The organism is Francisella sp. Scap27 (genome assembly GCF_013394105.1).
Lineage (GTDB): Bacteria > Pseudomonadota > Gammaproteobacteria > Francisellales > Francisellaceae > Francisella > Francisella adeliensis.
The window spans coordinates 1,038,084-1,153,426 of the sequence record NZ_CP041326.1; the positions used below are offsets into that span (position 1 = coordinate 1,038,084).

Consider the following 115,343-nt stretch of genomic DNA (forward strand, 5'->3'; position numbering starts at 1 on the left):
AATGATGCCGCCGGCTTATTTGTATTATTATCTCTAGATGGTTGTTGAGCATTTTTTTCAATACCAAAACCTTTTTTCATAGCTACTTTTTCAATACCAGTAACAACAACTGTAACTTTCATAGTGTCAGACATATCCATATCAATCACAGTACCGGCAATAACAATAGCATCATCAGAAATAAATGATCTAATAACTTCACCAACCTCTTCAAATTCACCAATAGTCATGTCCATACCAGCTGTAATATTCACTATTACGCCTTTAGCACCATCTAAATTAATATCTTCAAGTAATGGACTTGATATAGCAGCTTCTGCGGCTTCACGAGCTCTGTTTTCACCAGCAGCTTCGCCCATACCCATCATAGCAAGACCCATATCAGTCATTACAGCTCTAACATCAGCGAAATCGACGTTAATAAGACCAGGCTTAGTTATAAGCTCAGAAACACCTTTTACAGCATTACCTAATACATCATTTGTAGCATTAAATGCATCTAAAAGAGATGCTCCTTTGCCAAGCACGCTTAATAATTTTTCATTAGGAACCGTGATTATAGAATCAACAAACTGTGTAAGTTCATCTACACCATACTCAGCAGCTTTCATTCTTCTTGGACCTTCAAAAGGGAATGGCTTAGTGACTACAGCAACTGTCAGTATACCCATCTCTTTTGCAACTTCAGCAACAACTGGAGCACCACCTGTACCTGTACCACCACCCATACCAGCAGTAATAAATACCATATCGGCACCTTCTAAAAGTTGCTCAATCTTAGCTCTATCTTCTGTAGCAGCTCTTTTACCAATTTCAGGGTTTGCTCCAGCACCAAGACCTTTTGTAAGGTTAGTACCAATTTGCAAAACATTTTGAACCTTTGATTTAGATAACGCTTGGCCATCCGTATTTAATGCAAAAAACTCAACATCAGTGACTTCTTCACACATGTGTTGAACAGCATTACCGCCACCGCCACCTACACCAATAACTTTAATCACGGCACTTGATACCATAGAGTCATTAAAATCAAACATACTTTTACTCCTTTGTTTTTAACCTTTTTAATTATAAACTTTTAAAAATTATTAGAGAACCAACCCTTCACAGAAGAAACAACTTTTTTCTTCTTAGGTTTACCCAATTCAGCAACATCTTCTTCTACTTTTTCTATCGCTTTCTCACTATCATCATGCTCAACAGCATATTTCAATAATCCAACAACAGTTGAATAGGCAGGGTTGTGAACAACCTCACTTGCGCCAGAAACCTCTATAGGCCCGCCAACTCTAACAGGAAGTTTGAACATATCTTCTGCAAGCCTAGGAACTCCCTTCATCTTAGCTCCACCACCTGTAAAAACTATTCCTGAAGACATAATTTCTAACAAACCATTTCTGTTTAACTCAGAATACAAAGATTCAAACATCTCTTCAATTCTAGCTTCTATAACAAGCGATAAATCCTGTAAAGAAATTCTTTTTTTAGCATTTCCCAAAGAATTTGGTATATCAATTTTTTCATCAGGATTTTTTAAGTATTTACTTGCAGCATAACCATACTGTAACTTTAAACTTTCAGCCGCCTCAATAGGAAGTCTAAATACCTTAGATATATCTGAAGAAATATCACTACCACCTATTGCTAAAGTAGATGTAAAACAGATACCGCCTTCTATAAACACCGAAAAACTAGTTGTATCTGCGCCCATATTAACTAAACAAACACCCATCTCACGCTCGTTTTCTGTAAGTGTAGCTGAGCTTGATGCTAACTGTTCAACAACTGTGTTACTAATTTTGTAACCACAACTTGACACACACTTTCTTACATTCTGCAACAACCTTGAGGAAGCTACAACAATATGTACATTTGACTCAAGCCTTACAGCAAACATCCCGATGGGTTCCGTAACACCTGTTTGCCCGTCTACAACATAATCTCTTTGTAATACATGTAAGGTTTCTGTATCTGCTGACATTGGCACAGCCTTTGCCGTTTTTATTGCCATAGCAAGGTCATCAATAGTAACCTCACTATTTTCAACAGCTGCTAACCCGTATGAATTAAAACTAGAAATAGTTGGTCCACCAACTCCTAATGTAATTTCTTTTATTTCGACTCCAGCTATATTTTTTGCTTCATCTAAAGCTGCATTTAAAGTTTCAATGGCCATTTCAAGATTAATTATAGAACCCTTTCTAATGCCTTTCGAACGCTTTTGACTAACGCCTAAAATCTTAATCCCATCTCCCTCAGCAACTTGACCAATTGCTACTGTGACTTTATGTGATCCAAGATCTACTGCACAAAAATTATTACTTGCTAAACCCATTTATTATCAACCTTTAAAATTTATAAGAAATATTTATAAATTATACTTACCTTTAGAGTACATTATATGCTTTCTAGCATAGAAAACCAATAAAATAAATATATTTTTCGTTTATCCTAGTAGAAGGTTTGATTAGTTTTATAAGACTATAGATTTTACAACCCTCCTTAGAAAAACTATAGTTTACATTTCCATATTACTTTCTATCAATCAAAAGTCTATCACTTTCCTCATAAGCTCTATTAGCAAAGTCTCCCATCCACTCTTTTACAGTGTTAAAATTTTTAATGAAATCACCTTTATCTTGTTGCTGAACCTTTTTAGCACTAGAGCTTACAACTTCCGCGAACTCACCTATAGTTTGCTCACGTTTTTTATCAGACATTATTATATCTGCATATAATCCAGGGCCTTGACTAAATAGTCTACCAATAATATTTAGCTCCATCTTATAAACTGGACTAGCAAGTTTTAACATCTGTTGAATGTTAATGTTTTTTTGTTTTAAAAAAAGCCCCATACAATACACACTAAAATGTTCAACACCTTGTATAAAGGTCATAGCCTCATCGTGATCTTCTGCCTTCATATTTTCAATTTCAAACCCAATTTTAGCTAAATCATTTATGAAGTGTTGATACCTACCTTTACTCCGCCCATCACAAACCACTATTACTTGGTTATCTGGATTAGAAATAGTTGGTCCAAATATAGGGTGAAGACCAACCACAGGTCCACTATAGTTTTTAAGCATTGATTGAAGAGGCTCTGCTTTAATACTTGTATAGTCTGCTAGAATTGTATTCGGCGAAAGAAATGGTACTACTTTTTTTATAATTTCATTTGTTAGAAATATAGGAACTGAAAGTAAGACAATATCTTGATTAGCAAGTTTGTCTCGAGGGTTTCCCCAGTCACTTTCATCAAATATAGTCAATTCATATTCAGGCAAATACTTTGAAAATATAGTTTGTGTCATTTGACCCATTTCACCACTACCACCAACTATACAAATCTTTTTCTTCATTATCACACCTTAAAACTAAAAGTTACTGGCCCATCATTGACTAAAGAAACTTTCATATCTGCTCCAAATATACCAGCTTGAACTTTTGAATACTTACTTTCAAACAACCTTTTAAATTCAATAAATTTAACCTCAGCAATATCTGGGCTACACCCACTACTAAAGCTTGGGCGATTACCTTTTTTTGTATCTGCCGCTAATGTAAATTGTGGTACGATAATAATCTCACCCTGAATATCTTGCAATGATAAATTCATTCTACCGCTATCATCTTCAAATATACGATATTTAATAAGTTTATCGACCATTTTTTCAAAGTTTATTTCACCATCATCTTTTTCAACACATATTAGTGCCAAAATTCCCTGACGAATATCTGCAACTTTATTATTGTCTATAGATACACTTGCAGACTCAACCCTTTGAATAATACTCAACATAGTTTTAACACCAATTACAACAAACATTATTAACTGAAGTCACACCGTAACTTCAATTATTAAAAGATAAAAGTATCGTAACAGAATCAAAAACTATGTCTAGTCGATTAGAAGTTTTTTAAAAAAATGAAAGTTTATATAAGAACGTTACTTAAATAACAAATTAATCATTATCTGCATAAATTTTAGCCTGAGCAGCAGAAAGCCTGGCAACTGGCACTCTAAACGGAGAACAAGATACATAATCTAAACCTAAGTCATGACAGAATGCTACTGAGTAAGGTTCACCACCATGCTCACCACAAATACCCATCTTAGCAGTTGGGTTTACTGCTTTTACACTTTCTTTAGCTATTTCCATTAGCTTACCAACACCCTTAGGATCTAGTCTTGCAAATGGGTCAAAACTCAGAATACCTTTTTCAAGATAGTCTTTAATAAATTTATTTGCGTCATCTCGACTAAAGCCAAAAGTCATCTGAGTAAGATCATTTGTACCAAATGAGAAGAACTCACACCCAGCCTCTGCTAGCATACCTGCACCTATTGCACCCCTTGGCGTTTCAAGCATCACACCAACTTTATATTCAAGGCTTACTTTTTCGCGCTTGATAATCATTTCTGCAGTTTCTCGGATAATTCCACCTAACAACTTAAATTCGCCAAGAGTACTAACCAAAGGTATCATTAACTCAGGAATCACTTTAACACCCATACGTTGAGATGAAATAGCAGCATAAATTATTGCCTTTGTTTGCATTTCGATTATCTCAGGATAAGTAACAGCAAGTCTACAGCCACGATGACCCATCATAGGGTTTGATTCACTTAAAGATTCTATACGATTCTCAAGCTCGCTATAACTGATCTTAAACTCTCTCGCTAATGCTTCTATCTCATCAGCTTCGCGTGGTAGAAATTCATGTAAAGGTGGATCAATAAATCTAATAGTAACAGCTAAACCATCCATAGCCTCAAAGAGCTCTTCAAAATCTTGCTGTTGTACTGGCAAAAGTTTGTCTAATGCTTTTTGTCTTTCAGCTTGGTCTTTAGCTAATATCATCTGTCTTACATAAGAAATTCTATCTTCTTCAAAGAACATATGCTCAGTTCGACAAAGACCTATTCCTTCTGCTCCAAATTGACGAGCAATTTGAGCATCATGGAAAGTATCAGCATTACATCTTACACGAAGTTTTCTCACACTATCAACAAATTCCATAAACTCTGCAAAGTCTTCTGTAACTTCAGGGTCTACAGTTTTGATGATACCACGATAAACATCTCCTTTTGTACCATCTAAAGAAAGATAATCTCCTTCGCTAAATACTTGACCTCGCTCAAAAGTGATAGTCTTCTTCTCTTCATTAATTCTTGCTGTTTCTAAGCCTGACACACAACATTTACCCATACCACGAGCTACAACTGCAGCATGAGAAGTCATCCCACCTCGAAGAGTTAAAATACCATTACAAGCATTCATCCCAGCGATATCTTCTGGCGATGTTTCGATTCTTACTAGTATTGTTTTTTCTTCTCCACGCTCTTTTGCAGCAAGCAGAGATTCAACATCAAAATAAATCCTACCACTAGCAGCACCAGGAGAAGCACCAAGAGCTGTTCCAAGAGGTCTTTTTGAAGCTAATGCTTTTTCATCAAATTTAGGATGAAGTAGTTGCTCAAGAAGTTGAGGTTCAACCATCATTACAGCTTCTTCATCAGTTATAAGCTTTTCCTTAACCATATCTACAGCTATCTTAATAGCTGCTTTTGCTGTTCTTTTACCATTACGAGTTTGTAACATGAAAAGCTTACCATCTTCGATAGTAAACTCCATATCTTGCATATTTTTATATACTTTCTCAAGATTATTCGCAATTTTAACAAAATCTGAAAAAACCTCTGGCATAGCATCTTTTAAACTAGAGATTGGTTGTGGAGTTCTAGTACCAGCGACTACATCCTCACCTTGAGCATTTATAAGGTATTCACCAAAAAGTTTGTTTTCACCTGTAGAAGGATTACGCGTAAATGCCACACCTGTACCAGAATTATTTCCTGAGTTACCATAAACCATTTCCTGAACATTTACAGCCGTACCCCAGTTATTTGAGATATTATTGATCTCTCTATAAATTATGGCTCTATCAGCATTCCAAGACCTAAATACTGCTTCTACAGCCTCTAACAACTGTTCAATAGGGTCTACAGGAAATTCTTTACCCACTAAATTCTTATAAATATTTTTATATTCTGCGACTATATCTCTATAGTCTTGTGCACTTAAATCACAATCATTTTGAACTTTTCTTTGAGCTTTTTTTTCATCAAGAATTTTATCAAATGGTTTTTTCTCACAGTCCTTAACAACATCAGCGAACATCATAATAAATCTTCTATAACTATCATAAACAAACTGAGGGTTATTTGTCTTATCAACCATTGATTTAGCAACATTATCATTTAAACCAAGGTTTAGTACTGTGTCCATCATACCAGGCATAGAAACTCTAGCCCCAGATCGCACAGATACTAATAATGGATTTTTACCACTACCAAATGTTTTGCCTGTCTTTTGCTCTAGCGCTGAAACATGATCAAATATTTGCTTTCTAACATCTTTACCTAATTTTTGACGATCATCATAGTATTTCAAGCAAGCTTCTGTAGTTACTGTAAAACCATCTGGTACAGGTAGTCCACTATTTAGCATCTCACTAAGATTAGCTCCTTTACCACCTAACAAATCACGCATAGACTTATTGCCTTCACTAAAGGCATAGACAAACTTTGACATAAAAACTCCTCTCAAGTTTTTTATTTTAAATTCAGTTGATTACGATACACTCTCGAGCGCACCTGATTTTGATAGTAACATATTTTTAGAGAGGAAATAAATATTTTTTATATTTTTATTAACCTTTTGCACTACAGCTAGAACAGCCAGTAAGATTAGCAACAAAATTTATTTTTGTAGATAAATATTTCATTATAAAAACAATACCTAGCATATAAGCCATAGCAAAAGCTATGGTTACAATAGCTGTAACAGGGTTAGTAAATATATTCGCTAACTGATACGCTATCACAGCACATACATAAGCTATGGAAACACTCCAAAGTACGGATAATATTGCCCAGCCACGCGTTGACTCCCTAACCATTGCACCAACTACAGATATACATGGAATATAAAGCAGTACAAAAAGCAAATATGCAAAGGCAGCAGACACAGAACCAAATTTAGTTACCATATTACCCATGGCACCTTTATCCATACTAGCATCAGCTTCACTAGCTTTTACAGGGTTTAAAAGAACAGCAACATCTATTCCTTTAACATTATCAATCGTAGTATCCCAGGCTTCTTTCACACTATTTATCAAACTAAAACTTGTAGGTATACCATCACTATCATCTTGCGTATAAATAGTATTAAGTGTTCCAACGACAACCTCTTTAGCTAAGGTCCCGGTTATAAGACCTACCGTCGCAGGCCAGTTATCATTGTTAATACCCATAGGATTCAAAACAGGAGTAATAGTCTTACCTGCATACTCTAAAGCGGTAGTTTTATTACCGACAGTTATACTATTTAAACTACCTACAATTATAGCTACTGGTACAATCACCTTTCCTGCGCGGATTAAGAATGATTTAAGCCTATTCCAGCTATATATCATTACTGTTTTAAATGAAGGCATATGATAGTTTGGAATATCTAATATGAATGGGGCCGTATCGCCTTTTAAAAAAGTAAACTTAATAACATAACCTGTAACTATAGCACCTACTATTCCAGCCAGATAAAGCAAAAATATTACAGTCGCACCATTCTGTGGAAAGAATGCACTAGCAAATACAGAAAATATAGCGAGCCTAGCCCCGCAAGACATAAACGGTGACATCATTAGTGTCATCAATCTATCTTTACGAGTCTCTAAAGTTCTAGCAGCCATTATAGATGCAACATTACACCCAAAACCCACAATAAGAGGTACGAAAGCTTTTCCTGAAAGTCCGATTGATTGCATAAATCTATCCATTACAAAAGCAGCTCGAGACATATATCCCGAATCTTCAAGAACTGATAGAAATATAAATAAGAAGCCTATCTGTGGGATAAATGCCAAAACAGTATTTAAACCGGTACCTAAACCATTTGCTAAAATTCCAGACACCTCTACGGGTAGTCCAGCCATGTTAGCATAGTAAGCAAGACCATCTACAAATATTGCGTGAGATAAATCATCAAACAAAGGCTGTACCGCCCCACCGAGAGTAATCGAAAATAAAAACATCAAATACATGATAAATAAGAATATTGGTACACCTAAATACTTATTCATACATATAGCATCCAATATTTCAGTAAAATTAAATTTAGATACTTTTTTATACTCAACTACTTCATTTAAAATATCTTTTACTGCTTTATGGCGAACCTTACCAACATCAGTAACTGATAATTCTTGTGATAAAGACTCAAGCCTATCAAATTCTTCTTTTGATATTTCTCTTGATAATTGAACTTTATGATTATCACTAAACTCCATTGCTAACCAAAGGCTTCCTAAATCACGGCCTCTGAAACCTGAAATTAGTTTCTGAATATCAAAAACCTGCTCGGGATAATACTTAGCTAAATCAAATAACGATTCTTGTTGAGGCTCTGCTAGTAGAGTTTTTAACTCTTTTATACCAACACCCTTTGATCCGATAACAGGTAAAACTTTACAACCAAGCATTTTTTCAAGCTTATCATAATGAATAATTGCACCCTTTTTATTTGCAACATCAATCATATTCACTACTAGAATAACCGGTAGTCCTAGCTCAATTAACTGCATTGTAAGGTATAAACTTCTATTTAAGTTTGAAGCATCAAGTACATTTATAATTGCATTAGGTTTATCGTTGATTATGTATGAATACGCTATTTGCTCATCTATAGAGCTTTCATCAGATACAGCTAATGAATAAATTCCTGGAATATCAACTATTTCAACTTTCTGCTTGTTAGATTCAAAAAAACCAACTTTTTTATCTACAGTTACACCTGACCAATTGCCTACTTTTTGGTTTAAACCAGTAAGTGCATTAAAAATTGTCGTTTTCCCACAATTAGGGTTACCAACTAGAGCATATTTCATAAGTTACTCTCGTATATGTTTTTTGGAAATGATTTTGATTATCATCATTATATCAGAACTATACTAAATTGGTATAGGTACATTGTATTTTTAAAGTGCTTTGGAGCATCATATACTCCCTTATATACTAAAAATCTTTTCCTTATAAAACTTCAACTCTCCAATCGACTCACGAATATCATCTAAAGCTTTATGAGTATTTTGTTTATGATAATTTTCTTTACCACCCCAATAGTCATTGAGTAGCTTGATACTAGTTACATCAAGCACTCTATAATGGCAGTAATCATCAATTTTTGGCATATATTTACTTAAAAATCTTCTATCTTGCCAAATAGAATTACCACACAGTGGCGATGTTTGATAAGGGACATATTTTCTAATAAAAGAAATTATTTCTTGTTCTGCTTGCTCCACGGTAAAACTACTTTCTTTAACTCTTTGTGTAAGACCTGTTTGAGCATGAGTCGTAGTACACCATTCATCCATACCACCCATAATTTCATCAGACTGATGTATAGCTATCGGTTCTGCTTCAGCAATCACATTTAATTTCTTATCTGTAATAATAGCTGCTATTTCAATAATTTTACATTTTTCAACATCAAGCCCTGTCATTTCAAGGTCAAGCCAAACTAGGTTATCTTCAGATTGCATATTAACCCTTAACTCTTGAAGCATACGTAGAATTACGAGTATCTACTTTTATTATTTCACCGATCTGAATAAATAACGGGACTCTTACAACAGCACCTGTAGATAAGGTAGCAGGCTTACCACCTGTACCAGCAGTATCACCTTTTAAACCTGGATCTGTCTCTACAATCTCAAGGTTAACAAAATTTGGAGCTGTCACCGAAATAGGTAAACTATTAAAAAGAGTTATCTCATACTCGTCTTGGTCTTTAAGCCACTTCTTAGTATCACCTAAAGCTTCTTCAGAAACCATGTACTGCTCAAAAGTCTCTGGGTGCATAAATACATGGCTATCTCCATCAAAATACGAATAAGTAGCAGAAAGCTCTTCCACATCAGCAGCTTCAACAGACTCACCTGACTTAAATGTCTTCTCAACAACCCTTCCATTTATCAAGTTTTTAATCTTAACACGGTTAAATGCTTGACCTTTGCCTGGTTTTACAAACTCATTTTCAACAATAACACAAGGGTTACCATCAATAAGTACTTTTAAACCACCTTTAAATTCATTTGTACTATAATTAGCCATATTATTAGATTCCTTTTAAATAATAAATTACTTCCAGCACTCTGCCGGCGTTTTATTTGTCACAGCACCATTAACTTCTAACTCTATATTGGTACAAGGAGTATCGCTTGTTTGAGAGCCTATTGCTGTTGCTGTAATGGTATACTCAACATCTGGGCATGAAGGATCACCCCCACCACAATAAGCAAGTGTATAAAATCCATTTTGAGTTGTAGCACTTCTCCAGAAACTAGTTATATCACTGCCTGATGGAAACTCTCCATTACGAATCTCAAAACTATCTGCTGCATTAGCTGCTGATAATAGCTCAGCTTGTGCTTCACTACGATGGCTTTTTAAAGTGTAGTTATTATACATAGGTATGCCGACACTAGCTAAAATCGCAATAATAGCTATAACAACCATAAGTTCAACTAATGAAAAACCTTTCTTATTTTGCATATATAACCTTTTTAGTAAATTTGTGGCTCACCATTTGGTCTAGTCCTAAAACGACGATGTTGCCATAAATACTGCTCTGGATATTTTCTCACTGCTGATTCTAAAAAATCATTTGTAATTTTAGCATCATGATAAGCATCCCCAGTAAATTCTAAAGGCTCACCAAAAACTATCTTATATTTCTTCAAGCATTTTTCACGCACATAATAAACAGGCAAAACTGAGGCTTTAGTTTTTTCTGCTAGCCATGGGGTAACTGTTAAAGTTGAGCACATTTCCCCAAAAAATGGAGCAAAAACAGAGTTTTCATAGCCAGAGCTTTCAAGTCCAAAATCCTGATCTGGAGCGTACCACATCGAATAACCTTTTTTAAGGCTTTTTATTACAGATATGAAGTTTTTGCTATCCAGACATTTGTATAGATTTTTTTCACGATATTTTTTTATTAGCTCTTCTATCAATTCATTACTATTTTTCTGATACATAACTGTAAAGGGGGGAAACTCTTCTCCAATGTACCTACCGATAATTTCAATACAATGAAAATGAAAACCTAAGGCAATAAAATTTGTTTCAGGGTTATCATGGTATTTTTTAAAAAGCTCTAAAGAACCCTCTTCCCACTCAAAATCTATTTTTTTAAATCTCTTTCTAGTCATAAACCACGCAGCTGTAGTTTCAAGACCAGACAAAACCATAGAGCGATAACTTTTACTTACAAGAAGATCGATTTCACCATCAGATTTTTCAGGGTACGCTATCTTAAGGTTCTCTTTAGCTATATTATTTCGACTGCGTAAAAAAGGCTTAATAATAAAACCCAAGGTCAAAACGATACCTTTTTGGAAAAAAATAGGGAGTTTTGAGCCAAAGTACATAATACCAATGACCAACCATACACCCCAAGTTTTAGGTTTAAATAAATAGTTAGTCATTTAAATCGCTATCAACTTCCTTCTAAAAACAATTTCTACTATATTCTAACATAACCAAACCTCATCATATACCCTAAAAAACAAATATAGTGAATATTAATTTTCAACTTTAAATGTTGTACCACAATAAGGACATGTATTTATTTTTTTATCTTTTAAATCTATAAATACTCTTGGGTGTAGGTTCCAATTTTCGTGAAACTTTGTTGGACAAGAAACTCTTTCATTTGGCTTAACACGGATGATTTTTTGCTCTTTTTTCATATGCTTAAGATTTTGCTACAATAAGATAATAGAGAATTTTATCATAAAAAAGGATATAAATTAATAATACAAAAAACATTACAAATAACATATACTTAGTGCGTCATAGAATTAAATAAAGGTGATTTGACATATGAAAAGGCTATATAACGCAAATATGTCATCAAGAATCTCGCGTACAAAGTGGGATATATTGGCATTATCAGTAATACTTCTTATACTCTGTTTATTTGTATGGTCGACATCTGGTTTAGGTGGTGCTGTTGATTATACAAACCAAGTGAGTGTTCAAAAACATTCAGCAATTGCTTTAGATATATGGCTCCTGCCATATTACACTGCAGAAACAACGATACGAATGTTTATAGGCTTAGGGTTTTCTTTACTAATAACTTTTATATTTGGTGCATTAGCAGCTAAAAGCAAACGAGCTGAGAACATAATTATCCCAGCCGTAGATATTTTACAATCCATTCCAATTTTAGGCTTTTTTGCCATTACAATTACAGGATTTTTAGTACTGTTTCCAACTTCATTATGGGGAGCTCAATCTGCCGTTATCTTTGGAATTATTACAGCACAAGTTTGGAATATGATCTTAAGTTTTTATCAGTCCCTTAAAACAGTACCTAAAGAACTTCGCGAAGCTGCTGATATGTATCAGCTTTCTGCATGGCAAAGGTTTTGGAAATTAGAAGTACCTTTTTCAATGCCAGGCTTAGTTTGGAATACAATGATGTCGATGTCAGCTTGTTGGTTCATGGTAGTTGCATCAGAAACTATAGTTGTAAACTTCAGTGCATCACAATCTATACCTATCAATCTACCAGGTATTGGTTCATTTATAGATGCAGCTAATAACGCTCGTGATTTTGGTGCCGTTGGAGCTGCAATCATAATGATGCTTGTGACCATTGTACTATACGACCAACTCTTATTTAGACCACTAGTTGCATGGTCTGAAAAATTCACTCTTGGAGAAAACCAATCTGAAGTTTATACTGAATCTTGGTTTCTAAAAGTTTTACAAAAATCAGTTGCTGTTAAATTTTTCACAACAGTTTTTTCTAAAACCACAAGTAATATCGTTAATCTTAAACTTCTAAAAAAAGATTTAACTAAGGCTTTCAATCAAAAAAAGCACCATAAAGCTGAAAAAAAAGAAACTATCTTAAACCAAATACTATGGTACACAATAACAAGCCTTGTGTTATTTGCACTATGTTATTTTGCATATCAAACAGTTTTTGGTGGTAACAGTAGTATTGGTATCACTCAAACAATCCAAGTTTTTGGCTACGGCTTATGTACTGGATTACGTGTAGTAGTCCTAATAGTTATAACTTCTATAATCTGGGTTCCAATTGGTGTTTGGATTGGCATGCGCCCTAAAATTGCTCAAAAAGTACAACCTTATGCTCAGATGGCTGCAGCTTTCCCAGTCAATGTTTTATACGGGGTATTTGGTACTTTAGTAATTACCTTTGACCTCAACTTTAATATATGGTGTATTGTACTAATGGCGTTGGGCACGCAATGGTATATATTGTTTAATGTAATTGCTGGCGCTTCAGCAATTCCAGATGAACTAAAACTTGCTGCGAGTAATATGCAGCTAAGAGGCTTTACAAAATGGAAAAAATTCTTATTCCCTGCAGTAATGCCATACTATGTAACGGGTGCTATTACTGCTGCAGGCGGTGCCTGGAATGCTAGTATAGTTTGCGAATACATTAATTGGGGTAAAAACTCTATAATTCAAGCATCTGGATTAGGTGCATACATAACAGATAACACTAATATTCAAGGAGACCATACTGCAAACATCTTACTTGGCGTTATCGTTATGTGCATTTTAGTGGTTGCTTCAAATAAACTTTTTTGGCGTCGACTATATAACTATGCTGAAAACCGCTTCAGTATGAATATGTAAGCATAGGAGAATTTAAAAAATGGACAATAAAATATTTACTGTAGAAAAAGTTAGCAAAAGTTTTTCAATAAAGGGTGATCAACCATTAAAAGTTTTAGACAATATTGACTTTACTCTTCATGAGGGTGAAATTGTTGCACTACTTGGCAAATCAGGATCAGGAAAATCAACACTGTTACGAATAATTGCAGGCCTTATGAACCCTACAACAGGTGAAGTACTATATCGAGGTAAAAAGGTATCAGCACCAGTTCCTGATATCTCAATGGTCTTTCAAAGTTTTGCATTAATGCCATGGCTAACTGTTATGCAAAATGTTGAATTAGGGCTTGAAGCAAGAAATATAAATGTAACAGAGCGCCGTGAACGAGCATTAAAAGCAATTGATATGGTTGGTCTTGATGGTTTTGAAAATGCTTATCCTAAAGAACTTTCTGGTGGCATGAAACAAAGAGTTGGTTTTGCTAGAGCTTTAGTTTTAGAGCCAGATGTTCTATTAATGGATGAGCCATTTTCAGCCCTAGATATTCTAACTGCTGAAAACTTACGCGAAGACTTACTTGAGCTTTGGGAAAATAACGATGCAATGAAAGGCATACTTTATGTAACTCACAGCATTGAAGAAGCTGTTTTAACCGCTGATAGAATTATCATTTTTGGAAGCAATCCTGGATTTATTCGTGGCGAGCTAAAAATAGACATTCCTCATCCCAGAACATCTCAGGACCCTATAGTTGCTGATTTAGTTGATGAAGTTTATCGTATGATGACAACAGCTCAAACAAAAGAGCTCACAGAAAGAATGAATAAAAAATCAGCAATGACAATTGGCTACCGTCTTCCAGATGTTGATATTTCTGAAATGAATGGTCTACTAGATGAGATGTCTGACATCAAAGATGTTGATGCTATTGACTTGCCTCAACTTGCTGATGAACTACATCTAAATATTGACCATTTATTCCCAATCATTGAGATACTATCTGTCCTTCGTTTTGCTGATGTTTCTGATGGTGACATCAAAATGACTGCTATGGGTCGTAAGTTTATTGATTCGAATATTGATGATCGAAAATTTATTTTTGGTAGACTATTTTTAAAATACATTCCTCTAGCAAGTCATGTTGTTAAAGTACTTAATGAAAGAGCATCTCATGAAGCTCCAAAAGCAAGATTCTTAGCGGAGTTGGATGATTATTTTTCATCCGATGAGGCAGAAAGAATATTTGATACTTTTGTTGATTGGGCAAGATATGCTGAGCTCATCTATTTTGATGCAAACACGGGCATGATATCCTTAGACGATAATGCTGCCGAATACATTAGCAAAATGTAGATAAAACTAACTAAGCGAACAACTATCTAATTTTAACAATCCTTATCATTTTTTTGATATTGTAATAATAGACTCGCTTATGCTAGTATTAGCAAGTTATTTTCTACTCGCAGCTTGTGTGTATAATGCATTAAATCAATTAGTTAAAGTTTATATTTATAGGGTTTGGTTCTAAAAAATGAGATTGGTAAAAGTATTTTCTCTGATATTTATTTTATTGATTACGGAAATATCTATTGCTGATACCAAAGGAACAAATGATAAAACTGATGCGTCAAACTCACAACTCACAGCTGCTGACACTCAAAAAATTAGAGATTTATTAAAACAAGTAAATGAACTAAAAGAAGAAGTAAATAAAGAGACCAACACCAAAAATAAGTCAAAAAATAATCAGCAATTTGCGACCTATAGCAGTCAAGTAGGCAATCTTATCCCTACCGACAAAAACTATCTTGACTTAGAAACTAATCAAATTCGTAGTGCCACTTATCAAGATATTGCCTCAAACATAACAGAAAATAGCGGTATTGAAGGTAGTATTAATAACAATAAGAATGCTCTAAGTGCAAATGGTGGTCCAGGTATTGATGTTAATGGTACTGCAGCAATTACAACCAAAGGTGAAGTTACATATTTGGGTTCTTATTCAGGTAATAATACAATTCCAATAGGAATGATCTCAAGTAACTTATTTGCATCTACTCTACTTGGACAACGTGAAAGATTTGATGATTACACTATCTTCTTTGGTGGTTATATAGAAGCTGATGCTCAAACTTGGTTTGGATCAGAAATAAGCCGAGCTAATGGTATGTCTAATTTTCCATCGAATGGACAAAATATTTATCTAACAAATTCAAAGTTATATTTTCTGTCAAACCTAGGGCACTATGTAACTGCTCAATTTGACTTTGATACTGACGAAACTGGATCATTTGGGCTAGGTAATGCTTTTGTAATGTTTGGTAACCTTGATACCTCTCCATTTTTTGTGACTGCTGGTCGTAGTAAGCTTTCCGTAGGTGTTTATGGTGGTGGTGGTCCATGGACTAGTGGTATTATTGATGAGTTTTTATCTCCAGATAAAGTCTCAAATATTTCTTTAAATTATAAAGATGAAACATTTAACGCAAATATTGCAGTATTTGGGTCAGATGATAAGCGAGCAAATTTCTCGACTGCTCTTTTTTACGCAGATACTTTCTCAGAAAACTTATCAGGAGGTTTTAATATAGGCTATGTTTATAATATTGCAGGAGCTGGCAATGGCGGAATCCAAAACTTCTTACAGAATATTGATCGTGAAAACGATAATGTAGGTGTTTTAAACTTCGATGGAAACATATCTTATGCCATGTTAGGAGGAATATGGCAGCTTCAAGGAGGTTGGTCAGCAACAACTCATAAAGAAGATTTTAATGGTGATGGTAATAATGTAAACACCGGAGCTTGGTATACAGGTATTGCCTATGCTCTAAACCTTGGCGGTAGAAACACAAACTTTAATATCACTTATGGTGAGTCATATAATGCAGCCCAGGTTCCTATGCCACTATCTAATGCTTCTCCTACATTTGGACAAACAATTTCAGGGATTAAAAAACAATTTATTGCTTCAGCTCAAAGAGCTTATTTTGATGATAATGTTTTATTTGGTCCGGAATACTCATACCAAAGACTCTACAATGACGAGCATATGAATACCTTAACTCTAGATTTATCTGTTTATATTTAATTATTTTTGAAAACCCACTCCATGCAATGCTAATGGCATCTGTATTGGCAAATATGCTTTATAAGCTATTTCTAGACTCTTAGCATCTAAGTAAACAATAAAACTCAACTTTTTATCAATATCTATAATATTCACAAAAACTAAACCATCATCTTCAGTAGTGGCAGTTGGATTAGCAATAAAAATAGGTTCAGAAACAAAATTCTCTCCAAACTTTTGCTCAATAACTTTTTTAGATTCAACATCAACTTTAATAATGCTATTGTAAAGCATGGAATCATTTTTATTAGAAAGGTAAACATACCGGTACTCTTTACCACTAAAGCTTTCATTTATTCTAGGAAATTCTACATTTTTGTTAATTAAAACATCTCTAGTTAGTGTATACCCCTCAAGATCTATAGTAATTCTTGAGATTTGTGTTGATAACAAACAATCTTCATTTCTAATATTGTCAAAATAAAGCTTTTGATAAGGTGCAACATCACAATTAGTATACTCAACAAAATCAAGATGTATTTTATTATTCTTTTCAAAAGCATTGATACTATGTAAATATAAAAAACTTGGTGACTCAATGATATTTACTTTTAAAGTATTTCTATTAAGAACTAAGATTTCACAGTCTGCTTCCTTATCTAATTTTATTACTTCTGAAATAGGTTTTGTTAAAAAATCCATCGGCTTAGCTCTTAACGGACCAAAAGGGATAATTAGATAGTTAGTTGTTAAAAATAAACTATGGTTATATATAAACTCAGCGTTAGAGAATGAATATAGCTCCTCCCTTCTATCACTTCCTTCAGAAGTTTTATAAATAGTATATTTACACTCTTTTGAAATATTTACTACAAAATTAAACTGCTCTCCGGTCTTTGGATCAACTTGTGGGTGAGCACAAGAAAACTGTCCTTTCAAATCGTCATTAAAAACAAATTCACCCACAGTATCTAAACTAGTGCGATCAAACTCAATCATACTAGTTACTTCAGTTGTTGCCAAAAGTTTATTCTTTATAGATAAAATATTAACATTACAACTAGGCTTCTCAACTTTTACCCCAATTATTGATTTAATCATAGAAGATAATCTACTTAGTTTTGACGATACTCTTGTACCAAATTCATCATGAGACATTTTGCCTCGTAATGATGATTTATATTGCTCTGATCTTAAAAATTTATTAGTAAAATAAATGTCTGAGCCAATTTTATCAAAGCCATACAGCATAGCTAAACCATCAAACCAGTGATTAAGATTTATATTACCATATTCAAATTTAGCAGGACCTACTCTAACAACTTGTGAATTAAACCACTTTGGCAAATTTGATATTTCTGGTTTTAATTTATGACTTGAGAATTCTTTTTCAACACTCTTAAATGCTTCTATAAGTTTAGACATAAGTAAAATCTCCTAAAAAACCTTTATCTATCTAGCATTATAGCTATAGATACATAGATTACCAACAAGGACTCAGTCTAGCATTATTAGATATTTATTTTTTTAACATAACCCCCTTGTTAAAATTTGCATAGACTTGTCAATTTTTCGATATTTTAGATTTTTATATATGGTGTTAATCTTAGCCCTGTTAAAAAAACAAGAAACAAATAATCTGAAAAAGGATCTAATCATGAACTACAAAAAAACTTTAATTACTGGAATTATGCTTACTAGTATTAGTATGGGTATTAGTGCCGATAAAGGTCAATGGAAAGTAGATGGCTCATATAGCCAAGGTGATGTCGTAACTAATCATGGTGATAAATTTAAATGTCTTGTTGCTGGATGGTGCTCTGGTGGCAATACTGCTTATGAGCCAGGTGTAGCTGCAAATGAATGGGCTTGGACTACTGCGTGGGAAAAAGTTGGTGATGGTCCTACACCTACTCCAACTGATCACAAAATCACCTCTTCAGTATCTATAACTGGTGATGACTTGCCTACAGGTGCTACTATAGAGCTTGTAGATCCTAGCGGTAACGCACATAAAATAGTAAATGGTAAAGTAAATTTAGAGTATGCTGATGGCGGTACGACTTACTCAATTAAAGTAAACGGCGCTGAAGGAAGTGTATCTCCAAATACTGTTACTATTGATGAAAACAGCTCAAATATCTCTTTAGAATACTCTCAAGGAGCAAAACCTGGGCCTACTCCTGAACCAGGGAAGTGTGATGCTATTCCTGACAATGTTTCTGAGTGGACAGCAGATAAGTCTTCTGGGTATGTTAATGGTGATTTTGTAAAATACAATGATCAAATCTGGGAAAACCAAAAGTGGTGGACTTCTGACACCCCTGGCACAAGTGATTTCTGGACTTTATGTGGTGAACAAAGTACTGCTAGTGCAAATGTTACAGTATCTGGCTTACCAACTGATGTTGACTCATTCCCAATCACTATAGATGGTAAAGAATACTCTGTTAACCCAAATTCACCAGAAGCTATTCCTCTTTCAGTGGGTTCTCATGAAGTTAAAGTCGCAAGTATTGCTAGTAAAGATGGTCAAAGCCAATATATCGCTAGTAAGATAACTCCAAACCCTATTGAAGTTACTGAGGAAACTAAAGATGTTCAGCTAAATATTTCTTTCACTAAAGAAGAAATTCCTGCTACAACTATAAATCTTGATTTGAAAGTCCCTGCAGATGCAAAGCCTAGAACTCAACTTTATATAACTATTAGAAACGATAACGGCTTTGAAGATACTCAAGCCGTTAAGGAAGGATCTAATGCTATTACTGTCCCTTCTGTTGGAGAATATACCTTACTAGCTGACGGGTATGAAGTTAATAATATAAAATATTCTGCAAACCCTATTACTGTCAAAGATGGTAAAGCTAGCACATCTACTATGACATATAAACAAAATGACTTAGTTTTTGCTGGATATATGCCTGTAAGCTGGGGTTCAGTAAACCCAACTATATCTCAAGTAGCAGATCAAGGCTATAATGTTGCAATAGCTGCATTTATTAAGATAGATAGCGGACCAGTTCAATTTACAGACGATCATTTCTTAGCTTACGGTGGTTGGAACACTCCTGCTAGTGACCCAAGCATTATTGAAGATATCAAAAGTGATGTTGCTGTTGCTAAAGCTAAAAACAACTTAAAATATGCTATAGCTTCTGTAGGTGGTGAAAACAATACATTTAACCCAGGTACTAATGCAGACTATGATGCTCTTGCTGATAAAACTATAGAATTTCTAAAAACTTATGGTTTTGATGGTATTGACTTCGATTTAGAGCAAGTTCCTCAAGGTGTTAACGAAGACTCAATAGCTACATTTATAGAAAAACTTAGAGATAGAATGCCGAATATCATAATTACAGCGGCACCTCAAGTCAACAATGTAAACGGTAATCTTGAATATGTAAATACAGGCACACAACAAGTTTATAACAAAGCTTTAGCTGCTGGTATGTTTGACTACATGTTTGTCCAAGAATACAACACAGGCGGTAACTTCGTAGACAAAGAAGGAAATATGTGTGCAGCAGGTTCAGAAGGCTGTTATGATGAAACTGGCGCTGGTTTTATAGAAAACAGCTTCTACTCTTTGAAGAAGATAACTCCAGCAAATACTATGATTGTAGCAGGTCAACCAGCTACAGCAGCAGCTGCTGGTGCAGCAACAATATTCCATGGAGCTGATGAGGCACAACCATACAAAGCAATGTGTGAAAGTTATAAAACACTAGATGGTCAAGCTCAATACGGCGGTGCAATGACTTGGGATATTACAAATGATGCTAGCAATAACTATGAATTTGCTGGTATGATTTCAAAAGTATTTAATGGTGAGCCTTGCTAAAAAGCATCTCAAAGGATTCAAAAAGTACTTTCTTTAATTTCTATCGTTTTCTCATATAAAATCTTACAAAACAAAAGACTATCTAATTTACTCAATCTAAGTTAAAACTGTTTTACATTCATCCAGTTTGACAAAGATTTTATGTTAGCCTAAACTAACTATACGATGTTTTTCCTTCTTCTTTATGAAATTTTTTCAATTAAAACTATCTCTTTTTTTAAATTTTTTTGTCTGTGCTATTTTATTAAATAGTGTTGGGATTGTGATATTTCAATCAGTGAAACACTATGGTGTAACTGAGGTTGACGCTAGTATTTTAGAAGCTTGTAAAGACCTTACTATTGCAGCAACCTCATTTGCAATATGTTCATTTATTCCTAGAATTGGTTATAAAAAAGCTATGCTTATTGGATTAGCTATTATAATACTTGGCTGTATTTTAATGCCTATACTCAATACTTTCATTGCTGCTAAACTATTGTTTGTAATGATTGGGGTTGCATTTGCTCTTATAAAAGTCTCTGTATATTCAACTGTTGGTATCATTACAAATAACTCCCAAGAACATGCTAGTCTAGTCAGTTTTTTAGAGGGTAGCTTTCAGATGGGTGTTGTGCTTAGCTTTTTGTTTTTTAGTGCCTTTATATATCTAGGTAACTGGCTAAATACTTACTGGATAATAGCAACCTTAGCTAGCATTGCTTTTTTACTATTACTTTTTACCAAACTTGATGAATCCTCTGTAAAAAAAGATAAAACTCAAAGTGCAATATCAGACACAATTACGATGCTAAAGCTTATTAGACTTCCAGTGGTATTATTGTTTATAGTTAGTGCTTTTTTCTATGTTTTTATAGAACAAGGCGTACAATCATGGCTACCAACCTTTAATAACTATATTTTACATCTTTCAGAAACAACTAGTGTGATGATGGCGAGCTTATTTGCATTAAGTATTGCTGCTGGAAGAATGTTTTTTGGTATTCAAATGAAAAAAACAAGCTGGAAAAAAGTTTTGCTTATAGGACTTGTTAGCTGTGCTACCCTGATAGTTTGCTCACTTGAACTTTCTAAACTTGTACCAACAAATACTCAAGATTCATCAATAGGGATATTTATCGCCTTACTATTTCCTCTTGTTGGTTTTTTTATGGGCCCAATATATCCAACGCTATGCTCAAGCATCTTAAGTAGCCAACCTACAAATATGCAAAGTGCTATGGCTGGATTAATTATAATTTCTTCAGCACTAGGCGGAACAATTGGCTCAAGAATCGTTAGTCAAATATTTGCTCATTTTGGTGGGATAACTGCTTTTTACTGTATCTTAATACCGATTGCTTTACTGGTATTATTAATACCACCTTATGCTAAATTACGAGGAAAAGACTAATATATGAAAATTAAAAATAATCTAATTCAACTATCTGGTGAGTTATTTGAAGCTGTTCAACTTGAACCTTGTTTTAATGACTCAAAATATTTTGTGGATATGACACCAAAAAAAAATCCTCAAGAAATTTTAGAGAACTATGAAAAGCTAAAGGGAAATAATAATTTCAATTTAAAAGCCTTCATCGAAGAAAACTTCTATCCTCCTGTAGCAGAAAAAACATTTAACCAAAATGAAAAACTGTCTTTAGAAGACTATATAAAACAGATGTGGAGCTTTTTATCTCTGTCTTCTGACAAAGATGATGAGCTTAGCTCTCTTATTCCATTGCCAAAACCGTATATAATACCCGGGGGTAGGTTTAGAGAGGTTTATTATTGGGATTGCTACTTTACATGTGAAGGTTTAAGGGTCGATGGGCAAATAAAACTTATTGAAAATATTGCTGATAACTTTGCATTTTTAATAAATAAAATTGGTTTTATTCCAAATGCTAATAGAAAGTATTATCTAACTCGCTCACAGCCTCCTCTTTTCTATCTAATAGTCGAAATACTCTATAAAGAGCTAGGAATATTAGCAATCTCAAAGTACTTAGAGCCATTAGAAAAAGAGTATAATTTCTGGATGAATACAAAAAGAAATATTGATGGACTAAATAGGTACTGGGATGAACTTGATACTCCTAGGCCAGAATCTTTTCGAGAAGATATTGAACATGCTCAAACTATTGCTAACAAGCAAGACTTTTACCGAAACATTCGAGCAGCTTGTGAATCAGGTTGGGATTTTAGTAGCAGATGGTTTACTGATACTGACAATTTTAATACGATTCAAACAACCGATATACTGCCAATTGATTTAAACTGTTACTTATATGGCTTAGAAAACTCTCTTAGCACTTGGTTTAAAGAAATATCTAATAACTCAAAAGCTGATAAATATTCCAAATTAGCCCTATTGCGTAAAGAAATAATTCAAACAAAATTTTGGAATCAAGAAAAAAACTTCTTTTATGATGTAAATAAAAAAACTAGTGCTCAAACAAATATTATCAGTTTAGCTGGTGTGACACCATTATTTCTAAACATTGCAACAGCTGAGCAAGCTAAAGGTGTGGCTCAAATAATAGAAAGAGATTTTTTAACTGAACACGGTTTAATAACTACTCTTAACAAAACATCTCAGCAATGGGACTCTCCAAATGGTTGGGCTCCGCTACAATGGCAAACAATCATCGGTCTTCAAAATTATGGCTACAATGAATTAGCTAAAAAAATTGCCTCTTACTTTGTAGAAACTGTCAATAAAAAATATTGTGAAACAGGTAAAATTCGCGAAAAATATGATGTTTGCAATTTAGAAGTTAAAGCTTCTGGAGGCGAATATATTGTCCAAGATGGCTTTGGATGGACTAATGGTGTTGTTAGTGCTCTTATCAATATGCTAAGATAGTAGTAGAATCTTATTAAACTTCTTATACAAAGATGCTAAAAGCTCTAAAATACGCATATTATGGGTTATTTTCAATTATATGTTTGCTGATTAACTCAGCAATAGTATTTCTACCAGTCATATTTTTTTCTGTCTTAAAACTCATCATTCCAATAAAGAGCGTAAAGTACCACTGTACAACAGCTGTACAAGCATTAGCAAGTTTTTGGGTAAGCTTCGCAATACTTGTTACAGAGTTATTTTCACCTACTGAAATCGAGTTTGAGCAAAATGCTGAACTAAGAAGAAAAAACTCATATTTAATTATTAGTAATCATAAGAGTTGGCTAGATACTCTTATATTAATGTTAGCTTTTCACAAAAAAATCGCTTTTCCAAAATTCTTCATGAAATTTCAAATGTTTTTTGTACCACTAATAGGCATTGTATGTTGGGCATTAGAATTTCCTGCAATGAAAAGATACTCTAAGGAATATATTGCCAAACATCCAGATAAAGAGGGTAAAGATATTGAGATGACAAAAGAGTATTGTCAAAGCCTATCTGATAGACCCACAACTATTGTAAACTTCGTTGAAGGCACACGATATACGGACCAAAAAGCTAAAAAGAGCAATTACTCTCACCTACTTAAACCTAAGGCTGGTGGGATAGCTGTAATACTCAAAAGTCTATCAGGGAAAATGACTGGTATCCTAAACACAACTATTGTCTATGATAATCCTAACCAGACTCTTTGGAACTTTATGATTAGAAAAACAAAAAAGATTAAAGTTAAAGTTGATTTCATCCCTATTGCTGATGTCCCTCTAGGTGACTATTTCAATAATGCTAATGATAAAAAAGCATTCCAAAACTGGTTAAATAGTTTATGGCTTAAAAATGATAAGTATATCGACCAAGAGTTAAGCAAATAGAAATGTTTGACTCTTTTATTTACAAACTTCTTCTTTTACAAAACCCCAGCTTACTTCTTTTTGACCATCGGTATATTTAATAGGGTCAATAGCATTATTTTTGACAAAAGACTCTATTCTTTCTATAGAAGATGCTGATTTATAATCGCTATAAACTATACCATTTATTTCCATTGGCTTGTATGATGTAAGCGTATGACAATAATAGTCCTGATAATCAATTTCTATATTATTTAAAATCTCAAGACCTCTAGCTAGCAGCTTGTCTTTAGGAGTATTTATAAATGGAGTATAGTAGGTCACATTTTCAGCATCATAATTGCCTTCAATAAAGGCATCATAATCTTTTTGTCTAAATTCTGGCGTACAGTCTCTATAAACAGCATGATCTCCAGCGTGAATTCCTAAAGCAATAACTGTTTTAACTTTAGTCTTTTCATAAATTGACAATGCAGCGGCTTGAACTATTGAGGCAAAGACTTTGTTACGATTAGGCACTACTGTATCACGCATATTAGCTTCATCATAACGTCCTTCAGGTACTTCTGAATTACCTGTTATAAGCGAAGAATACAAAATATCTTGCATAAAAGACATATCTAAAATCTTGTGAGAAACTTTATATCCTTTTAAATTTAAAAACTCAACTAAATCACAGGCTTTTTGAATCTCCTGATAATGTTTCTGACCATAGTTGAATGTAAAGCAAGTTATATTGTAACCTTTATCTATAAGATCAAGTAATACTGTCGATGAATCTAAACCTCCTGACAATGATAATACTGCATTCATACCTACTTCCTTACTAAATCCATAAATTCTTTACGACAAGCACTATCTTCCATAAAAGCTCCACCCATAGCAGATGTTATTGTGCTTGAGTTATAGTCTCTAATCCCTCTTATCTTGACACAATAGTGCTTTGCTTCCATTACAACAGCAACATCCTCTGTATCTAAAATATACTTCAAAGACTCAAAAACTTGCCTTGTAAGTCGCTCTTGTACTTGTGGTCTATTAGCAAAAAAAGATGTAATCCTATTTAATTTTGATAAACCAATAATCTTCTTATTTGGAATATAACCTATATGAGTAAAACCATCAATCATCACAAAGTGGTGCTCGCAAGTAGATGATGTTGTAATATCTTTTTCAATTACAATATCATGATACATCGCATCATTTTCAATAGTAGTACATTTTGGAAAATTACTATAATCAAGACCACAAAACAACTCATCCACATACATATTAGCTACTCTTGATGGAGACTCTTTTAATGAATCATTTTCTAAATCAAGACCAAGGTTTAGAAGTATATTTTCAAAACTTTTTTTAATTTCTGATCTATTTGTTTCTTTTAACTCAAAATTAGCTTTCATAGGAGTCTCTAATTTCTTACTGACTAGAACATCTCTTACTTCCAGCCCTAGCTTTTTATCTGTATCCATTTTATTTACAATAAGGTGTTAACTATTTTGCTTTATTATAAAGCATAGTTTAGTTAATTTGATAAATGATATGATTTTTTTAGAATAATTAGCTATAAATAAGGATTAATTTTAAGAGTTATTTAAATATATACTCTTTGATTTAGGTGTTTCATAAAGCTCAATACTCGGTACTCTTATGCCGATCTGTTTCATTTTATGCGATATAATTTCACAAAGCCATTTTGCTAGATTTTCTGATGTAGGTATAAAATCAACAATCACAAAACTACTAAAATACTCTTGTAAATGCTTATCTATATTTTCATCAGCTTTCACAATCTTAGCGACTTGCATATCTTCAAACTTTAATTCTTCGAGTTTTTTTGAATGAGTCATACTTTCAAATAAAGGATCATTAATATCCAAAATAAACTTATGATCAACATAGTTTTTTAACCATGTTTTAAACCAACTTAAGTTCCCAAAGTCTGTAACCATTCCTTGATTATCTAGCTTAGTTGCCTCTAAATTGATTGTCACCGTACCATTATGTCCATGAAGGTGTCTGCACGAGCATTTTTTATTGTTACTAAATTCAGGGTTTAGCTCCTGAGCCCAAACTCTATGTCCATAACAAAAATCAAATGATTTACTAATTTGCCACATTATTTTATGTCCCTATTTCATTACCGAATAAATATGTATGTACTCTAGCACAAGTATAATAACCCTTAGAGCTTGCATATTCTGCTACTTCTCGAGCTATCTTATACTGTTGCTCTTTTAAAGCTCCTAATGGCATACACCAGATATTATAGTAGACTTCATACTCTCTAAGAATACTAATTAATTCTTCCATTTCATTTTGAGATGTTAAGTTATTATCAATAACAAATTTCAACTGTCCTTTAAACGACAGATCATAGTATTCTTTAATAATTTCAGGCTTAAAAGCTTTTTCTCTTTTTTCTCCTGTTATACTAAAAAGTTTTGGAGAAACAGATAAGAATAGTTCATTTCCTTCAGAGATATATTTTTCAATGAACCTTTTAAAACAATCATTTAATCTCTGAGTACCATTGGTTTCAATAGTAACAAACTTCGGCAAATTACCTCTTCTTTCAAATTCCTGTAATAACCCTACTATTTGATCTTGGTTGATTAACGGTTCTCCTCCCGTAATACATAAATGAGCTTCTTGCTTTGAATTCTTATGTAAAAACTTTTTCGTTGGAAGTATATTTTCCAACTCATTTACTGCTTCTATTACGCTTTGTGTTTTAGCTAAATGTTTAAATTTCTTCGACCATGAGTAACTGCTATCACAGCCAGTTTCAAAAACAGGCAAATCTTTCATTCTCTTAATATCAGAGGCATCACAAGTTTTATATGGTAAATCATAGGTGTTTGGATTTGTTGGATCTTTTTGACCAAAACCATCACACTGCAAGTTACAAGAAAAAAATCTAATCCAAGCACTAGCTACACCAGTATAATGGCCTTCACCTTGAGGGGAATAAAAAATTTCAGAATAAGTTATATCTTTCAATCTCAAGCATAAATAGTTTAAATATTTTAGCAAATAGTATATTTGTAAACTCTTTAGGTCAAGTTTTAGTTTCTACAGACGAAGTAGCTGAATCAAGAAATGGATTACCGTATTTCTTTGTATAAAGCTCCCCAACTAAACTCGAACCCGCAAAACTTAGGTGGCTATTATAATCCGTCGATTGATTAAAATATAGAGGAGTTTCATCTATAGATGTATAGCACTTTTCATGGTCACAAATAATTTTTGTTGGATCTATAATTACCACATTCTTATTATTTGCTTGAATTTCATATATTAACTGATTTACTTCTTCATCATCAAACTTAGGATTTTCTTTTGCAAAAAAGCATCTTGAACCCAGAATATTACCAAGTCGTGTTAGTCCACATGTTGGCTGAATAGTACTAGATGGTGAATCAACCATTAAAACAGGTGTAGCACCTCGAGACTCTATAAAGTCAATATCATTTAAAAGCCATCGCTTTAAAATCTTCATAGGCTTATGGTTAACCCAGTTGCCTGCGATGACTACATATTTAAACTTATATTTTTTCAACATTTCAGTGACCGCTGTATCTCGATTTTTGACACTAGATCCATCTTCATACTCATTAGCATTTCTTAACAAGAATGGTGTGCTACTTTGTGTTGCAACATACCCTGATAATTTTGCATTTTTAAGCATCATATTTAACATTCCAGTATCTGAAAATGCATGAGAGTCGCCTACTACTAGTACATCCGGAGATAAACTATTCTTATTTTCACCTATTTCACATTTTTTAAACTCTGGAAGTATAGCTGAATCTTTTAGAAAATTAGGATTCTTCCCTTGTTCGTTGTAGCACAATGAATCTTTCTTCAAAATTCCATAAAAAGATGTCTTATCTTGTGTTTCTTTACTTATCCTATTAAATCCAAATTCAGCGATATGTCTTGTACACCAAGCAAATAGGCAAGCGATTATAATTGGAATTATCCATAGATATATAACACTTTTTGTTAAATTGAATTTGATTTTGTGTCTAAATGGTTTCTCAACAAAGAAATACGATAGAGTTGCTAATATAGCACTTGCAGTAAATATAATTAAGCAAACTACAGGTGTTTTATTTAAACTCAAATAGTTAATATAAGCAATTATAGGCCAGTGCCAAAGATATAAAGAATAAGATATAACTCCAATAGCAACAATGGGTTTAAAAGAAAGAACCTTATTGAAAACTGGTATAGTACCTTGGCTACCACTAAAGATAAATATAGTTGCACCTAAACACGCTACAAGAGTCCACACACTTGGATAAGGCACTACTACAAAATAGCATGGGATTGCCATCATAAAAAATGAAATCAGAGATAAGGTATTTAGAACAAACTTATTATGAAGTATAGCTTTCCTATTATTAAGTAATATAGCGAGAACACATCCAAATAATAACTCAAACCCTCTAGCCATAGGGATATAGTAAAACTTAGGAAAATGCTTCCAAAAGAAAAATGATATAGAAGCTATTGTTAGGATAACAGTTATAATGACAAGACTTTTCTTTGAAGATAGTTTTAGTTTAAAAAGTAATATCAATATAATTGGCCAAACTATATAAAATTGCTCTTCAATACCTAAAGACCATGTATGCAATAAAGGAATTATGCTTGAGTCAGTACTAAAATATCCAAAATTAAGAGTTTTAAAGAAAAATAGGTTTGAAAAAGAGCCTAAGGCACTTAACAAAGATTTTGAATAACTAATTAAGTCGCCTGGAGTAAGAATTAACCATGCAAAAATAGTTGAAAATATTGATACTATAATTAGGGCAGGAAGTATTCTCCTTATTCTTCGTAGATAGAAATTTTTTATTGAAAATATTCCTTGTTCTAAATCTCTAAGAATAATTGTAGTTATTAAGTAACCTGATATTACAAAGAATATATCAACACCAAGAAAACCAGACTTAACCCAACTAAGATCTAAATGAAATAGAATCACAGAAATAACAGCAAAGGCTCTTAAGCCATCTATATCTTTGCGGTATTTTATATTACTCATTAATGGTATAACCCTTCTATCATAAAAAATTAATTGTATTTAACAGTAAACCCATCTGTATATCTCATGTCGAAATATTTAACTGATTCATAATTTCTAACTTTCTTAAAATTAGCAAAAAATTCTTTCAATTTCGTACTAAGTTTATTCGACCCAAGCATAACATTCATACCACCTGAAAGTACAAGCTGGAACTGGTTACCTTTATAGATAATCTCTAATATTGATTCGTCCTTACTGGCGGCTATTTTTTCAAGGTTTTGGTAGGTGTCAAAAATATAGTCTCTACTCTCTGGATTATCACTTTGAATATGGGGTAAATCTCCATTATAACTAAATACTTCTGGTTTAATTAGTTCCATGTTATCTAACAATATTTCACTATTATTCCAATAAGCTACAGGTTTATGATCAAAGAGATATATAACTATTGTAGATGGCCATATTTTTTTAACCAGAGCATAATCAACACCTTTAATGTTATAAAGTGAGCGTTCAATTTCATTTACATTTACATCAAACCACTCTTTACTACCGTCTTTAGTAAGGTTATCAATTAATGATTGCTTAGATATATAGGACAAACCATCATTAGAAACAATATCAACTCTAGAAATAGTTTTATCTGTCTTGCCAACCACATATAAAGTAGCTACTAATATTGTAGCTAATATTACAATTAATATTAAAAGCTTTCTAACTATTTTAATCATTTTGCTTGTTCTATAATTGTTCTAACTAGCTCATCGAAAGTTACCCCTTCAGCTGCTGCTGATTTTGGGGATAAACTATTTTCTGTCATTCCTGGAGATGAATTAACTTCCATGATATAGAACAAGCCATTGCTATATATAAAGTCAACTCTAGCATGGCCGCTACAACCTAAAATATCATATGCTTTTTTTGCAAGCCTTCGAACTTCCAACTCTTTTTCCTTACCAAGCCCACTTGGACTATGATAAATCGACTTACCACTGTATTTTGATTCATAATCATAAAATTCATTCAAGGGCTCTATCCATACAGAGGAATAGACTTCATTATTTATAACTGTCACCGTTATCTCTTTACCTGTGATCCACTGCTCAACCATGACTTTACCATACTTTGAAGCCTCATTATAAGCTGCTTTCAAATCAGCTATTTTTTTGACTTTAAATGTAGCTATGCTTGAGCCTCCATTAGCAGGTTTTACTGCGACAGGAAAACTTATCTCATCTTCACCAACGAGATTTTTTGTTAAAATTTTAGCGAATGGTGTTGGCATTCTATTATGAATTAAAATTTCTTTTGAAATCATTTTATCCATTGTCACAACACCTGCTTTCATGCTACAAGTCGTGTGAGGAATATTAAGCATTTCTAGAAGAGCCGCAACCCTTCCATTTTCACCATCTTCTCCATGAAGAGCTATGAAACATTTATCCGGCTGAATTTCTAAAAGCCTTTCTACCAAATGTTTATGGCTAGCGTCTAACCCGACACAGTCATATCCTTGTTTTTGTAAGGACTTTAAAACAGCTTCACCTGACTTCAGTGAAACTTCTCTTTCTGGCGAATCTCCACCATATAAAACCACTATTTTTTCTTTTGCCATAATTTACTTTCTTCGTTCCCTAAAAAAGTTTTTTAAAAGTTCACCACACTGTTGTGACATTATACCACCTACAACATTAAGATTATGGTTAATATCTTTATTCTTGTGAAGCTTCTCTTTTGATAAAATCCCAACTCGAGAATCATTACAGCCAAAAAAAAGATTACCAACTCTAGCCTGAATTAGAGCACCTATACACATTATACATGGCTCCAATGTGACATACAATTTTGTATTTAGTAAACGATAATTATCTAACCTTTTTGCTGCATCTCTTAAAACTAATGTTTCAGCATGAGCTGTTGGATCTTTTAAGGTTATAGTCTGATTAAAACCTTCTGCGATTATATTGTTATCACCATCAACTAATACAGCTCCAACAGGAACTTCTCCTATCTCATAAGCTAACAAAGCTTGGTTATATGCCTTTTTCATAAAAAATTCATGGCTTAAAAGTTCATTCCTCACTAATCTGACAACTCTCTTATCACTTTTGTTTTAAATAATTGTGTAGGATTAATACCATAAAACCAAGAATAAAGTATTATTAAAATCAGTATGACTTAAAAACCAGGGACATATTTAACCCAATACTCGAGAATACTTACTTTTATATTTCGCTTTTACAAAGTAATATAGCCATATAAAATATAATTATTAACATTCAAACTATGAGTAATATAAAGTACCGCAAAGATATAGATGGCTTAAGAGCCTTTGCTGTTATTTCTGTGATTCTATTTCATTTAGATCTTAGCTGGGTTAAATCTGGCTTCCTTGGTGTTGATATATTCTTTGTAATATCAGGTTACTTAATAACTACAATTATCCTTAGAGATCTGGAGCAAGGAATATTTTCTATAAAAAACTTCTACTTACGAAGAATACGAAGAATACTCCCGGCCTTGATTGTGGTTTCAATATTTACTTCTTTTTTTGCTTGGCTTTTTTTACTCCCTCAGGACTTAATTAACTATTCATGGTCTTTAGTCAGTGCCTTAGGCTCTTTTTCAAACCTATTTTTCTTTAAAACTCTTAATTTTGGATATTTTAGTACTGACTCAAGCATAATTCCTTTATTGCATACATGGTCTTTAGGTATTGAAGAGCAATTTTATATAGTTTGGCCAATTATATTGATATTACTTTTTAAACTAAAACTATCTTCAAAGAAAAGTCTTGTCATTATAACTGTTATCCTAACAATAGCTTCTATATCATTTTTCTTTTGGAAGCATTTTCCTAAGTTTTACTATATCCCTATGGCTAGAGGGTTTGAGTTATTATTTGGATGTGTTCTCGCTATATTACTTAATAATAGGAAAGCTATACTTCATAATAAGTTTGTTCTAAATACCTTATCTCTGATTTCATTTTTTATGATGGCAATCCCATGCTATTTTGTAGTAGTGCCTTATCCAAGTGTGTGGACTCTTGTAGCGTGTTTAGGTGCAACTATATTTATCTTTAGTGGTAGCCAAGGTACTATACCAGTTTTCAATAAGGTTCTTTCTTTTAAACCCATTGTTGCTATTGGAGTTATATCTTATTCTTTATATCTTTGGCACTGGCCTATAATTGCTTATATTAACTATTTGAGTTTAAATAAAACACCTGTAGTTTGCTTAATTATATTTACTGCAAGTGCTATATTAGCAACTCTATCGTATTTCTTTGTTGAGAAACCATTTAGACACAAAATCAAATTCAATTTAACAAAAAGTGTTATATATCTATGGATAATTCCAATTATAATCGCTTGCCTATTTGCTTTATGCTCAAAAAATCAGCACTTTGGGTTTAACCACCCTAATATAAATCAAAATAAACTAACTTTTAAATATGGTTTTGAAAAAGTTGATAAGAACGGTTGTTTTTATAACTTTGATGTAGGTGATAATGCTGACATAAACAATCCATATTATTCAGTGTATAGAGAAAAATACTCTGAAAATTTATGTAAAATACATCCAAATCAAAAATCTACAATCCTACTATTAGGCAATTCACATGCTAGAGCAGATTGGCCAATGGTAGTCGAGTGGGTAAAAAATATGGGTAAAAATGCTACTTTATTATCAATAACGAGAAATAACCCACAAAACAAATACAGTTACACGCCTTACCCTAAAAAACTAGGTGACCATACTGGCAATACAATAATGGATCAAAGATTTGATTTTGTAAAAAAAATCATTAAGAAAGACAGTAACTACAAAACAATAATTTTGGCAAACTTATTTGGTATAGGAACTAATAACTTCAATATCTTTGGAAAAATTGCTAAAGATGCTTTAGATAACGGTAAAAACATAGTATTAATTATAGATAATCCATATCTAGGCTATCCTGCACCAAACTTTTTGCCAAACACTAATATTTCTAACCTTTGTGCAATAAATAGAATACATACTAGATGTAGTGTTTTAGCGCCAATATATAGAAAATGGTTAAACCCTCAAATAATAATGTATAAAAAATTACAAAAATTATATCCTAAACAGGTATTTATAGTCGATCCAAATAAAGTTATCTGTAATGATACAAAATGTAAAACATCTATCGATGGCATTCCTATTTTTGCAGACTCAAACCACCTAAACTATTTAGGCTCTCAACTTCTAGGTAAATCATACATAAAAAAATATGGAAACCCTCTAACAAAGATTGTTAACTAACTGATTATGTAAATCTAATAAAACATCAGTTTTTCTTGAAGTCTATTTAGTATTTCTATAAACTTGTACAATGCAAAAAATGTTTACTGGTATTTTTATAGTTACCGGTGGGTACTAGTAAACTTTGTAAAACCAACCACACTGGAAATGGAAATCAAAAAAATGTCAGAAAATTTCAAAGAACTATTTGAGCAATCTCTAAAACAAACAGAGATGAGAGTAGGTAAAATCATCGAAGCAACAGTTGTTAGTATAGACAAAGACTTTGCAATGATCGACGCTGGTTTAAAATCAGAGTCTTTCATTCCTGTTTCATCACTTAAAAACAGTGATGGTGAACTAGAGATAGCTGCTGGTGATAAGCTAAATGTAGTGCTAGAAGCATTAGATAACAGCTGGGGTGAGACTAGACTTTCAAGAGAAAAAGCTAAGAAAATCGAATTATGGGATAGAGTTGAAAATGCTTTTGAAAATAACGAAACTATTCTTGGTAAAATCACTAACCACGTTCGTGGTGGTTACACTATGGATGTTGAAGGCTTAAGAGCATTTTTACCAGGTTCTCTAGTTGATACTAGACCAGTAAAAGATGTAGCTCATTTAGAAGATAAAGATATCGAATTAAAAGTAGTTAAAATCGACACTAAGAGAAACAACATTGTTGTATCAAGAAAAGCTGTTATCGAAGAGAACAACTCTGGCGATAGAGATGCTATCTTAGAGAAAATCTCTGAAGGTTCAGTACTTAGCGGTATCGTTAAAAATATCACAGATTTCGGTGCGTTCATCGATCTTGGTGGTGTTGATGGTCTATTACATATCACAGATATTTCATGGAGCAGAATCAGCCATCCTACAGATGTATTAACTATCGGTGATGAGATTAATGTTAAAGTAATTAAATTCGATAAAGAAAAGCAAAGAATTTCTCTAGGCATCAAGCAGTTAGGTGAAGATCCTTGGTTAAATATTGCTAATGAGCTTCCTGTAGGGGCTAAGCTTATGGGGTCTGTTACAAACATTACAGACTATGGTTGTTTTGTTAAGCTTAAAGAAGGTATAGAAGGTCTTGTTCACACATCTGAAATGGATTGGACTAACAAGAATGTTAACCCTCACAAAGCTGTATCAATTGGCCAAGAAGTTGAAGTTATCGTACTTGAGTTAGATGCTCAGAAACACAGAATTTCTCTAGGTATTAAGCAATGTAAAGCTAACCCTTGGGATTCTTTTGAAGATAATTTCAAAGTTGGTGATAAAGTTCATGGTAAAATCAGATCTATCACTGAGTTTGGTGTATTTATCGGCCTAGAAGGTGGTATTGATGGTCTTGTTCACATCTCTGATGTATCTTGGGACAACCCTTCAAAAGCTATCAAAGAACTTAAAAAAGGTGATGATGTAGAAGCTGTATTAGTTTCTGTAAATACTGACCTTGAAAGAATCGCTCTTAGCATGAAGCAGTTATCTGAAGACCCATTCAAGAACTTTGTAAATGTTCACCCTAAAGGCTCTTTAATCAAAGGTAACATCACTAAAGTACAAGAAAATGGTGCTGTAGTAATGCTTGATGAAGAAAACGGTATCGATGGCTTCATTAGAATTGCTGAAGTTTCTACTGAGCACACTAAAGATGTTCGTGATGAGCTATCTGAAGGTCAAGAAGTTGAAACTAGAATCATCAATATTGATATGAAGAAGAGAAGTATTGCTCTATCTATCAAAGCTGTTGATGATGAAAGCATATCTGCTTCAACTGGCGGTAAATCTAACTACAAAGTAGAGCAAATGACTCCTACAACTTTAGGTGACTTAATTAAAGAGCAATTAAGCAAGAAGTAATTCACTTAAATTCTAAAACTTCTAATTTTATATAAGCCTGTAAGCTATAACTTAGTTTACAGGTTTTTTTATGTCTGTTAAAAGTATAAAATATAAGCTATTGCACCGACTTACTCTAATATCAACAATAATGCTAACAAGAAATATAACCACCATTATTAACGAGCTAAAAAACAACAATGTGGTCTCTATACCTACAGACACAGTTTATGGTCTGAGCTGCCTAATAAAACAGTCTAGCGTCGAAAAAATCATAAATCTTAAAAACCGTGATTCAAGTAAAGGGTTTATAATTATATCTCATGATTTTAATCATATTAATGAATATATAGATATAGAAAAACTAACAAACGAACAATTAAAGTTAATTCAGAACCCCATATCAACCCCGACCACATGGATTGTGCCAGCTAAGAGTGAATTTTTTTGGCTTACAGGAGGAAGACCTACCGTTGCTATAAGAATAGTTAAAACAAAAACTGTTGAAAAAATATGCTCGAGTCTTAACTGTGCTATTATTTCAACTAGTGCAAATCTCTCTGGGGAAGAATTTATTAATGATTCAGTATCCATAAATAAAATATTTAAAGATATTCTTGTATTAAAAACTCCTGTTTCCCAAACTAAGCCATCAAATATTATAAACCTAATTACTGGTGAAAAAATTCGATAGTTACTTTAATGCTAGCTAGATATATAATTATTACAAGCATATATAAAACATTAACGCGCATAGTGAGTCGCATAAAATTAAACAAGTAGAAAAGTTTGATAAATAACCTAAAATATAATAGGATTATAGGTGTACGAATATTTCACCTCAAAGGAAAAAAATGGAAAAGATAAGCCATAAAGAAATTCAGGATAAGTTGTGGAGTAATGAAGATGAAAGTAACTTATCTAATGAGCAATATAACTCTCTTTTAATAGAGCAGTATAGAATTTATGTTGAACTAACAGATAAAACAAATTTCCGAAGAATAGTAATTAACCTTTTCTTCTTAGTTGTTAACCTAATGTTAGTCGGTATAGTTGCTCTTGCAGTTAGTAACAACATAAATGTAGAAAACCCTCCTTCAGGAGTACTAGTAAGCATTCCTTATTTTGCTGGATTGGTCTTTTGTTACTCTTGGTGGAAAATTATAAGGTTTTTCAGACACCATATTCAAATAAAAAGTAGTATTGTACCATCTCTTGAAAGACGCCTGCCATCAAGAGTTTGGTTAACAGAAGAACATATTGCTGAAGAAAAAGGTTCATTTAAACCGATCAGAATCTTAGAAATATATATGCCTTTCATTTTTATGGGTATTTACACTACATTATTCTTATTTGTAGAAATTGCTTGGAGCGTACATTAATAAAACCTATCAATTCTACAAATTCTTCTTACAATAAAATTTCATTATTATATTTTCTCTCTACAAACCTCAATGTATAATTTCACATAATCAAATTAAAGCTAAAAATTAAAGATATGAAAAACACTAATGAAATCGCTGCTAAATTCTTAGGAAAAGATAGTTTAAACAACAAAATGGCAAGCTATATCGCTCCTGAGAACATAGATAATTCTTTATTGGTAGCAATACCAAGAAGTCTTAATAGAGAGTCTCATGGTATAGATCAAAACTTATTCAAAGGCTTTGATGTATGGAACTGCTACGAGCTATCTACAATGAATGCTAAAGGTAAACCATTTGTGGGTATTATGAAAATATTCTTTCCTGCAAACTCCACAAATATCGTAGAATCAAAGAGTTTAAAATTATATCTAAACTCTTTTAATCTTTGCAAACTAAAAGGAATAACAAAAGAGGATCTTATTCCTGAGCTTGAAAAGATCATCACTAAAGACTTACAATTAAAAATTGATGAGAAAAATATCAAAGTAAAGATTTACAATGCTAACATAGTAAACCTTATAGAAACTCCTATTTCTCATAGTGATTTCAAGAACATTGATGAGCTAGATATTGAAATCGAACCAAACACAGATCTCTCTCTAATGGTTAAATACCTTAAAGAAGCTCAAACCTTAAGAGTTCACTCTGCTCTTTTAAGATCTAACTGTAGAGTAACCAATCAACCTGACTGGGGCGATGTATACATCCACATAAAAGGAAAAAATTTGCCAACAGAAGAAAGCTTACTTAAATATATTGTTAGCATGCGCAAAGAGCAGCATTTTCATGAAGAAATCTGTGAAAGCATATATCATAACATATACACAAAGTTTGAGCCACAGGAACTACTTGTACAGTGTTTATACACGCGTAGAGGCGGCATTGATATTAATCCAATCAGATATACTGAAAATATCGCTAATGACAAAATGTTGAAATATTTCTCTAATGAAAACATCTATAAGACTAATCGCCAATAGAATTAGCTTTTTTTTCGTTAAGTTTTAGCTCTCGTTCCTCTCTCATCTCATCGATAAATGATGCTCCAATTAAACCACTAGGAATCGCAAAGACTCCTATGCCCAACATTGAAAGCAGCGTTGCAATAATTCTCCCAAGTAATGTTACTGGATACATATCTCCATAACCCACTGTTGTAAGAGTAGTAACTCCCCACCAAAGCGTATTAGATATAGTCGAAAAGACCTGTGGTTGGGCTTCATGCTCAGCATAGTACATCATCACACATGAGATGATTAAAATAACAAAAATCAAACAGTAAGAGACTAATAACTCAAGATAGATTTTTTTAAATACTTTAATCAATCTATCCATAATGGAACTATTTTGAAAAATTTTAAAGACTCTCAGAAGTCGAAGCACTATAAGCTCTTGTGAGCTAACTCCAAATAACCCTAAGATAAGCGGCAAAAATATAGCTATAAAATCAACAATATTATAAAATTGAAAAATAAATCTTAATCTTTTTCTTGAGCACAACAACCTAATAAGATACTCGATTGAAAAAACAACTGAAAATGTTGTATTTACATAATCTAAATAATCAACATCCCCATAATCAACTTGCGCAATTAATGTCATTGAATTTATTATGACTAGAATAATAATAACAAACTGATAGATTTTTTGCTTCATAATTTAAGATTTAGTTAAATAATAAGTCTTAATTTTAGCAAAGATTTAAGAGAGAAAATATAAGAAAAACAGTATTAGAATATTATTATGAATTACTCAGCTTCAACAGCTTCGTCAACTTCTGGACGATCAATTAATTCGATGAAAGCCATAGGAGCTTTATCACCAAATCTAAAACCACACTTAAGGATTCTAGTATAACCACCAGCTCTTTCAGCATAACGAGTACCAAACTCTTCAAAAAGCTTAGTTACTGCTGCTTTATTTCTTAAGAAATTGAAAGCTTGTCTTCTTAATGCAACTGATTGAGCTTTGAACTCATTAGAGTTTACATCAAGTTCATTTCTTAATTTGAATTCTCTCTTAGCTAATGTGATTAATGGCTCAACAATAGTTCTAAGTTCTTTTGCTTTTGGAAGTGTAGTTTTGATTAGCTCATGGTTAATCAAAGAAGCAGACATGTTTTTAAACATAGCTTTTCTGTGACTACTAGTTCTACCAAATTTTCTTCCTTTCATGCGATGTCTCATAGTAATAACTCCTTTATAGTTAATATTATTTGATTACTATATATTATTTACCTTCAACAAGTTCTCTAAAGTTCTCTATTTGAACACCTAGAGTTAAACTGTTGTCTATTAAAATTTGTTTAATCTCTGTTAGAGATTTCTTACCTAAATTAGGTATTTTCATCAACTGTGACTCAGAATACTGTACCAAATCACCAAGATACTTGATATTTTCAGCTCTTAAACAGTTAGAAGATCTAACAGTAAGCTCTAAATCATCAATTGGTTTTAGTAACATTGGGTCAATATTAGAATCCGCTAAAGGATCCCCCGATCTACCTTGACTAGGAACTTTAAGTGATACAAATACAGATACTTGCTCACAAAAATACTCTAGAGCTGTAGTCACAGCTGCTAAAGGTTCAACAGTTCCATTAGTTTTAACAAAAAGTTCTAGGGTTTCGCTTTCACCGTTTTCTAAAACTTCAAACGCAACCCTTTTGATTGGATTAAAGTCTGAATCTACAGCAATGTCGCCTATTTGCTCAAGCTTTGTAGGTAAAGTAGAAAGAATACCTATGTTTCTTCCTTTTTCTACAGTTGCAACTAGAGCAAATTCTCTTTTACTTGTTAGTGTAGCTATTGGTTGGTTAATGTTTACTATTTCTATACCGGTAGATGTTTTAAAATCTCCAGCAGTAACAACACCCAACTTATCAACAGACAACTCTAACTCAGCGTTTTCAATATTGTCATCTAGTTTAATCGCTACTTTTTTTAAATTTGTAGCTATTTCAACCACATCTTCTTTAACATCTTCTAATGCAGAATACTCATGCAAAACATCTTTAATGTTTACTTTGATAATAGATGCACCAGGCAATGATGAAAGAAGTACTCTTCTAATTGAATTACCAAGGATATGAGCCATACCTTTTTCAACTGGAGAAAGTTGTACTTTATAACCAAAAGCGCCCAACTCTTCTGTAAGTTGAATATTAGGTATAAAATCCTTTTTTGAATTATTATTACTCACTAAAAAAATCCCCTTGAGATAAGGCTATAAATAAGCAACTAAAAGAAATAATTTAATAATTATTACTTAGAGTAAAGCTCAATAATTAATTGTTCATTGATATCTGAAGATAATTCAGATCTATCTGGAGAAGCTTTCATGTTACCTTCTAATGAATCAGTATTAACATCAATCCAAGAAAGTTCCTGTCTTTGCTTAGCAAGTTCAACAGCATTTTGTATTCTAAGTTGCTTTTTAGCTTTCTCACGAACAGACACAACATCACCAGCTTTAATTTGAGCTGAAGGTACATTGCAAGTATGTCCATTTACGACTATGCCTTTATGTACAACTAACTGTCTAGCTTCTGCTCTTGTTGAAGCAAAACCCATTCTGTATACAACATTGTCTAATCTTGATTCTAAAATCTCAAGTAATGTAGCACCAGTATTACCTTTTCTTCTGTTAGCTTCTAAGTAGTACTTTTTAAACTGCTTTTCTAAAACACCGTACATACGACGAACTTTTTGCTTTTCTCTTAACTGTAAACCATAGTCAGAAAGGCGCGCTCTTCTTGCACCATGTTGACCCGGTGCAGTATTCATTTTGCACTTTTCATCGTTAGCTTTTACGCCACTTTTTAAAAATAAGTCTGTACCTTCTCTTCTAGCAAGCTTACATTTAGGTCCTAGATATCTAGCCATTATTAATTCCCTTTAAATATTATACACGACGCTTTTTAGGAGGACGACAACCATTATGCGGTAATGGAGTTACATCAGTGATGCTAGTAACTTTTAAATTTTTAGCATTTAAAGCTCTAACTGCTGAATCTCTACCTGAACCTGGTCCTTTCACTAAAACATCTACATTCTTAACACCATACTCTAAAGCAGCATCAACTGCTCTTTCTGCAGCTATCTGTGCTGCAAATGGTGTACTTTTTCTTGAACCTCTAAAGCCACTACCACCAGAAGTAGCCCAAGATAACGCATTACCTTGTCTATCTGTAATAGTTACTATAGTGTTATTAAAAGAAGAGTAAATATGAGCTACTGCATCAGTAACTACTCTTTTTACTTTCTTTTTTGATGATCTAACAGACTTAGCCATATAATCTACCTTTAATTCGTTATAGTTATAATTATATTATGCCTTTATAGGCTTTCTTGGACCCTTACGAGTACGAGCATTTGTCTTCGTTCTCTGTCCTCTTACAGGAAGACTACGACGATGTCTTCTTCCTCTAACACAACCTAAGTCCATAAGTCTTTTAATGTCCATAGAGACATTACGACGCAAGTCACCTTCAACAGTATACTTAGCAACCTCTGTTCTTAAGCTTTCAACTTGTGCTTCTGTTAAATCTTTAATTTTAACAGATTGATCAACTTTGCAGTTTTCGCAAATTTGAATTGCTCTAGTTTTACCTATACCATAAATTGAAGTTAATCCAATTACCGCATGTTTATGAACAGGTATATTAACACCAGCTATACGAGCCATTTATTCACTCCTAATAATTATTATTCTTATTTTTAGTGCTATTTAGCAATTTGTAACTTGCTAGAATAACTTTTTAATAACAAATAATCAAGCTTTATTTATAAAGCCAGACTTATTAACCTTGTCTTTGCTTATGTCTAGGGTCTGTACATATTACGCGAACAACTCTGTTACGCTTAATAACTTTACAGTTTCTACACATTTTTTTAACTGAAGCTCTAACTTTCATTATATTTCTCCAAAAATTATTTATTGTCTCTTGCCATTAAGATTTGCTTTTTTAAGAAGCGAATCATATTGAGTAGACATCATATGTGATCTTACTTGAGCCATAAAGTCCATCATAACCACAACTACGATTAGTAAAGATGTTCCACCAAAAGTGAATGAAAGCCCACTTGCGAAGAATTTCACTACAAATATTGGTAACAAACATATAGCTGTGATGTATAAAGATCCAACTAAAGTTAATCTAGTCATTACTGCATCAATATATTTAGCAGTTTGCTCGCCAGGTCTTACACCAGAAATATAAGCACCAGATTTCTTAAGATTATCTGCCGTTTCTTTAGGATTAAATACTAAAGAAGTGTAGAAGAAACAAAAGAATATAATCGTAGCAGCAAATACAACTGTATAAAGAATACTACCTGGCTGTAACATTTCTGATACATCTGCCATCCAGTTTAATGAACCGTAGCTTGATAACCAGCCGAATAACACACCAGGAACCATCAAAATCGAAGAAGCAAAAATCGCTGGAATTACACCGGCCATGTTAAGCTTCAATGGAAGATGACTAGTCTGCGCAGCATACATTTTTCTGCCCTGCTGTCTTTTCGCATAATTAACAGTAATCTTTCTTTGAGCACTTTCCATAAATACTACAAATGCTATAACCAACAATAATAATATTAAAAGAACCCAAACAGACAGATACGAAATCACATGTTGATTAGCTTGAGATAAAGTATTTGAAATTTCAAATGGAAGGTTTGCAACAATACCAGAGAAGATTAGTAGTGAAATACCGTTTCCTACACCTCTTTCACTGATTTGCTCACCTAGCCACATCAAAAACATACTTCCTGTTGTTACAGATACTACAGTAGTAAGGTAAAATAAACCCATATTATTTGTAGTAACCAAACCATCTTGATGCAATACGAACGCCACTATACCTAATGACTGAACCAATGATAGAGCAAGTGTCAAATATCTAGTATATTGAGTGATTTTCTTTTGACCAGATTCACCCTCTTTCTTTAACTCAATAAATTTCGGATAAACTGCTGACAGCATTTGAAATATAATTGAGGCAGAAATATATGGCATCACACCAAGGGCAAATATACTCATTTGAGTAAGAGCACCACCAGAGAACATATTAAACATGCTCATCAAACCACCTGTGCCTGATGAACTTTGTTTTGATATAATTTCAACTAGCTTTGTAGGATCTATATTTGGTATAGGAATATATACTCCCAACCTAAACACAAGTATCGCGATAACTACAAAAATTAATCGAGACCTTAATTCTCCTGTACCTTGAGCACCATTAAACTTAGACATATCGTTGATCTTACTCTTCTATTTTACCACCAGCTTTTTCGATAGCTTCTTTTGCACCTTTTGTGCAAGCTATACCCTGAAGGCTAACAGCTTTAGTGATTTCACCAGAAGCTATTACTTTAACTGATTTGATATCTTTTCTTATAAGACCAAGATCTTTAAGCACATCAATTGTTACAACATCAGCATCTACATTATTTAATTCATGTAGCCTAACTTCAGCTGCAAATCTTTTAGTTGGTGAAGTAAAACCAAATTTTGGTAATCTTCTTTGCAAAGGCATTTGACCACCTTCAAAACCTACCTTATGATAGCCACCTGAACGAGCTTTTTGACCTTTGTGTCCTTTACCAGAAGTTTTGCCGAAGCCACTTCCGATACCACGACCAAGTCTTTTAGGCGCGCTTTTTGAGCCAGCAGCAGGAGCGATTGTATTTAATTTCATTATACTACCCCTCTATTTTAACCATGTAATATATTTTATTAGCCATTCCACGATTCTCAGGAGTATCAACTACTTCTACTGTGTGGTTTATTTTTCTTAAGCCAAGACCTCTAGCAGATGCTATGTGGTTTTGCTTACGGCCAATTAAGCTTTTTACTAAAGTAACTTTAAATGTTTTAGCTTCACTCATAATCAATTACCCCTGAATATCTTCAACAGATAGGCCTCTTTTATCAGCCATCTGTTCTGGTGAATTAATTTTAGCTAAGCCAGCAATAGTAGCTCTTACAACATTCACCGGATTTGTTGATCCGTATGTTTTTGCTAATACGTTGTGTACACCAACAACTTCAAAAACTGAACGCATAGCACCACCAGCAATAATACCTGTACCAGCAGAAGCAGGTTGCATATAAACCTTAGAAGCTCCGTGGTTAGACATAGTAGAGTACCATAACGTATCATTATTTAAGTTTACTGATACCATGTTTCTTTTAGCGTCTTCCATAGCTTTTTGGATAGCAACAGGTACTTCTCTCGACTTACCTCTGCCTATTCCTACTTTGCCTTTACCGTCACCCACAACAGTTAGTGCTGCAAAGCTCATGATTCTGCCGCCTTTAACTGTCTTAGAGTGTCTTTTGACACTAACTAATTTTTCAATTAGCTCATCGTTCTTTTTTACTTCATTAGACATAATGAATAATCACCATATTTATTTATTAAAACTGTAAGCCGTGCTCTCTAGCAGAGTCAGCCAATGCTTTTACACGACCATGATATTTAAACCCAGATCTATCAAAAGCAACTTTCTCGATACCTTTGTCTTTACAAATTTTAGCAATAGCTTCACCAACAACAGTTGCTGATTGAACATTACCAGTATATTTGCACTTTTCTTTGATATCTTTTTCTACAGTAGATGCAGCAGCTAATACAGTAGAACCATCACCAGAGATCACCTGAGCATAAATATGCTTTGGTGTTCTATATACGCAAAGTCTTTCATGACCTAGCTCTCTAAGTTTAATTCTAGTACGCTTGCTACGACTTAAACGAGAAGTTTTCTTATTCATAATAATACTATCCTTTACTTCTTCTTAGCTTCTTTTTTAGCTACGTATTCGTCTTCGTAACGCACACCTTTACCTTTATAAGGTTCAGGTTTTCTATAATCTCTTATCTCAGCAGCTACTTTACCTAAAACTTCCTTATCAGCACCTTTCAGTACGATTTCTGTAGGAGTTGGAGTTTCAGCAGTTATACCTTGAGGAAGACTATAAACTACAGGGTGTGAAAAACCTAAAGTTAGGTTTAAGTCAGTACCTTGAGCTTTCGCACGATAACCAACACCAATAATTTTAAGCTTTTTCTCAAAACCTTTACTAACACCTTCAACCATATTATTTAATATAGCTCTTGCAGTACCTGATTGAGCAACAGCATTTTTACTGTTGTTATTAGGTGTGATAGTAGCTTCATTCTCAGCAACATTAAATGTTACATCTCTTGAGAAAGTTTTATTTAAAGTCGCTTTAGCTCCTTTAACTTCAACAGCATTACCAGCAGCTATACTAATTGTAACACCGCTTGGAATAGCAACAGGTTTTTTACCTATTCTTGACATATTATATCCTCCAAACTTAAGCTACATAGCCAATAATTTCGCCACCAACACCAAGCTCTCTAGCCTTTCTATCACTAACTAGACCTTTTGATGTAGAAATCATAGCAACACCAAAACCACCATATACTTTAGGTAGATCTTCGTGAGACTTATAAATTCTCAAACTTGGTCTTGATACTCTTTTAATCATTTCGATTACTGGAGCACCTGCGTGATATTTCAGCTGAACTTCAATTGAAGGATGACCTGAAGCTTGTGTGCCTTTAGCACAACCAGCAACATAACCTTCATTTACCAAAAAGTTTGCAATTTCCATTTTCATTTTTGAAAAAGGAATAGAAACCACTTCCTTCTGTGCAGAAAGACCGTTTCTCACTCTTGTAAACATATCCGCTATAGGATCTTGCATACTCATAACTTAAATTCCTTATTACCAACTAGCTTTTTTCAAACCAGGAACATCACCTGCCATTGCATACTCTCTAAGTTTATTACGGCATAAGCCAAACTTTCTGTATACAGCGTGTGGTCTACCTGTAACTTTACATCTTCTTTGCACACGAGATGCTGAAGAGTTTACTGGTAGTTTTTGCAGCTTGATATTAGCTTCCCATACTTGTTCTTCAGTAGAATTTACATCAAGAATAATAGCTTTTAGCTCAGCTCTTTTTTGAGCGTATTTAGCTACTAGTTTTTCTCTTTTCAATTCGCGCTGAATCATTCCTTTCTTTGCCATTTAGAACCTCAACAAATTAAGATTTCAAAGGGAAACCAAAAGCTTTAAGCAAAGCTCTTCCCTGATCATCATTTTTAGCAGTAGTAGTTATCGTAATATCTAAACCTCTGATAGTATCGATCTTATCGTAATCAACTTCAGGGAAAGAAATTTGCTCTTTCATACCTAAACTATAATTACCTCTACCATCAAAAGATTTAGGGCTTAGACCCCTAAAATCTCTAATTCTAGGAATAGCAATTGTTACTAGTCTATCTAAAAACTCATACATACGCTCGCCACGCAAAGTGACTTTAGCGCCTATAGGCCAACCATCACGGATTTTGAAACCCGCAATAGATTTTTTAGACTTAGTAACAACTGGCTTTTGACCAGCAATTGCAGTCAAATCATTTACAGCAAAAGTCATAACTTTTTTGTCTTTTGCAGCATCACCAACACCCATATTAAGAGTAATCTTCTCAATACGCGGCACTTCCATTATATTATCTAATTTAAGCTCTTCCTTTAACTTAGAAATAAGCTCAGATTGATAATGATCTTTTAATCTTGCCATATTAAACTCAAGTCCTATAAGTCTACAAGCTCGCCATTAGATTTAAAGTAGCGAACTTTTTTCTCATCAACAAATTTATAACCCAATCTATCAGCTTTCTCTGTAGAAGGATTAAAAATAGCTACATTAGATGCATTTAATGGAAGCTCTTTCTCAACAACTCCACCTTCAACACCAGCGTTTGGATTAGGCTTAACATGTTTTTTAACAATATTAATACCTTCAACAAGAACTAAAGAACCGCCTTTAGCGAAAGATTTAACTACGCCTCTGCGACCTTTGTCTTTTCCAGCGACTATAATTACATCATCGCCTTTTTTTAATCTATTCATTTATCTAAACCTCAATAAATAACTATAATACTTCTGGAGCTAAAGAAACAATTTTCATGAACTTCTCAGTACGAAGCTCTCTTGTTACTGGACCGAAGATACGAGTTCCCATTGGTTGGCCGTTAGCATTTAAAAGCACAGCAGCATTGCCGTCAAAACGAACCTTAGAACCATCTCCTCTACGAACACCTTTAGCAGTTCTTACAACTACAGCATCGTAAACAGATCCCTTCTTAGCTTTACCTCTAGGTGCAGCTTCTTTCACAGTTACTTTAATTACATCACCAATAGATGCATATCTGCGATGTGAACCACCTAAAACTTTAATACATTCAACTCTCTTAGCGCCACTATTATCAGCAACAGAAAGTTCAGTTTGCATCTGAATCATACAAATAACCCTTATTTATTTCATATAAGACTGTAAACACTAAATTTACAGTCTGATAAATATACCAATAAACAAAAATAAAATCAAATTTATTATTTTTCTCTATTAACGATATCTACTAAACACCACTTTTTAGTTTTTGAGTAAGGCTTAGTTTCTTTGAACTTAATCACATCGCCAGACTTACATTCATTCTTCTCATCATGAACATAATACTTAGTAGTTTTTTTGATAAACTTTCCGTATAAAGGATGCTTTACCTGTCTTTCTGCTTTTACAACTACAGTTTTATCCATAGCGTCGCTAGAAACTTTACCTTCAATTAGTCTAATTTTATCGCTCATTTCTAGGCACCTTTACTTTCTGCTATTATTGTATTTATACGAGCAATGTCTCTTTTCGCACTTTTAAATAAGTGGTTCTTTTTTAATTGCCCAGTACCCTTTTGCATACGAAGAGAAAATAATTGTTGCAATAACTCAATTTTCGCTTCCTGCAATTGGTCAATACTTTTTTCTCTAAAATCTTTTAAAGTATCTTTTCTTTTCATTTACATCACCTGCTTTTCAACAAAAGTTGTTGATACTGGTAGCTTAGCAGCAGCTCTCTGGAAAGCTTCACGTGCTAGCTCTTCTTTAACACCAGTTATTTCATATAGTACACGACCTGGTTGAATTTGAGCAACCCAATACTCAACCGAACCTTTACCTTTACCCATACGAACTTCAAGAGGTTTCTTAGTAATAGGCTTGTCTGGAAAAATTCTGATCCAAACCTTACCACCACGCTTAACATGACGGTTAATAGCTCTTCTTCCTGCTTCGATTTGACGAGCAGTAATTCTACCTCTAGATGTTGACTGAAGACCGAACTCACCAAAGTCTACTTTATTTCCTCTGTGAGCCAAGCCTCTGTTACGCATCTTATGCTGTTTACGAAACTTTGTACGCTTAGGCTGTAACATTATCTCGCTCCTTTTCTATTGTTATTTTTCTTCTGATCTAATTGACCAGGAAGAATCTCACCCTTATAGATCCAAACTTTAACACCAATAATACCGTAAGTTGTTAAAGCTGAAGCTGTAGAATAATCAACATCCGCTCTAAAAGTTTGAAGTGGTACACGACCATCTCTAGCCCATTCAGAACGAGCAATCTCAGCTCCACCTAAACGACCACTAACCATGATCTTAATACCTTTAGCTCCAGACTTCATAGCACCTTGCATAGCTTTCTTCATAGCTCTTCTGAACATTACACGCTTTTCTAATTGTTGTGCAACACTATCAGCTACTAATCTAGCATCTATTTCAGGCTTACGAATTTCTTCAATATTTATTTGAACAGGAATTCCCATCATTTTTGAAACTTCATTACGAAGCTTCTCAACGTCTTCACCCTTCTTACCAATAACAATACCTGGTCTAGCAGTGTGAATTGTGATTTTAGCATTTTGAGCTGGTCTTTCTATCTGAACCTTACTAACTGATGCAGCTGCAAGTTTTTTGTGCAAAAACTCTCTTACCTTAATATCTTCATTAAGGTTAGTAGCATAGCTAGAAGAGTCAGCATACCAAGTTGAACGCCAGTCTCTTATAATGCCTAAGCGAATACCATTAGGATTTACTTTTTGACCCATTTTTACTATACCTCTTAGTTTTTCTCAGCAACTTTCACAGTAATATGTGAAGTTCTTTTTAAAATACGATTACCACGACCTTTTGCTCTAGCTTCAAAACGCTTCATTGTAGGCCCAGCATCAACAAATGTAGTAGACACGAATAACGCATCAACATCCATACCGTCATTATGCTCAGCATTAGCTATAGCTGAATTAAGAACTTCCTTAATTAGCACAGCAGCTTTTTTGTTACTGAATGTCAAAAGATTGATAGCTTTCTCTACAGGTAGTCCTCTGATTTGATCAGCAACTAACCTACACTTTTGAGGTGAGATTCTTGCAAATTTTAATTTAGCTTGTACTTCCATAATTACCTCAACTATTTCTTCTTAGCTTTTTTATCAGCTGCATGGCCACGATAATTACGCGTAACAGCAAACTCACCCAACTTATGACCTACCATTTCTTCAGTCATAAGTACAGGTACATGTTGCTGACCGTTGTGTACAGCTATAGTTAAACCTAACATATCTGGCACGATTAATGATCTTCTAGACCATGTTTTAATCGGCTTTTTAGAATTATTTTCTTGCGCTTCAAAAACCTTCTTTAAAAGATGATGATCTACAAAAGGTCCTTTTTTTAATGAACGAGGCACAACCTTCTCCCTAATTACTTACGTTTTTGAACAATTAACTTATTAGAGCGCTTATTACTACGCGTCTTATAACCTTTAGTAGGCATACCCCATGGACTCACAGGATGTCTACCACCAGAAGTACGACCTTCACCACCACCATGAGGGTGATCTACCGGGTTCATCGCAACACCTCTAACAGTAGGTCTAATGCCTCTCCAACGATTAGCACCAGCTTTACCTAAAGATTTTAAGTTATGCTCAGAGTTTGAAACAACACCGATAACAGCTCTACAATCAAGAAGAATTCTTCTCATCTCACCTGATCTTAAACGGATAATTGCATAAGCATTATCTTTTCCAACCAATTGAGCAAAAGTTCCAGCACTTCTGATCATTTGAGCACCTTTTTTAGGCTTCATTTCGATATTATGAATCACAGTACCTAGAGGAATATTTCTAAGTGGCATACAGTTACCAGCTGCTACATCTACTTTCTCACCAGAAACTATAGACATATCCTTAGTTAAACCTTTTGGTGCAATTATATATCTTCTTTCACCATCAGCATAAAGAACTAAAGCGATATTTGCACTACGGTTAGGATCGTACTCGATTCTCTCAACCTTAGCTACGATATCATCTTTGTTTCTTTTGAAATCGACAACACGATAATGCTGCTTATGTCCACCACCGTGGTGACGAACAGTAATTCTACCAGTATTATTTCTACCAGCTTTCTTGTTTTTTGTATCTACTAGACCTTTGAAAGGCTTACCAGTGTGTAATTCAGTGTTTTTTACACTTACTACATGACGGCGGCCAGGTGAAGTAGGTTTGGCTTTTTTAATTTCAATCATGACTATTTAAACCTTCCTTAAATTACTCTGCACCAACAAAGTTGATATCGTGACCTTCTGCTAGTCTAACATAAGCTTTTTTCCAAGCCTTTGTTCTACCTTGAGTACGACCGAACTTACGAGCCTTACCCTTAACATTAAGAACATTCACTGACTCAACTTTAACTTCAAATAGCTGCTCAACTGAATCTTTTATTTCAAGCTTAGTCGCATCTCTTGCAACTTGAAATACTATAGTAGAATTAGCATCAGACAAGCCATAAGTCTTATCAGATACATGAGGTCTAATTACAGTTTTCAGCAATCTTTCTTGAGAACTCATACTAATTTCTCCTCTATTTCTTTTATAGCCTTCTTAGTAACAACTACATTTTCGAAGCAAATTAGAGAAACAGGATTTATTTCCACAGAATCACATACTGCTACATTTTTAAGGTTTCTAGATGAAAGATATAAATTTTCAGTAAACTCTTCAACACCAGTAACAAACACAACATCTTTAACATTCATAGAATCTACAATTGCTTTGAATTCTTTTGTTTTAGGAGTTTCTAATTTCAACTCTTCAACTATGCTCATTCTACCCGATCTTATTAGCTCAGATAAAATAGACTTCACAGCTGTTGAATACATTTTGCGATTTACTTTTTGCTTATAGCTCTTTGGCTTAGCAGCGAAAGTAACACCACCTTTTCTAAAGATAGGCGAACGGATTGTACCAGCTCTTGCTCTACCTGTACCTTTCTGTCTCCAAGGCTTTGCACCGCCACCAGATACTTCTGATCTAGTTTTTTGCGCTTTAGTTCCTTGACGAGCACCTGCCATATAGGCAACTACAACCTGGTGAATAAGCGATTCATTGTAGTCAGTTGCAAAAATAGCATCTGCAACAGCTACTGAACCAGCTTCATTACCAGTTAATGATTTAATATTTAAGTCCACAATAACTCTCCGGTATATTAATATTTAATCTACTAGCTCTTTACTGCTGGTGAAACGATTATATCACCACCAACTGAACCTGGAATACCACCTCTCAAAAGCAATAAACCATTTTCTGCGTCTACTCTCACAACTTCAAGAGACTGAATAGTAACGTTTTCGCTACCCATATGTCCAGCCATCTTCTTGCCTTTGAATACACGGCCCGGAGTCTGGTTTTGACCCGTTGAACCGTGTGCTCTATGAGAAACAGAGTTACCATGAGTTGCATCTTGCATAGCAAAGTTATGACGCTTAACGCCACCTTGGAAACCTTTACCTTTTGACACACCTCTTACATCGACCTTCTGGCCAGCTTCGAACATAGTTGCATCTATAGATGAACCTACTTCGTACTCATGACCTGCTTCGATAGTAAACTCCCATAAGCCTCTACCTGGCTCAACACTTGCTTTCGCGAAATGACCAGCTGTAGGCTTACTTACATTAGAACGCTTTTTAAAACCAGTAGTTACCTGAATAGCACTATACCCATCTGTCTCAGAAGTTTTAACTTGAGTAACTTTATTAGCCTCAACTTGAACAACTGTTACAGGAATAGATACGCCTTCTTTGGTAAATACACGAGTCATACCACATTTGCGACCAACTAATCCTAAAGACATTATTTAATCCTCTATTATTATTATATTAACCCTATGATTACGATTGACCATAGAGACCTAATAGCTACATTTTTGAACCGAAATTCAAAAGCGTAGCGTATATATTAGCTTAAACTGATCTGAACATCAACACCTGATGCTAAATCTAGCTTCATAAGAGCATCTACAGTTTTATCTGTAGGTTCAACTATATCGATCAATCTCTTGTGAGTTCTGATCTCATATTGATCTCTTGCTTTCTTGTTCACATGAGGAGAGATAAGTATTGTAAATCTCTCTTTGCGAACTGGTAAAGGGATTGGACCCTTAACTTGTGCGCCTGTTTTCTTAGCAGTATCAACAATTTCTTGAGTAGAAACATCAATAAGCTTATGATCAAAGGCTTTTAATCTTATTCTGATTCTTTGATTATTTATAGCCATTTTATTTTTATCCTTCTAATTATGAGTTACGAGATTTGATGATATCTTCAGCGATATTGTTTGGAACTTCAGCATACTTGCTAAACTCCATAGAGAATGATGCTCTACCTTGGCTCATTGAACGCACATTAGTTGCGTAACCAAACATTTCAGCCAATGGTACTAAAGCATTAATCACTCTACCACTTGGATTTTCATCCATACCCTCAATAATACCTCTTCTTCTGTTAAGGTCACCCATAACATCACCAAGATAGTCCTCTGGTGTTACAACTTCAACTTTCATCACAGGCTCAAGAATGCAAGCATTTGCTTTTTTAGCACCCTCTTTGATCGCCATTGATCCAGCAATTTTAAACGCCATTTCAGATGAATCTACATCATGGAATGAACCATCATATAGAGTAGCTTTTACACCAATCATTGGGTATCCAGCTAAAACACCATTAGTCATTTGCTCTTCAATACCTTTTGAAACTGAGCCAATGTATTCTTTAGGGATCACACCACCAACAATTTCATCGACGAATTCAAATACCTTATCAGTACCATCTTCATTTTTAGCTGATAATGGCTCAAACTTAACATATACATGTCCGTACTGACCGCGACCACCAGACTGACGAACAAACTTAGATTCTTGATCAACATTTGCACGAATAGTTTCCCTGTATGCTACCTGCGGATTACCAACATTAGCCTCCACTTTAAACTCACGCTTCATACGATCAACAAGAATATCTAAGTGTAACTCACCCATTCCTGAAATAATTGTTTGACCAGACTCTTCATCAGTTTTAACTCTGAAAGATGGATCTTCCGCAGCAAGTTTACCTAAAGCAATACCCATTTTCTCTTGGTCAGCCTTTGTTTTAGGCTCAACCGCAACAGATATTACCGGCTCAGGGAACTCCATTCTCTCAAGAATTACAGTCTTATCAGGATCACATAAGGTATCACCCGTAGTTACTGACTTGAGACCGATACACGCAGCTATATCACCAGCACGAATTTCTTTGATCTCTTCACGCTTGTTAGCATGCATCTGAACAATACGACCAATACGCTCTTTCTTACCCTTAACAGAGTTATAAACAGCATCACCAGACTTAATCACACCCGAGTACACCCTCACAAAAGTAAGGTTACCAACAAACGGGTCTGTTGCTAACTTAAATGCTAAAGCTGAGAACGGCTCATCATCAGAAGATTTTCTTGAAGCTGGCTCACCATCTTCAGTTTCACAGTTAATTGCAGGAACTTGGTTTGGAGCAGGTAAATAACGGATAACACCATCAAGTACAGCCTGAACACCTTTATTCTTAAACGCAGAACCACAGAAAGCAAGAACGATTTCATTATTGATCACACGCTGACGCAAACCTTCATGAATTTCATCCTCTGTAAGCTCTTCGCCTTCAAGATACTTTTCCATCATTTCTTCATTTGCTTCAGCGGCAGCTTCAATCATTTCCATGCGAAGCTCTTCAGCTCTATCTTGAAGTTCAGCAGGGATTTCAACAAGATCATAAGTAAGACCCTTGTCTTCCTCATTCCACATGATAGCTTTCATCTTAATAAGATCAACAACGCCCTTGAAATCTTCTTCAGCGCCGATGTTTAACTGAACAGGAACAACCGTTGCTTTTAAACGAGTTTTGATCTGATCAACAACTCTTTCAAAATCCGCACCAGACCTATCCATTTTGTTTACAAATACGATTCTTGGCACACCATAACGATTAGCTTGGCGCCATACAGTCTCTGACTGAGGCTCAACACCAGATGAACCACAAAACACTACCACTGCACCGTCAAGCACACGAAGTGAACGCTCTACTTCAATAGTAAAGTCAACGTGACCTGGAGTATCAATAATGTTGATACGATGCTCAGGAAACTGCTGATCCATACCAGACCAGAATGTAGTAGTAGCAGCTGAAGTAATTGTAATACCTCTTTCTTGCTCTTGCTCCATCCAGTCCATAGTAGCAGCACCATCATGAACCTCACCAATTTTATGAGAAAGACCTGTGTAAAACAAGATACGCTCTGTAGTAGTAGTTTTACCTGCATCTACATGGGCACAGATACCAATGTTTCTATATTTTTCTAAAACCGTTGTACGAGACACTATAATTTCTCCCTAATTACCATCTAAAGTGAGCAAAAGCTTTGTTAGCCTCTGCCATTTTATGAGTATCTTCTCTCTTCTTAACAGCAGACCCTCTACCTTCAACAGCTTCCATAAGTTCAGCAGCTAGTCTATCACCCATAGTGTTTTCTTTACGCTTACGCGCAGCATCTATGATCCATCTCATACCTAGAGTTTGACGACGCTCAGGTCTAACCTCTACAGGTACTTGATAAGTAGCACCACCAACACGACGAGATTTAACCTCAACATGCGGACTTATGCTTTCTAAAGCAGTCTCAAAAACTTCAACTTCATTTAATGAAGCATCTTTAGCTTTAATTCTATCAAACGCACCATAAACAATTTTTTCAGCTACTGATTTTTTACCATCTAGCATAATATGGTTAACGAACTTGGCAACAACCTGACTTTTATACTTAGGATCAGGTAGGATATCTCTTTTAGGAGCTCTATTTCTTCTTGACATTAATACACCTTCTTATATTAAAAAATTTTAAACACAAACTACGACTTAGGACGCTTAGTTCCGTACTTAGAACGGCCGTGCTTACGATCATTAACACCAGAAGTATCTAAAGCACCCCTAACGATGTGGTAACGCACACCTGGCAAATCTTTAACCCTTCCACCACGAATAAGCACAACACTGTGCTCTTGTAGGTTATGGCCTTCACCACCAATATAACTTGTTACTTCAAAGCCACTCGTTAATCTTACACGAGCCACTTTTCTAAGAGCTGAGTTGGGCTTTTTTGGAGTAGTTGTATAAACTCTCGTACAAACACCTCTTCTTTGAGGACACGCCTTCAACGCAGGAACCTTAGATTTAACAACCGATCTCTTACGAGGGTTGTTCACCAACTGATTTATAGTTGCCATTAGTTATTATTCTCCGTTTTTATTATCAGTTTTTAATTAAATTTATAACGCTACGCATAGCATAGGCCATGTGCAAAAATAGCATTAGACGATAATACTATCAAAAAAACAAATAAAAGAAAAGAAAAAGAGAAATAAATAAATTTAAAGCTATTAAGACGCAGAACTTATACCAGACCAATTTTAGATAAAGCCTCTTTAGATTGTAAAATAGCAGCATCAATACTACTAGCCTTTGATAAAATTACTCCCATCCTGCGTTTACCATGAATCTCTTTTTTACCAAAAAGCCTAACTTCCGTATTGTCTACTTTTAATGCTTCTTCGACACCTTCTACCTGAGGGTTCGAAGTATCTCCTTCTAAAAGAATAGCTGCGGATGCTGATGGTGCTAAAAGCTCAACTTTAGGAATAGGTAGCCCAAGTATCGCTCTTAGATGTAATTCAAACTCATTAATATTTTGTGACGTCAACGTTACCATACCGGTATCATGTGGGCGTGGAGATACTTCATTAAAAAACACCTCTTCCCCTCTTATGAAAAGCTCAACACCAAAAACTCCAAAACCGCCCAAGGCTTCTGTTACTTTAGTCGCTATATGCTGAGCCTCTTCAATAGCTCCTTGTGACATAGCTTGAGGCTGCCATGATACTCTATAATCTCCATCTTCCTGAGTGTGACCTATAGGTTCACAAAAGCTTGTACCTGCCTTATGTCTGACTGTAAGAAGAGTAATCTCATAATCAAAATCAATAAACTGCTCAACGATTACGCTTTTAGTATTGCCCCGTGCTGCACTATGAGCATATTCCCAAGCATTTTCTACACTTGCACAATCTTTTACTATAGACTGCCCTTTACCTGATGAACTCATCACTGGTTTTACCACAAATGGTAGCTTCACTTCTTCTACAGCTTTGAAATACTCATCTTTTGTCGATGCAAATCTAAACTTTGATGTAGCTAAACCTAGCTCTTCTGATGCAAGTTGTCTTATGCCTTGTCTGTCCATGGTTAGCTTTGTAGCCATTGCACAAGGTATTACATTAAAGCCCTCTTTTTCTAGCTTAACTAATACATCTGTATTTATGGCTTCTATCTCTGGGACTATGTGTGTGGGTTGCTGTTGCTTTATTAGGTTTTCAAGCTGTATTGCATCTTGCATATCTATAGTGAAGCTTTGATGGGCTACTTGCATTGCAGGAGCATCTTCGTATCTATCAACTGCAATAGTTGAAATTCCTAGCCTTTGAGCAGCTATGATAAACTCTTTGCCAAGCTCTCCTGAACCGAGTAACATTATTTTAGCACTAGAAAGTTTACTATTCACACTGTTCAACCTCTAACAAATATAATTATAATAAACATTATAGCAATATTTTAAGCATAGTGATAAGTGCTTATAGCTTCTAAAGATATGCTTGATAATTTTTTGCATTCAAGATCCGTAACTTTATCACTATCATTATTATTTTCTTCTGCTTTTTCAAAAAGATAATTACTTGCAACAGGAGGCTTGCCATTTGTTGCAATCGTTATGTGCTGATACTTATTTGTGGAAGGAATTTTTTCGCCTTTTGAATTATATAAGTAAACTAAAGCAGCCTCGACACCAAAATTTTTCGACCAACATAGCTTGTATGGTTTGATAGTCATTTTATCTTCAGCTGGCGCTAACTTTTCATATTTAGCAAAGATAGTTTTATTTGGAGCATATGTTATGGTTGTATGATCTAAATAATCATTTTTTTTCAACCCTGAATTAGAAAATTGTAACTGCCCTACTTCTTTTTCAAGTAACTCCCTAGATTGAGGAGTTAGGTCGGCTGAAATATACAGTGGTATTTTTTCAGCATAACTAATAAATGATAAAAAAACACCAACACTAAAAACAATCGTTTTGTTCATAATATACAAGTTTGAAATAGCATAGGCTCTAATATAAAAGAAAAACAAATATTTTAGAAGAGTTTTTTTATTTAGAAAACAAAGCTCCCAACAACATAAGTTTCAACAATTACTTAGCTATCTGTTGTTACAACAATTACTTAGCTATCTGTTGTTACAACATTTATATCATTTTGCTTAACATGAAACTTATAGCTTGCCATACTTTTATAGTCCGCAACATCAATAGTATCATTAGCTTTTGCGATTACCCAGCTTTGACTTTTAGCATATTCTTTTAATGTTTTACTACCAAGATAATCCACTTTTTTACTACTATTAGGATTTACTATAACTTTTAAAGCACTACTATAGTTAAGCATTTCCACATCACTAGTACTATTACCTGCCGCCAAAATAGGCTTAGCTTTTATGATAATTTCTATAGCATCTACCTTTCCATCATCTTGCGAGATAGGCAAAACTATTTTATTTGTAATAACTCCATTACTAACTACAGATTTAACTCCGATAATATGAGTAACTGGTATATCTAACTCTGCTGATAAAAATCCTTGGTATAAAAGCTCTGGTGAAGCACTAACAATCCAAACTTCAAAACCATAACTCTTCAAATCTTGAATAAGCACTTTGATATTCGAATAGATTTTATCTCTATAATATTTGTTAAAAGTTTTATTACCCAACTCAGTAACTTCTTGAGGTGTTAGTCCAGAAAAGTAGTTTACTCTTTGAGAAAGATAATCTTTGGATGTATTTGAAGTAGAAGTCATTTCCTTTATCAAATCTAGTTTTTTACCAGTGTGATTAATCGCATAATCAAATAGAGCTTCATCTGCAAGATAGTATGGAACTTGACCTATAACAGTCCCATCAGCATCAAATGTAGCAACCTTTCTGCCTTCGTAGTTTTCGTACTTTTCCAAAGTCTGCTTTATTCGCTGATTATCTTGAGCTGATATTCCTGGAACATTTTGATAAGCAGGTACTGCATAAGCAACAACTGAAATAGTTAATAAAATTAATGTGATAAGTTTTTGTTTCATGGAAGTTTTGAGTAAAGCTTATATACCACGATGATAATATATAAACCCAAATCGATAAAGATATTTATTTAGAAAAACAATCAGATTAGCATCAAGGAATTTTTAGAATAAAAGGATTCTCTAGCTTACTTTAAATAGCTCTTACACTAACGTAGAGTTAAAATCTAAAGGTGTTTTTTCTGTTAAGAAGTAAATAAAAGCTAGTAACAAGATTGTAACACTTACCGTTACTACACCAACCCATCCAAACACTACAAATACCCATGCTCCCAAAGCTGATGCTACAGATCCTCCCAAGAAAAAGGTAGCCATATAGATACCATTAATACGACTTCTAAATGCGGAGTTAAGTAGAAAAATCTCTCTCTGCCCTAAAACAAGGTTTAGAGCCGTAGCAAAATCAATTAATATCGCCGCAACAGTTAGTGTGAAAACAGCTACGACAGATCCTGACTGACAAAACAATGTTAGCCCAAAGGATATCATTGCTATTATCATTGCATACTTGGTACCCTTTCTAACCTTGTCTTGGTCTGCCATTTTACCTGCTAAGGGTGCCGCAATAGCGCCAGCTACACCAGCCAGTGCAAATAATGCAACACCTTGATGGCTAAAATTAAATACTGGACTTAGCAACAATAATGGCGAGGCTGTCCAAAACAAGCTAAAGCAACCAAACATTGCAGCTTGATATATAGACCTTCTTCTAAGTACAGGCTCGCTTACTACAATCATTTTCATAGATTTCAAAATCTCTAAATATTTAAGGGGATTTTTAGGATGTCTCTCGGGCAGTTTGAACCATAAAACCATCAACAATATAAACATTAATATAGCTGAAAGAATGTAAACAAACTGCCAAGGAAGAAATTCGCTTATAAAACTAGAGGCAGGGCGTGACATCATAATACCAAGCATCAAACCACTCATCACATTCCCTACAACACGCCCTCTTTCAGTTGCTGCGGCTAAGTGAGAGACATATGGAACGATTACTTGTACAGCAACAGCACTAACTCCCAGTAATAGTGAAATAATTAAAAAAAGAGATGGTGAGGTCGTTAATGTAATAGCTATAGTTATAACTATTGAGAGAATTATCAATGAAAGAATCAATTTCTTATTTTCGTATTTATCAGCAAGGGGGACTAAGAATACTAGCCCTACCCCATAGCCTAGTTGCGTTATAGAAACTATAAAACCAGAGGATTTAAGCGACATATTTAATGTGTCGCTAATTACTGAAATAATAGTCTGGGAGTAATAAATATTTGCAACAATTACGCCACATGAAACAGCTAACAAAAAAATCAAATTTTTCGATATATTTCGCTCAACACACATTCAATTTAAGGATTAGAATTACGTCTTAGAAAGATAATAGTGTACAAACTATCATTTATAAAGAAATTTATTTAGAAAAAGAGATATCCCCATTAGTGTCTACATCAACGATTATTGTTTCCTCAGCTTTAAATTCACCATCAAGGAGCTTCATTGCTAAAGGGTTTTCTAGGCTATTTTGAATAGCTCTTTTTAATGGTCTTGCACCAAACACAGGATCAAACCCTGCATCAGCAAGCTTAGTCATAGCTTTATCGGTTACTTTCAAGCCAATATGCAAATCTGCTAAACGCTTTTCTAATCGTTTGATTTGTATTTTAGCTATTGAAGCTATCATTTGCTTGTCTAATGGCTCAAACACTACAGTGTCATCAATTCTGTTAATAAATTCTGGTCTAAAGTGACTTAGTACCATCTCCATCACAGCAGATTTTACAGTTTCATAGTCATCACCCTGCATTTCTTGAATCTTATGCGAACCAAGGTTTGAAGTCATTACTATCACAGTGTTTTTAAAGTCAACAGTGCGACCTTGACCATCTGTAAGACGACCATCATCTAAAACTTGCAACAAGATGTTAAATACATCTGCATGAGCTTTCTCCACCTCATCAAGAAGTATTACAGAATATGGTCTTCTTCGCACATGCTCTGTCAAATAACCTCCTTGCTCGTAGCCTACATAGCCCGGAGGAGCTCCAATAAGTCTTGCTACAGAATGCTTCTCCATAAACTCAGACATATCTACACGAAGCATAGCATCTTGGTCATCAAATAGAAATTCTGCTAGTGCTTTTGTAAGCTCTGTCTTACCTACACCTGTTGGGCCTAAAAACATAAATGAGCCAATTGGTCTATTTGGATCAGACAATCCAGAACGAGATCTTCTAACCGCATTTGATACAGCTGTTATCGCTTGGTTTTGCCCTATCACTCTTTTATGCAAGAAGTCTTCCATCTGTAAGAGCTTATCTTTCTCGCCTTCCATCATCTTAGAAACTGGAATACCTGTAGCTTTTGAAACTACATCTGCAATCTCATTTTCTGTAACTGATGTTCTAACTAGCTTATTTTCACTTAGATCAGAAGCTGTCTCTTCTATCTGCTTAATCTGAGCTTCAAGCTCTGGAATTTTACCGTATTGCAGTTCTGACATCTTATTTAAGTCGCCAGCTCTTTGATACTTTTCAAGCTCAAACTTAGCTTTTTCAAGTTTTTCTTTCAGCTTGCTTGTACCTTGCATTTTTAGCTTCTCTGCTTTCCAAATCTCCTCTAAGCCCTTGTACTCAGAATCTAGACCTTTTATTTCAGTTTCAAGTATCTTCAAACGCTTTTTCGTAGCGTCATCTTTTTCTTTTTTAAGTTGCTCGCGCTGCATTTTTAGCTGGATAATTCTTCTATAAAGTGTTTCCATCGCTTCTGGCTTTGAGTCTATCTCCATACGAATTTGACTTGCTGCCTCATCCATCAAATCAATAGCCTTATCTGGTAGCTGTCTATCTGTTACATATCTGTGTGATAATGTAGCTGCAGCAACTATCGCAGAATCTGTAATATTTACTTTGTGATGTAGCTCATACCTTTCTTTCAAACCTCGTAATATAGCGATAGTATCTTCAACCGTAGGCTCTTCTACTAACACCTTTTGGAATCTTCGTTCTAGTGCAGGATCTTTTTCTACATTTTCACGATACTCATCTAAAGTCGTTGCTCCTACACACTTTAGCTCTCCACGAGCTAGTGCGGGTTTAAGCATATTACCAGCATCCATAGAGCCTTCTGACTTACCAGCACCGACCATAGTATGTATTTCATCTATAAATAAAATTACATTACCATCTTGCTTAGATAATTCTTTTAGCACAGCTTTTAAACGCTCTTCAAAATCACCTCTAAACTTAGCACCTGCTAGCAAAGCACCCATATCTAGCGATAGTACTTTTTTACCTTTTATCCCTTCAGGAACCTCATTATTAATTATGCGTTGAGCAAGACCTTCAACTATAGCTGTCTTACCTACACCTGGTTCTCCAATAAGAACCGGATTGTTTTTTGTGCGTCTTTGAAGAACCTGTATAGTTCTACGAATCTCGCTGTCTCTTCCTATAATAGGGTCAATCTTGCCTTTTTTTGCTAATTCAGTTAAATCAACTGTGTACTTAGCCAATGCTCCTTGCATTTCTTCTTGATTTTGACTACTCACTTTTTCTCCCCCTCGGTAATCCGCTACCGCTTTTGTGATTTTATCTTTTGTAAGCTCAAAGTTACCATACAGACTTTTTAAGCTATTATCATCCAATGACGCTAGCAAAAATACTTCACTAGCAATAAATTCATCACCATTTTTATCTGCAATTTGTTGCATTTTATGTAATGTATTTATCAGATCACGTGATGCTCCAATCTGAGGGTTGCCATCACTACCTAGTGTAGCTACAGAATCCACCTGTTTATTTATAGCTTTTATAAAAGCTTGCGTATCTATACTGCATACATTTAATATAGCACTAACTACACTATCATTTTGCTCAAGTAATGCTTTAAGTAAGTGTGCAGAAGTAAATTCTGTGGCCTTTTGCTGAAACGCATAAGACTGTGCTTCTGCTAAAGCTTCTTGCAACTTTGTTGTAAATTTGTTTATATCCATCTTAACTTCCCTTTTTTATTAACTTTATACTATAGATTTAAGGGCAAATAATTTCTTTTCAAGCCATAATCTTTATATATCAATAATTAACCTACTATAAGTAAAGAATTATCATGAAGGAAACATCCACTTTTATCAAAAAAATAAAGGTGGAACTTATTTATTTGTATGCCAAGAAAAAAAGACTATAAAACTACAGTAGGTCTATAGTAGTCTCTTAGCTTATCACGATGAGAAATTATAGTAACCAATGCTTGTGAGGATCTTTCCTCATTGTTTGTCATCCCTACCTCAAAATCTAACGTTGCCTCTGTAAAGCAGTCTAACACTTTTCTAAAGAGTTTGACTCCTATGCCTACTATTGGTGTGGATGTAGTAGTTTTTTCAATTATTTTTAATACATTTACACTCACCAAACTACTATCTCCTGCCTTCAAAGAAGCTGTTCCAGTAGATAAATCGGCTCTTAACCCTATAGTAAACTTAGCAATATTTGTATTAGTAGAGTTTTCTTGTTTTAACACTCTGAACCCAACAAACTTTTCTTTGGTGAACCCGGGAGTATTTTTACATTTATTCTGTAAATGATTATAAAGCCTACTCACATCCTTTTTGATAGCTGCATCGTCTTTATTACTATTATCGACATCTATTATATCGCCTATAGAATCTTTATCAGCCTTCCAGCAAGACTCTATAACCAGTGATGTAGTCATTCCTAGCTTTTCCACATTACCTACAAGATCATTAAAAAGTTCAAAATCTCGCTCGTTATTGAGGTATTCTAACCAAGCTACAAGTGGAACCCCACTATTAGCACATGCTGTCTGCATATTCTGCAAGCTCTCAATAAAACCATTAAAATTAACACATCCCTCAAAAAAATGTTTAAATGCATTCTTTTCATCTTGACCATCAAACTTGATATTTTGAGTCAGTCTTTCATGGTCAAACAAACATAAGAAAGAGATAATGCTATTAATCATCTTTAAATGCTCATCTGAAACTTTAACGCCATTTAATTTTTCCTCTTTTATAAAAAGCTTTTTAAGCTCTAAGAACCTAATTAAAAAAGTACTTCTTAATCTCATAAACCTTAAGGCAGCTTTATAACGCGTAAACTCATTTTTATTACTCGAGTTATGATAATCTGCAATTATACCAATGTATGCAGAAAACTCTTGCGATAGAGGATAATCTAATTCTGTAAGCTTATTTTTGACCCAATAGCTAAAGTCCCCTTCCGTGCCACGCCATCCTGAACTCTTCCATTGTATTTTTCTAAGATTAACGACCCCTTTTAAGGCATCATTAACAATCTTATCTAAAGTAACATCTAACTTCTGTCTTAAGCGCAAATTACTATCTAGCCCACTATTGATATACTTTGTGCATCTTTTTACTAACGAATAAAAAATACCTATATTCAAATTGCTATTTAAATCATTATCTTTAATTATTTTAAGGATTTCTGAGATATTATTATCTGTATATGTATATTTTCTCAAATGCTCAATATAAGCAATAAAATTTTTATATACTGAGATATCAAAAGATGAGCCGAAAAAGATAGCCGAGTTAGAGCTACACTCATATTTTTCATCTTGATTTTTATCTAATAATCTTGACAGAGATATATAACCGACATTATTTGTAGATTTAATCCCTAATGATGCTTCTGAAGCGAAAAACGCATCAACTGTATCTTGATTTTTGAAATCTTTTTTGACATCAATTTTGTTCTCTTTAAAGTATGCCTCTATCTCTTCTCTGATATTAGCTTTACTTCGTGTGTTTGCATGATCTAAAGTCTTTGTTTTAGTATGGCTTTTACCATCCTTATCTGAAGATACAAGACCTGTAAGTATTGAAGCTTTTTTTGAACAAAAGAATGAATTCTGGGAATCTCCAGACATAGTTATACCCGCATCAAAATCCTGAGTATAATTAATAACTGTGTTTTGAAGCAATATAGTATCCGTATCTCTCGTATCTGTAGCATCATCAAACCCAAAGATGTCGGCCACATTACTTTCACTTTGTGCAAGAGATGGTGCACTAACAGAGCTGCCTGATGGAGCACTTTTAGCTTCACCAGATAGTGTTTTAAGGAATGTTTCTCTATCTAAGTTTCTACCTGCCACATCATCAATATCTATACCGTCAACACTAAAGGAATTAAGGTTTGCAGACTTATTTAACCCTGCAATCTTATAGTGATCTTTTAGCTGTGTGTTAGCTGTTTTCTTATCATATTCCTTAATCAAATCCTGGTGTCCATCAAGTTTGCTCGATGGCATCAAGTGTCTTTTATCGAAAGGTATTGCTAAGCTTATATTTCTAGTTTTTGAATATGACTTTCTATCAAAAATACAAAATCTTGCTTCAACCTCAGTTTTAAATGTATCTATGGTGTCATAAACAGGGTTTAATTGCTCAGATAATGTTCCTTCTCTACCAGTAAAATCTAGTTGGATATCCTCATCATACTTTTTTATAGCTTCCCTATATTTTTTTAAGTCTTCTGAATCTTTAATCTGTAATGAGCTTGTAGAGTACCCACTCTTAGCACTAGCTTCTCCCAGCTTAATATACGCTCCAGACTCAGTGGTTCTGATATTTAAAACAGGGTCAGACAGACCTTCTTTTTGTAGAGATCCTGTTATAATATTATGCCTTTGTGTCTTACCACCTTTAATAATATTTCCCGTATAAGCATGCTGAAATTTTTCAGTTGAATACCCTGCTTTTTGTGAAGAATACCCTCTATATATGTCATTAGTAAAAAACAGACGATTAATATCTTCTAGGGCTGTATTTTTTATAGTTGTATTTCCCTCAGATATAACATTAGGTATTACCATTTTATCTGTGGTACTGATCAGCCTATAACAAGTGCTATAGTACCTAACCTTGCCCTTAAAATTAATAAGGTTCAAAGTAGCCATTGCTGACCAGTTAGAAGCCATTATTTCAGCTATTCTATAGCCATCTTCATCAACCTTTTGTCCTTTTTCGTCATATCTAAGTTTTCCTTCACTATCTTTAGCTTGTCGTTTTTGGGCTACAGGCTTATAGCTAACACCACCTCCAATGGTTAAATCTCCTTTGACATCTATATAGTAGCATATTCCACTCATTGCTAGATACACAGGCATAATTTTCCCTGTTGGCTTAAAGTTTTCTCCATACTCGGGCAAAGATGTCCATAAGCAGACATTACCATAACCTCGTATTGATCCTGCAAAATCTAACCCTCCAGATACTCCAGCATTAATACTAAATGGTTCTGGTGAACTTTTATCTTCATCTGACGCGGCGCTTATAGGATCTTTTATTACATTTTTGATAGTTTTTACTAGCTTAGAAGCACTTGCTTTTAGGCTGGTGTTTATTTTAAGTATCAAGGGATTAACTGTATTTATATATGCTATATTACTAGCCCCTAAGTCTTGGTCATTAGACTGCTTTATAAAAAATTGATACTTTTCATCTAAAGTAATATCTTTCCAGGCACCTATTCTTTTTTCACTCTTAGGAAGTCTCCAAGTACTGAAAATACTTAACTTTTGAATATCGTTTAAGTTTTTTTCATATATCTCTTTAGCAATAGCATCATAACCCTTATCCATAGCATCATTCAATGAATGTTTTTGTCTAATAACAATTTCATCCTCGAAATATGCTTGTCTAGCACGACTATTTAAGAAGTAGGCTTTCAAAAAGTCTTTTTTACCCTTAAAAAAACCATCATCCCCATATGCATGCTGTGTGCTATCCTCAAAACTATATCTTTTCACTATATCATCAACACTTTCAATTTCACTTGGGTCCGCGTTGAGTCTTTCATACTTTGCCATAAACTCTCCTTTTTTACTTTAAACTTTAAATTTCAGGTAAATCCCTAAATTTTATTTCACAAACTATAATCTCCTAAATAAAATGAAGAATTTTTAGCTGTCTTAGAAAGGTTGCTAGCCTCAATTTTTAATTTAACTCCTAGACACTCTACCTGAGCTTGCAATTTTTGGAGTCTTTCTATTACCGTATCTAAATTGTTTTTTTGACTCGACCAAGATGAAAAAAACACCTTTATACTCACAATATGCATATACTGTCGTCGATATGTACCTAGATAAATGCTGTCAATATATGATTTACCTACCATACTAGGTTTGTTTGCCACTACCTCAATCTTTCTCTCATAATCAACTATTGTTGTATAATCTTCAGCGAGCTGCTTATAAGCCGTTGTCATAATATTTGCGATTGTTAACCTATGCTTAAAAGCCTTTAAATATATATTGTCTTTGGTCAATTGTTGGAAATAGCTGCTACCAAAAACATATCTGTAAAGTAAATTTTTCACACCGATTTTAAGAGAGCTAAGAGCATTTGTTAAGTCGTTTTTTTCATATATAAGATATTTTTCATGAAGAGGTGCAAAGACCTTTATTTTAAAAACATTTATAGCAACATAAGTTGTTTTACCCCTACTCCAAATATCGACAATAGTCGCATCTTTGACTGTATCACCATAAACAGGCTCTAGCCTAATATTTTTAATTTTAATATGGTTGCTTATTAATACATATAACAAATTATTAACAGATAACTGTCTAACATAGGGTTTTAAATCTGCAATAATTTTTTTCATACTCTAAACCTTAAAAATCGAAAACATCATCTATTTCATCGTCTACTTTATCATCAGCTGAAGCTTGTGCTGCTTTACCTTTGTCTTTAGAAACATTATCCATGTTCGCAAAATTCACATCGAATAAACTGTTGCTAGAGCTATCTCTTTTAACAGGCTCTTGTTGGCTCTCGTAGAAATGCTCATTTGCACTAGGCATTCCTATGACATTATTTTCGGGCATTTTCTCATAATCACTTAAAAAGCTTTCGTAATCAATTTGATACATTTTTTTAGCGATGTTCCATTGAGCACTTGTTGAATAAAAATCAATGCTTTGTTGAATTTTTTTAACCTCAGGTGCAACTTTTTTATATAATGAGAAAAACACCTCTGGAAAATATTCTTTAGGGTCAAAATCCTCCAATAATTGTTGAATATCCTCGTAAACTATTGCTGTTTCAAAAAGCCTATCCTTATCAACCAAACTCTTTAAAACTTCTATCTTCCCTAGTAAAGTTTGCCACTTATATGACTTATAATTAGAAAGAGGCATAGAAGTATTAGAGTGCTTATCTTTGTCAGCTTTTTCGGTATCTGTAGCTTCTTCATCTTGTGACTGAAGAGCTAAACTCTCCTTTTCCTTTCTATCATGTAGATATTTAAACTTATTGATCGTATTAAGAAGATTTTTTTTAAAGCTATCATCACAAATTAACCCCAGCTCTTCAAAAACACCTACAAAATCTTCCAGCTTTGTTAAAAAAACCAAATCTATTAATCTTGCATCATCATCTTCAGCTTTATAGACTTCTTGAAGATTTGATTCCATAAACATTAAGAAGCTATGACCTGCTTTTTCAGAAAGCGTTTTTCTTTGATTTACGTTTGCTGGACTTAGTTCATTAAATGACAACTTCAAATAATCATTGTAATCAGATAATAGCTGAGATGTTTTTTCATAATCGCCAAGATGCAAACTTAGCTCACTATTAAGAGCTAAAAATAAAGTATAGATGTCTATAAACCCTTGGCTATCTATTAGCTCTACAACTTTGCTTAAGTACAGCTCATACTCTGCATTTTCATATAATCCATAAAGTTTAATGTTACTTATTGGACTAATACTCTCCTTAAGCTCTAATGTCTTTCCTTTTAACTCATCGATAACCTTACTCATCTAAAAACTCCTTTAATAAACAAAATATAAAAGACTCACACCGAACAATACTAATGGAATACATAGCTTGAGAGCACTTTTCTTAAAAAAGTTAGGCCCCTTCTTGGGTCTTTGAGTATTATTTGCATCATAGAACTTAGAGGTATCATAGTCGTTTTTATTTACAACCAATGAAATCTTTTTCATATATGAAAGGAAAACTCTATCAAACTTATTATCATAATACTGACCAAGAAAACCTTCATTAAGTATAAAGTACATTGTTTTATAACAGATTGAAGGGTATATCTCATCAGACAATAAGCTATCTATAATCTCAAAGACATATTCTCCTCCATCTTTTCTGTGATAATATTCCAACTGCAATAATGTCCAGTTAAAACTTGCACTATCATTCTCATACTTAAACATGATTTTCTCATCAACATACGATAGTAATGGAAATACCACAAATTTTGAAACTGTCTCACTATATTGTTCTTGAAGCTCTTCTTGCAGAAAAAATACATTCTTACGCACTTCATCTCTAAAAAAAGCTATTCGCTCATTATCAAGCTCTGTTTCCTGAACGATCTCATTTGTTTTTTTAATCACTTTTAATACTATTTCTAATTCTTTAAGTTTGGACATATCTCGCCTACCTTCCCTCATTAATTGAAAACTCTTTTATATAAGTAAAAGAGTTAATATTTATAAATTGACACACCATTCTAAGAATTGATCTAAGAAAAAACTTAGATTCTTTAGAGTATTTATTACTTGTAATTATCATTAAATGATTGGTTATCACATCGACATCAATATCTTGTATAAGCTCTGCAAAAAGATCCATCTTCTCTTTTGGAAGATCCAACAGACTCAAGATACTTAGAAATGTAGATTTCATGTATATATTATTTGAAACTAACTTATCTACTAAGTTAAATATAGTTGCTGAAGACTGATTAAAATTGCTTTTGGATGGTAAGATGCTAATTGGCTTAATCTTACACTGCGTTGAGGCAATCAAACTAGAATTAACTTCAATAAGATTAGATAAGTCTAGATCTTGTGTCCATGTTGCATAGACATGAATTTTAGTATTATTGTTTCTATTTGCTAGGTCTGGGAAAACAACATTATAGTCAAGATTATGCTTGGAAACATTGAAATAATATTCATTAGCTCCTTCAAAATAAAAATTATTAAACTCTGCGATCTTATTGTTTTCATAAACTGAATTGATGGAAATAGGTATAGCACTTACATCTTGATCATGCTTTATAACTGCTTGAGAAAGTAACTTATTTGCATAAAAACTATATGAGTAATCATCAAAAAGATTAAACACAGGTACGAGGTTAATCTTAAATAAGTCATCTATTTCGTGTAAACCATAAGCTGACACATTTACTTTAAAGTAAAGAGTAATTCGCTTGACTTCATCAGACTTATAACTAAATAAATTTTCAATTTTAATATTAAAACCATGACAAATAGATCTTGAATGAATTTCTATAGCAATATTTTCAATAGGCTTAAGCTGATATCTCAACTTAGATAAAAAAATCTTTTTAATAGCTTCACTTCCATCACTATAAATAACCTTTGCAAAAATATCTGTTGTTTTCGAGTTTAAAATCTCCTCAAGAAAACCATCTATTGAGTAGTTTTCTCGATTAGATAGGTTTGGATTTATCCAAAGATTAAAACTATCATGCTCAAAGCTATTTTTGAGCCTAATCTTAACAGCCAAGTTATTATCATTTACCTTATAACATTGTACTTTCTCAGCAGGAAGAATATTTGTTTCCATCCTTGGAGTATAAGTGAGAGAGCGTTCACTTTTTTTATCATAAATAAAAAACTGCTCATCTGGGACAATCCTATAGCTTGAGTAATTTGAATCCTCAATCTGAAGCAAACAATGCTTTGGTATGAAATAAAATAAATTATTATAATATTTATATAATAAACTATTACTATAGTTATTAATTCTATCATCTAACTCAGTTTTTATATTTTGAGCTATATTACTAAAAGTTTCTGTTAACATAGCAGTCTCAGATGAAGTAATATCTTGATTTTTATCATCAGTCATAAACACACTCCTATGTTGCTTTTGCGTTGAACTGTCCAGGAGAGATGAAATTAACCATTCCTCCAGCAGCAAATGTACACATAGCTTTACTATTCATTGTTGTTATCGGCATTTTCTCTAACATCGTCGTTGGACTTGTGGGTATAAATGGTGTTAATGTCGGTATACATGGCCATGGAAAAACAAATGGGATTTTTGCTGGGTTTGCTGGGTTAGTACATGCTCCAAAAGGTAATATATTCACTCCTATCTTAGAGTCACTAATATTTGAGCTTGGTAAGCTGCTTGTAAGTGTCGTTGCCCTTATACTCAAATAATTAGAGGGCGCAATACCAAAACTACACATAAGCATTCCCCCCATTACAGATGTTACTTGAGAGGCTGCTCCTCCTGCACTAATGCTGACTGGAGAAACTATAGTCTTTATATTATTAAGCTCAGTTGCTAAATCATTGATTTTATTAGCCAAATCTGAACTTTGAGACTGTAGTTTCTTTGTATTCTCTATAGCATTCCTTAAATCATCAAGCATATCTATACCCTCCAATATTCTTCATAAATATCATTAATTCGCCCAAATATAGTTTGCTGATCACTGAAGTCAATGCCGCTTAGCTCTTGATGAATTTTTGCTGATAATGGTGGGATTTCATAAAGGTTATAAAGCTTAGCTTGCGTATAATATTTCGAGATTAATAAAGAGTGTGTCAGCTCTTTAGCACTTGATGTAGCATTATCATAAGCACCTGCATCAATATACTTATTTATTTTTTTTAACACTTGCTTGCTGTCTATAGCCTTGCTTTCTTTTGCATGCTCTACCATTAAATCTTTATAGTTTTTCTGCTGAAAACTAGAAGCTATCGTCTGTAGTCTGTATATAAAATCTCTCTTCTTTGAAAATACATCTTCTTCAGCCTGCAGGCCAATATAAGTTTCATCAAGTTTTTTCATACATTGCATAAGCTTTTCTATATTCGCTGCATACGATGATTGGTTAGCTATTTTTAAACTTTTTACAGTATCTATAAGCACCTGCTCAAATTCAAAAATACTAGTTAGTTGGCTTGTTTTTTTAGAATAAAGCAAGTAATTAATATAACTTGCTGAAGCCACATTCTTATGAAAATAAAAATTTATTAAGGCTGATAATTCTTCTGCGGAATAAACTGTTTCCTCATTTTTCCCAAAAACATCTGTAAACGGAGTAGCTTGCTTACCCAGTTGCTGATGAATATGCTTAATATCCGGCAAAGCCTTAGAGGTCATCGCAAGCCTATTTATAAATGCGTTAAAACTACTTCTATCTACCTCTTGCAGCTGATCATTCAAGTCCAAAATATTTGACTTTATATCAAAATCCAAGAAATATTGAGTTGCAACAAATATTGAGTAATCTAGTTTTTGCTTGACTGCGCCATTATCCTGATACTCCAAACTTAATTTATTTATGACTAAACTGCTTTTTGAAACCGTTGAAAAAAATAATTTTTCATCCTCTGAATGCACCTGTTGGTAAGCCTTCAAATAAAGAGCTTCACTATCAGAAATAGTTTTATAATCTATTTGATATGATTCTGTTTTCTTTGAAATCACTAGTTGAACAAGTTCAGCTATAGGATTATCTTTAAGAGGAAAATACTGCTTTACTGAATAAGAGTTTTTAGCAAACGTTTTAACCCTAGTCATCAAGCAACTAAAAGCTTCTAAAAAATCATTTAAATTCTGTTCCGAGTGGAACTTTGATGCTAATTTAACAATTTTCACTTGAGCAACATCATAACTATTAAAACTTTTTTTTCTACTAAGAATATATTTAGCAAAATCATGGCAGTTTTTATTTCTAGCAGCAATAATTAATTCTTCAAAAGAATCCTTCAAAAGCTCTTGATAGTGCTTCAACTCGACTTTCAATCGCTTTAATAGCTGCAAAGTCAGAGTACAGTCAGCCACATATATGTTGATAATATGGTTTTTTATGTTTGTCGAACAGCTCACCAACTTGGGGCACGAAACTAATGATGTTGCTACTCTAACTTTCTCAATTAGAATAATCGTACTATAAACATCAAAACGAGTAGCAAAGAGAGTCATTCTTTCTAAACTGCTTACAACATAGTTTATCTCAGACACATAATTCTGATATTCCTGAGCAAAATACTTGTCTATATTTTGATACAAAGTTTCAAGATTATCTGAGCTGCTATTCATCTAACTATCATCCCACCATAGTTGTAGCGCTACCTTTAATACTTGCTATAGCACTACCTTTAATATTTACATTAACACCCTCGGCATTCATAGCCACTTTGGCTTTTATATTTGCATTAAGACCTTCCACGCCTACATTTTGAGTTGCTTGAATATTTGTATTAGCACTGCTTTTAACATTTATAGTACCAGACTCAATAGAGATACTACTGCTATCCATAACAATACTAGAATTACCTATTTTAAGTACAATTTTGTCATTATTAAGCATGATGCTAGCTTCTTTAGTTGCTAACAATATCTCATCTTCCTTTATTGAGGTTTTAGACTCTTTAACATTTGCGAGTATCTGCTTATCTGCTTCTGACTGAATCGTGTCTGTAGCTGTAGTTGTTATTACACCTGTAGATTCCATCTTAGTATCGCAGCCATCTTCGTCATTTTTTACATCTATGTATAAACCTTTATCTTCAAGATTTACAAAATGATCTGCTTTTGACATACTCAATAACCTCGCTCTAATCTCTTTGAATTAATCCATTATCTGATATAGAAAACTCTCCACCAGAACTTGAGTTTAATAAATACTTCCATGTCTGAGCTTTACCTTCACTAGCTAATTCTGGCAAAATAAAGTAAACAGCATATTTGTCGGAGTTTTTATCAAGAGTAAACTTATTTTTACCGTCACTTAACACATATATTTTAAGATTATCGTCATATATATTCTGACTGACACTTTCATATGTAGAAGAATAAAATTCTTTTTGGTTAGGATTTTTCTCTAATACCAGCTTTGAATTGGGAAGAGAATTCTCAATACTCAAAGTGTTTGTTGAACATGATGCCAAACACATTACTACAAATATTAAAATAAAACGCTTATATATTTTCATCATCAACTAATTTCCTCTTCTTATTTTTTAATCGCATCTAAAAGTGTAGACTCAACCTTAAATTTAACCTTATACTTTTTATCCTTATAAGATAAAGTCCAAGTACAAACATCATTTACACATTCAGCATCTCTTAGAGCCTTTAGAATTGACCAAGCTCCTGAATAACTTCTTTCCGCTGTATCTCCATTTTTAAGTGCAACGATTATAGACACTGGGCCCTTAGCAGACCAGTTGTAAGAAATCTTGACAGGGTTTATATAATTGATATTCAAAGAATTAACATAACTCTTAGTATCGAAGAAAATACTTGCAAATTTATAATCCTCACCCTCACTCTTAAGCGGCGTTATATTAAAAGTTATAGGCTTAGGCTTATTATCTTTATCCCACAATAATTTATTGAGACTATAAACTTTATTAAACTGTGCGATATAGCTTTTTTCTTGTGAAGATGTGAAGCTACTATTATCCCACTTATCATCAACAGTATCGTACTCAAGCAATGGCTTTAGCCTACTATTGAAAACAGTAAATATCTTGCCAGTATTACCAATATCACTAATTAGTCTATCGTTAGGTAATACTTTTGAGTAATTTAGGTTCATTGGTAAGTAGTTATTGATATAGGAGTACTCTGACTCAACTCCACTATCCAAATCACCCATCACTCTATTTATAGCTATTGTCTGAATTGCAAGTTGGGCATTATCCAGATGCTTTTTAAGAAGTACATATAAATCATTATCAGTATTAGTATTTAACACAGCGATCTTTTTATAGACATCCTTTAAAGGCTTATAGCCAGATTTAATTTCTTGATATGTGTCAACATAACCTTCCTCTTTAATTAAATCATTTAATTTTGCAAATATCTGATGATATTGAGAATAGCCTTTAGAGTTCAAAAACTTTGACTCTATAGCAAAATGGTTTTTAATTTTTGCAAAATCATCACTATCTTTAAATGTAATGTTGTCCTTATAGAAATTGATCAAACTATTAAATTGTGAATTATCAGCGCTCATTGATATCAAATAGAATGTAAACGTGTCCTCATTTGATATTTTTCTTAAAAAGTCTGGCTGCACATTTAACTGCTTAATTAAATTTTGATAGCTAGCAATATACTTATCAGTATAGTTTGATATTGCATTACTATACAAAACATCTAAAAAGCTCAAATTAACGCCATATTCGGTATTCAATTTTCTAGATAATCCTTGATACTTTTGCTCAAGCGGATCTATATTATCTCTAATATATTCTTCTGAGTATTGTGGCGATATAACCAACTTCTTATCATAGAAATTAGGCTGGAATGTCATCATTAAACCATCATTTACTGGCGAAACCAGCGGCAGCTCTTTACTCTTATATGAGTTGTTAATTATATTATTGACTATATGCTGGATAAGTATTTTAGTTACGTTATCTGAAACCTCTTGCTCCGTGTGACTTTTAAATGGCTCATCATTAGACTTTAGTTTATCCAGACCCTCAGTAATTCTTGTAAGCACTTGCTTGAAGTTAGTTGCTCGATCTCTATTTTTTTCAGTATAGTTAATCGCAACAGCTATATCATCTGTAATAGCTTTCATTGCTGGGGATCCACAGATATTTCCAGAGCTTTTTTCAAACTCTTCTCTGTACAAGTTAAGTACATTATCAATAGAACCTGAGACAACATAGTGATTTAAAACCTTAGGCAAAACAGAATCTATTAAACATTTATTTAAATATACTCTGTAAATACTGTTTACTACACCAGCTCTTTTATCATCTGAAATCTCAAAATATCTTTTGTTAAAACCTTCCAATGATAAAATATGACCAAATTCTTGTTCATAATTTAACTTGCTATCTTTTGACTCGTACAATCTCTTAGCAACATTGTTAGCAACCTCCATAATACCTTGCTTTACTTCAGGGCTTGCGTAATCAATTATATAGGTTAACTGTTCGCTAGATAGTCCTGTCATTCCCGCTAATACGCTCATAACCTTTTGGGTATCGCTATTTATTTCATTGTTATCCATATATACAAAGTAAATAAGGTACACAGTAGTACTAAATAACTCATGCATTTTATGAGCCGCAGTAAACGAAGGTAACAATATGTTTTTAGCAATTAAATCAGCATACTCAGTGTATATGATGTGATACTTTATTGTTTCAGGATAAATACTGCTTAATAAAATATTCTCATTAACTCTATTTTTCTGCTGTTTCATTGCTTGATTTAGACTATCTAAATCTAAAACCTTCTTATAATGAGCTAAAGTAATATCTCTCTTTAATTTGAATTCTGAGACAATATTTACAATAAACAAAGTAGATAATGAAAAAGCTAACAAATTTACAATAATGTTTCTTGGAGACATAAGTCCATAATATTTTGAACCAGCATCTCGAGAATAAAAACTATGCTCATCATTTAATAATGAATACACATAAATATCGCCCGTTTTATCACTATTGTTTACTATTATTTGCTGTATTAATAAACTAATCTTATTCAAGTTTCTAATGCATCTGTAGCTTTGCTGTGCTGATAGATCACTGTTGATAATTTTTAATGTCATCACATTATCATAAATAACATCTAAATTAACTTCTTTAGACAGCTTGAAAATATTTTGGGCCCCCACAATTTCATTAAATTCTTCTATAGCAACACCCTCATTTACATAAAAATTTACAACTAAATCCTTAGTATCTTTTGATGGTAGTGATGTATAGATATCTTCAATGAAACTAGAGTCTGCTTGTGAATGCTCAGATATATCAAAATGGACATTCAAAAATTCAAACTTCAATCCCAATGTTGATTTAAGCATCTGTATGTTTTTTATTTCAACCTTATCAACTATAAGCAACAATCCATTGCTAGATGCAGCAATAATAATGTTGTTTGTAAGCTCTACCATTTCACGATCTTTCTTGAGACGATCAAGTTGAGCATTACCAGACAATAGATTGTCAACGACATGCAAAGTGCATGCTTGTGATTTTAACTTGTATTTACGTACTACTTTTTTAACCTGCTTATATTTTGCAATCATTAGCTTCTTATCTGCTGTTAGCCTAAGCCTTTTGACAATCATATAAATAAAAAATGATAGGAGAAAAATACAACCTATACTAATAAGAATTATCTCTAATAAATAATTTTTCATTTTTTTAGTTTTCCTTTGCCTTGTAGGTTAAAAAAATACCTTTGTTGTTATGTATAAATATGGAGTTATCATTAGCTTTATTCTGCTGAACTATTGAATAAATTTCATCTTTCTCTTCTTGAGTATAAGCAACTTCACAGTTTTCCTTAGCTCCCAACAAGTGTCTCTGCAATAACTTCTTCTGAGCTTTTTCTGTTGAAATTGCACTATTAGAAATTAGTTCATCACCAAAACATTTAATTAATCCCGTAACTCTCAATCGAATTAGATCATCATTCCTGAGAGGCATGAACTCATTCACGTTGGAATTAATATTTATCCTAACAGGAATATAAACGATAGGATCTTCAGAGCTGTCTTCAGCTAACATTTCTGGAGCTAGCTCAACAGCATAAAATATAGCCCCTTTACTGTTAAGGACATCATATGTGCCAGCCTCTTCATCTTTTTGAACACTAGAAAACTCACTCTCCTCCATCTTATAGCTCTTAAAGAATTTATATGCCTTCTTAGAATCCTCATCTACACTTTTAGCTATAATAACTTTTCCTATCATATCGAACTCTTTTACAGGAGTATATTGTGGATAATCAGGGCTCAGCACACTATAGTCACCGTAAGTATATGACCACTTATTAGCATGCGTAAGAGCAAGTTTTTTGGTGTAAGCAATTTTTTCATACCGATCTTGGTCAGAGTCACTTTTATAGTATAAGTGTGATATGCCGTAGCGAGTATACATACTGCAGTACGTACTCCTAGTTAACTCTAGCTTCCTTTTTGTTAGGTAGATTGACTTAACAGTACTATCAGCAAGATAATCATCAGCTTTTAATTCAGTAAAATCAATCTCAGCATTAACAAACGGCACACCTACCATAGTTTCAAAGTTCAGACAAAATTGTTTAGTAAAAGCCTGATTCTGCTTAACTGGATCAATTTCCAGATAATTAACAGGGTAAACTATCGTTTGGGCTAATTTTTCGAATTCTGTAGTCCCAGAAGAATCCTTTATATCTATTTTTTTACTACTCTTGAAACTGATATCTGGGATAAGTTGTGTTCGTTTGACGTAGCTATCACAACTATTTTGAACAAGCTCATGAGTTAGAATAGAGCTGATATCATATCGTTTAAACTCCTTCTCAACACCATCTTGCGAATTCTCAAAAGGTTTTTTAAAAGCACTGTCTATACTATCTGCAACATAGTAGGTAGGAGTATCTCCCATTGAGGAATACTTAATAACACACTGATTATCAACCATTTGCTCAATAAAAAAATCGTAGAAATTTCTACCTACGCATGACACAAAAACCTGAGGTAATCGCTCTGTAATACTTTGGCAATTTGATGTATCAAGCTTAAAAAGTGAATCAAAATAAAAATTGTCTGTTAATAAATCATCGATGCTTTTTTTAAAGTCGACATAAGTTGGTGAGTGGAGAGACCATAAAGCTTTCAATGGATCACTAAATTTAAGTTCGATGGATCTAACATCCTCACACTTCACTTCTGTAGAAAAAATATTTGTTGCCACCTTGCTTTTAATATGACTTCCGGCCTCTATATTTGCTATAGCTATAAAACAAGCTTCTCTACTATGATTTTCACTTTTCGAACCTTTTTTAAGAAAATTAAATTTGTCACTGACCTTTATTTCTAAAAGTAACGGTTGCTTTCTATCATATAAGTATTCAAAATCTTTATGCCCTTCAGGATAAGCTAATTCGAAAACCACTCTACCATCTAGGCCATACATTTTCTCATCGACGAAAAGCTCTTTAATATGATTGTTAGTAAGTTTCAATGCCTTACCATCAAAAACCTTTTTATTATATTTAGCACTAAAATCTAAATCTCTCTTTGAGAATGTTTCTTTCAAAGGCTTAATACTTATCTCAATATCTTGAGATGCCAAAAAATCATTATGTGCGATACATTTAGCAAGATGTTTTGAGACTAGTTCTTTTATGGCAATAGGAAGTTTAATCTGACTCAAAGCATCACTTCTGCTCACAGCATTATATAATCTATTTACGATGCTTGATACCCCTGCTAGCTCTTCCTCGTTAAAGTATAGAAAATCTCCTTTTTTAGCCGCCTTCTTAAGTAGCTTAATCGCAGCTTCTACCACACCTAAACTTAAATCTTTATTGCTTAACTCTATATTGAGTGTCCCTATTGAGTTTTTAAGGAGTGCCACCCTAAAATGTCTCTTCACCTCTTTGAAAATAAAGTATGTCAATTCGCCTCTTTCAAAACAGTCTTTAGCAAGCGCTTTATACTCATACAGGTCGCTTACTTGCAGATCTTTGCCACACTGGACAAGATAGTCATTTTGCTTTAAAAACAACCGCTCTAAGCTATATGCAGCAAGGCTCTTTGAAGCCTTGTAGCTTTTTATTTTCTGCATGTTTGCTAAGAAAGCTTTATTCGAAGACATTTCTATCTTTGGCATAAATCTTCAAGCCCGCGAAGAAGTTTAGAGTATTATTAGTATATCAACTAGATTAGCTTTTTATAGATAGTCAACCAAGATAATGCGTAATTCAATCTATGATTTTACGATGTGAATTTACATCTATTTATAACGTTTTATTTTACCAAAAATCTACTGTAGATTAACTACTTGAAAATAAGTTCGAAATTAACTAACTTACTCTAAGGAGCACTTAAATGGCTAGAAAAACCATTCCAAAATCAAGGTTGATGATTAACTACGAAACTACAGTTGACGGAATACTTAAGAAAAAAGAATTGCCATACAAAGTATTAGTGGCTGGCGATTTTTCAAAAGGTAAATCTAAAGATGCTGAGCAAGAGCTTGCTGATAGAGAAATCAGAAAAGTTGATAACGGTGTAGATAGAGCCATGAGAGATATGGATATTTCCTTAAACTTTGAAGTTCCTAATTTTGTATCTAAACAATCGAACAATATTAATGTCAGTTATAAACTTGAAGCTGTAAAAGATTTCAAGCCAGATGCTGTTGCACAAAAAGTTCCAGAAATTAAAGCTCTTCTGCAACTTAAAGAAATTTTATCTTCATTTGCTAAAGACATAGATAATAATCGCAATTTAAAAAAGACTATTGATAGTGTATTTTCCGATAAGGATGAATTAGATATTCTTAAAAAGAAAATTCCTAATCTAGCAAATTATTCTATTGAAAATGATGATTCAGCTACAGAGGAGAAAAACTAATGTCAGAAGTACAAACACTTTCAGATCAGTTATTAAATAACTTTGATTCAGCAGGTAATATTGCAGAAGTTATAAAAAATATAGATTTTAATGTATCTAGTGATTCAACTAAAGTTTTAGATATAACAGAAGATTATAATGCTAGAAATTTAATGGCTTTATCTTTGATACTAGCTAACAACAATGAAGTCAGCAGCTATAGTCAGAAATATGTTCAAAAAGTTATATCAATGATCGATAAACTTATAGAGCTTCAGGTAAATACAATTATCAGTAATAAAGAATTTAGAGATCTTGAACAAGAATGGTTAAAAGTTCAAGAACTGTGTAAAACTGAACACGATGATGTTGAAGTCTGTTTACTAGATGTTAAAAAAGATGAATTACACTATGACTTTGAGCGTAACCTTTATGATATTTCAAACAGTGAATTCTTCAAAAAAGTATATATTTCAGAATTTGATCAATTTGGTGGTGAACCTTATGGTGCAATCTTAGGGTTATACGACTTTGAAAATAATGAAGATGATATTTCATGGCTTACTGGGATGGGGATGGTGGCTAAAAATTCTCACGCTCCATTTATAGCTTCAATGGATAAAAGCTTCTTTGGAATAGAGGATTTCTCTGAAATAAATCAAATTAAGAGTTTTGAAACTCTTTTGGAGCATCCAAAATATAAAAACTGGAATGATTTCAGACAGTTAGATGAAGCCGCTTATATAGGTCTGACAGTTGGTGACTTCATGTTGCGCCAACCGTATAATTCTGATAACAATCCTATTCAACACAAGCTGATGAAAGGTTTCAATGAAATGGTTGATTATCAAAGTAATGATAGCTATCTATGGGGACCTGCCTCTATTCAACTAGTGAAAAACATGATGCGTTCATATGATAAAACTAGATGGTTTCAATATATTCGTGGCGTAGAGAGTGGTGGTCATGTTAGCAATCTAGTTTCTTGTGTATACGATAGTAAAGGGGTGCTAGAAACAAAACCTCCGTTAAACGTACTATTTGCTGACTATATGGAACTATCTTTAGCAAATATAGGCTTGATCCCTTTCGTAGGAGAAAAAGGTACTAGTAATGCGTGTTTCTTTAGCGTTAACTCTACTAAAAGAGTAGATGACTTCGTAGATGATTTTGACTCAGCTAATTCGCGCTTAATTGCAAACCTTTCTTATACTATGTGTATATCAAGAATCTCTCATTTCATCAAATGTGTAATTAGAGATAAAATTGGTAGTGTTATAGGTACAGAACAGATTCATGGCATACTCTCTGACTGGATTTCAGAATATGTTACAACTGTCCACCAACCAACACCTCTAGAAATGGCAAGATATCCATTTAGAAATGTTGATATCAAGGTCAAACCTCTTGCAGGAAAACCAGGCTGGTTTTCATGTAAGATCAATGTTATACCACATATTCAGTTCGAAGGTATGGATACATCAATGACTATTGATACCAGACTAGAGCCGGCATTGTTTGGTAAAGCAGAATAATCACTAAAAAGGAGAAATAACCATGTCAGAACCAATGTTAAGTAGACAAAATATAACCTCAGGTAAAAGCTTACATATTAGAACAGATGCTACTAGCTGCATCAATTCACACTCTGATCCTAGAGTTTTTATTGACTCGCTTAAGATAGCAGGAAAAAGTTTAGATAAAAATCTTGTAGCTATTGACGGTGGTGAGAGTGTAACAGCTAGCGATAAAGCAACAGGGGCAGCTTGTGTCATAGAAGCGAATATAGTTCCAGGATCTATAAACCCTACTGTAAGTTTACTTTTAGGGGTTTTAATGGATTCAGCTACTAAATCTGAACTTGAAGAAAAATTATCCCAAGTTAAAAACTCTGGCACTACTGATATAGAAATTGAGTTTGGTAGTGCTAATAAAAAACAAGAGTTTAAAAGTGATGAAAAGTGGGGAATTATAGCAGACTTATCAGATTTTAAGTTTTTCCCTATAAACCCTAATGTCTTTGATTATAAGATTATGGCTACTGAACTTATGGGTGTTGCAAAAAATGGCATGAAATATCACCTTATAGAATTCCAAGGCCTTACTACTGAAAAGGGTGATTTAAATGTATGTAGTGCAGCAAGTACTGATAAAGGTACTGCAAAAATAGGTTATATAGCAGTATAGCAGGACCTTAATATATGACAACTCAAAAAATAAGTTGGGAAAATGGTTTAAAGTTGGACTGTGATATTTTATCTAAATCTGACAGATTGTTAATAGATAATGCCAATCTAGCAAACTATCTTCCTCTCAACCTTCCTAAAGGAATTTTCAACTTCACTATAGATACTATAGCTTTAAATTCTGGTCTAATACAGATAAAGAAGCTTTGTATTTATATTGATAATAAAAAATTCATTAACTTCGATAACTCTTACCCTCTATCTTATCAAGTTACTACTGATGAGCTGGCTGCCTTAACTGACCTTTATATAAATGTACACGAAAAAATAATTGAAAAAGATAGTACCAAAATAGTATCAGAAATATTATCTCTATCAAATGAATATGATTATACAGCTCAATATAGCATTCCAATCGCTAGGTTTCGACAAAACAATACCACCTTAGAGCCTTTAGATTACAGCTTTCCTATTCTTAGCATGGATCATTACCTTATGGATGATATTTTTGTTAAACTTAATAGAGCTATTTCAACCCTAAAAATCTTTAATAAATTTATATTCTCAACATCAAGACCATACGCATCAACCTACTTAAGCTTCCTAATACTTAAATTAAAAAGAGAAGTGTTGTTTGCTGAAGCAAATAAAAGCATGGTTAAACCATATGATCTTTACTCTACTATCCATGATATTTATAGTTTAATTATTAGCAATACATCGGATGATGAGCAATATACTCCTGAATCAATCATCACATATGACACTTATAAAGCATTTAGTACCCTTGACACCTTAGTAACTAGATTATTTAATTTGTGCGAAAATAAAAACATTAAGAATTTCGTCCAGTTCAAACTTCAAGGACAAAAATATGTGTGTGATAATTTGCCTGAAGAATTCTTTGTGGCAAATAAACACTATATTGTTGTCAAACAAAGACCCGATGTTGAAATCAAGAGTCGCTTCACCAATAAGAAAAAACTTAGAATCACAAGTCTAAGCAGATACACGAATATAGTTACTCTTTCTTTATCAGGGCTGAAACTTGAAGAAATTAATTCTGGATTACACAGTAACTTAGCGATATCGCTAAACGACTATGATTCTGTCTTTGAAATTAATAAAAATGCTGAATGGGATTTTATATTAGTTGATAAAAGTGCTGTCTTTTCAGCTCATGAAGGAAATAAAAACTACGATTTCTTTATAGCATTTGTCTAAATTCAGATTGCTGTAATCTTAGCACAACCTCTTAACAAAGTAGCATTTGAGCAAAATGGTAATCTTGGGTACTTTTTATAATATTTTAGCATTTCAGGATCATCTTTCATAAGCTGGTCTGTATAACTTAGACTTTCATTATTTTCAATTTGATGAGTATGATAAAACTTGTGTTCTGTCGAAAGTAACCACTCTTCAATAGACTCAAAGCTATTACCAGGCTCTAAAGATAACACATAAGATATCGTTTTTTCCAAAATATATTGAAGCTCAAGAATATCTGTAACCTTACTAGCCAACCTCGACTTAGGCGAAAACTCCATTAAAGTTGGGAAATTAAATAGATAGTATAAATGATCATGTTCAGTTTCTTTAGCTAAGTGCCTAGCACTTAAAAAAACTGGTGTTGAGGTGATTTTATAAACATCCACAAAAGCTTGCTCCAAAAAATTAATTGGTGCTGAATCTTCTGTAGCAACAGCAAATCCTGGATAAAACCCTCGTCTAATTGCATATAAATGATGCACTATATCTGTAACATATGGATTAGGCTTAAGATTACTAGTTGTTAAGATATTCGATAAATTAAAATTAAAAGCGACTTTTTCTCTTAGAAAACTCATTTCTTGCCAACCCAACTCATAAATATGTAATTTTAATTCTTGAGTTTTTAATTCATTACATTCATCGAACCAATCTTTCGAGAAAAATATAACCTCTGCATACCATTCATTTTTAGGTTGCGTCCTATCCATTGCCTTAAAAAGCTCTAATTGACAATGTGACTCACTAGGCTTTGCAAGATTTAATTTAAATTCTTTTTTAAGACGATTGAAACTTCTTGTATCAGAAATTTTTGGTAGAATATAATTAGATTTATTACCTGCTGTTATTGTTCTTGAATTACGGTATTGATAATGCAAACTATCGTTATTAGACAAGATATTCCACACTCCAAATAACTGACCAGCTTTAAAGACAGAAATAGGTACAACACTGTCATCATGTGTAATAAACATTTCTAAGTTTTTGTTTAATGACATTCCTAGAGGTGTCAGAGCATATGATAGCTCTTTAGTATATTCTGATGGTATTTCTCGTGATGAAAATGGTATAAGTTTGCCTTTATAACGAAGGTGTAAAATTCCCTTTTTAAAAATTTCATCACCATACTTATATCTAGCACGAACTAACTTAAAATCCTTAGGAGGATCTAGTTTATTTATTACATCTGCAAAAGCTGCATTATATGCCATGACATCATTCTTAACATCTTGCCAAGATAACAATTCCAAAGTTTCCATATATTTGTCATAGCAAATCAAGGTGATATATTCAACATATCATAATTTCAACTATTTTCCATACTTTCTACAGCAACTATAATTTTAATATAGTTTAATACTTTTTTTCAGCTTTGGAAGTTCACCTTTTATCAAGATAGTTTTACACTCAAATACCATCTTCTGTTAATGATATCCCGATGAAGATAGCATACAATTATTTCAAGAATTAAATTCTATTTAAGGTCAAAAATATAAGGTTGCTTTGTTTTATGAAATATATGTGTATTATGTAATCAATACTAAATTTTATTTTATAAGCTTCAAAATGAAAAAACTTATTGTAATAACAGGTGCAAGTTCTGGGTTTGGTAAGGCTACAGCTATCAAACTAAGTGCTTTGGGTCACCCACTTCTACTTCTAGCGCGTAGAGTGGAAAAATTAAAAGAACTAAATCTGCCTCACACACTTTGTGAAAAAGTAGATGTGACAGATTTTAAATCCTTTAAAAAAGCTATTTATAAAGCTGAGGACAGATATGGTGTAGTAGATTGTCTTATTAATAATGCAGGTATAATGCTTTTAGGTGATATATGCACTCAAGACCCTAGAGAATTCAAGCAAATGCTAGATGTAAATGTCCAAGGTTTACTAAATGGTATGCATATTGTCTTGGATGACATGATTAAGCACAATTGTGGTACTATCATCAACATAAGCTCAGTCGCAGGTCGTAAAACTTTTCCAAATCACGCAGCATACTGCGGTACTAAATTTGCTGTGCATGCTATCAGTGAAAATGTGCGTGAAGAAGTGGCTGACAAAAATGTACGTGTCATAACTATCGCACCAGGTGCTGCTGAAACTGAGCTACTAGGACACACAACTTCAAAAAAAATTAAAGATGGTTACAATGATTGGAAGAAAAATATGGGCGAAGTGCTAAGCCCTGATGATATTGCTAATGCCATAGTATATGCATATAGCCAACCTCAAAATGTCTGCATTAGAGAAATAGTTCTTGCAGCAACAAGACAACAACCATAAACTAACAATCTAAATCACTTAGTTTCTAAAGAATGAACTTATTAAAAAGCACTATCAGCGGTTGGAGCAAAAAAGAAATCTTATGGTTATGTTTTTGCCTCACCTTTACTACACTTGCTGGATTAGCAACTCAAAGCAATGCTTTAATTTTGATATTTTCTTTACTCAATATTATAAGCTTAATTCTTGCAGCAAAAGGTAAAGTATTAACTTATGTCTTTGGCTTTATAAGTGCTGTAATGTACGCGTTTATATCGTACAAATACAATGTATTTGGCCAACTAATTTTAGCGGTGTTATTTTTAGCACCTGTACAAATATATGGTTGGTACAACTGGAGAAAACCAGAGAACAATACTGAAAAACAAGAGATAAGAGTCAAAAAACTGTCTATAGTTCAATTTGCCTGCCTGATAATTGCAATGTCATTAATAGCAGCAGTTTATGGATACTTTGTTTTACATTTATACTTTGGTCAAGATATAGGGCTATTTGCTGACTCAATAGCTGAAGTAGTAACTATTGTTGCATTTATACTAACTGTACTGCTATATCGTGAACTATGGATTTTGTGGCTGATTGTAGATGTTCTAACTATCACTATATGGTTAGATGGCGTAATAGATGATGCTATCACTATAGCTATAATTCCTGTAGCTATTACTAAAATTGTTGCCTTGATAAATGCTATTTATGGTTACATCATATGGAAGAAGTTTTATATTAATAAAACATAAGAATTATTGCTCAGAAACATCTACACTTTTTCTGTAAAACTACCCCCCCTAATTTTGAATAGTTACTTTCAGTTTGTTAAAATATTATTACAATATTTATAAAAAAGGAGTTAGTATGCCACTCATAAGCACTACAAAGCATGAAAAAAAGAAAGAAAACAAAGTCTCTCTTCATTCAGAAATAAGTGAAAGTGTTAATAACGAACTTCAAGAATATCTGAGTTGGGCAGATATCAAAGATTTAGACCAGTTCTTTGAAGAAACATGTAAATATATTTTTGAGAATGATGGTGATTGGAAAAAATTCAAAAAAGACAACTTTGATACAGCAGGCAATAATTTAACAGAGAAAGAAGAAACAGAAACGGATATAACCAATCAAATGGTCTGTGATGATGAAGGTATGACAAACCTAAACAATAAAGAGGAAAATCCAGGAGTAAAACTACAAAAGAAAAAATAGTATTTTGTAGCTTTAATGTTTTTTTGAAAAGCTAATATTCTTTTAATTCACTTTCTAATGACATATGTCCCGTATCATTATATCTTAAAGATATTGATCCATTATTATATGTATCAAGAACTTTAACACCCTCGCCTTTTAAAATCTTAAAATATCTATTGCCCATAGATTTATTACCATTATAAATATAGTAATCAGGCTTTAAACCAACTAATAAAGCTTTAGATATGTCTAAACTTGAAACGAGTATCTTTGGCTTTAACATTCTCATATACAACGCTTTAAACTTCAATTGCTGAGATTTCTTCATATCACTAAGAACCAAAATTTCATTATTATGTGAAATAATTGAAATATTACAACTACTCTCTAGTCCAGAAAACCTAAGCTCTGATTTCCCTAAACTGAAATTTTCACCATAGCTACAAGATTTATCTCGATTAGCAAAATCTATATTTGAGATAACACTTTCAATTGGGACAATATTTTTTAAAAGCTCTAAACTTACCTTTTCTTTTGCTTTGCCAGATATTACTAAATTATCTACCTGTTTAATATTATGATACGTAAGATAGCCTTGTATGATATTTTCTAAGGTATAACTATCTGTTAAAGCTTCTGTAGGCAAATAAAGTAGATTCTGATCATCATCTTGGATAAGTACGATGTTATAGCGACTATCAAAAACATGTAGATCAAAACTATCATATTCATCTATAGCATTCTCACCTTGTTGAAAAAATACCAGACACAACGCCAAGCCTAATAATTTCAATGGCCTTCCTAATGGTAATATTACTAACGAAATACCTATCAATACTATAATCAAGCTAGCGAATGAAAAATAAGTCCAATATTCAATCAAACCAACATTGCTTACCAAAAAGTTTAAATAACCCATTAAAGCATTTAATAAAAAACCTGGCAAAAACCAAATACTTATACCAACAAAAGAACATACTAAACTCAATAGCAATAAGGGTACTATAAGTAAGCTCACTAAAGGTATTGCTACTAAATTTGCGATAAATGATACTATTGAAAAACCTTCAAAGAAATACACCGAAATTGGTATAAGAAATATTGTTAAATAAAGCTGTGCTGAGAAATTTAATACTAGTTTTGATTTATATTGCTGAAGTGCTATCGCAGTCATCACCAAGAAGAATACTGCTGAGAAACTCAACCATAAACTACTACTATAGACACTTCGCCAATCCATGAAAATAATTATCATAAATGCTATAACTAATGAGCGAGTGATTGGCACTCTCTTCTTAGCTAGCCAAAATATCCCCACAACCAGAACCATAATTACAGCTCGTTGAGTTGGTAAGCTAAAACCTGCTATTAAACTATATAAGAATGCTGTAAATATCGAAAATATAACAGCTATATATTGCGCTGGTATCTTACGACATAAACGAGGAGATAAAGACCATAAAATTCGAGCTATTACAAAAGCTATCAATGCAAGCAATCCAATATGTAAGCCTGAAATCACCATCAAATGTGAAGTCCCTGAATCTATAAAAAGCTGTTTCTCTTGCTCACTAAAACTTTTTTCACCTATAAGTAAAGCTAACATCATTGGTTTTACTTTATAGTTTGCTAAAATATTATCAAGATAATTTGCTAGATTATAATGAAGCCTTTTAGGTAGATAGCTAAGAGCTGTCCCGAAATAATCTATCTTTGAATCTGCAACAACTCTTCCTACAGCGACAATACTCTTATGCTCCAAAAATTCTGTATAATTGAAAGCATTCGCATTGTCAAATTCATGAGGCTTAATAATTTTAGTTATAAGTTGTAGCTTATTCGCTGGAATGATATATTTTGAATAACTCTTATCTGCCCTTAGTAAAAACTTACCATATTTTGAAGTGTAAAAATCAAACTCTAATTGAGCACCCTCTTTAACTGGTGATGAAGCAACAGTTCCATTTAAAATCATATTTTGCCCATATTTAAAGGACTCAATATCTTGATGAGAATCACATGATGTAATGCTTAAAATTAAACTGAAGAATAAAACCACTCGAAGTAAAAAAATCATTTTAAATATTGCATTTTAGTAAGTATATTAAAAGCCTAATAACTAATTGGCTTGATGTTGCTTAGCAAAATCAACACCTTTAGTCTCTGGCATTTTCCATAACAGAACAAATAAAAATATGGTAAGTACTATCAGATAGTAACTAGCACCGAATGCGCCAAACATAAAAATAAACAAGCTAGCCACTAGAGGCGTTGTACCACCGAATATTGCATTACTAATATTATAGCCTGTTGCTACACCACTAAAACGTACATTAGTTGGAAACAGTTCATTGATAAGCGTAACAAAAGTTGCCGTAGCTCCGGATATTAAAACCATTAGTAGTGATAATGCTACCCCCATCAATACGATATTACCCGTAGTCAATGTCATAAATGTTGGGTACACCAATATTGCAATCAATCCTGCATTTGTAAGTAGTACTGGCTTACGTCCAATTTTATCAGCAAGACGTCCCCAAAAAGGGGCTGCCCACGCATAGCAAAATGATGCTATAGCGATTAACCACATAACTGTGTTGTAGTTTAATGATAAATCTTTCTCCATATATGTTGGCATAAAGCCCATAATCATATAGTACGCAACACCTAAGTAACCTGCCAAACAAAAAACTATAAATATCTGATATGTATATTGTTTTATAACTACAAATATTGGTGTTTCAAGAATTTGACCCGCCTCCTTTACTTCTTCAAAATGCTTTGACTCATCCTGAATAAACTGAGCAACTAAAGCTACTAGTGAAAAACAAACCCCTATTCCATAAGCAATTCTCCAACCAAAATCATGCATTTGTTTATCGGTATATACTGAAGTTAAAACAACCATTATCACAACAGCAAATAAACAACCATTACCTTCAAGGAAAGTTCCCATAGACGTTACACTTGCCCTATTTGTATGATCAGCCTGTTCACTTAGAGTCGCTATAACACCATTGTATTCACCACCGATAGAAAAACCTTGTATTAGCCTTGCAAACAGTATCATTAATACAGATAAAACTCCTCCACTAGTATAGTTTGGGGTAAGAGTTACAATAAGCATTGATATACTCATCATAGCTACTGTTATTATAAGGATTTTTCTTCTGCCTATCTTATCACCAAGGTTTCCAAAAAACATTCCTCCCAAAGGGCGCATAACATACCCTGTTGCAAATAACCCAAATGTCGAAATTATCTGCTCAGTTGAGCTCATAGTATCTGGAAAGAAAGCTTGTGAAATATAAATAATACACAGTGAAAAAAGGGTGAAATCGAAATATTCAGTACTAGTTGCTAAACCAGCACAGATTATATTTTTTGTTTTGATACCTTTAAAGAGCATTTTAGATTGAAAGAAAGTTTTTCATGATAGAGAGGTTATACTGTTTATTAAATAGATTTACAAGGTTTGTTAAAATTATTCCTTCATTTTCTAATCAAAAAATCACTCAAACAAGTTGAAACTTCTTCTATATCTATTAAGAGTCTTTTTTACCTAACTACCATTCCTTTAACTATACTTATTTATTTTAAAATATGAATATTGAGTATAAAACTTCATAAACTCTTTAGTATCTCTGCTAGGGCTTTTACTCTAACCTTAAGTATATTGTTGTGATTACTAATAGTCTCATTTTTTGAAGAATTTGACTGAGTATAAACAAGTATAGTAATACTACTTGTTAGGCAAATATTTGAGCCATTACACTTTGTAAGAAAATCTGAATGCAGAATAAACCAATCATTACTAAAATTGGTGAAAAATCAAATCCTGAACGAGGCTTTATGATATTTCTTGCTCTTGCTAACAATGGTTCTGTAAGCTGATGTATAACCATAAGAACTGGATTATACCCTCCTTGTGAGAACCAACTAGCGATAGCTCTAATTAAAATCAGATACACATACATATTTATAATTGCAAAAACAATATCTAAAAATGGTTTCACAAATACAACTATTTCATTGAAACCTATCCCATTGATTAAACATAAAATCAAATTTTGAATCACAAACACAAAATAAGCTGCAACTATACATGCCCAATCTAAACCTAAGAAACCAGGCACAACTTTTCTAAAAAGTAGCACTATAGGATTTGTAGCTTTCATTACAAGTTGACAGACTGGATTATAAAAATCTGCTTTAACCCATTGTAAGAAAAACCTTATCAACAAAATAAAAGCATACAACCCAAATACCAGGTTTACTAAGAAATCACCGACATTAACTAAACCACTTAACATACTTATCTCCTATGTATTAGATTTAATATAATCTAGCCCAGATGTGATAGCTTCAACTTGAGCAATTGTACATTCTTCTGAATTTGTTTTAGGACTATCAGGGTATACTTCTGTTGTAGTAGTGTATTCAGAATCAGTAAATGACATACACAATTTTTCTTTAGCTGAGTCACATTTCATAAAACCATCAGCAATAGTATCATCGCCTAACACTTTTGAATCAGGATCATTAGGTGCTATATGTGTGATTTTTGATACAGCATCTACTATATGTTTTTGGAACTCTGGATATTCTTTATCTTGGTTTGCAACAAGATAAAAACCATCTGGTACTGTCCACTCACCTATTGTAATACCCTCTCTTGCTGCTAAAGCTGGTCTAAACTCACTATCATCAGTGTCTGTAGTTTCATGCAGGTCTATGTGCATTTTAAAATCAATATCCAAAGAAAATACATACTGCATAGCTAAAGTAGCTTCATTGCAATAACTTTCTAAAAAGAATGATCTGTTTGGGTCAATAGCATCAGGGTTCCAACGATTAATAGTCTCATACCCCCACGGGCTTAGACATGGTAAAATAACTATATTAAAATCTTTTGCATAATCTAGTGCTTTAGTTTCAGCGAATCTTATTGCCCCTTGCACACCACTAGTCTCGTAGCCATGCACGCCACCTGTTACTAATATACTAGGTTTTGAGTTATCCCAATTTTTTGTTTTTATTGCATATAAACCATATTCGCCTACTGAATAATCAAGTGAGCCATACATCTCAATATCAAACTTATCTTTTAATGCTAATATTTTATTTAGAGCTTCTTCTTTATAAGATCTTTTTTTTGATTGCTCAGCTAACCATTGTTGCTTTTCTACATCTGTCCATTTTTGACCTGAAGTTCCAATGTGATAATCGCCCATTTTAATAACCTTAGTTATTTAGTAAATTAGAGATATTCTAACATATATGCGAACGCTCTTCATATCAAACTTACAGGTAAACACTAAACTAAGACCTTAATCAGCTTATTGTTTTATTTTCAAAGACTTAGCATAACTTCTTACAAAAACTGCTCCTATAATAATATTTACCGCAACATATAATGTTTGTTGAAAATAGAAGTAATAGCCATCACCATATTGCAACATAAAGGAAATTACTGGTAAAACAAGAATTAACTGCCCTATGGCTAGAAACAACAAACCCGCTCTATAATTTAACCCAACTAAAATTAGACCATACACAAATAAAATATCTTGTACTGTCATCAAGCTAGTAAGTAAAATTGAACCTCGCATATTAACAGCTATAAAGTCATACGACATTAAACTAATTAGACCATATATAATAATAAACCCAACAAGTCCAAGAGTTAATTTATTGATATTAGCTGACTTGCAAGGCTCTAAGTTACTTGATTTAAATGTATTTAGTAATCCAAAAATAGCCACTAGCAAATAGATTACACTTTCTGTTAAGACATACGAGTAATATCCTTTTGGTAGCTCATATAAACCATAATTAAGGTATTCTCTTATGAAAGGTGTGATATAGGCAACAACCAGAAATATCCACGCTATTTTTTTATTCTTAAATAAAAATAGTGCAAATACTAAAACAAATATAACAGATAAATCTAAGAGGACATCTTGGTACATAAAATCTCTCGTTAATTTATATTTTGATATATTATAACTGGGAAACTTGATTGAGGCAATTTTTTGATGGCTGGGCTAGCAGGATTCGAACCTGCGCATGACGGGATCAAAACCCGTTGCCTTACCGCTTGGCGATAGCCCAACTAAATCTAACTGAAAAGTTAGTAGACATAGTTTAATGTCTTGACCATCCATTTGTCAAGAGATTTATCAATTTTTGTAGCAACTTCTTCAAGGTAAGTCTTATCATCAGACAGTAAATAAAAGCACGATCCTGTCCCGGTCATTATAATGTTTTTATCAAGCGAAGCTATATACTCCCTAAATTCAGGATATAATGAATAAAACACTTGCTCAAAACTATTACTCATAGTTGTGCGATCAAGTGACGCTTCTCTTGATAAAAGTGTTGTATGCTTTACAAGTTCTTTTGATGTAAAGAACTCTTTTGTGCTTATATGAATATCAGGTTTTAGCAATAGCGCATAAGCTTCTTTAAAATCTTTATCATGTAATATATCTCCGATACCCTCTGCCCATGCAGATCTACCGTATAAGAATATTGGTACATCAGCACCAAGCTTAGCTCCTAAGTGAAGCATGTCTGCATTTGCAAGATTTGGCCTATAATAGTCCCTCATTGCGATGAGTGTAGTCGCTGCATTTGAGCTACCTCCACCAAGACCTGCTCCCATTGGGATATTTTTCTCTACAAACACATCCACACCTACACTAGCTAAATTGTATTCTGCTTGAAAGAGCCTTATCGCTTTATAGACAAGATTATCCTCTTTTGAGGATATTGCTACGTTGCTAGTGATTGAAACTTTATCAGAACTAGTGAAATCAAATGTTAGCTGGTCTTTTAAATCTATAAATGTAAACCAAGTTTGCAGGTTATGATAACCATCATCACGTTTATTTAAAACATGCAAAAAAAGATTAATTTTTGCATAACTGTTGTAGATACTTTGTTTTTGTATAGTTTTTATATTCATTTACTTAGCTATAGCCCATGATTTAACTATAATCTTCAGATACAAACCATCTCTAGTCATCTTTATTTTAGTTGGTAGAGGGTATTCTCCATCAAATAGCTTATAACCACTATAGTCTATTTCCCAGCCTCGCTCTAATAATACCTCGGTAAGATTATTATCATCAATCTGCCTGTTAGTATCTTTATCTGACATAGGTATCGCTTTTATCCAGCTTTTAAGCCCCTCAACCGGAACATACCAGCCTAGCTGTTGCACCATAAGACTTTTAACATCATCTGCTTGCGTTTCTTCACCTTTATTATCAATAAATAATACCTTGTCACTATTACCTTTAATCTCAATACTACCAATACCTAAAGGCCCATATAGCTTAATACTAAAATCATTACCATCTTGACTGTATACATAACTTGCAGAATCTGCTTTACCATTATATCTAATACCAATTACGCCACTAGCAGTCCATTTATCTAATTTTCGTAATTTAACCTCTAAAGTAGCCATATCAAATCTCTTCGACTTCCTTATCTCAGTCGTACTACTTGAGCTTAAAGTCTGACATCCGTTTAGAAAAATCAGTATCGTCACTAAAATTCCGTAACTAGCTATCCGCTTTATATTTATTCTTATTTTTGACATAATTTTTAGCATTCTCAATGATAAATGTTTTTTCTTCTTCTTTGATTGGGCGAATCTTTTTTACTGGTGAACCCATATACATAAAACCCGATTCAAGTACTTTACCAGGAGGAACTAAACTTCCAGCTCCTACAAAGGCCCAAGGCTCAACTATAGCTCCATCTAGAACTATAGAACCCATACCTATCATAGTATTATCTTTAATGTCACAGCCATGTAGTATCACTCCATGACCTATAGTTACATTATCACCTATTGTTAGAGCAAAACCCTTGCCAGAGCCCTTAGGGTGCTCAGTGGTATGCAAAGTGCTACAGTCTTGAACATTAGTAGCTTTGCCAATGATTATTGGTAATAAATCACCTCTCACACTAACCTGTGGCCATACAGAGGAATCTTCTGCTAAAGTTACATCTCCTATAACTGCAGCTGACTCGTCTATATATGCAGTGATGTTAATATTTGGTTTTCTACCGTTAAATTCTCTTATACATCTAGACATAATTGCTCTTTATTTGTATCTTTAAACCCTTCTCTTAGTGACACCAAAGCATATGTCTCTAACCTAATTTTCTTTCCAGCAACAAAAGGCTCTGCATAACCATCATTATCAATCGTGAAAAGAGGTATAGCACTTTCATTATCCGCAAAGAAATTTTCCAAAGTATAATTTGGCGTAATATTAGTGCTTCTAATTTTTGCACCATCATTCATTTTTTCAATCAACATATTAAAATCAACACCAACCTCAAATAAAAGAGTAGCTAAATTAGATTCCATGGAACCTATACCCTTATAACTTTCTTGCTGGATATTTCTAAGCACATATACACTTCTTGAACCAAACTCATGCTTATATTTCATAGCGGATACAGCATTTATATATTCACTAGTAGACAATCCAAGCATAGCCCCTAATCCAATTAAATTAATGTTCCAATCAGCATGGGCGGATACAGGACTACCATAATAAGTGTTCAGACCCAACTGACGGCATTGCTGAACATTCTTCCAAGATGAATCTGTAATAACAACCTCGATATCATTTTTAACAAAGACTGCAGCGAGTTCTCGTGCAAACTTATTACCACCGACGATAAGAAAACCTTTACCTTCTGGTTCTGTAACACCTAGCATCTTAGATATTGCAGGAGCAAATATACTTTGAAATACGACTGTAAATACAATTATCATAAAGACAAAAAATACTAGAGTATTAGCTTCGCTATGAAGCTCCGGGTGTGCTTTTGTGATTTTCACTGCAACTAATGCAGCTACCGATGCTGCAACTATTCCTCGCGGATATACCATCCCCATAATAAATCTTTCAGCAAAAGATGTTTTTGAAAATGAAGCACACAAAAATACTACTAATGGTCTCAAGATAAATTGTAAAAATAAAAAAACCTCTATTAATGAAAACCAGTAATCTTTAAACAAACTAAAGTCTATTTCAGCACTAAGGACAATAAACAATACAGAAATAATAACTATACTCAGGTTTTCTTTGAATGAAACAATATCAGACATTTGTATATCTTTCATATTAGCCATTACAAGACCTGCTACTGTTACCATAAGAAGGCCTGCTCCATGAGTAGCAGAATCAGCTATAATAAAACCTACAACAATTACTGCTAAAGCAAAGAAACTTTTGAGGTACTCTGGAATGTAGTTCCTTCTGAAACAAAGGCCTATAAGATACCCAAAAATAACACCAGCCATTGTCCCAAGAACACATACAAATATTATATATACAGAGAAAAGACTAGCTCCGTTATTTACACTTTCGAAATTATCGCCAATAACAAACCATGTAAGCATAAAAACTACAACTAATGCTCCTACGGGGTCAACGATAATAGCTTCCCACTTAAGAATATTTGCAACATGTCTTTTAGGTCTAATTGTTCTCATTAGAGGTGGCACAACTGTTGGCCCACTAACACAGGTTATCCCGCCTATTAATAAAGAAAGTTGGCCATCTAAACCAATAACTGAATTACAGAACCATGCTGTAAGAGTTATCGTTAAAGCAAGCCCTAGAGTCGTTAATAATATAACCACAATGCCAACATTTTTTATCTTTTTAAAATTTAGTGACAAGCTGCCTTCAAATAAAATTATCGCGACACATATAGAAACAAAAGGTGATAACGCTTGCCCAAATATTATTCCACCGTCAACTAATTTTAAGCCATCAGGTAAAACAACCTCTGATAATGGCCCAAGTATAATACCTGATAAGATAAGAAACAATATCGATGGAAGTTTAAGCCTCCAGGATAAATACTGCGAGACTATCGCAGAGAAAAGAATTAATCCAGCAGCTAACAATATGTAATTTGAAGAGTGAATGAAGAGATCAATTCCTTCATTTAAATTACTAACCAAAATAATAATCCATAATCTATAAGAACTGCTTTAAATCTTATCTTATAGTAAGTTTTTTATCAATCTATTAAACAGTATTGAGTTATAACAAAGAGTATTAATTTAGAGGGGTAATCAGTCTAAAAGATTTAGATTACATTAGTAACTTGAGAAAGGACTCCGATTAGAATCATTGGCATTATACCTAAAAACAAAAGTACTAAACCGTTTACACTTAAAGCAATTAATGATGTAAGAGGAGGATTTACAGTTTCATCATTTTCAGGCTCATCAAAATACATTGTTCTTATAACTCTTACATAGTAGAAAGATGCTATAACTGCCATAAACAATACAAAACAAGCTAGAGTGTAGTTAGTATCATTGATTAGACCCATCACTACAAATAGCTTTGCAATAAAACCACCAAATGGAGGTATGCCAGCCATTGAGAACAGTACTATAAGCAGTATAAATGCTAACCATGGGTTTTTACTATTAAACCCCTTTAAGTCTTTTAAATCTTGTACTTCATAGCCGCCAACACTTATTGCTGTAAGTACACCAAAAGCTGCTAACGCTGTAAATACATAAACAATCAGGTAAAAACTAGCTGTAGTAAGAGCATACTCTTGTGGATGTAGCGTTGTTGCTAAAAGAACAAAACCAACTTGTGATACAGTTGAATAACCTAGAAGTCTTTTGATATTTGTTTGCGACAATGCAACTAAACTACCAAAGAATATTGACATGATACCAATAACTCTGAACAAATAAATCCAGGAATCTTTAAGTGAAGGAAAACCTACAAAAAGTATATTAACAAGCATTGCAAAAGCTGCAACTTTTGGAATGGTTGCAACAATGTTCGCTACAGCATTTGGAGCTCCTTCATATACATCAGGTAGCCACATATTAAAAGGTGCTGCACCTAACTTAAATAAGAATGTAGCACACATCATTACCAAACATATTAGCAAGAACTTATGCTCTATAGTTGCAAAGCTATGTGTAGATAAATACTTCGCAATATCTGTAATATCAAGCTCGCCAGTTATTCCATAAACAAATGACATACCAAATAATAATAATGCTGAGGCAATTGCTCCTAATACAAAATACTTAATAGAAGCTTCAAGACCTTTACTAGAGTCTCTATGTATAGCTATCAAGGCATACATTGGTAATGATAAAAGCTCTAAACCAATATAAATCGTTATCAAACTGTGAGCCGCTGTAAGAACCATAGCACCCAATACGCAAAGCATCAGCAATGTATAAAAATCGCCATCAGATATTTTTCTATCTTTCACATATTCTCTTGAATATAGAGCCACAAACAATGATAGTACAAGTATCACTAACTGTAGTGTATACGCAAACCCACTAAATACCACTTGCCCTTCAAATACTGAACCACTATTTTGTAAAAAATAATCCTTAGCAAAGGTCGCAACCAGTGCAAGCACCACAAATAATTGAAAGAAAATATAGTTAATATTTCTAATCTTTCCTTGCAAAAACAATCCAGAAAACATTATAACTATAACGCCTATAGCTAGTAGTATTTCCGGTAAAATATAAAGAATTGATAAACTCATAATCTAAAACACCATCCTATAGAGATAAACCAACAATATGTGCCGAAGCTGCTGATGAAAGCTGCAAAATCGGCTCAGGATAAAGACCAAACACTAATGTTGGCACCGCTAGTATCATAAATACTAATAATTCCATTTTATTTAAATCCGTTAGTGAAGAGACTTTACTAGAAGTTACCTCTCCAAAGAAGACTCTTTTATACATCCATAGCGTATAAATTGGTGCTATAACTAAAGTTAATCCAGCTATTAAAGCAATTAATGGCGAGTACTGAAAAACTGCCAATAAGATCATAAACTCACCAACAAAACCACTTGTACCTGGTAAACCAACATTGGCCATACAGAATAGTAAGAAAAATGCTGCAAAAATTGGCATTGTCTTCGCTACACCTGAAAAATCAGCTATTTCACGAGTATTCATTCTTAAATATAAGAAACCTATACCTATAAACATACCACCAGATGAAAACGCATGTGCAATCATCTGAAACACTGCTCCTTGAAGAGCCATTTGTGCATGAGTTGTGCCTAAAACAGGGTCAGCATTTTTTAATATAAAGATTGAGAATAAGCCTAAAGTTACTAATCCCATATGCGAAATAGATGAATATGCAATAAGTCTTTTGACATCAGTCTGTGCTACTGCAACTACACCAACATATACTATCGCAATTAATGACATCGTAATAAGTACATATTCAAGTGACGCTGTAACCTCTGGTAGCATCGGAATTGCAAATCTCAAGAAACCGTAAGCCCCAAGCTTTAGCATAAGTGCTGCTAGAATCACTGAACCTCCAGCTGGAGCCTCTGAGTGAGCGTCTGGTAACCATGAATGAAATGGCCACATAGGAATCTTAACTGCAAATGCTAAGAAGAACGCACCAAATATTAACCATTGTGCAGAAAGTGTAAATTTAACTGTGTCTGCCAATGTACTTGAATGTGTTGCCCAAGCAATAAAGTTTTGTATTGAGTAAGTATCAATATTTACTAGTGCTGCTGGAGATGTTGCGGCGACCTTTGTTTGTAAAAATAAAATAGCCGCCAATAAAAATACTGAACCAAAAAATGTATACATAAAGTATTTTGTCGCAGCATAAGCTTTATTTTTACCACCCCAAATACCGATACCTAAACAAGTTGGGATAAGCAAAGCTTCCCAAAAAACATAATAAAGTATCGAGTCAGTCGCACAAAACACTCCATTTGTAAGACCGCAAGTGATTAGAAATATCGCCATGTATTGTCTAACTTTAACGGTAATAGAGGTCCATGCAGCAAGAACAATCACAAGTGTCGCAAATGACGTAAGTACTATAAATAATACAGAGAAACCATCAACTCCAAGACCATAATAAACACTATGTTTGCCAAATACTGTAAACCACTCTATTGATTCTTTAAATTGCATTGCCGAACTAGATGAATCAAAAGATGTGACTAGCGGAATACATAATGCTACAGTAAGAACACTAAATACTAATGCTACCCATCTAGCTGCATCACCATGCTGTTCTTTTGTTCTGGTTGCTAAAACAACAAAACCACCGACTATTGGCATCCAGATTATTAAACTTAATAAATAACTACCTAAATTCATAATATAAAATTATCCTCTCGCCTAAACCAATATCAGCAAAATCATGAATAGTAGCACACCTACTATCATCACAAATGCGTAATCAAATAAATAGCCTCGTTGTACTTTCCTAAAGTTATCACCTGTCTGGTAAATTAAATTAGAAGTACCGTGCACTACTGTTTTGTCAATTATAAATATGTCTATAGCTTTCCATAAGAATGTACTAACAAATAAGAAAATTCTCACAAAAACAACATCATAAAGGGTATCTATAAAATATTTCTTAACCAATATATGGTAGATAATACCAATACCTGAACCTTTCTTTGCTAGTGCTTTTGGTATACTTGGTAACCAAACATAAAGCACATACGATAATACCATAGCACCTAGAGCTAACCAGAAAGGTAAAGTATGCACCGAGTGTTTTATATACGAAAGCGTACTCGTCATTGCGGGCTCTGCAGCTAAGTGAGCTGTCACAGACATACCATGTAATCCTGCTTGAGCATATGAAGTAATAGTATCACCAAATAAACCATTACTTTGAGAAAGTATACTACTAAAGAAATACTGTCCAATATAAGCTGATGGAACAGCTAAAAGTATCAACGGTATAATTATTGAGATTGGCGACTCTTTAATATGAGATTTTTCTTCATCAGACATTCTTTCTTTGCCATGGAAAACAACAAAAAACATTCTAAAAATATAGAAAGAAGTTACAAAAGCACATGCAAGTACCATATAGTATGCAAACTGATGACCATATACAGTCGTATTTTGTGCAGCTTCTATTATTAAATCTTTCGAGAAGAAACCTGAGAATGGAGGTAATGCTGCTAAAGCCCAACAACCAATAAACATACATAAATACGTTATTGGCATGTATTTTTTAAGACCGCCCATTCTGCGAATATCTTGCTCATGATGCATAGCTACAATCACAGAACCAGCTGCTAAGAATAACAATGCTTTAAACATTGCGTGAGTCATCAAATGGAACATTCCAATAGAAAATGCACCAGCTCCTTGAGCAACCATCATGTAACCAAGCTGAGAAAGCGTACAATAAGCAATCACTCGCTTGATGTCTGTTTGAACTATAGCTATTAGCCCCATAAACAAACAAGTAATAGCACCTATTATAAGCACAAAGCTTAACGCTGCAGGAGACATCACAAACATTGGAGATAATCTCGCCACCATAAACACACCAGCGGTAACCATTGTTGCAGCATGTATTAATGCAGATATAGGTGTAGGGCCTTCCATAGATCCTTCAAGCCATGAATGTAGTGGAAACTGAGCAGATTTACCCATAGCACCAACAAAGAGTAGTACACACATTAGGGTTACAGGGCTAAAGCTCATTCCTAAGAAATGTATTGTTTGAGTATTATCAATACTCGATAATGAAGCAAACACTGTTGTATAGTCAACTGAACCTGTGTATAGAATCACAGCTCCAATACCTAACAAGAAACCTAAATCACCTATTCTGTTAACTAAAAATGCTCTTAGACCAGCTACTATTGCTTTTTCTCTCGTAAAGTAAAAACCAATTAGTAAATAAGAAAACAAACCTACACCTTCCCAACCAAAGAAAAGTAGTAAGAAATTATTACCCATAACTAAACAAAGCATTGCAAAAGTAAAGCCTGATATATAAGCAAAGAAACGACCATAACCATCTTCACCTTTCATATAACCTATAGAATATACGTGCACTAAAGTTGCAACAAACGTAACTATTAGCATCATATAGACAGTAATACGGTTTACAGTAAAGCCAACATCAAATGAGAACATATTAGAAATAGGTGCCCACTGATAGTAAGTTACACTATAAACATCACCATGAAATACACCATAAGCTAATACAACACTTAATACAAATGACAAGCCACAAAGCAGTATCGTAAAAAAGCTAACCCCTTCACTTTTAACTTTTTTACCAAAAAATCCAGCTATAATCGCACCTAAAGCTGGTGCTAAAATTATAGTAGCTATTAGTCCGGCAGCGATTTGATTATTTATTATCATCTACCTAACCCCTTAGTGTATTAAGTTTACTTAGATCAATAGTTTTGCGTTTTCTAAATATCGCTACAACTATAGCCAAGCCAATTGCTGTTTCAGCAGCTGCTACTGCCATAATGAAAAATACGAAAACTCCACCCATTGGCTGCTGATGCATGTTTGCAAATATCAAAAAATTAGTATTTACAGCAAGAAGCATTAATTCTATAGACATCAATAATATCAGGATATTTCTTCTATTAATGATAATCCCAGCAACACTTATCACGAATAAAATCGTACTAAAAATCAGCCCATGAGTAACTGATACCGAAATACTATTCATCTGAAACACCTCCATTAGGTATCTTAACCATTCTCAGACGATCTTTAGCTCGCACTTTAACTTGCTTAGCAGGATCAACTGTTTTATTTTCTTTTCGCTTAGCTCTTAGCGTAAGAGTAATTGCTGCTGTCATTGCTGTCACAAGAATAAAATCAACCAACTCAAATACATATAGATTACTGTTATCAAACATCGCTGAGCCAATAACTTTAAGTCCTCCAACGCCTCCTTGCATTTGATTTCCTGCAAATACATGAGTCACTGCATAACTGATAATTGTCGCAAAGATAGCACAAACAATAACAGCTGCTAAAGCATAAAAAAACCTACCAACTCTACCTTGCTTTTCAGTATGCAAATCAAGCATAAAGACCACAAACAAAAACATTACAAGCACAGCGCCAACATAAACTACAATTAGTAGTAATGCTAAATACACTTGTTGAAATATAATCCAAACACCTGCCGTAAGCACGAATGTGAATATCATTGCAATTACTGAGTTAACCGGATTACCACTTAACACTAACACTAATGCAGATATAATAGCTAGTGATGCAAAAATATAAAATAAAATATCTGTAACTGCCATACTACTACCTAAAATCCTTATCTTGCAATCTTGCTGCTGCTATTTGAGGTTCATACTTATCACCTACTGCTAGCAATTTTGCTTTAGTCATAATATTTTCACCACGCTCTTCAAAGTGGTACTCTAAAATATCAGTTTCAACAATAGAGTCAACTGGGCAAGATTCTTCACAAAAGCCACAGAAAATACACTTAAACAAATCTATCTCATAGCTAGATGTTCTTCTTGAACCATCTTCTCTCTCTGTTGATTCGATAGTAATCGCTAACGCTGGACATACTACCTCGCATAGTTTACACGCAATACATCTTTCTTCACCATTCTCATAGCGTCTAAGAGCATGAAGCCCTCTAAATCTATTTGAAATAGGTGTTTTCTCATCTGGATATTGCACCGTAACTTTTCTCGTGAAAAAATGCTTTCCTGTTACAGTTAAGCCTTTTAATAGCTCCCATAAAAGAAAGGTTTTAAAAAAATTCTTAATATTTTCCATCATATCTTCCTCTTACCACCAAGGTCCTAGACCAAATCTTACCATGCAGGCAACGACAACAACCCATACAAATGTAAGTGGTATAAATATTTTCCAACCTAAACGCATAATTTGGTCATATCTGTATCTTGGGTAAGTAGCTCTTATCCATAAAAACATAAACATAAATATACCTGTTTTGCCAAACAACCACACTGTTCCTGGAACCCAGTCAAACAGGCTTTGTAAAGGAGTGGCTTCAAACGGTGAATGCCAACCTCCCAAAAACATAATTGCTGTCAAAATACTTATCAAAATCATATTTGCATACTCTGCCAAGAAGAATAATGCAAATCTCGATCCTGTATACTCAATATGATGTCCTGCGACAATCTCAGACTCACCTTCCACCACATCAAATGGCGCACGGTTTGTCTCAGCTAAGCCTGATATGAAGTAAACGATAAATAAAGGGAATAACGGTATAAAGAACCAGTGCCAAATTCCGCCACTTTGTGAATCAATAATTCCAGTGATTCCCATAGAACCTGAAGCTATAACAACACCTACAACTGCGAAACCCATTGCTAACTCATAAGATATAACTTGAGCCCCTGCTCTTAAAGCACCGAAAAGAGAGTATTTACTATTTGATGCCCAACCAGCAATTACAATTCCATATATAGAAAAAGATGTCATCGCCAAGATATAAAGCAAACCCAAATTCATATCTGAAAGTACAACTCCTGGTGCAAATGGTATTACAGCCCAAGCAGCATAAGCAGGAGCAAATGCTAATATTGGAGCTATAAAAAACAAGTATCTATTTGAATTTGTCGGTATGATTATCTCTTTCAAAAAAAGCTTTAAAGCATCCATAATTGGCTGCAACAAACCAAAAGCACCTACTCTATTTGGGCCTAAGCGGTCCTGCATATAACCAATCACTTTTCGTTCAGCATATGTGTAATAGGCAACAACTAAAATCAAAGGAATTATAATAAGCAAAGAATAAAGAGCTATCCAAAGAATATATGTCAGCATATTATTCTCCTCCTTCTAAAAGTTTAAAAGTCGTGTTATCGGCAAATAATATATCTTTAACCAACTTACGTGGTATTAAAAAGTTCTTTGCTTGAAGAGACTCGTCAACAGTTACATCAAGCTCAATATCATTGTCTATGTTATAAACTTTGATTTTACCAGTTTGCTTTTTTAAACCCAGCTCATCAGCAAACTCTTGAGAAATTCTAACACCCTTAAACCTTTGAGCATCTTTTGTAAGCTGTAATGGTTTAGATCTTCTAAGAAGACTTGTTGAATCATACATTGGGTTAGATACAACAAAAGCTATCTCTTTCTGAATATCTAGATTCGCATTTAATATCTTTGTAATATGATTATGACTTACGCGCGCTCTTGTTTGATAAGCATCTTCAGTAACTTCTGATATAGCATTATAATCAAAGTCATCTAATCCTAAAAGATTACCTAATACACGCAATATTCTCCATAACTCCTTATTTTCAGCATACGGCTTAACAGCTTTATCAAATTTGCGAACATTACCAAACATATCTATGAAACTACCTTGAGTCTCATAATGAGTCGAAACTGGTATTATTATATCCGAAGTATCTTTTGTGAACTTATCTGCAAATGATGTAAAAGATACAACAACATCTATACTATCCATTGCTTCTCTAAGTTGCTCTTCACCATAAACACTATCTGCCGCCAGCTCTGTATGAGCAGTCAAAAGAAGCTTCGTTTTAGTCTGAGAGTTTAAGCACTTATAAGTACTAAAGTCTGATTTAGATGAACTTAAAATCCTATCAGCAGCTATAGAGTTTACATTAGTCGCTAAAAAGCCACCTTTAATATTAGCCACTTTCTCTAAAATAGAGAATATATCAAACACAGTTTCAAAAGCAGAGTTACCAATAATGTCTTGACCTATAAAAATCTTTGGATTATCTGCTGCTATGATTCTATCAGCTACCTCTCTTACTTGAGCAACTGGATCAACTTTACGTAAAAGCTCATCTAACTCACCGTAAGCTATATTTGAACGCACAAAAATAGCTTTTAACAAAGATAGTGCAATATAAGTAACATTATCTGCAGCATACTCAATCTGATCAACATCATAGTTAAAGTCGTAGTTGCAAACATTCCATGCTGCCACCCTAGCTTTATTATTATCTACAGCATTTTTAATTGCCACATTAACTAGAGGGTATTCTTTTCTTATGTTAGAACCAAATACCAAAATATAATCACTATTTTCAATATCTTCTAATGAGCAGTTTAAACCTTTACCGGAACTTACACCTGAAGTATCTGCATTTTGTCTAACTCTAGCATCAATATTGGTTGAACCGATACTTGCTAAAAGTTTTTTCATTAAAAACATTTCTTCTGAAGTACCTGTTTCAGAAACTATAGCTGATATTGCCTCCGCTCCATCTTGCTCTTTAGTTTTTTCGATAGCAACTTTAACAAAATCCAAAGCCTCTTCCCAAGATACATCGACCCAATCACCTGATTTCTTAATCATTGGTTTTTGGATTCTATCTTCGCTATATAGCCCAGCATACTCAAACCTATCTCTATCTGCGATCCAAGTTCCAGTAATTTCACTTTCTCTTGGAACTACACGGATCAACTTATCTCGATACACATGAGCATCTAAATCTACAGCTAAAGCATCTCCACCTGAAGTTGCGGGAAATTGTTTTAATTCCCAAGGTCTTGCTTTGAATCTAAAAGGCTTAGAAGTGAGTGCTCCGACTGGACACAAATCAATAACATTTCCAGACACTTCAGAGTCAACCATATCCCCAGCAATATAAGTACTAATTTCAGAGTGATCTCCGCGACCCATTACACCCAGCTCTTTTACACCAGCGACTTCTTCACCAAAACGCACACAACGAGTACATAATATACATCTTGTCATGTCTGTAGCAATAAGAGAACCTAGACCTGGATCTGGAACTGCTCTTTTGGACTCTTTATAGTCAGATGTCGTTTTACCGTAACCCATCGCTATATCTTGTAGCTCACACTCACCACCTTGATCACATATTGGACAATCAAGCGGATGGTTTATAAGCAAAAACTCCATCACATCTTTTTGCATCTGTAAAGCAGTTTCTGAGCGAGTCTTAACCTTCATGCCCTCCATTACTGGAGTAGCACATGCAGGCGATGCACGCCTTGCACCCTCAACATCCACCAAACACATACGGCAGTTTGCTGCTACAGATAGCTTTTTATGATAGCAAAATCTAGGTATGTAGATACCGTTTGCATCTGCTATTTGAATTATTGATTGATTAGGCTCAGCTTCAAAGCTTTTACCATCAATCTCGATATTTATTTTTTTGGATTCTTTATTGTCTGACACTGAAACCTACTCCAATCAACTATTGATCCACTATACTTTTACCACTATTCTCAATCATATACTCAAACTCATGTCTAAACTTTTGAATATAACTTTGTACTGGCCATGCTGCTGCATCGCCTAGCCCACAAATAGTGTTACCCTCGATATTCGTTGCTACCCGCGTAAGAGTATCAATATCTTCTAACTCACCATCACCGTCAATTATACGATGAAGCGCGCGAGCTAACCAACCAGTGCCTTCTCGGCACGGTGTACACTGCCCACACGACTCTTCATAATAAAACTCAGCTAATCTGGCAAGTGTTTTTACCATACAAACAGTTTCATCTAGCACTACTACAGCACCTGATCCAAGCATCGAACCAGCAGAACCTATAGATTCATAATCCATCGTAACACCCAACATTTCTTCACCTGTTAAGATTTTTGATGAACTTCCTCCAGGAATTACTGCTTTAATTTTATTACCATTACGCACGCCACCACACATTTCCAGAACCTCAGTAAATGGGGTTCCTAGGCTTATCTCCATCACGCGTTGATTCACTACATGACCTGAGATACAAAAAAGCTTCGTTCCTCCACTTTTCTCTGTTCCAAGCTTGCTAAACCACTCTCCACCATGCTGTAAAATAGCCGGCACAGAAGCAAATGTCTCTGTATTGTTGATATTTGTTGGCTTACCATATAATCCCACAAACGCAGGAAATGGCGGTTTGAATCTTGGGCGACCTTTTTTACCTTCCAACGATTCTAAAAGAGCCGTCTCTTCACCACATATATAAGCACCTGCACCTATAACAGAATACAAATCAAAAGAAATTCCTGAAGATTTAATGTTTTCTCCTAAAAGACCGGCCGAATAAGCTTCTCTCAAAGCATCCTCAAACCTTTCAATCGGCTCATAAAACTCACCACGAGTGTAATTGTAGCCTTTAGTAGCTCCAACCACATAGCCTGCTATAGCCATACCCTCTATAAGCTGATGGGGATTATTGCGTAAAATCTCCCTATCTTTACAAGTACCAGGCTCACCCTCATCTGAGTTACAAACCACATACTTTTGACCAGGCATACTACGAGGCATAAAGCTCCATTTCAAACCTGTTGGGAAACCAGCACCACCACGACCTCTGAGGCCAGACTTTTTTAGCTCATCTATTATTATTTCTGGTGAAATTTTTTCAGATATAATTTTATTCCAATAAGAATATCCACCTACAGATAAATAAGCCTCTAAACTATATGGCTTATCTAAATGCATTGTACGAAAACAAACTTCATTTGCCATTTATCAACTACTCCAAAGAATCAATTATTTGATTCACTTTTTCTATAGTTAAGTTTTCATAAAAAACTTTATCAACCTCAAGCATAGGTGAACCACAACAAGCTCCCTGGCACTCAACTTCTTTCAAAGTTATCCTGCCATCTTTCGTAGTCTCACCTGGCTTTACCCCAAGTCTTTTTTCAACATGATTCAAAAGCTCATACGCTCCATTAAGCATACAAGACACATTTGTGCATACATTCAGTTTGTGCCTACCAACAGGCTTCAAATCATACATACAATAAAATGTCGAAACCTCATACACATCAACCTTACTCACACCTAAGTATTCAGCCAATGCAGTTTGTAAATCATCAGTCAAAAAACCACCATTTTCGTCTTGCAATATATGCAATCCTTCTAGTATTGCTGATCTTTTTTGATCCTCAGGGAATTTTGCTAAAACCCTATCTATATTTTTTTTCGCTTCTGGCGATATTAATTTTACTAAAGACATTTTTTCCTACCTATCCACATCACCAAATACTACATCTATCGTTGAGATCATAGCTGGAGCATCTGCTAGCATATGCCCTGACAACATCTCATCTAATGCACTAATATGCGCAAAACCTGGCGCTCTCATTTTTAACCTATAAGGCTTATTTGCACCATCAGACTTTATGTACACCCCAAACTCACCCTTAGGATGCTCTGTTCCAAGATAAACCTCACCTTCAGGAGTACAATACCCTTCTGAGAAATGCTTAAAATGATGAATCAACTCTTCCATATCATTTTTCATAGAGTTTCTTCTTGGTGGAGTCACCTTATGGTTTTCAGACAATACAATGCCTGGATTAGCTCTCAACCAATCAACACACTGCTTAATGATCTTATTTGACTCACGCATCTCAGCCATTCTAACTAGATACCTATCATAGCAATCACCATTAACGCCAACAGGAATGTCAAACTCTAACTTATCATAAACCTCATACGGCTGATTTCTTCTAAGATCCCACTCAACCCCACTAGCTCTAAGCATTGGACCTGTAAAACCAAGCTCTTTTGCACGCTCAGCAGTCACAATACCAATATCAACATTTCTTTGTTTCCAAAGACGGTTATCTGTAAGCAGAGTATCTATTTCATCCAAGGATTTCTCAAAATCAATAACAAATTTATCTAAGAAATCAAGCATACTGCCGTCGCGTTGCTTATTTAAGCGCTTAGTTTTTCTTTTGCTTGAGAACCTACTTTCTTTATATTGAGGCATTTGTGTAGGCAAATCTCTTGCAACACCACCTGGTCTAAAGTAAGCAGCATGCATTCTAGCTCCAGAAACTGCCTCATAACAATCAAAAAGATCTTCTCTAATTCTAAAAGCATATAGAAATACTGTCATCGCACCCAAATCAATACCACAAGCTGCTGCCCATAACAAATGATTCAGAAGTCTTGTCATTTCCGCAAACATTACTCGAATATACTTAGCTCTCTCAGGCACTTCTAATTCTAAAAGCTTTTCAATCGCCATAACATATGAGTGCTCGTTACACATCATTGAAACATAATCAAGTCTGTCCATATAACCAATACTTTGATTGTATGGCTTAAATTCAGCTAATTTTTCCGTCCCTCTGTGCAATAGTCCCACATGAGGATCTGCTCGAACAACACTCTCACCGTCGAGTTCTAAAATGAGTCTCAAAACACCATGTGCTGCCGGGTGAACAGGACCAAAGTTTAATGTATAATTTTTATATTCTGCCATTTCTTAAACCTATTATGTTTACTCGCCACGAACTACTCTAGCAGTATTAACCCTATCATCAATCTCAACAGGCTCATAAACCACCTTACCCAAACTCTCATCATAACGCATTTCTACATAGCCCGTCTGAGGAAAATCTTTTCGCAATGGATGCCCAACAAAACCATAATCAGTAAGAACTCTTCTTAAATCTGGATGGTTATTGAAATAAATCCCAAACATATCATAAACTTCTCGCTCTGACCAGTCTGCTGATGACCAGATATCACTCACAGAATCAACCAAGATTATCTGAGCATCTTTAAGCTTGCACTTAACTCTAAGACGCACATTATTTGACATACTCATAAGTTGATAAATAACCTCAAACCTATTATCAAAACTAGTTATCTTAACATCTTGCTCACGACCTCGCGAGAATCCTGTTTGCGAAACAACCTTACCAACTTGCCAGTCAGACTGACCATAAGTCAAATAATCTACAGCCGTAATATCTGTAAGTTGTTCAAACAAATAATCTTTCTTCAACTTACTCAAAATCATGTATATATCACGCTGATCTCTTATGACAACATTTAACTCTTGATTTGCAATGGCAAACTCAACACCAAAGCCAGATAGAATTTTCTTAAGACTATCAAGATGTTGATCTAAAGAAACACTCATAACTACTTCCTCGCTATAGTGTTTGTTCTAACAATCTTATTCTGCAACTGAATAATCCCATAAACCAAAGCTTCCGCTGTTGGTGGGCATCCCGGCACATAAATATCTACAGGCACAATTCTGTCACAACCCCTAACCACAGAATATGAATAATGATAATATCCGCCTCCATTTGCACATGACCCCATTGAGATCACCCATTTAGGATCAGGCATTTGATCATAAACCTGACGCAATGCTGGAGCCATTTTGTTACACAAAGTACCTGCAACTATCAATACATCAGACTGCCTTGGAGAGGGTCTAAATACCACACCAAATCTATCAAGATCGTATCTTGCAGCACCAGCGTGCATCATTTCAACCGCACAACAAGCCAAGCCTGTGGTTACTGGCCATAAAGATCCTGTTCGCACCCAATTAATAAGTGCGTCTGCACTTGCAGTTATAAAGCCTTTGTTTTCGTTTCCTATTCCCACTCTAAAGCTCCTTTTTTCCAAGCATATATTAGGCCCAAAAATAACACTCCCAAAAATATAATCATTGCAAAAAACGCATGATTAGATATAGCTGGCATTGTTGCACTAGCTCTAAGGTTTATACCCCAGGGAATAATAAATGCCAGCTCTAAGTCAAATATCAAAAATAGCACTGCTATTAAATAAAATCGCACATCAAGCTTCTCTCTTGCATCACCAAATGCAGGGAAGCCACACTCAAACGTCTCTCCCTTTGTCTTACTGGGATTGTTAGCCCCAACTACTACAGATAAAACTTTACCTACAACAGCAAAAACAACCCCTAAACCAAAAGCGATTATTAGAAAAATTAATATTGGTGCAAACTGCGCATAAATGTTAGTACTCATGAATTGAAAACTATAAATACAATTAGTGCCCCCATATTAGCATATTTTAGATGCAAGTACAAAGAGTAAAGACTGCAGTTAAAAAGGTCGGCTCAATCCTATAAATAGATTTTTACTACTTTGACATAGCTTTATTACTGACTCCACAATCCTCAAACTTTCGCTCCGATAAAAATATCCCAAGAAGAGTCGCAAATATAAAAACAGTCATTTGCACCGTAATAAAGTAATCAAAAGCACACCCAATAAAAAAAGATATCGCTAAAATTCTAAGACACACCTTAGTATCTTGACTAAGGTATTTCGCTTCGTAGAACAGCATAACAAAAAACATCAAAAGCATTGCACCTGCGACAATACCACCTCTAAAAACATAACTCAGGAATTCATCATGAGGCATTATGCCACCATTCAACACTGAGTTGTTTGCCCTCAACTCATCACTTCTCTCTATCAATTGTGAAGTACACTCTTTAACATCAAGCTTATTAGTCCCATACCCACAACCGAAAACAAATACTGTTGGATAGTTTTGAAGAACTTTGATAGAAGAGTAATAATAAAGTAATCTCAACTGTGTTGACGCTAAACCTAAATCTTCAGCTACTACCTGCTTATTATTATGTGAATCAAAGAATACAGTCATTTCCTTATATGTTTCTGTAGTTCTATCATTGAAAATACTTGAATATCTATATGTCCCAACCAGTAATGTGAGAATGACTAAAACAGTAACTATAATCATATAAAGCAGACGCCTGAAACTATAATTATTTTGATGTGCATAACGCCTCACCAGAAAAAGAGCGAAGTAAATAAATGCAGCAAACTCTATTAGGTAACCTGCCTTACTTCTATTTGCAAACAGATCAACAAAAACAATAGTTATAGTGAGCAACATTAAAAGTATTTTAGATATAGTCTTCTCCGAACGCCCCATTTTAATAAGAATCATAATAGAAACTATTGGCAAGCTTATTGCAACTACAGATTGCATTACTGAGCCACCCCTCACTCCCTTATAAAAATCACTAATGATAAAGCCAGCACCATGCATGTATCTATAGACATATGCAATTAAACTAACTATAGCAAATACAGAAACGATAAAAATGAAAAACTTAATAAGCCAATCTCTTACCTTAACACTCCTAGATAAAAAATGCGTCAAAGCAAGAACATAAACAACTACCAATATAGGGTTTGAAAAACCAAAGAGTGACTTCGCCATAAACTCCTGATTAATTACCATAACATAAATCATTTGAATATTTATGATAATTCCAGCTAAAAACAAATAAAACAAAGAGCGATTCTGCCTTAGATCTTTAAAAGAAAATTTACCCGAAAAGAGATATAGTGCCATGACCACTATCACTCCTATTGACACTCCAGCCCTAGCGAACAAAAAGACACTAAGAAGTGCAACCGTTACAGCAGTTGCAATAAGAATTGAATAAACACGGTTAATAGAGGTTAGTTCCATTTAAATTCTACTACTCAATCAAATACTCACTTAAAAATCATTATATCAGAACTCTACACCCTTTAGAATAATTATACAAAAACGTGACATGCGTTGGCTTTTACAGAATTAACGATCTCTTCATATACAAACTTTCGTTAAATAAATTTAATTAGCATAAAGTAGACTTTATAAATTTCTCGACTATACTAATCTAGTATAAATGTTTTTATATTCTTATATATCATTATGTTATACAAACAAGTAAAGACTGTTCTGAAAATACCGCGACACACAGTATATTCATTAATCATATATAGCTTACTGCTGGGTTTTCTATCTTTAACAATACCTGTTTCAGTACAAACTCTTGTAAATCTTGTTGGAGTAAGTTTATCCATAAGACCTGTTATATCCTTAATAACCATTCTATCAATACTATTGACGGCAGCATTTTTTGTAAGGATATTCCAAGTGAAATTAGTGGAGCATATACAGCGAAAAGTCTTTATTGAAATAGTGTTTAGAGTCGTATCTTGCGTTTACAAGATAGATTTCAACGACTTAAAAGATGTAAATGTCAGAGAAAAACTAAACAGATTGTTTGAACTAAAAGTTCTGCAAAAATCAGTATCTATTATGTTTATGATTTTACTAGATATTTTCTTACAAACACTTTTCTGCGTAATTATTCTAGCCTTCTATCATCCGATGTTTTTGGTGTTTGACATACTACTAATCACCTGTATATTTTTATCTATATTTCTGCCATTAAACGCCGGTTACAAACAAAGCCTCAAAGAGTCTGATGTTATATACGATATTGTATACTGGTTTGAAGAAAAGACATCTGAATTCTTATCGTTTAGGCAACGTCCAATGAACAACTCTGTTGAGCAAGTTGATAATAAGTTATGTGAATATATCAAAGCTAGAGATGGTTTTTTCAGCGTGATGCTAAAGCAACATATTTATATAGGCTTAACCTATATTTTCATGAATATTCTACTACTTGGAATAGGAAGCTACCTCATTATTCAGGGACAACTTTCAATTGGTCAGCTAATAGCTGCCGAACTATTAGTAAACATAGTCCTTTTAGGTTTACTAAAATTCAGCCAATATCTTAATGATTGCTACGGGTTTTTAGTTGGAATTAAGAAGATAAAAGATTTATTAGATTTAGCAAAGAAAAATGAACCGCAAAAGGCAAATACCAGTATTGCTGATATTGAAGGTGGAATTAGGGTTTTAGAAATTGAGCTAAACACTAGTGAAAAATACTTATTAGATTATACTAAGCAAAATCAATACAATCTTGCATTAGAGACAAAAACAGCTCAAAGTCTCTTGAATGGACTTTTTACGAACTGCGCTGAAGAAGTTATCAAAATAAATAATGTTTGTATTAGCAATTACTGTCCCGAAACTGTAGGCAGAGATATTCATATAGCTTCTGGTATAGAGGTGATAGCTGGATCTGTTTTAGACAATCTTTGTGAAGGTGAATACTCGCATGACAAACTGAAACTTTTGAGCGAATTGCTTGAGCTTTTTGACATACAATTCCTTGAAAAACATTTTCAGAAAAAAATCGATTCTCAGCTAATAAAGTATGATTTGATGTTTGATACTCTTGTTGTATTAAAAATGAATGTTATTCGAGCTATACTTAAATCCCCTAAACTACTGATTTTAGTGGACTCGTACGGTTTAACAAAAAGAAATGGTGACAAATCTATAATTCAAAGTTTAAGTGAATTAGATATTGCTACCCTTATTGTTTCAATTAAATAGGAGGATCTTATGCAAAAAAAATCATATCAAATGCTAAGAAAAGATCCTAGCTTTAAGAAAATAATGTTTTTAGTTCTCATTTGCATAATAGGCATAGGTGTTGTGCTTGCTATGATTCCATGGCAACAAACTGTTGATGGCTATGGAGAAGTCACCACGCTTTCACCATCGGATAGACAGCAAAGTATTTCAGCTCCCATCGGTGGTAGACTTGGAAAGTGGTATGTTTTTGAAGGAGAGAAAGTCAAAAAAGGTGACCCAATAGTTGAGGTGCTAGATTTAGATCCGGAAGTTGTCTTAAGGCTCGAGGAGGAAAAAGCTGCAATCGAGTTAGGTATTAAATCATTTAAGCTTGCAATAGAAAATGCAAAAAGAAACATTAAAAGACATAAATACTTGGTAGAAAAAGGAGCTAGTACCGCAAGAGTCTATGAACAAGCTCAAATGGAAATGGTGAACTATACAAAAGAATTAGCTAAAGCAAATGTTGACTTAGCCAAAGTAAAAGTGCAGATTGCCAGACAAGACAGCCGTATGGTTAAAGCCCCCACTGATGGAGTGATTGTTGATCGCATCCATGGTGTCGGTGGTGTAATTGTAAAAGACAGTGATACTCTTGCAACCATTGTCCCAGAAAGTAAAGGACGTATAGTTGAGCTTTGGATAAATAGTATGGATATGCCCCTTGTTAATGTTGAAGATAAGGTTATGCTGCAATTTGAAGGCTGGCCTGCT

115 protein-coding genes and 1 tRNA gene (2 of these 116 cut by a window edge) are annotated in these 115,343 nt (G+C 33.8%); 21 read left to right on the top strand and 95 right to left on the bottom strand.

The genetic code is table 11. From position 1 onward, the window contains the following. From ftsZ to FLM55_RS05100, 11 genes are all read right to left on the bottom strand, one after another. Positions 1–1,037, bottom strand: the 5' portion of a protein-coding gene (ftsZ, locus tag FLM55_RS05050) for a cell division protein FtsZ (RefSeq protein ID WP_112869241.1). The gene continues 103 nt to the left of window position 1, outside the view; the window shows 1,037 of its 1,140 coding nt (coding positions 1–1,037); its start codon is at positions 1,035–1,037; the stop codon falls past the left edge of the window. A gap of 41 nt (positions 1,038–1,078) precedes the next feature. Beyond that, entirely contained in the window at positions 1,079–2,335 is a 1,257-nt protein-coding gene (gene ftsA, locus FLM55_RS05055; protein WP_178948324.1) for a cell division protein FtsA, read from the bottom strand. A gap of 196 nt (positions 2,336–2,531) precedes the next feature. Continuing rightward, positions 2,532–3,362 carry a bifunctional chorismate mutase/prephenate dehydrogenase gene (gene tyrA, locus FLM55_RS05060; protein WP_178948325.1) on the bottom strand — a complete coding sequence of 277 codons (831 nt, stop codon included), beginning with the start codon at positions 3,360–3,362 and terminating at the stop codon, positions 2,532–2,534. A 2-nt stretch (positions 3,363–3,364) separates the two neighbouring features. Next, positions 3,365–3,802 carry a D-aminoacyl-tRNA deacylase gene (gene dtd / locus FLM55_RS05065; protein ID WP_178949071.1) on the bottom strand — a complete coding sequence of 146 codons (438 nt, stop codon included), beginning with the start codon at positions 3,800–3,802 and terminating at the stop codon, positions 3,365–3,367. A gap of 163 nt (positions 3,803–3,965) precedes the next feature. After that, entirely contained in the window at positions 3,966–6,599 is a 2,634-nt protein-coding gene (ppdK, locus tag FLM55_RS05070; RefSeq protein ID WP_178948326.1) for a pyruvate, phosphate dikinase, read from the bottom strand. A gap of 118 nt (positions 6,600–6,717) precedes the next feature. After that, positions 6,718–8,955, bottom strand: coding sequence for a Fe(2+) transporter permease subunit FeoB (gene feoB, locus FLM55_RS05075; protein ID WP_178948327.1), 2,238 nt, complete (start codon positions 8,953–8,955; stop codon positions 6,718–6,720). Between the two features lie 120 nt (positions 8,956–9,075). Continuing rightward, positions 9,076–9,612 carry an oligoribonuclease gene (gene orn / locus FLM55_RS05080; protein WP_178948328.1) on the bottom strand — a complete coding sequence of 179 codons (537 nt, stop codon included), beginning with the start codon at positions 9,610–9,612 and terminating at the stop codon, positions 9,076–9,078. 1 nt (position 9,613) lies between these two features. Further along, complete coding sequence (gene efp, locus FLM55_RS05085) at positions 9,614–10,183, bottom strand: elongation factor P (protein ID WP_178948329.1); 570 nt, start codon at positions 10,181–10,183, stop codon at positions 9,614–9,616. A 27-nt stretch (positions 10,184–10,210) separates the two neighbouring features. Further along, entirely contained in the window at positions 10,211–10,624 is a 414-nt protein-coding gene (locus FLM55_RS05090; protein WP_178948330.1) for a type IV pilin protein, read from the bottom strand. Positions 10,625–10,635: 11 nt separating this feature from the next. Beyond that, complete coding sequence (locus FLM55_RS05095; protein WP_178948331.1) at positions 10,636–11,559, bottom strand: lysophospholipid acyltransferase family protein; 924 nt, start codon at positions 11,557–11,559, stop codon at positions 10,636–10,638. A 96-nt stretch (positions 11,560–11,655) separates the two neighbouring features. Continuing rightward, positions 11,656–11,823 (bottom strand): zinc-finger domain-containing protein, encoded by a 168-nt coding sequence (locus tag FLM55_RS05100; protein ID WP_112869231.1) that lies wholly within the window; start codon positions 11,821–11,823, stop codon positions 11,656–11,658. Positions 11,824–11,956: 133 nt separating this feature from the next. Between FLM55_RS05100 and FLM55_RS05105 the strand changes: the two genes are divergently transcribed. From FLM55_RS05105 to FLM55_RS05115, 3 genes are all read left to right on the top strand, one after another. After that, positions 11,957–13,756 (top strand): ABC transporter permease subunit, encoded by a 1,800-nt coding sequence (locus FLM55_RS05105; RefSeq protein WP_178948332.1) that lies wholly within the window; start codon positions 11,957–11,959, stop codon positions 13,754–13,756. Positions 13,757–13,775: 19 nt separating this feature from the next. Beyond that, a complete protein-coding gene (locus tag FLM55_RS05110) occupies positions 13,776–15,092 on the top strand; it encodes a nitrate/sulfonate/bicarbonate ABC transporter ATP-binding protein (RefSeq protein WP_178948333.1) in 1,317 nt (438 codons plus the stop codon). 178 nt (positions 15,093–15,270) lie between these two features. Next, the gene (locus tag FLM55_RS05115; RefSeq protein WP_178948334.1) at positions 15,271–16,830 is read left to right on the top strand and encodes a DUF3573 domain-containing protein; all 1,560 of its coding nucleotides are present in this window, start codon (positions 15,271–15,273) and stop codon (positions 16,828–16,830) included. Here FLM55_RS05115 and FLM55_RS05120 read toward each other — a convergent pair whose 3' ends face one another. Further along, positions 16,831–18,234 carry a carotenoid oxygenase family protein gene (locus FLM55_RS05120; protein WP_178948335.1) on the bottom strand — a complete coding sequence of 468 codons (1,404 nt, stop codon included), beginning with the start codon at positions 18,232–18,234 and terminating at the stop codon, positions 16,831–16,833. It lies immediately after the preceding gene. A gap of 232 nt (positions 18,235–18,466) precedes the next feature. On the opposite strand from FLM55_RS05120, the gene FLM55_RS05125 reads away from it, so the two are divergent. From FLM55_RS05125 to FLM55_RS05140, 4 genes are all read left to right on the top strand, one after another. Next, a complete protein-coding gene (locus FLM55_RS05125; RefSeq protein WP_178948336.1) occupies positions 18,467–20,656 on the top strand; it encodes a glycosyl hydrolase family 18 protein in 2,190 nt (729 codons plus the stop codon). Positions 20,657–20,840: 184 nt separating this feature from the next. Beyond that, positions 20,841–22,049 carry a sugar MFS transporter gene (locus tag FLM55_RS05130; protein ID WP_178948337.1) on the top strand — a complete coding sequence of 403 codons (1,209 nt, stop codon included), beginning with the start codon at positions 20,841–20,843 and terminating at the stop codon, positions 22,047–22,049. Positions 22,050–22,052: 3 nt separating this feature from the next. Then, positions 22,053–23,504 carry a trehalase family glycosidase gene (locus FLM55_RS05135; RefSeq protein WP_178948338.1) on the top strand — a complete coding sequence of 484 codons (1,452 nt, stop codon included), beginning with the start codon at positions 22,053–22,055 and terminating at the stop codon, positions 23,502–23,504. 32 nt (positions 23,505–23,536) lie between these two features. Further along, positions 23,537–24,421 carry an acetyltransferase gene (locus FLM55_RS05140; protein ID WP_178948339.1) on the top strand — a complete coding sequence of 295 codons (885 nt, stop codon included), beginning with the start codon at positions 23,537–23,539 and terminating at the stop codon, positions 24,419–24,421. Positions 24,422–24,436: 15 nt separating this feature from the next. On the opposite strand, the gene FLM55_RS05145 is transcribed toward FLM55_RS05140, so the two are convergent. The 8 genes from FLM55_RS05145 to tadA form a co-directional block, all read right to left on the bottom strand. After that, positions 24,437–25,213: a 7-cyano-7-deazaguanine synthase gene (locus FLM55_RS05145; RefSeq protein WP_178948340.1), complete on the bottom strand. Its 777-nt coding sequence runs from the start codon at positions 25,211–25,213 to the stop codon at positions 24,437–24,439. Positions 25,214–25,215: 2 nt separating this feature from the next. Further along, a complete protein-coding gene (folE, locus tag FLM55_RS05150) occupies positions 25,216–25,872 on the bottom strand; it encodes a GTP cyclohydrolase I FolE (protein WP_178948341.1) in 657 nt (218 codons plus the stop codon). A gap of 111 nt (positions 25,873–25,983) precedes the next feature. Beyond that, the gene (locus FLM55_RS05155) at positions 25,984–26,520 is read right to left on the bottom strand and encodes a 6-carboxytetrahydropterin synthase (RefSeq protein ID WP_218644475.1); all 537 of its coding nucleotides are present in this window, start codon (positions 26,518–26,520) and stop codon (positions 25,984–25,986) included. A 4-nt stretch (positions 26,521–26,524) separates the two neighbouring features. Next, positions 26,525–27,403 (bottom strand): 7-carboxy-7-deazaguanine synthase QueE, encoded by an 879-nt coding sequence (locus tag FLM55_RS05160; protein ID WP_178948342.1) that lies wholly within the window; start codon positions 27,401–27,403, stop codon positions 26,525–26,527. Positions 27,404–27,461: 58 nt separating this feature from the next. Continuing rightward, on the bottom strand, positions 27,462–29,453 hold the full coding sequence (locus FLM55_RS05165) for an acyltransferase family protein (RefSeq protein ID WP_178948343.1): 1,992 nt from the start codon (positions 29,451–29,453) through the stop codon (positions 27,462–27,464). 29 nt (positions 29,454–29,482) lie between these two features. Continuing rightward, complete coding sequence (locus tag FLM55_RS05170; protein WP_178948344.1) at positions 29,483–30,166, bottom strand: cell division protein FtsQ/DivIB; 684 nt, start codon at positions 30,164–30,166, stop codon at positions 29,483–29,485. Then, the gene (locus tag FLM55_RS05175; protein WP_178948345.1) at positions 30,163–31,050 is read right to left on the bottom strand and encodes a D-alanine--D-alanine ligase; all 888 of its coding nucleotides are present in this window, start codon (positions 31,048–31,050) and stop codon (positions 30,163–30,165) included. Before FLM55_RS05175 ends, FLM55_RS05170 begins: the two co-directional genes overlap by 4 nt. A 3-nt stretch (positions 31,051–31,053) precedes the next feature. Then, positions 31,054–31,518: a tRNA adenosine(34) deaminase TadA gene (gene tadA / locus FLM55_RS05180; RefSeq protein ID WP_256868845.1), complete on the bottom strand. Its 465-nt coding sequence runs from the start codon at positions 31,516–31,518 to the stop codon at positions 31,054–31,056. A 203-nt stretch (positions 31,519–31,721) separates the two neighbouring features. On the opposite strand from tadA, the gene FLM55_RS05185 reads away from it, so the two are divergent. The 5 genes from FLM55_RS05185 (at position 31,722) to FLM55_RS05205 (ending at position 37,956) form a co-directional block, all read left to right on the top strand. Next, the gene (locus FLM55_RS05185; RefSeq protein WP_178948347.1) at positions 31,722–33,728 is read left to right on the top strand and encodes an acyltransferase family protein; all 2,007 of its coding nucleotides are present in this window, start codon (positions 31,722–31,724) and stop codon (positions 33,726–33,728) included. A 162-nt stretch (positions 33,729–33,890) separates the two neighbouring features. Next, entirely contained in the window at positions 33,891–35,570 is a 1,680-nt protein-coding gene (gene rpsA / locus FLM55_RS05190) for a 30S ribosomal protein S1 (protein WP_178948348.1), read from the top strand. A 130-nt stretch (positions 35,571–35,700) separates the two neighbouring features. Next, complete coding sequence (locus FLM55_RS05195; RefSeq protein ID WP_178949073.1) at positions 35,701–36,243, top strand: L-threonylcarbamoyladenylate synthase; 543 nt, start codon at positions 35,701–35,703, stop codon at positions 36,241–36,243. A 160-nt stretch (positions 36,244–36,403) separates the two neighbouring features. Further along, a complete protein-coding gene (locus FLM55_RS05200; RefSeq protein WP_112870849.1) occupies positions 36,404–36,931 on the top strand; it encodes a hypothetical protein in 528 nt (175 codons plus the stop codon). A 116-nt stretch (positions 36,932–37,047) separates the two neighbouring features. Then, positions 37,048–37,956 carry an NADPH-dependent 7-cyano-7-deazaguanine reductase QueF gene (locus tag FLM55_RS05205; protein WP_178948349.1) on the top strand — a complete coding sequence of 303 codons (909 nt, stop codon included), beginning with the start codon at positions 37,048–37,050 and terminating at the stop codon, positions 37,954–37,956. Here the strand turns inward: FLM55_RS05205 and FLM55_RS05210 are convergent. From FLM55_RS05210 to FLM55_RS05445, 48 genes are all read right to left on the bottom strand, one after another. After that, on the bottom strand, positions 37,943–38,632 hold the full coding sequence (locus tag FLM55_RS05210) for an ion transporter (RefSeq protein WP_178948350.1): 690 nt from the start codon (positions 38,630–38,632) through the stop codon (positions 37,943–37,945). The two genes, FLM55_RS05205 and FLM55_RS05210, sit on opposite strands and share 14 nt — an antisense overlap. Before the next feature lie 92 nt (positions 38,633–38,724). Continuing rightward, positions 38,725–39,162 (bottom strand): 50S ribosomal protein L17, encoded by a 438-nt coding sequence (gene rplQ, locus FLM55_RS05215; protein WP_112869211.1) that lies wholly within the window; start codon positions 39,160–39,162, stop codon positions 38,725–38,727. Positions 39,163–39,205: 43 nt separating this feature from the next. Then, positions 39,206–40,177: a DNA-directed RNA polymerase subunit alpha gene (locus FLM55_RS05220; RefSeq protein WP_112869210.1), complete on the bottom strand. Its 972-nt coding sequence runs from the start codon at positions 40,175–40,177 to the stop codon at positions 39,206–39,208. 62 nt (positions 40,178–40,239) lie between these two features. Then, the gene (gene rpsD, locus FLM55_RS05225) at positions 40,240–40,860 is read right to left on the bottom strand and encodes a 30S ribosomal protein S4 (protein WP_112869209.1); all 621 of its coding nucleotides are present in this window, start codon (positions 40,858–40,860) and stop codon (positions 40,240–40,242) included. 19 nt (positions 40,861–40,879) lie between these two features. Then, a complete protein-coding gene (rpsK, locus tag FLM55_RS05230) occupies positions 40,880–41,269 on the bottom strand; it encodes a 30S ribosomal protein S11 (protein ID WP_112869208.1) in 390 nt (129 codons plus the stop codon). Positions 41,270–41,305: 36 nt separating this feature from the next. Beyond that, the gene (rpsM, locus tag FLM55_RS05235; RefSeq protein WP_112869207.1) at positions 41,306–41,662 is read right to left on the bottom strand and encodes a 30S ribosomal protein S13; all 357 of its coding nucleotides are present in this window, start codon (positions 41,660–41,662) and stop codon (positions 41,306–41,308) included. A 115-nt stretch (positions 41,663–41,777) separates the two neighbouring features. Then, positions 41,778–41,891, bottom strand: coding sequence for a 50S ribosomal protein L36 (gene rpmJ / locus FLM55_RS05240; RefSeq protein ID WP_003017816.1), 114 nt, complete (start codon positions 41,889–41,891; stop codon positions 41,778–41,780). Positions 41,892–41,911: 20 nt separating this feature from the next. Beyond that, complete coding sequence (secY, locus tag FLM55_RS05245; protein ID WP_112869206.1) at positions 41,912–43,237, bottom strand: preprotein translocase subunit SecY; 1,326 nt, start codon at positions 43,235–43,237, stop codon at positions 41,912–41,914. A 10-nt stretch (positions 43,238–43,247) separates the two neighbouring features. Further along, positions 43,248–43,682, bottom strand: a complete 435-nt coding sequence (gene rplO, locus FLM55_RS05250; RefSeq protein ID WP_112869205.1) for a 50S ribosomal protein L15 — start codon at positions 43,680–43,682, stop codon at positions 43,248–43,250. A gap of 4 nt (positions 43,683–43,686) precedes the next feature. Further along, a complete protein-coding gene (gene rpmD, locus FLM55_RS05255; RefSeq protein WP_112869204.1) occupies positions 43,687–43,872 on the bottom strand; it encodes a 50S ribosomal protein L30 in 186 nt (61 codons plus the stop codon). A gap of 6 nt (positions 43,873–43,878) precedes the next feature. Beyond that, complete coding sequence (rpsE, locus tag FLM55_RS05260) at positions 43,879–44,379, bottom strand: 30S ribosomal protein S5 (RefSeq protein ID WP_112869203.1); 501 nt, start codon at positions 44,377–44,379, stop codon at positions 43,879–43,881. A 25-nt stretch (positions 44,380–44,404) separates the two neighbouring features. Further along, a complete protein-coding gene (rplR, locus tag FLM55_RS05265) occupies positions 44,405–44,758 on the bottom strand; it encodes a 50S ribosomal protein L18 (RefSeq protein ID WP_178948351.1) in 354 nt (117 codons plus the stop codon). Positions 44,759–44,772: 14 nt separating this feature from the next. Beyond that, positions 44,773–45,309, bottom strand: a complete 537-nt coding sequence (gene rplF, locus FLM55_RS05270; protein WP_112869201.1) for a 50S ribosomal protein L6 — start codon at positions 45,307–45,309, stop codon at positions 44,773–44,775. Positions 45,310–45,325: 16 nt separating this feature from the next. After that, complete coding sequence (rpsH, locus tag FLM55_RS05275; protein ID WP_112869200.1) at positions 45,326–45,724, bottom strand: 30S ribosomal protein S8; 399 nt, start codon at positions 45,722–45,724, stop codon at positions 45,326–45,328. A 15-nt stretch (positions 45,725–45,739) separates the two neighbouring features. Continuing rightward, positions 45,740–46,045 carry a 30S ribosomal protein S14 gene (rpsN, locus tag FLM55_RS05280; protein WP_112869199.1) on the bottom strand — a complete coding sequence of 102 codons (306 nt, stop codon included), beginning with the start codon at positions 46,043–46,045 and terminating at the stop codon, positions 45,740–45,742. A gap of 16 nt (positions 46,046–46,061) precedes the next feature. After that, positions 46,062–46,601 (bottom strand): 50S ribosomal protein L5, encoded by a 540-nt coding sequence (gene rplE, locus FLM55_RS05285; protein WP_112869198.1) that lies wholly within the window; start codon positions 46,599–46,601, stop codon positions 46,062–46,064. A 14-nt stretch (positions 46,602–46,615) separates the two neighbouring features. Beyond that, positions 46,616–46,933, bottom strand: coding sequence for a 50S ribosomal protein L24 (gene rplX / locus FLM55_RS05290; RefSeq protein ID WP_112869197.1), 318 nt, complete (start codon positions 46,931–46,933; stop codon positions 46,616–46,618). A 22-nt stretch (positions 46,934–46,955) separates the two neighbouring features. After that, positions 46,956–47,324 carry a 50S ribosomal protein L14 gene (gene rplN, locus FLM55_RS05295; protein WP_112869196.1) on the bottom strand — a complete coding sequence of 123 codons (369 nt, stop codon included), beginning with the start codon at positions 47,322–47,324 and terminating at the stop codon, positions 46,956–46,958. 92 nt (positions 47,325–47,416) lie between these two features. Next, positions 47,417–47,668: a 30S ribosomal protein S17 gene (gene rpsQ, locus FLM55_RS05300; RefSeq protein ID WP_112869195.1), complete on the bottom strand. Its 252-nt coding sequence runs from the start codon at positions 47,666–47,668 to the stop codon at positions 47,417–47,419. Positions 47,669–47,670: 2 nt separating this feature from the next. Beyond that, on the bottom strand, positions 47,671–47,874 hold the full coding sequence (gene rpmC / locus FLM55_RS05305) for a 50S ribosomal protein L29 (protein ID WP_112869194.1): 204 nt from the start codon (positions 47,872–47,874) through the stop codon (positions 47,671–47,673). Continuing rightward, positions 47,875–48,288: a 50S ribosomal protein L16 gene (gene rplP, locus FLM55_RS05310; protein ID WP_112869193.1), complete on the bottom strand. Its 414-nt coding sequence runs from the start codon at positions 48,286–48,288 to the stop codon at positions 47,875–47,877. It lies immediately after the preceding gene. Continuing rightward, positions 48,288–48,962 (bottom strand): 30S ribosomal protein S3, encoded by a 675-nt coding sequence (gene rpsC / locus FLM55_RS05315; RefSeq protein WP_178948352.1) that lies wholly within the window; start codon positions 48,960–48,962, stop codon positions 48,288–48,290. The genes rplP and rpsC overlap by 1 nt, the downstream gene beginning before the upstream one ends. A gap of 14 nt (positions 48,963–48,976) precedes the next feature. Further along, positions 48,977–49,312, bottom strand: a complete 336-nt coding sequence (gene rplV, locus FLM55_RS05320) for a 50S ribosomal protein L22 (RefSeq protein ID WP_112869191.1) — start codon at positions 49,310–49,312, stop codon at positions 48,977–48,979. Between the two features lie 11 nt (positions 49,313–49,323). Next, positions 49,324–49,602, bottom strand: coding sequence for a 30S ribosomal protein S19 (rpsS, locus tag FLM55_RS05325; protein WP_112869190.1), 279 nt, complete (start codon positions 49,600–49,602; stop codon positions 49,324–49,326). A gap of 14 nt (positions 49,603–49,616) precedes the next feature. Then, the gene (gene rplB / locus FLM55_RS05330) at positions 49,617–50,441 is read right to left on the bottom strand and encodes a 50S ribosomal protein L2 (RefSeq protein WP_178948353.1); all 825 of its coding nucleotides are present in this window, start codon (positions 50,439–50,441) and stop codon (positions 49,617–49,619) included. Positions 50,442–50,463: 22 nt separating this feature from the next. Continuing rightward, entirely contained in the window at positions 50,464–50,763 is a 300-nt protein-coding gene (rplW, locus tag FLM55_RS05335; RefSeq protein ID WP_112869188.1) for a 50S ribosomal protein L23, read from the bottom strand. Then, positions 50,760–51,371, bottom strand: coding sequence for a 50S ribosomal protein L4 (gene rplD, locus FLM55_RS05340; RefSeq protein WP_373193973.1), 612 nt, complete (start codon positions 51,369–51,371; stop codon positions 50,760–50,762). Before rplD ends, rplW begins: the two co-directional genes overlap by 4 nt. Positions 51,372–51,415: 44 nt before the next feature. Then, positions 51,416–52,048 carry a 50S ribosomal protein L3 gene (rplC, locus tag FLM55_RS05345; RefSeq protein ID WP_178948355.1) on the bottom strand — a complete coding sequence of 211 codons (633 nt, stop codon included), beginning with the start codon at positions 52,046–52,048 and terminating at the stop codon, positions 51,416–51,418. A gap of 104 nt (positions 52,049–52,152) precedes the next feature. Continuing rightward, the gene (gene rpsJ / locus FLM55_RS05350) at positions 52,153–52,464 is read right to left on the bottom strand and encodes a 30S ribosomal protein S10 (RefSeq protein ID WP_035720325.1); all 312 of its coding nucleotides are present in this window, start codon (positions 52,462–52,464) and stop codon (positions 52,153–52,155) included. A 25-nt stretch (positions 52,465–52,489) separates the two neighbouring features. Continuing rightward, the gene (fusA, locus tag FLM55_RS05355) at positions 52,490–54,604 is read right to left on the bottom strand and encodes an elongation factor G (RefSeq protein WP_178948356.1); all 2,115 of its coding nucleotides are present in this window, start codon (positions 54,602–54,604) and stop codon (positions 52,490–52,492) included. A gap of 16 nt (positions 54,605–54,620) precedes the next feature. Beyond that, positions 54,621–55,094 (bottom strand): 30S ribosomal protein S7, encoded by a 474-nt coding sequence (gene rpsG, locus FLM55_RS05360; protein WP_112869184.1) that lies wholly within the window; start codon positions 55,092–55,094, stop codon positions 54,621–54,623. Between the two features lie 38 nt (positions 55,095–55,132). Continuing rightward, entirely contained in the window at positions 55,133–55,507 is a 375-nt protein-coding gene (rpsL, locus tag FLM55_RS05365; RefSeq protein WP_112869183.1) for a 30S ribosomal protein S12, read from the bottom strand. Between the two features lie 167 nt (positions 55,508–55,674). Then, the gene (gene purT / locus FLM55_RS05370; RefSeq protein ID WP_256868847.1) at positions 55,675–56,838 is read right to left on the bottom strand and encodes a formate-dependent phosphoribosylglycinamide formyltransferase; all 1,164 of its coding nucleotides are present in this window, start codon (positions 56,836–56,838) and stop codon (positions 55,675–55,677) included. A gap of 50 nt (positions 56,839–56,888) precedes the next feature. After that, positions 56,889–57,416 (bottom strand): hypothetical protein, encoded by a 528-nt coding sequence (locus tag FLM55_RS05375; protein WP_178948358.1) that lies wholly within the window; start codon positions 57,414–57,416, stop codon positions 56,889–56,891. 140 nt (positions 57,417–57,556) lie between these two features. After that, positions 57,557–58,462: an HAD family phosphatase gene (locus FLM55_RS05380; protein ID WP_178948359.1), complete on the bottom strand. Its 906-nt coding sequence runs from the start codon at positions 58,460–58,462 to the stop codon at positions 57,557–57,559. Between the two features lie 141 nt (positions 58,463–58,603). Continuing rightward, entirely contained in the window at positions 58,604–59,776 is a 1,173-nt protein-coding gene (locus FLM55_RS05385) for an MFS transporter (RefSeq protein ID WP_256868848.1), read from the bottom strand. A 97-nt stretch (positions 59,777–59,873) separates the two neighbouring features. Beyond that, on the bottom strand, positions 59,874–62,453 hold the full coding sequence (clpB, locus tag FLM55_RS05390) for an ATP-dependent chaperone ClpB (RefSeq protein ID WP_178948361.1): 2,580 nt from the start codon (positions 62,451–62,453) through the stop codon (positions 59,874–59,876). A 185-nt stretch (positions 62,454–62,638) separates the two neighbouring features. Further along, the gene (locus FLM55_RS05395; protein WP_178948362.1) at positions 62,639–66,313 is read right to left on the bottom strand and encodes a hypothetical protein; all 3,675 of its coding nucleotides are present in this window, start codon (positions 66,311–66,313) and stop codon (positions 62,639–62,641) included. Between the two features lie 56 nt (positions 66,314–66,369). Continuing rightward, positions 66,370–67,110 (bottom strand): type VI secretion system baseplate protein IglJ, encoded by a 741-nt coding sequence (gene iglJ, locus FLM55_RS05400; RefSeq protein ID WP_178948363.1) that lies wholly within the window; start codon positions 67,108–67,110, stop codon positions 66,370–66,372. Positions 67,111–67,120: 10 nt separating this feature from the next. Next, positions 67,121–68,269 carry a type VI secretion system protein IglI family protein gene (locus FLM55_RS05405; RefSeq protein ID WP_178948364.1) on the bottom strand — a complete coding sequence of 383 codons (1,149 nt, stop codon included), beginning with the start codon at positions 68,267–68,269 and terminating at the stop codon, positions 67,121–67,123. Between the two features lie 12 nt (positions 68,270–68,281). Then, positions 68,282–68,899 (bottom strand): DotU family type IV/VI secretion system protein, encoded by a 618-nt coding sequence (locus FLM55_RS05410; protein ID WP_112870848.1) that lies wholly within the window; start codon positions 68,897–68,899, stop codon positions 68,282–68,284. A 7-nt stretch (positions 68,900–68,906) separates the two neighbouring features. Continuing rightward, on the bottom strand, positions 68,907–70,349 hold the full coding sequence (gene iglH, locus FLM55_RS05415; RefSeq protein WP_178948365.1) for a type VI secretion system baseplate subunit TssF/IglH: 1,443 nt from the start codon (positions 70,347–70,349) through the stop codon (positions 68,907–68,909). Between the two features lie 10 nt (positions 70,350–70,359). Continuing rightward, entirely contained in the window at positions 70,360–70,881 is a 522-nt protein-coding gene (iglG, locus tag FLM55_RS05420; protein ID WP_178948366.1) for a type VI secretion system PAAR-like protein IglG, read from the bottom strand. Between the two features lie 2 nt (positions 70,882–70,883). Continuing rightward, on the bottom strand, positions 70,884–72,560 hold the full coding sequence (locus FLM55_RS05425) for a hypothetical protein (RefSeq protein ID WP_178948367.1): 1,677 nt from the start codon (positions 72,558–72,560) through the stop codon (positions 70,884–70,886). Between the two features lie 7 nt (positions 72,561–72,567). After that, positions 72,568–73,062: a type VI secretion system tip protein TssI/VgrG gene (gene tssI / locus FLM55_RS05430; protein ID WP_178948368.1), complete on the bottom strand. Its 495-nt coding sequence runs from the start codon at positions 73,060–73,062 to the stop codon at positions 72,568–72,570. Between the two features lie 16 nt (positions 73,063–73,078). Then, positions 73,079–73,459, bottom strand: a complete 381-nt coding sequence (iglE, locus tag FLM55_RS05435; protein ID WP_178948369.1) for a type VI secretion system lipoprotein IglE — start codon at positions 73,457–73,459, stop codon at positions 73,079–73,081. A 17-nt stretch (positions 73,460–73,476) separates the two neighbouring features. Then, a complete protein-coding gene (locus FLM55_RS05440) occupies positions 73,477–76,635 on the bottom strand; it encodes a hypothetical protein (RefSeq protein ID WP_178948370.1) in 3,159 nt (1,052 codons plus the stop codon). A gap of 4 nt (positions 76,636–76,639) precedes the next feature. After that, entirely contained in the window at positions 76,640–79,081 is a 2,442-nt protein-coding gene (locus FLM55_RS05445; RefSeq protein ID WP_178948371.1) for a hypothetical protein, read from the bottom strand. A gap of 233 nt (positions 79,082–79,314) precedes the next feature. Between FLM55_RS05445 and tssB the strand changes: the two genes are divergently transcribed. The 4 genes from tssB to tssK are packed head-to-tail and all read left to right on the top strand — an operon-like array spanning position 79,315 to position 83,231. Further along, complete coding sequence (gene tssB / locus FLM55_RS05450) at positions 79,315–79,842, top strand: type VI secretion system contractile sheath small subunit (RefSeq protein WP_178948372.1); 528 nt, start codon at positions 79,315–79,317, stop codon at positions 79,840–79,842. After that, positions 79,842–81,356, top strand: a complete 1,515-nt coding sequence (tssC, locus tag FLM55_RS05455) for a type VI secretion system contractile sheath large subunit (RefSeq protein ID WP_178948373.1) — start codon at positions 79,842–79,844, stop codon at positions 81,354–81,356. The genes tssB and tssC overlap by 1 nt, the downstream gene beginning before the upstream one ends. A 22-nt stretch (positions 81,357–81,378) precedes the next feature. After that, on the top strand, positions 81,379–82,008 hold the full coding sequence (gene iglC / locus FLM55_RS05460) for a type VI secretion system tube protein IglC (RefSeq protein ID WP_178948374.1): 630 nt from the start codon (positions 81,379–81,381) through the stop codon (positions 82,006–82,008). Positions 82,009–82,022: 14 nt separating this feature from the next. Next, positions 82,023–83,231, top strand: a complete 1,209-nt coding sequence (gene tssK, locus FLM55_RS05465; protein WP_178948375.1) for a type VI secretion system baseplate subunit TssK — start codon at positions 82,023–82,025, stop codon at positions 83,229–83,231. Positions 83,232–83,233: 2 nt separating this feature from the next. Here tssK and FLM55_RS05470 read toward each other — a convergent pair whose 3' ends face one another. Beyond that, positions 83,234–84,535 (bottom strand): hypothetical protein, encoded by a 1,302-nt coding sequence (locus FLM55_RS05470; protein WP_178948376.1) that lies wholly within the window; start codon positions 84,533–84,535, stop codon positions 83,234–83,236. Between the two features lie 307 nt (positions 84,536–84,842). Here FLM55_RS05470 and FLM55_RS05475 point away from each other — a divergent pair, with 307 nt between their 5' ends. The 3 genes from FLM55_RS05475 to FLM55_RS05485 all read left to right on the top strand — a co-directional run bounded on the left by FLM55_RS05475 (position 84,843) and on the right by FLM55_RS05485 (position 86,762). After that, positions 84,843–85,562 carry an SDR family oxidoreductase gene (locus FLM55_RS05475; protein WP_178948377.1) on the top strand — a complete coding sequence of 240 codons (720 nt, stop codon included), beginning with the start codon at positions 84,843–84,845 and terminating at the stop codon, positions 85,560–85,562. 32 nt (positions 85,563–85,594) lie between these two features. After that, the gene (gene pnuC, locus FLM55_RS05480) at positions 85,595–86,299 is read left to right on the top strand and encodes a nicotinamide riboside transporter PnuC (RefSeq protein WP_178948378.1); all 705 of its coding nucleotides are present in this window, start codon (positions 85,595–85,597) and stop codon (positions 86,297–86,299) included. A 115-nt stretch (positions 86,300–86,414) separates the two neighbouring features. Then, positions 86,415–86,762, top strand: a complete 348-nt coding sequence (locus tag FLM55_RS05485) for a hypothetical protein (protein ID WP_178948379.1) — start codon at positions 86,415–86,417, stop codon at positions 86,760–86,762. Between the two features lie 31 nt (positions 86,763–86,793). Here the strand turns inward: FLM55_RS05485 and FLM55_RS05490 are convergent, their stop codons facing one another. The 26 genes from FLM55_RS05490 to FLM55_RS09495 all read right to left on the bottom strand — a co-directional run bounded on the left by FLM55_RS05490 (position 86,794) and on the right by FLM55_RS09495 (position 113,212). Then, entirely contained in the window at positions 86,794–88,821 is a 2,028-nt protein-coding gene (locus FLM55_RS05490; protein ID WP_178948380.1) for a ComEC/Rec2 family competence protein, read from the bottom strand. 42 nt (positions 88,822–88,863) lie between these two features. Beyond that, positions 88,864–90,153 carry an MFS transporter gene (locus tag FLM55_RS05495; protein ID WP_178948381.1) on the bottom strand — a complete coding sequence of 430 codons (1,290 nt, stop codon included), beginning with the start codon at positions 90,151–90,153 and terminating at the stop codon, positions 88,864–88,866. Between the two features lie 340 nt (positions 90,154–90,493). Continuing rightward, positions 90,494–91,057 carry a YggT family protein gene (locus tag FLM55_RS05500; protein WP_178948382.1) on the bottom strand — a complete coding sequence of 188 codons (564 nt, stop codon included), beginning with the start codon at positions 91,055–91,057 and terminating at the stop codon, positions 90,494–90,496. A 9-nt stretch (positions 91,058–91,066) separates the two neighbouring features. Continuing rightward, complete coding sequence (locus FLM55_RS05505; RefSeq protein ID WP_178948383.1) at positions 91,067–91,978, bottom strand: M14 family metallocarboxypeptidase; 912 nt, start codon at positions 91,976–91,978, stop codon at positions 91,067–91,069. A 105-nt stretch (positions 91,979–92,083) separates the two neighbouring features. Next, positions 92,084–92,716: a hypothetical protein gene (locus tag FLM55_RS05510; protein WP_178948384.1), complete on the bottom strand. Its 633-nt coding sequence runs from the start codon at positions 92,714–92,716 to the stop codon at positions 92,084–92,086. Between the two features lie 67 nt (positions 92,717–92,783). After that, positions 92,784–92,858, bottom strand: a tRNA-Gln gene (locus tag FLM55_RS05515). Positions 92,859–92,877: 19 nt separating this feature from the next. Continuing rightward, positions 92,878–93,714 carry a 4-(cytidine 5'-diphospho)-2-C-methyl-D-erythritol kinase gene (gene ispE / locus FLM55_RS05520; RefSeq protein WP_178948385.1) on the bottom strand — a complete coding sequence of 279 codons (837 nt, stop codon included), beginning with the start codon at positions 93,712–93,714 and terminating at the stop codon, positions 92,878–92,880. Continuing rightward, a complete protein-coding gene (gene lolB / locus FLM55_RS05525; protein ID WP_178948386.1) occupies positions 93,715–94,368 on the bottom strand; it encodes a lipoprotein insertase outer membrane protein LolB in 654 nt (217 codons plus the stop codon). Further along, positions 94,319–94,858 (bottom strand): gamma carbonic anhydrase family protein, encoded by a 540-nt coding sequence (locus FLM55_RS05530; RefSeq protein WP_178948387.1) that lies wholly within the window; start codon positions 94,856–94,858, stop codon positions 94,319–94,321. Before FLM55_RS05530 ends, lolB begins: the two co-directional genes overlap by 50 nt. Then, a complete protein-coding gene (locus FLM55_RS05535; protein WP_178949074.1) occupies positions 94,843–96,726 on the bottom strand; it encodes a sodium:proton antiporter in 1,884 nt (627 codons plus the stop codon). The genes FLM55_RS05530 and FLM55_RS05535 overlap by 16 nt, the downstream gene beginning before the upstream one ends. A 152-nt stretch (positions 96,727–96,878) precedes the next feature. After that, a complete protein-coding gene (locus FLM55_RS05540; RefSeq protein WP_112869152.1) occupies positions 96,879–98,330 on the bottom strand; it encodes an NADH-quinone oxidoreductase subunit N in 1,452 nt (483 codons plus the stop codon). A 16-nt stretch (positions 98,331–98,346) separates the two neighbouring features. Then, positions 98,347–99,936: a NuoM family protein gene (locus FLM55_RS05545; RefSeq protein WP_178948388.1), complete on the bottom strand. Its 1,590-nt coding sequence runs from the start codon at positions 99,934–99,936 to the stop codon at positions 98,347–98,349. A gap of 21 nt (positions 99,937–99,957) precedes the next feature. After that, positions 99,958–101,964: an NADH-quinone oxidoreductase subunit L gene (gene nuoL / locus FLM55_RS05550; protein ID WP_178948389.1), complete on the bottom strand. Its 2,007-nt coding sequence runs from the start codon at positions 101,962–101,964 to the stop codon at positions 99,958–99,960. A gap of 4 nt (positions 101,965–101,968) precedes the next feature. Then, the gene (gene nuoK, locus FLM55_RS05555; RefSeq protein ID WP_112869149.1) at positions 101,969–102,301 is read right to left on the bottom strand and encodes an NADH-quinone oxidoreductase subunit NuoK; all 333 of its coding nucleotides are present in this window, start codon (positions 102,299–102,301) and stop codon (positions 101,969–101,971) included. Next, entirely contained in the window at positions 102,279–102,878 is a 600-nt protein-coding gene (locus FLM55_RS05560; protein ID WP_178948390.1) for an NADH-quinone oxidoreductase subunit J, read from the bottom strand. The genes nuoK and FLM55_RS05560 overlap by 23 nt, the downstream gene beginning before the upstream one ends. Positions 102,879–102,882: 4 nt before the next feature. Beyond that, entirely contained in the window at positions 102,883–103,371 is a 489-nt protein-coding gene (nuoI, locus tag FLM55_RS05565; RefSeq protein WP_178949075.1) for an NADH-quinone oxidoreductase subunit NuoI, read from the bottom strand. Between the two features lie 12 nt (positions 103,372–103,383). Further along, positions 103,384–104,394: an NADH-quinone oxidoreductase subunit NuoH gene (gene nuoH / locus FLM55_RS05570; RefSeq protein ID WP_178948391.1), complete on the bottom strand. Its 1,011-nt coding sequence runs from the start codon at positions 104,392–104,394 to the stop codon at positions 103,384–103,386. A 1-nt stretch (position 104,395) separates the two neighbouring features. Further along, on the bottom strand, positions 104,396–106,762 hold the full coding sequence (gene nuoG / locus FLM55_RS05575) for an NADH-quinone oxidoreductase subunit NuoG (protein ID WP_178948392.1): 2,367 nt from the start codon (positions 106,760–106,762) through the stop codon (positions 104,396–104,398). Between the two features lie 19 nt (positions 106,763–106,781). After that, entirely contained in the window at positions 106,782–108,056 is a 1,275-nt protein-coding gene (gene nuoF / locus FLM55_RS05580) for an NADH-quinone oxidoreductase subunit NuoF (protein WP_178948393.1), read from the bottom strand. A gap of 7 nt (positions 108,057–108,063) precedes the next feature. Continuing rightward, complete coding sequence (gene nuoE, locus FLM55_RS05585; RefSeq protein WP_178948394.1) at positions 108,064–108,552, bottom strand: NAD(P)H-dependent oxidoreductase subunit E; 489 nt, start codon at positions 108,550–108,552, stop codon at positions 108,064–108,066. A 6-nt stretch (positions 108,553–108,558) separates the two neighbouring features. Then, positions 108,559–109,812 (bottom strand): NADH-quinone oxidoreductase subunit D, encoded by a 1,254-nt coding sequence (locus tag FLM55_RS05590; protein WP_178948395.1) that lies wholly within the window; start codon positions 109,810–109,812, stop codon positions 108,559–108,561. Positions 109,813–109,830: 18 nt separating this feature from the next. Next, positions 109,831–110,478: an NADH-quinone oxidoreductase subunit C gene (locus tag FLM55_RS05595; RefSeq protein WP_178948396.1), complete on the bottom strand. Its 648-nt coding sequence runs from the start codon at positions 110,476–110,478 to the stop codon at positions 109,831–109,833. Positions 110,479–110,480: 2 nt separating this feature from the next. Beyond that, positions 110,481–110,957: an NADH-quinone oxidoreductase subunit B family protein gene (locus FLM55_RS05600; protein WP_072713368.1), complete on the bottom strand. Its 477-nt coding sequence runs from the start codon at positions 110,955–110,957 to the stop codon at positions 110,481–110,483. Further along, the gene (gene ndhC / locus FLM55_RS05605) at positions 110,948–111,346 is read right to left on the bottom strand and encodes an NADH-quinone oxidoreductase subunit A (RefSeq protein ID WP_178948397.1); all 399 of its coding nucleotides are present in this window, start codon (positions 111,344–111,346) and stop codon (positions 110,948–110,950) included. The genes FLM55_RS05600 and ndhC overlap by 10 nt, the downstream gene beginning before the upstream one ends. Positions 111,347–111,461: 115 nt before the next feature. Next, complete coding sequence (locus tag FLM55_RS05610) at positions 111,462–112,832, bottom strand: O-antigen ligase (protein ID WP_178948398.1); 1,371 nt, start codon at positions 112,830–112,832, stop codon at positions 111,462–111,464. A 188-nt stretch (positions 112,833–113,020) separates the two neighbouring features. Continuing rightward, entirely contained in the window at positions 113,021–113,212 is a 192-nt protein-coding gene (locus tag FLM55_RS09495) for a hypothetical protein (RefSeq protein ID WP_256868850.1), read from the bottom strand. A gap of 73 nt (positions 113,213–113,285) precedes the next feature. Here FLM55_RS09495 and FLM55_RS05615 point away from each other — a divergent pair, with 73 nt between their 5' ends. Then, entirely contained in the window at positions 113,286–114,608 is a 1,323-nt protein-coding gene (locus FLM55_RS05615; RefSeq protein ID WP_256868851.1) for an ABC transporter ATP-binding protein, read from the top strand. A 9-nt stretch (positions 114,609–114,617) separates the two neighbouring features. Continuing rightward, a protein-coding gene (locus FLM55_RS05620) for an HlyD family secretion protein (protein WP_178948400.1) crosses the window boundary here: on the top strand, positions 114,618–115,343 show its 5' portion. Its footprint extends 354 nt past the window's final position; the window shows 726 of its 1,080 coding nt (coding positions 1–726); its start codon is at positions 114,618–114,620; its stop codon lies off the right edge, out of view.

Bases quoted from the DNA above. Each gene is read 5' to 3' on its own strand.
- FLM55_RS05425 (WP_178948367.1), bottom strand. From the start codon at position 72,560: ATGAATAGCAGCTCAGATAATCTTGAAACTTTGTATCAAAATATAGAC.
- FLM55_RS05100 (WP_112869231.1), bottom strand. From the start codon at position 11,823: ATGAAAAAAGAGCAAAAAATCATCCGTGTTAAGCCAAATGAAAGAGTT.
- folE (WP_178948341.1), bottom strand. From the start codon at position 25,872: ATGGATACAGATAAAAAGCTAGGGCTGGAAGTAAGAGATGTTCTAGTC.
- nuoF (WP_178948393.1), bottom strand. From the start codon at position 108,056: ATGGCAAATGAAGTTTGTTTTCGTACAATGCATTTAGATAAGCCATAT.
- rpsD (WP_112869209.1), bottom strand. From the start codon at position 40,860: ATGGCTAGATATCTAGGACCTAAATGTAAGCTTGCTAGAAGAGAAGGT.
- FLM55_RS05125 (WP_178948336.1), top strand. From the start codon at position 18,467: ATGAACTACAAAAAAACTTTAATTACTGGAATTATGCTTACTAGTATT.
- FLM55_RS05185 (WP_178948347.1), top strand. From the start codon at position 31,722: ATGAGTAATATAAAGTACCGCAAAGATATAGATGGCTTAAGAGCCTTT.
- rpsN (WP_112869199.1), bottom strand. From the start codon at position 46,045: ATGGCAAAGAAAGGAATGATTCAGCGCGAATTGAAAAGAGAAAAACTA.
- rplF (WP_112869201.1), bottom strand. From the start codon at position 45,309: ATGTCAAGAATAGGTAAAAAACCTGTTGCTATTCCAAGCGGTGTTACA.
- FLM55_RS05155 (WP_218644475.1), bottom strand. From the start codon at position 26,520: ATGTGGCAAATTAGTAAATCATTTGATTTTTGTTATGGACATAGAGTT.
- FLM55_RS05595 (WP_178948396.1), bottom strand. From the start codon at position 110,478: ATGAGTGTTTCTTTAGATCAACATCTTGATAGTCTTAAGAAAATTCTA.
- rplQ (WP_112869211.1), bottom strand. From the start codon at position 39,162: ATGAGACATCGCATGAAAGGAAGAAAATTTGGTAGAACTAGTAGTCAC.
- feoB (WP_178948327.1), bottom strand. From the start codon at position 8,955: ATGAAATATGCTCTAGTTGGTAACCCTAATTGTGGGAAAACGACAATT.
- tssI (WP_178948368.1), bottom strand. From the start codon at position 73,062: ATGTCAAAAGCAGATCATTTTGTAAATCTTGAAGATAAAGGTTTATAC.
- rpsK (WP_112869208.1), bottom strand. From the start codon at position 41,269: ATGGCTAAGTCTGTTAGATCATCAAAAAAGAAAGTAAAAAGAGTAGTT.
- rplN (WP_112869196.1), bottom strand. From the start codon at position 47,324: ATGATTCAGATGCAAACTGAACTTTCTGTTGCTGATAATAGTGGCGCT.
- FLM55_RS05120 (WP_178948335.1), bottom strand. From the start codon at position 18,234: ATGTCTAAACTTATAGAAGCATTTAAGAGTGTTGAAAAAGAATTCTCA.
- FLM55_RS05445 (WP_178948371.1), bottom strand. From the start codon at position 79,081: ATGTCTTCGAATAAAGCTTTCTTAGCAAACATGCAGAAAATAAAAAGC.
- FLM55_RS05380 (WP_178948359.1), bottom strand. From the start codon at position 58,462: ATGAAACAAAAACTTATCACATTAATTTTATTAACTATTTCAGTTGTT.
- FLM55_RS05210 (WP_178948350.1), bottom strand. From the start codon at position 38,632: ATGAAGCAAAAAATCTATCAGTTTGTTATTATTATTCTAGTCATAATA.
- FLM55_RS05205 (WP_178948349.1), top strand. From the start codon at position 37,048: ATGAAAAACACTAATGAAATCGCTGCTAAATTCTTAGGAAAAGATAGT.
- iglE (WP_178948369.1), bottom strand. From the start codon at position 73,459: ATGATGAAAATATATAAGCGTTTTATTTTAATATTTGTAGTAATGTGT.
- nuoK (WP_112869149.1), bottom strand. From the start codon at position 102,301: ATGGAGGTGTTTCAGATGAATAGTATTTCGGTATCAGTTACTCATGGG.
- FLM55_RS05495 (WP_178948381.1), bottom strand. From the start codon at position 90,153: ATGCTCTTTAAAGGTATCAAAACAAAAAATATAATCTGTGCTGGTTTA.
- FLM55_RS05195 (WP_178949073.1), top strand. From the start codon at position 35,701: ATGCTAACAAGAAATATAACCACCATTATTAACGAGCTAAAAAACAAC.
- rpsC (WP_178948352.1), bottom strand. From the start codon at position 48,962: ATGGGTCAAAAAGTAAATCCTAATGGTATTCGCTTAGGCATTATAAGA.
- FLM55_RS05115 (WP_178948334.1), top strand. From the start codon at position 15,271: ATGAGATTGGTAAAAGTATTTTCTCTGATATTTATTTTATTGATTACG.
- FLM55_RS05395 (WP_178948362.1), bottom strand. From the start codon at position 66,313: ATGGCAAAGTATGAAAGACTCAACGCGGACCCAAGTGAAATTGAAAGT.
- iglC (WP_178948374.1), top strand. From the start codon at position 81,379: ATGTCAGAACCAATGTTAAGTAGACAAAATATAACCTCAGGTAAAAGC.
- FLM55_RS05090 (WP_178948330.1), bottom strand. From the start codon at position 10,624: ATGCAAAATAAGAAAGGTTTTTCATTAGTTGAACTTATGGTTGTTATA.
- FLM55_RS05610 (WP_178948398.1), bottom strand. From the start codon at position 112,832: ATGGAACTAACCTCTATTAACCGTGTTTATTCAATTCTTATTGCAACT.
- FLM55_RS05140 (WP_178948339.1), top strand. From the start codon at position 23,537: ATGCTAAAAGCTCTAAAATACGCATATTATGGGTTATTTTCAATTATA.
- FLM55_RS05175 (WP_178948345.1), bottom strand. From the start codon at position 31,050: ATGGCAAAAGAAAAAATAGTGGTTTTATATGGTGGAGATTCGCCAGAA.
- rpsL (WP_112869183.1), bottom strand. From the start codon at position 55,507: ATGGCAACTATAAATCAGTTGGTGAACAACCCTCGTAAGAGATCGGTT.
- ndhC (WP_178948397.1), bottom strand. From the start codon at position 111,346: ATGAGTACTAACATTTATGCGCAGTTTGCACCAATATTAATTTTTCTA.
- nuoH (WP_178948391.1), bottom strand. From the start codon at position 104,394: ATGCTGACATATATTCTTTGGATAGCTCTTTATTCTTTGCTTATTATA.
- ppdK (WP_178948326.1), bottom strand. From the start codon at position 6,599: ATGTCAAAGTTTGTCTATGCCTTTAGTGAAGGCAATAAGTCTATGCGT.
- rplV (WP_112869191.1), bottom strand. From the start codon at position 49,312: ATGGAAGTACAAGCTAAATTAAAATTTGCAAGAATCTCACCTCAAAAG.
- FLM55_RS05405 (WP_178948364.1), bottom strand. From the start codon at position 68,269: ATGAGTAAGGTTATCGATGAGTTAAAAGGAAAGACATTAGAGCTTAAG.
- rpsH (WP_112869200.1), bottom strand. From the start codon at position 45,724: ATGAGTATGCAAGATCCTATAGCGGATATGTTTACAAGAGTGAGAAAC.
- rplR (WP_178948351.1), bottom strand. From the start codon at position 44,758: ATGAATAAGAAAACTTCTCGTTTAAGTCGTAGCAAGCGTACTAGAATT.
- FLM55_RS05135 (WP_178948338.1), top strand. From the start codon at position 22,053: ATGAAAATTAAAAATAATCTAATTCAACTATCTGGTGAGTTATTTGAA.
- rpmJ (WP_003017816.1), bottom strand. From the start codon at position 41,891: ATGAAAGTTAGAGCTTCAGTTAAAAAAATGTGTAGAAACTGTAAAGTT.
- rpsE (WP_112869203.1), bottom strand. From the start codon at position 44,379: ATGTCTAATGAAGTAAAAAAGAACGATGAGCTAATTGAAAAATTAGTT.
- secY (WP_112869206.1), bottom strand. From the start codon at position 43,237: ATGTCTAAGTTTAATGGTGCTCAAGGTACAGGAGAATTAAGGTCTCGA.
- FLM55_RS09495 (WP_256868850.1), bottom strand. From the start codon at position 113,212: ATGGATAAACTTACTCCAACAAGATTTACAAGAGTTTGTACTGAAACA.
- rpsM (WP_112869207.1), bottom strand. From the start codon at position 41,662: ATGGCTCGTATAGCTGGTGTTAATATACCTGTTCATAAACATGCGGTA.
- FLM55_RS05165 (WP_178948343.1), bottom strand. From the start codon at position 29,453: ATGAGTAATATAAAATACCGCAAAGATATAGATGGCTTAAGAGCCTTT.
- rplB (WP_178948353.1), bottom strand. From the start codon at position 50,441: ATGATTGAAATTAAAAAAGCCAAACCTACTTCACCTGGCCGCCGTCAT.
- efp (WP_178948329.1), bottom strand. From the start codon at position 10,183: ATGGCTAATTATAGTACAAATGAATTTAAAGGTGGTTTAAAAGTACTT.
- FLM55_RS05500 (WP_178948382.1), bottom strand. From the start codon at position 91,057: ATGTTAAGTGGTTTAGTTAATGTCGGTGATTTCTTAGTAAACCTGGTA.
- FLM55_RS05200 (WP_112870849.1), top strand. From the start codon at position 36,404: ATGGAAAAGATAAGCCATAAAGAAATTCAGGATAAGTTGTGGAGTAAT.
- rplC (WP_178948355.1), bottom strand. From the start codon at position 52,048: ATGTCTTTAGGATTAGTTGGTCGCAAATGTGGTATGACTCGTGTATTT.
- rpmD (WP_112869204.1), bottom strand. From the start codon at position 43,872: ATGAGTGAAGCTAAAACATTTAAAGTTACTTTAGTAAAAAGCTTAATT.
- FLM55_RS05560 (WP_178948390.1), bottom strand. From the start codon at position 102,878: ATGGCAGTTACAGATATTTTATTTTATATTTTTGCATCACTAGCTATT.
- FLM55_RS05530 (WP_178948387.1), bottom strand. From the start codon at position 94,858: ATGTCTAGATGTATAAGAGAATTTAACGGTAGAAAACCAAATATTAAC.
- FLM55_RS05375 (WP_178948358.1), bottom strand. From the start codon at position 57,416: ATGAACAAAACGATTGTTTTTAGTGTTGGTGTTTTTTTATCATTTATT.
- FLM55_RS05105 (WP_178948332.1), top strand. From the start codon at position 11,957: ATGAAAAGGCTATATAACGCAAATATGTCATCAAGAATCTCGCGTACA.
- FLM55_RS05475 (WP_178948377.1), top strand. From the start codon at position 84,843: ATGAAAAAACTTATTGTAATAACAGGTGCAAGTTCTGGGTTTGGTAAG.
- tyrA (WP_178948325.1), bottom strand. From the start codon at position 3,362: ATGAAGAAAAAGATTTGTATAGTTGGTGGTAGTGGTGAAATGGGTCAA.
- rpsG (WP_112869184.1), bottom strand. From the start codon at position 55,094: ATGTCAAGAAGAAATAGAGCTCCTAAAAGAGATATCCTACCTGATCCT.
- FLM55_RS05470 (WP_178948376.1), bottom strand. From the start codon at position 84,535: ATGGAAACTTTGGAATTGTTATCTTGGCAAGATGTTAAGAATGATGTC.
- FLM55_RS05110 (WP_178948333.1), top strand. From the start codon at position 13,776: ATGGACAATAAAATATTTACTGTAGAAAAAGTTAGCAAAAGTTTTTCA.
- orn (WP_178948328.1), bottom strand. From the start codon at position 9,612: ATGCAATCTGAAGATAACCTAGTTTGGCTTGACCTTGAAATGACAGGG.
- FLM55_RS05545 (WP_178948388.1), bottom strand. From the start codon at position 99,936: ATGAATTTAGGTAGTTATTTATTAAGTTTAATAATCTGGATGCCAATA.
- iglJ (WP_178948363.1), bottom strand. From the start codon at position 67,110: ATGAAAAAAATTATTGCAGATTTAAAACCCTATGTTAGACAGTTATCT.
- FLM55_RS05440 (WP_178948370.1), bottom strand. From the start codon at position 76,635: ATGAAAAATTATTTATTAGAGATAATTCTTATTAGTATAGGTTGTATT.
- rplX (WP_112869197.1), bottom strand. From the start codon at position 46,933: ATGAATAGATTAAAAAAAGGCGATGATGTAATTATAGTCGCTGGAAAA.
- FLM55_RS05590 (WP_178948395.1), bottom strand. From the start codon at position 109,812: ATGGCAGAATATAAAAATTATACATTAAACTTTGGTCCTGTTCACCCG.
- tssC (WP_178948373.1), top strand. From the start codon at position 79,842: ATGTCAGAAGTACAAACACTTTCAGATCAGTTATTAAATAACTTTGAT.
- ftsA (WP_178948324.1), bottom strand. From the start codon at position 2,335: ATGGGTTTAGCAAGTAATAATTTTTGTGCAGTAGATCTTGGATCACAT.
- rpsQ (WP_112869195.1), bottom strand. From the start codon at position 47,668: ATGAGCGATAAAATTAGACTAATTGAAGGTAAAGTTTCTAGCGACGCT.
- clpB (WP_178948361.1), bottom strand. From the start codon at position 62,453: ATGGATATAAACAAATTTACAACAAAGTTGCAAGAAGCTTTAGCAGAA.
- lolB (WP_178948386.1), bottom strand. From the start codon at position 94,368: ATGCTAAAAATTATGTCAAAAATAAGAATAAATATAAAGCGGATAGCT.
- iglH (WP_178948365.1), bottom strand. From the start codon at position 70,349: ATGACTGATGATAAAAATCAAGATATTACTTCATCTGAGACTGCTATG.
- nuoI (WP_178949075.1), bottom strand. From the start codon at position 103,371: ATGGAAAATATTAAGAATTTTTTTAAAACCTTTCTTTTATGGGAGCTA.
- tssK (WP_178948375.1), top strand. From the start codon at position 82,023: ATGACAACTCAAAAAATAAGTTGGGAAAATGGTTTAAAGTTGGACTGT.
- FLM55_RS05130 (WP_178948337.1), top strand. From the start codon at position 20,841: ATGAAATTTTTTCAATTAAAACTATCTCTTTTTTTAAATTTTTTTGTC.
- FLM55_RS05410 (WP_112870848.1), bottom strand. From the start codon at position 68,899: ATGTCCAAACTTAAAGAATTAGAAATAGTATTAAAAGTGATTAAAAAA.
- FLM55_RS05145 (WP_178948340.1), bottom strand. From the start codon at position 25,213: ATGAATGCAGTATTATCATTGTCAGGAGGTTTAGATTCATCGACAGTA.
- rpsA (WP_178948348.1), top strand. From the start codon at position 33,891: ATGTCAGAAAATTTCAAAGAACTATTTGAGCAATCTCTAAAACAAACA.
- FLM55_RS05490 (WP_178948380.1), bottom strand. From the start codon at position 88,821: ATGATTTTTTTACTTCGAGTGGTTTTATTCTTCAGTTTAATTTTAAGC.
- rplE (WP_112869198.1), bottom strand. From the start codon at position 46,601: ATGGCAAGATTAAAAGATCATTATCAATCTGAGCTTATTTCTAAGTTA.
- rpmC (WP_112869194.1), bottom strand. From the start codon at position 47,874: ATGAAAAGAAAAGATACTTTAAAAGATTTTAGAGAAAAAAGTATTGAC.
- FLM55_RS05170 (WP_178948344.1), bottom strand. From the start codon at position 30,166: ATGATTAAAATAGTTAGAAAGCTTTTAATATTAATTGTAATATTAGCT.
- ispE (WP_178948385.1), bottom strand. From the start codon at position 93,714: ATGAATATAAAAACTATACAAAAACAAAGTATCTACAACAGTTATGCA.
- rplO (WP_112869205.1), bottom strand. From the start codon at position 43,682: ATGAAATTAAATACAATCGCTCCTGCTGCTGGCTCAAAAAGCGCGCCT.
- iglG (WP_178948366.1), bottom strand. From the start codon at position 70,881: ATGCTTGATGATTTAAGGAATGCTATAGAGAATACAAAGAAACTACAG.
- rplW (WP_112869188.1), bottom strand. From the start codon at position 50,763: ATGAGTTCTCAAGAAAGATTGCTGAAAACTGTAATTAGACCTCATGTA.
- FLM55_RS05485 (WP_178948379.1), top strand. From the start codon at position 86,415: ATGCCACTCATAAGCACTACAAAGCATGAAAAAAAGAAAGAAAACAAA.
- FLM55_RS05510 (WP_178948384.1), bottom strand. From the start codon at position 92,716: ATGTACCAAGATGTCCTCTTAGATTTATCTGTTATATTTGTTTTAGTA.
- pnuC (WP_178948378.1), top strand. From the start codon at position 85,595: ATGAACTTATTAAAAAGCACTATCAGCGGTTGGAGCAAAAAAGAAATC.
- tssB (WP_178948372.1), top strand. From the start codon at position 79,315: ATGGCTAGAAAAACCATTCCAAAATCAAGGTTGATGATTAACTACGAA.
- FLM55_RS05095 (WP_178948331.1), bottom strand. From the start codon at position 11,559: ATGACTAACTATTTATTTAAACCTAAAACTTGGGGTGTATGGTTGGTC.
- nuoE (WP_178948394.1), bottom strand. From the start codon at position 108,552: ATGTCTTTAGTAAAATTAATATCGCCAGAAGCGAAAAAAAATATAGAT.
- rplP (WP_112869193.1), bottom strand. From the start codon at position 48,288: ATGTTACAGCCTAAGCGTACAAAGTTTCGTAAACAGCATAAGATGCGT.
- nuoL (WP_178948389.1), bottom strand. From the start codon at position 101,964: ATGATAATAAATAATCAAATCGCTGCCGGACTAATAGCTACTATAATT.
- FLM55_RS05505 (WP_178948383.1), bottom strand. From the start codon at position 91,978: ATGGGCGATTATCACATTGGAACTTCAGGTCAAAAATGGACAGATGTA.
- FLM55_RS05540 (WP_112869152.1), bottom strand. From the start codon at position 98,330: ATGAGTTTATCAATTCTTTATATTTTACCGGAAATACTACTAGCTATA.
- dtd (WP_178949071.1), bottom strand. From the start codon at position 3,802: ATGTTGAGTATTATTCAAAGGGTTGAGTCTGCAAGTGTATCTATAGAC.